This is a genomic window from Pseudomonas sp. C2.3V, from assembly GCF_058536325.1.
In genome coordinates this window covers 575,900-691,242 of record NZ_JBZUBN010000002.1, presented here as the reverse complement: position 1 = coordinate 691,242, position 115,343 = coordinate 575,900, and the positions used below count along the sequence as shown (strand labels likewise).

82 protein-coding genes, 3 tRNA genes, 3 rRNA genes and 5 pseudogenes (1 of these 93 cut by a window edge) are annotated in these 115,343 nt (G+C 53.4%); 52 read left to right on the top strand and 41 right to left on the bottom strand.

Going from position 1 to position 115,343, the window contains the following annotated elements; all coding sequences use genetic code 11:
- Both AC4LF3_RS22880 and AC4LF3_RS22875 read left to right on the top strand, forming a co-directional pair.
- On the top strand, positions 1 to 688 hold the end of the coding sequence (locus AC4LF3_RS22880; RefSeq protein ID WP_491836824.1) for an efflux RND transporter permease subunit. It extends 2,447 nt beyond the left edge of the window; the window shows 688 of its 3,135 coding nt (coding positions 2,448-3,135); its start codon lies off the left edge, out of view; it ends in the stop codon at positions 686 to 688.
- Complete coding sequence (locus tag AC4LF3_RS22875; protein ID WP_491836823.1) at positions 685 to 2,076, top strand: efflux transporter outer membrane subunit; 1,392 nt, start codon at positions 685 to 687, stop codon at positions 2,074 to 2,076. The genes AC4LF3_RS22880 and AC4LF3_RS22875 overlap by 4 nt, the downstream gene beginning before the upstream one ends.
- A gap of 38 nt (positions 2,077 to 2,114) precedes the next feature.
- On the opposite strand, the gene AC4LF3_RS22870 is transcribed toward AC4LF3_RS22875, so the two are convergent.
- Together AC4LF3_RS22870 and AC4LF3_RS22865 are read right to left on the bottom strand one after the other, a co-directional pair.
- Complete coding sequence (locus tag AC4LF3_RS22870; protein WP_491836822.1) at positions 2,115 to 2,780, bottom strand: response regulator; 666 nt, start codon at positions 2,778 to 2,780, stop codon at positions 2,115 to 2,117.
- A gap of 2 nt (positions 2,781 to 2,782) precedes the next feature.
- Entirely contained in the window at positions 2,783 to 4,246 is a 1,464-nt protein-coding gene (locus AC4LF3_RS22865) for a HAMP domain-containing sensor histidine kinase (RefSeq protein ID WP_491836821.1), read from the bottom strand.
- Between the two features lie 196 nt (positions 4,247 to 4,442).
- On the opposite strand from AC4LF3_RS22865, the gene AC4LF3_RS22860 reads away from it, so the two are divergent.
- Complete coding sequence (locus AC4LF3_RS22860; RefSeq protein WP_491836820.1) at positions 4,443 to 4,961, top strand: STN domain-containing protein; 519 nt, start codon at positions 4,443 to 4,445, stop codon at positions 4,959 to 4,961.
- Between the two features lie 102 nt (positions 4,962 to 5,063).
- On the opposite strand, the gene pgm is transcribed toward AC4LF3_RS22860, so the two are convergent.
- The 3 genes from pgm to AC4LF3_RS22845 all read right to left on the bottom strand — a co-directional run bounded on the left by pgm (position 5,064) and on the right by AC4LF3_RS22845 (position 7,403).
- Positions 5,064 to 6,728: a phosphoglucomutase (alpha-D-glucose-1,6-bisphosphate-dependent) gene (gene pgm / locus AC4LF3_RS22855; RefSeq protein ID WP_491836819.1), complete on the bottom strand. Its 1,665-nt coding sequence runs from the start codon at positions 6,726 to 6,728 to the stop codon at positions 5,064 to 5,066.
- Positions 6,729 to 6,967: 239 nt separating this feature from the next.
- Positions 6,968 to 7,114, bottom strand: coding sequence for a hypothetical protein (locus AC4LF3_RS22850; RefSeq protein WP_010798681.1), 147 nt, complete (start codon positions 7,112 to 7,114; stop codon positions 6,968 to 6,970).
- Positions 7,115 to 7,208: 94 nt separating this feature from the next.
- Positions 7,209 to 7,403, bottom strand: coding sequence for a hypothetical protein (locus AC4LF3_RS22845; protein ID WP_122044038.1), 195 nt, complete (start codon positions 7,401 to 7,403; stop codon positions 7,209 to 7,211).
- Positions 7,404 to 7,577: 174 nt separating this feature from the next.
- Between AC4LF3_RS22845 and AC4LF3_RS22840 the strand changes: the two genes are divergently transcribed.
- The 8 genes from AC4LF3_RS22840 (at position 7,578) to AC4LF3_RS22805 (ending at position 16,008) form a co-directional block, all read left to right on the top strand.
- On the top strand, positions 7,578 to 7,769 hold the full coding sequence (locus tag AC4LF3_RS22840; RefSeq protein WP_019366901.1) for a hypothetical protein: 192 nt from the start codon (positions 7,578 to 7,580) through the stop codon (positions 7,767 to 7,769).
- A gap of 202 nt (positions 7,770 to 7,971) precedes the next feature.
- Positions 7,972 to 9,222 (top strand): M20/M25/M40 family metallo-hydrolase, encoded by a 1,251-nt coding sequence (locus tag AC4LF3_RS22835; RefSeq protein WP_491836818.1) that lies wholly within the window; start codon positions 7,972 to 7,974, stop codon positions 9,220 to 9,222.
- A gap of 182 nt (positions 9,223 to 9,404) precedes the next feature.
- Complete coding sequence (locus AC4LF3_RS22830; protein ID WP_010798685.1) at positions 9,405 to 9,617, top strand: DUF2934 domain-containing protein; 213 nt, start codon at positions 9,405 to 9,407, stop codon at positions 9,615 to 9,617.
- A gap of 522 nt (positions 9,618 to 10,139) precedes the next feature.
- Positions 10,140 to 11,603 (top strand): family 43 glycosylhydrolase, encoded by a 1,464-nt coding sequence (locus AC4LF3_RS22825; RefSeq protein WP_491836817.1) that lies wholly within the window; start codon positions 10,140 to 10,142, stop codon positions 11,601 to 11,603.
- Positions 11,604 to 11,740: 137 nt separating this feature from the next.
- On the top strand, positions 11,741 to 11,935 hold the full coding sequence (locus AC4LF3_RS22820) for a hypothetical protein (protein ID WP_125889215.1): 195 nt from the start codon (positions 11,741 to 11,743) through the stop codon (positions 11,933 to 11,935).
- 692 nt (positions 11,936 to 12,627) lie between these two features.
- Positions 12,628 to 14,070 (top strand): ATPase domain-containing protein, encoded by a 1,443-nt coding sequence (locus AC4LF3_RS22815; protein WP_491836816.1) that lies wholly within the window; start codon positions 12,628 to 12,630, stop codon positions 14,068 to 14,070.
- 26 nt (positions 14,071 to 14,096) lie between these two features.
- The gene (locus tag AC4LF3_RS22810) at positions 14,097 to 14,468 is read left to right on the top strand and encodes a response regulator (protein ID WP_404629438.1); all 372 of its coding nucleotides are present in this window, start codon (positions 14,097 to 14,099) and stop codon (positions 14,466 to 14,468) included.
- Positions 14,469 to 15,150: 682 nt separating this feature from the next.
- Complete coding sequence (locus tag AC4LF3_RS22805) at positions 15,151 to 16,008, top strand: GNAT family N-acetyltransferase (RefSeq protein ID WP_491836815.1); 858 nt, start codon at positions 15,151 to 15,153, stop codon at positions 16,006 to 16,008.
- A gap of 49 nt (positions 16,009 to 16,057) precedes the next feature.
- Here AC4LF3_RS22805 and AC4LF3_RS22800 read toward each other — a convergent pair whose 3' ends face one another.
- Positions 16,058 to 17,164, bottom strand: a complete 1,107-nt coding sequence (locus AC4LF3_RS22800) for a pectinesterase family protein (RefSeq protein WP_312272514.1) — start codon at positions 17,162 to 17,164, stop codon at positions 16,058 to 16,060.
- A gap of 15 nt (positions 17,165 to 17,179) precedes the next feature.
- A complete protein-coding gene (locus AC4LF3_RS22795; protein ID WP_491836814.1) occupies positions 17,180 to 18,808 on the bottom strand; it encodes an SGNH/GDSL hydrolase family protein in 1,629 nt (542 codons plus the stop codon).
- Between the two features lie 659 nt (positions 18,809 to 19,467).
- On the opposite strand from AC4LF3_RS22795, the gene AC4LF3_RS22790 reads away from it, so the two are divergent.
- A complete protein-coding gene (locus tag AC4LF3_RS22790) occupies positions 19,468 to 21,294 on the top strand; it encodes a glycosyl hydrolase family 28 protein (protein ID WP_491836813.1) in 1,827 nt (608 codons plus the stop codon).
- Between the two features lie 287 nt (positions 21,295 to 21,581).
- On the opposite strand, the gene AC4LF3_RS22785 is transcribed toward AC4LF3_RS22790, so the two are convergent.
- The 6 genes from AC4LF3_RS22785 to AC4LF3_RS22760 form a co-directional block, all read right to left on the bottom strand.
- Entirely contained in the window at positions 21,582 to 22,130 is a 549-nt protein-coding gene (locus AC4LF3_RS22785) for an adenine phosphoribosyltransferase (protein WP_010798695.1), read from the bottom strand.
- A 167-nt stretch (positions 22,131 to 22,297) separates the two neighbouring features.
- Positions 22,298 to 22,413, bottom strand: a 5S ribosomal RNA gene (rrf, locus tag AC4LF3_RS22780).
- Between the two features lie 119 nt (positions 22,414 to 22,532).
- Positions 22,533 to 25,423, bottom strand: a 23S ribosomal RNA gene (locus AC4LF3_RS22775).
- A gap of 245 nt (positions 25,424 to 25,668) precedes the next feature.
- Positions 25,669 to 25,744 (bottom strand) — tRNA-Ala (locus AC4LF3_RS22770).
- A 6-nt stretch (positions 25,745 to 25,750) separates the two neighbouring features.
- Positions 25,751 to 25,827, bottom strand: a tRNA-Ile gene (locus AC4LF3_RS22765).
- Positions 25,828 to 25,925: 98 nt separating this feature from the next.
- A 16S ribosomal RNA gene (locus tag AC4LF3_RS22760) occupies positions 25,926 to 27,461 on the bottom strand.
- Together the 16S, 23S and 5S rRNA genes with 2 tRNA genes alongside form the textbook arrangement of a ribosomal RNA operon.
- 1,188 nt (positions 27,462 to 28,649) lie before the next feature.
- Between AC4LF3_RS22760 and AC4LF3_RS22755 the strand changes: the two genes are divergently transcribed.
- The 5 genes from AC4LF3_RS22755 (at position 28,650) to AC4LF3_RS22735 (ending at position 35,400) form a co-directional block, all read left to right on the top strand.
- Positions 28,650 to 29,366: an acyltransferase family protein gene (locus AC4LF3_RS22755; RefSeq protein WP_491836812.1), complete on the top strand. Its 717-nt coding sequence runs from the start codon at positions 28,650 to 28,652 to the stop codon at positions 29,364 to 29,366.
- A complete protein-coding gene (locus AC4LF3_RS22750) occupies positions 29,360 to 29,881 on the top strand; it encodes a hypothetical protein (protein ID WP_491836811.1) in 522 nt (173 codons plus the stop codon). Before AC4LF3_RS22755 ends, AC4LF3_RS22750 begins: the two co-directional genes overlap by 7 nt.
- A gap of 1,328 nt (positions 29,882 to 31,209) precedes the next feature.
- Positions 31,210 to 31,878, top strand: coding sequence for an ABC transporter ATP-binding protein (locus AC4LF3_RS22745; protein ID WP_010798697.1), 669 nt, complete (start codon positions 31,210 to 31,212; stop codon positions 31,876 to 31,878).
- A 2-nt stretch (positions 31,879 to 31,880) separates the two neighbouring features.
- Positions 31,881 to 34,349 (top strand): ABC transporter permease, encoded by a 2,469-nt coding sequence (locus AC4LF3_RS22740; protein ID WP_491836810.1) that lies wholly within the window; start codon positions 31,881 to 31,883, stop codon positions 34,347 to 34,349.
- Positions 34,339 to 35,400 carry a lipocalin-like domain-containing protein gene (locus AC4LF3_RS22735; RefSeq protein ID WP_491836809.1) on the top strand — a complete coding sequence of 354 codons (1,062 nt, stop codon included), beginning with the start codon at positions 34,339 to 34,341 and terminating at the stop codon, positions 35,398 to 35,400. Before AC4LF3_RS22740 ends, AC4LF3_RS22735 begins: the two co-directional genes overlap by 11 nt.
- A gap of 38 nt (positions 35,401 to 35,438) precedes the next feature.
- Here AC4LF3_RS22735 and AC4LF3_RS22730 read toward each other — a convergent pair whose 3' ends face one another.
- On the bottom strand, positions 35,439 to 38,264 hold the full coding sequence (locus tag AC4LF3_RS22730; protein WP_491836808.1) for a LysM peptidoglycan-binding domain-containing protein: 2,826 nt from the start codon (positions 38,262 to 38,264) through the stop codon (positions 35,439 to 35,441).
- A gap of 528 nt (positions 38,265 to 38,792) precedes the next feature.
- On the opposite strand from AC4LF3_RS22730, the pseudogene AC4LF3_RS22725 reads away from it, so the two are divergent.
- Positions 38,793 to 39,908: pseudogene (locus AC4LF3_RS22725) on the top strand (glycoside hydrolase family 5 protein); the annotation flags it as partial.
- A gap of 570 nt (positions 39,909 to 40,478) precedes the next feature.
- Here the strand turns inward: AC4LF3_RS22725 and AC4LF3_RS22720 are convergent.
- A complete protein-coding gene (locus AC4LF3_RS22720) occupies positions 40,479 to 41,774 on the bottom strand; it encodes a hypothetical protein (protein ID WP_491836807.1) in 1,296 nt (431 codons plus the stop codon).
- A 587-nt stretch (positions 41,775 to 42,361) separates the two neighbouring features.
- On the opposite strand from AC4LF3_RS22720, the gene AC4LF3_RS22715 reads away from it, so the two are divergent.
- The 4 genes from AC4LF3_RS22715 to AC4LF3_RS22700 all read left to right on the top strand — a co-directional run bounded on the left by AC4LF3_RS22715 (position 42,362) and on the right by AC4LF3_RS22700 (position 45,853).
- Positions 42,362 to 42,631 (top strand): hypothetical protein, encoded by a 270-nt coding sequence (locus tag AC4LF3_RS22715; RefSeq protein ID WP_125889087.1) that lies wholly within the window; start codon positions 42,362 to 42,364, stop codon positions 42,629 to 42,631.
- A 459-nt stretch (positions 42,632 to 43,090) separates the two neighbouring features.
- Entirely contained in the window at positions 43,091 to 43,504 is a 414-nt protein-coding gene (locus tag AC4LF3_RS22710) for a response regulator (protein WP_491836806.1), read from the top strand.
- 324 nt (positions 43,505 to 43,828) lie between these two features.
- The gene (locus AC4LF3_RS22705) at positions 43,829 to 45,454 is read left to right on the top strand and encodes a methyl-accepting chemotaxis protein (RefSeq protein ID WP_491836805.1); all 1,626 of its coding nucleotides are present in this window, start codon (positions 43,829 to 43,831) and stop codon (positions 45,452 to 45,454) included.
- Between the two features lie 153 nt (positions 45,455 to 45,607).
- Positions 45,608 to 45,853: a hypothetical protein gene (locus AC4LF3_RS22700; protein ID WP_197873287.1), complete on the top strand. Its 246-nt coding sequence runs from the start codon at positions 45,608 to 45,610 to the stop codon at positions 45,851 to 45,853.
- 42 nt (positions 45,854 to 45,895) lie between these two features.
- On the opposite strand, the gene AC4LF3_RS22695 is transcribed toward AC4LF3_RS22700, so the two are convergent.
- The gene (locus tag AC4LF3_RS22695; RefSeq protein WP_491836804.1) at positions 45,896 to 48,007 is read right to left on the bottom strand and encodes a hybrid sensor histidine kinase/response regulator; all 2,112 of its coding nucleotides are present in this window, start codon (positions 48,005 to 48,007) and stop codon (positions 45,896 to 45,898) included.
- A gap of 269 nt (positions 48,008 to 48,276) precedes the next feature.
- Here AC4LF3_RS22695 and AC4LF3_RS22690 point away from each other — a divergent pair, with 269 nt between their 5' ends.
- Positions 48,277 to 49,695 carry a short-chain fatty acid transporter gene (locus AC4LF3_RS22690; RefSeq protein WP_491836803.1) on the top strand — a complete coding sequence of 473 codons (1,419 nt, stop codon included), beginning with the start codon at positions 48,277 to 48,279 and terminating at the stop codon, positions 49,693 to 49,695.
- 1,014 nt (positions 49,696 to 50,709) lie between these two features.
- Positions 50,710 to 50,937, top strand: a complete 228-nt coding sequence (bcsR, locus tag AC4LF3_RS22685; protein WP_074828942.1) for a BcsR/BcsP family cellulose biosynthesis protein — start codon at positions 50,710 to 50,712, stop codon at positions 50,935 to 50,937.
- A 147-nt stretch (positions 50,938 to 51,084) separates the two neighbouring features.
- Here bcsR and AC4LF3_RS22680 read toward each other — a convergent pair whose 3' ends face one another.
- Positions 51,085 to 51,867 (bottom strand): sulfite exporter TauE/SafE family protein, encoded by a 783-nt coding sequence (locus AC4LF3_RS22680; protein WP_491836802.1) that lies wholly within the window; start codon positions 51,865 to 51,867, stop codon positions 51,085 to 51,087.
- Between the two features lie 209 nt (positions 51,868 to 52,076).
- Here AC4LF3_RS22680 and AC4LF3_RS22675 point away from each other — a divergent pair, with 209 nt between their 5' ends.
- Both AC4LF3_RS22675 and map read left to right on the top strand, forming a co-directional pair.
- The gene (locus tag AC4LF3_RS22675; protein ID WP_010798714.1) at positions 52,077 to 52,343 is read left to right on the top strand and encodes a ParD-like family protein; all 267 of its coding nucleotides are present in this window, start codon (positions 52,077 to 52,079) and stop codon (positions 52,341 to 52,343) included.
- Complete coding sequence (gene map / locus AC4LF3_RS22670; protein ID WP_074828949.1) at positions 52,340 to 53,131, top strand: type I methionyl aminopeptidase; 792 nt, start codon at positions 52,340 to 52,342, stop codon at positions 53,129 to 53,131. Before AC4LF3_RS22675 ends, map begins: the two co-directional genes overlap by 4 nt.
- Positions 53,132 to 53,182: 51 nt before the next feature.
- Here the strand turns inward: map and AC4LF3_RS22665 are convergent, their stop codons facing one another.
- The 6 genes and pseudogenes from AC4LF3_RS22665 to AC4LF3_RS22640 all read right to left on the bottom strand — a co-directional run bounded on the left by AC4LF3_RS22665 (position 53,183) and on the right by AC4LF3_RS22640 (position 58,674).
- Complete coding sequence (locus AC4LF3_RS22665; protein WP_150346324.1) at positions 53,183 to 53,482, bottom strand: hypothetical protein; 300 nt, start codon at positions 53,480 to 53,482, stop codon at positions 53,183 to 53,185.
- Between the two features lie 104 nt (positions 53,483 to 53,586).
- Complete coding sequence (locus AC4LF3_RS22660) at positions 53,587 to 54,300, bottom strand: methyl-accepting chemotaxis protein (protein WP_409438660.1); 714 nt, start codon at positions 54,298 to 54,300, stop codon at positions 53,587 to 53,589.
- A 141-nt stretch (positions 54,301 to 54,441) separates the two neighbouring features.
- Positions 54,442 to 55,260, bottom strand: a pseudogene (locus AC4LF3_RS22655) (MCP four helix bundle domain-containing protein); the annotation flags it as partial.
- Between the two features lie 194 nt (positions 55,261 to 55,454).
- Positions 55,455 to 56,615: a hypothetical protein gene (locus AC4LF3_RS22650; RefSeq protein WP_491836801.1), complete on the bottom strand. Its 1,161-nt coding sequence runs from the start codon at positions 56,613 to 56,615 to the stop codon at positions 55,455 to 55,457.
- 988 nt (positions 56,616 to 57,603) lie between these two features.
- Positions 57,604 to 57,680, bottom strand: a tRNA-Arg gene (locus tag AC4LF3_RS22645).
- Between the two features lie 208 nt (positions 57,681 to 57,888).
- Entirely contained in the window at positions 57,889 to 58,674 is a 786-nt protein-coding gene (locus AC4LF3_RS22640; RefSeq protein WP_475257942.1) for an IclR family transcriptional regulator, read from the bottom strand.
- A 229-nt stretch (positions 58,675 to 58,903) separates the two neighbouring features.
- Here AC4LF3_RS22640 and maiA point away from each other — a divergent pair, with 229 nt between their 5' ends.
- The 4 genes from maiA (at position 58,904) to fahA (ending at position 63,415) form a co-directional block, all read left to right on the top strand.
- Positions 58,904 to 59,536 carry a maleylacetoacetate isomerase gene (gene maiA, locus AC4LF3_RS22635; RefSeq protein ID WP_491836800.1) on the top strand — a complete coding sequence of 211 codons (633 nt, stop codon included), beginning with the start codon at positions 58,904 to 58,906 and terminating at the stop codon, positions 59,534 to 59,536.
- A 129-nt stretch (positions 59,537 to 59,665) separates the two neighbouring features.
- Positions 59,666 to 60,742, top strand: coding sequence for a 4-hydroxyphenylpyruvate dioxygenase (gene hppD, locus AC4LF3_RS22630; RefSeq protein ID WP_491836799.1), 1,077 nt, complete (start codon positions 59,666 to 59,668; stop codon positions 60,740 to 60,742).
- 61 nt (positions 60,743 to 60,803) lie between these two features.
- Entirely contained in the window at positions 60,804 to 62,114 is a 1,311-nt protein-coding gene (gene hmgA / locus AC4LF3_RS22625; protein WP_491836798.1) for a homogentisate 1,2-dioxygenase, read from the top strand.
- Positions 62,111 to 63,415, top strand: coding sequence for a fumarylacetoacetase (fahA, locus tag AC4LF3_RS22620; RefSeq protein ID WP_491836797.1), 1,305 nt, complete (start codon positions 62,111 to 62,113; stop codon positions 63,413 to 63,415). The genes hmgA and fahA overlap by 4 nt, the downstream gene beginning before the upstream one ends.
- A gap of 33 nt (positions 63,416 to 63,448) precedes the next feature.
- Here the strand turns inward: fahA and AC4LF3_RS22615 are convergent, their stop codons facing one another.
- Together AC4LF3_RS22615 and AC4LF3_RS22610 are read right to left on the bottom strand one after the other, a co-directional pair.
- The gene (locus AC4LF3_RS22615) at positions 63,449 to 65,569 is read right to left on the bottom strand and encodes a sensor domain-containing protein (protein WP_491836796.1); all 2,121 of its coding nucleotides are present in this window, start codon (positions 65,567 to 65,569) and stop codon (positions 63,449 to 63,451) included.
- Positions 65,487 to 66,155, bottom strand: coding sequence for a GAF domain-containing protein (locus AC4LF3_RS22610; RefSeq protein WP_491836795.1), 669 nt, complete (start codon positions 66,153 to 66,155; stop codon positions 65,487 to 65,489). The genes AC4LF3_RS22615 and AC4LF3_RS22610 overlap by 83 nt, the downstream gene beginning before the upstream one ends.
- 565 nt (positions 66,156 to 66,720) lie before the next feature.
- Here AC4LF3_RS22610 and AC4LF3_RS22605 point away from each other — a divergent pair.
- A complete protein-coding gene (locus AC4LF3_RS22605; protein WP_491836794.1) occupies positions 66,721 to 69,288 on the top strand; it encodes an HWE histidine kinase domain-containing protein in 2,568 nt (855 codons plus the stop codon).
- A 52-nt stretch (positions 69,289 to 69,340) separates the two neighbouring features.
- On the opposite strand, the gene AC4LF3_RS22600 is transcribed toward AC4LF3_RS22605, so the two are convergent.
- Positions 69,341 to 71,017: a Na+/H+ antiporter gene (locus AC4LF3_RS22600; RefSeq protein WP_491836793.1), complete on the bottom strand. Its 1,677-nt coding sequence runs from the start codon at positions 71,015 to 71,017 to the stop codon at positions 69,341 to 69,343.
- 1,066 nt (positions 71,018 to 72,083) lie between these two features.
- Here AC4LF3_RS22600 and yghX point away from each other — a divergent pair.
- The 6 genes from yghX to AC4LF3_RS22570 all read left to right on the top strand — a co-directional run bounded on the left by yghX (position 72,084) and on the right by AC4LF3_RS22570 (position 78,803).
- Positions 72,084 to 72,971: a YghX family hydrolase gene (gene yghX, locus AC4LF3_RS22595; RefSeq protein ID WP_491836792.1), complete on the top strand. Its 888-nt coding sequence runs from the start codon at positions 72,084 to 72,086 to the stop codon at positions 72,969 to 72,971.
- Between the two features lie 320 nt (positions 72,972 to 73,291).
- Positions 73,292 to 73,837 carry a peptide-methionine (S)-S-oxide reductase MsrA gene (gene msrA / locus AC4LF3_RS22590; RefSeq protein WP_491836791.1) on the top strand — a complete coding sequence of 182 codons (546 nt, stop codon included), beginning with the start codon at positions 73,292 to 73,294 and terminating at the stop codon, positions 73,835 to 73,837.
- A 243-nt stretch (positions 73,838 to 74,080) separates the two neighbouring features.
- Entirely contained in the window at positions 74,081 to 75,217 is a 1,137-nt protein-coding gene (locus AC4LF3_RS22585) for an RNA ligase RtcB family protein (protein ID WP_491836790.1), read from the top strand.
- Positions 75,214 to 75,828: a peptide chain release factor H gene (gene prfH, locus AC4LF3_RS22580; protein ID WP_491836789.1), complete on the top strand. Its 615-nt coding sequence runs from the start codon at positions 75,214 to 75,216 to the stop codon at positions 75,826 to 75,828. The genes AC4LF3_RS22585 and prfH overlap by 4 nt, the downstream gene beginning before the upstream one ends.
- Before the next feature lie 257 nt (positions 75,829 to 76,085).
- Complete coding sequence (locus AC4LF3_RS22575; protein WP_312272123.1) at positions 76,086 to 77,126, top strand: LacI family DNA-binding transcriptional regulator; 1,041 nt, start codon at positions 76,086 to 76,088, stop codon at positions 77,124 to 77,126.
- A 318-nt stretch (positions 77,127 to 77,444) separates the two neighbouring features.
- Positions 77,445 to 78,803 carry an MFS transporter gene (locus AC4LF3_RS22570; RefSeq protein WP_019366131.1) on the top strand — a complete coding sequence of 453 codons (1,359 nt, stop codon included), beginning with the start codon at positions 77,445 to 77,447 and terminating at the stop codon, positions 78,801 to 78,803.
- 82 nt (positions 78,804 to 78,885) lie between these two features.
- Here AC4LF3_RS22570 and AC4LF3_RS22565 read toward each other — a convergent pair whose 3' ends face one another.
- Complete coding sequence (locus AC4LF3_RS22565) at positions 78,886 to 79,338, bottom strand: Hsp20 family protein (protein WP_010798739.1); 453 nt, start codon at positions 79,336 to 79,338, stop codon at positions 78,886 to 78,888.
- Between the two features lie 152 nt (positions 79,339 to 79,490).
- Positions 79,491 to 80,402 (bottom strand): DMT family transporter, encoded by a 912-nt coding sequence (locus AC4LF3_RS22560; RefSeq protein WP_288658086.1) that lies wholly within the window; start codon positions 80,400 to 80,402, stop codon positions 79,491 to 79,493.
- Between the two features lie 134 nt (positions 80,403 to 80,536).
- On the opposite strand from AC4LF3_RS22560, the gene AC4LF3_RS22555 reads away from it, so the two are divergent.
- Both AC4LF3_RS22555 and AC4LF3_RS22550 read left to right on the top strand, forming a co-directional pair.
- Entirely contained in the window at positions 80,537 to 81,421 is an 885-nt protein-coding gene (locus AC4LF3_RS22555; protein WP_491836788.1) for a helix-turn-helix domain-containing protein, read from the top strand.
- 110 nt (positions 81,422 to 81,531) lie between these two features.
- The gene (locus AC4LF3_RS22550; RefSeq protein ID WP_288658090.1) at positions 81,532 to 81,921 is read left to right on the top strand and encodes a response regulator; all 390 of its coding nucleotides are present in this window, start codon (positions 81,532 to 81,534) and stop codon (positions 81,919 to 81,921) included.
- 644 nt (positions 81,922 to 82,565) lie between these two features.
- Here AC4LF3_RS22550 and acuI read toward each other — a convergent pair.
- The 4 genes from acuI to AC4LF3_RS22530 all read right to left on the bottom strand — a co-directional run bounded on the left by acuI (position 82,566) and on the right by AC4LF3_RS22530 (position 86,877).
- On the bottom strand, positions 82,566 to 83,549 hold the full coding sequence (acuI, locus tag AC4LF3_RS22545) for an acrylyl-CoA reductase (NADPH) (protein WP_491836787.1): 984 nt from the start codon (positions 83,547 to 83,549) through the stop codon (positions 82,566 to 82,568).
- Positions 83,550 to 83,594: 45 nt separating this feature from the next.
- Positions 83,595 to 84,227, bottom strand: a complete 633-nt coding sequence (acuR, locus tag AC4LF3_RS22540) for an acrylate utilization transcriptional regulator AcuR (protein ID WP_173869126.1) — start codon at positions 84,225 to 84,227, stop codon at positions 83,595 to 83,597.
- Positions 84,228 to 84,380: 153 nt separating this feature from the next.
- Entirely contained in the window at positions 84,381 to 85,589 is a 1,209-nt protein-coding gene (locus tag AC4LF3_RS22535; protein ID WP_289929599.1) for an SGNH/GDSL hydrolase family protein, read from the bottom strand.
- 535 nt (positions 85,590 to 86,124) lie between these two features.
- Positions 86,125 to 86,877: an SDR family NAD(P)-dependent oxidoreductase gene (locus AC4LF3_RS22530; protein WP_491836786.1), complete on the bottom strand. Its 753-nt coding sequence runs from the start codon at positions 86,875 to 86,877 to the stop codon at positions 86,125 to 86,127.
- 248 nt (positions 86,878 to 87,125) lie between these two features.
- On the opposite strand from AC4LF3_RS22530, the gene AC4LF3_RS22525 reads away from it, so the two are divergent.
- The 4 genes from AC4LF3_RS22525 (at position 87,126) to pbpC (ending at position 95,912) form a co-directional block, all read left to right on the top strand.
- On the top strand, positions 87,126 to 87,920 hold the full coding sequence (locus AC4LF3_RS22525) for a DeoR/GlpR family DNA-binding transcription regulator (protein WP_491836785.1): 795 nt from the start codon (positions 87,126 to 87,128) through the stop codon (positions 87,918 to 87,920).
- Complete coding sequence (locus tag AC4LF3_RS22520; protein WP_491836784.1) at positions 87,917 to 88,306, top strand: VOC family protein; 390 nt, start codon at positions 87,917 to 87,919, stop codon at positions 88,304 to 88,306. The genes AC4LF3_RS22525 and AC4LF3_RS22520 overlap by 4 nt, the downstream gene beginning before the upstream one ends.
- A 298-nt stretch (positions 88,307 to 88,604) precedes the next feature.
- Complete coding sequence (locus tag AC4LF3_RS22515) at positions 88,605 to 93,554, top strand: alpha-2-macroglobulin family protein (RefSeq protein ID WP_491836783.1); 4,950 nt, start codon at positions 88,605 to 88,607, stop codon at positions 93,552 to 93,554.
- A gap of 27 nt (positions 93,555 to 93,581) precedes the next feature.
- On the top strand, positions 93,582 to 95,912 hold the full coding sequence (pbpC, locus tag AC4LF3_RS22510) for a peptidoglycan glycosyltransferase PbpC (protein ID WP_491836782.1): 2,331 nt from the start codon (positions 93,582 to 93,584) through the stop codon (positions 95,910 to 95,912).
- A gap of 28 nt (positions 95,913 to 95,940) precedes the next feature.
- Here pbpC and AC4LF3_RS22505 read toward each other — a convergent pair whose 3' ends face one another.
- Positions 95,941 to 96,897, bottom strand: a complete 957-nt coding sequence (locus AC4LF3_RS22505) for a GlxA family transcriptional regulator (RefSeq protein ID WP_491836781.1) — start codon at positions 96,895 to 96,897, stop codon at positions 95,941 to 95,943.
- Positions 96,898 to 97,016: 119 nt separating this feature from the next.
- On the opposite strand from AC4LF3_RS22505, the gene AC4LF3_RS22500 reads away from it, so the two are divergent.
- From AC4LF3_RS22500 to AC4LF3_RS22490, 3 genes and pseudogenes are all read left to right on the top strand, one after another.
- Positions 97,017 to 97,658, top strand: coding sequence for an HD domain-containing protein (locus AC4LF3_RS22500; RefSeq protein ID WP_491836780.1), 642 nt, complete (start codon positions 97,017 to 97,019; stop codon positions 97,656 to 97,658).
- Between the two features lie 365 nt (positions 97,659 to 98,023).
- Positions 98,024 to 98,908, top strand: a pseudogene (locus AC4LF3_RS22495) (PAS domain-containing protein); the annotation flags it as partial.
- Between the two features lie 99 nt (positions 98,909 to 99,007).
- A pseudogene (locus AC4LF3_RS22490) lies at positions 99,008 to 100,482 on the top strand (ATP-binding protein).
- Positions 100,483 to 100,489: 7 nt separating this feature from the next.
- On the opposite strand, the gene AC4LF3_RS22485 reads toward AC4LF3_RS22490, so the two are convergent.
- A complete protein-coding gene (locus AC4LF3_RS22485) occupies positions 100,490 to 101,341 on the bottom strand; it encodes a DMT family transporter (RefSeq protein WP_404628049.1) in 852 nt (283 codons plus the stop codon).
- A gap of 155 nt (positions 101,342 to 101,496) precedes the next feature.
- Here AC4LF3_RS22485 and AC4LF3_RS22480 point away from each other — a divergent pair, with 155 nt between their 5' ends.
- Complete coding sequence (locus tag AC4LF3_RS22480) at positions 101,497 to 102,348, top strand: LysR substrate-binding domain-containing protein (protein ID WP_491836860.1); 852 nt, start codon at positions 101,497 to 101,499, stop codon at positions 102,346 to 102,348.
- 363 nt (positions 102,349 to 102,711) lie between these two features.
- On the top strand, positions 102,712 to 104,421 hold the full coding sequence (locus AC4LF3_RS22475) for an amidase (protein WP_491836779.1): 1,710 nt from the start codon (positions 102,712 to 102,714) through the stop codon (positions 104,419 to 104,421).
- A 114-nt stretch (positions 104,422 to 104,535) separates the two neighbouring features.
- Here AC4LF3_RS22475 and AC4LF3_RS22470 read toward each other — a convergent pair whose 3' ends face one another.
- The 3 genes from AC4LF3_RS22470 to AC4LF3_RS22460 all read right to left on the bottom strand — a co-directional run bounded on the left by AC4LF3_RS22470 (position 104,536) and on the right by AC4LF3_RS22460 (position 107,892).
- Positions 104,536 to 105,030, bottom strand: coding sequence for a DUF4126 domain-containing protein (locus AC4LF3_RS22470; protein WP_491836778.1), 495 nt, complete (start codon positions 105,028 to 105,030; stop codon positions 104,536 to 104,538).
- Positions 105,031 to 105,210: 180 nt separating this feature from the next.
- Positions 105,211 to 106,488, bottom strand: a complete 1,278-nt coding sequence (locus tag AC4LF3_RS22465; RefSeq protein ID WP_491836777.1) for a glucarate dehydratase family protein — start codon at positions 106,486 to 106,488, stop codon at positions 105,211 to 105,213.
- A 60-nt stretch (positions 106,489 to 106,548) separates the two neighbouring features.
- Positions 106,549 to 107,892: an MFS transporter gene (locus AC4LF3_RS22460; RefSeq protein ID WP_074829037.1), complete on the bottom strand. Its 1,344-nt coding sequence runs from the start codon at positions 107,890 to 107,892 to the stop codon at positions 106,549 to 106,551.
- Between the two features lie 105 nt (positions 107,893 to 107,997).
- Here AC4LF3_RS22460 and AC4LF3_RS22455 point away from each other — a divergent pair, with 105 nt between their 5' ends.
- Complete coding sequence (locus AC4LF3_RS22455) at positions 107,998 to 108,894, top strand: LysR family transcriptional regulator (RefSeq protein WP_491836776.1); 897 nt, start codon at positions 107,998 to 108,000, stop codon at positions 108,892 to 108,894.
- A gap of 405 nt (positions 108,895 to 109,299) precedes the next feature.
- On the opposite strand, the gene uraH is transcribed toward AC4LF3_RS22455, so the two are convergent.
- Together uraH and AC4LF3_RS22445 are read right to left on the bottom strand one after the other, a co-directional pair.
- Positions 109,300 to 109,701: a hydroxyisourate hydrolase gene (gene uraH / locus AC4LF3_RS22450; RefSeq protein ID WP_491836775.1), complete on the bottom strand. Its 402-nt coding sequence runs from the start codon at positions 109,699 to 109,701 to the stop codon at positions 109,300 to 109,302.
- Between the two features lie 12 nt (positions 109,702 to 109,713).
- Positions 109,714 to 110,178, bottom strand: a complete 465-nt coding sequence (locus tag AC4LF3_RS22445; RefSeq protein ID WP_491836774.1) for a heme-binding protein — start codon at positions 110,176 to 110,178, stop codon at positions 109,714 to 109,716.
- Positions 110,179 to 110,352: 174 nt separating this feature from the next.
- Between AC4LF3_RS22445 and AC4LF3_RS22440 the strand changes: the two genes are divergently transcribed.
- The 3 genes and pseudogenes from AC4LF3_RS22440 to AC4LF3_RS22430 all read left to right on the top strand — a co-directional run bounded on the left by AC4LF3_RS22440 (position 110,353) and on the right by AC4LF3_RS22430 (position 113,006).
- Complete coding sequence (locus AC4LF3_RS22440) at positions 110,353 to 111,081, top strand: SDR family NAD(P)-dependent oxidoreductase (RefSeq protein ID WP_491836773.1); 729 nt, start codon at positions 110,353 to 110,355, stop codon at positions 111,079 to 111,081.
- Between the two features lie 608 nt (positions 111,082 to 111,689).
- Positions 111,690 to 112,460 (top strand): annotated as a pseudogene (locus AC4LF3_RS22435) (PAS domain-containing protein); the annotation flags it as partial.
- A gap of 12 nt (positions 112,461 to 112,472) precedes the next feature.
- Positions 112,473 to 113,006 (top strand): methyl-accepting chemotaxis protein, encoded by a 534-nt coding sequence (locus AC4LF3_RS22430; protein WP_409440457.1) that lies wholly within the window; start codon positions 112,473 to 112,475, stop codon positions 113,004 to 113,006.
- 91 nt (positions 113,007 to 113,097) lie between these two features.
- On the opposite strand, the gene AC4LF3_RS22425 is transcribed toward AC4LF3_RS22430, so the two are convergent.
- Together AC4LF3_RS22425 and AC4LF3_RS22420 are read right to left on the bottom strand one after the other, a co-directional pair.
- Positions 113,098 to 113,775, bottom strand: coding sequence for a potassium channel family protein (locus tag AC4LF3_RS22425; RefSeq protein WP_491836772.1), 678 nt, complete (start codon positions 113,773 to 113,775; stop codon positions 113,098 to 113,100).
- On the bottom strand, positions 113,765 to 115,099 hold the full coding sequence (locus tag AC4LF3_RS22420) for a TrkH family potassium uptake protein (RefSeq protein ID WP_491836771.1): 1,335 nt from the start codon (positions 115,097 to 115,099) through the stop codon (positions 113,765 to 113,767). Before AC4LF3_RS22420 ends, AC4LF3_RS22425 begins: the two co-directional genes overlap by 11 nt.
- Positions 115,100 to 115,343: the final 244 nt, after the last annotated feature.

Genomic DNA, 115,343 nt, shown 5'->3' with positions numbered 1-115,343 from the left:
CGGCCTTGCCTCATACGCGATTCAGGGTCAGGGTGCTCCGGGTGTCAGCTCGGGTGAAGCCATGGACACAATGGAGCATTTGGCCAACCAGTTGCCCCAGGGGACGACCTTCGCCTGGAGCGACTTGTCCTATCAGGAGCGCGAATCCAGTGGGCAGGCCATTCGCCTTTATGCCCTGTCCATCCTGATTGTTTTCCTCTGCTTGGCAGCCCTCTACAACAGCTGGTCGATTCCCTTCTCAGTGCTCATGGTCATTCCGCTGGGTATCGTCGGCACTATCCTCGCAGCTACCTTGCGAGGGCTGGAAAACGATGTGTTTTTCCAGGTTGCGCTCATTACCACCATTGGCTTAGCTGCCAAGAATGCCATTCTGATTGTCGAGTTTGCCGAGGCGGCCGAGCAGCGTGGGCTTTCTATCTGGAATGCTGCGCTTGAGGGTGCTCGCTTGAGACTTCGCCCGATCGTTATGACCTCGCTGGCCTTCATGGCAGGTGTGCTGCCTCTGGCCGTTGCTACCGGTGCGGGTGCCAACAGCCGCATCTCCATTGGCACCGGCATCATTGGCGGTACGCTCACCGCAACAGTGCTTGCGATCTTCTTCGTACCGCTGTTCTTTGTGCTCGTCCGCGGCCTCGCTATCCGCTTCCAGAAGAGCAAGACCCCATCCGTTTCGCAGGAGACACCATGATGCACCTGAGATGTTTAGCGCTGCTCATGCCGATGGCTCTGTTTGGCTGCACTCTTGCTCCTACTTATGAGCGCCCTGCCGCCCCGGTTCCCTCGACGTGGCCGCAAGGAACTGGCTACACGCCCTCTGTGCAAGCCTTTGTGCCAACCACTTGGGAAGCGCTTGTGCTGGATGCCGATCTACGATCCGTCATAACGCTTGCGCTAACCAATAACCGGGATTTGCGCAAAGCGGCGGCCAATATCGAGTCGGCTCGGGCGCAGTATCGTCTGCAGCGCTCCGAACTCTGGCCCCAGTTAAACGCCAGCACCAATGCTTCACGCTCTCGTACTCAGGTAGAGACACTCGGGCAAAAGCAGACCGTCTACAGCAAAAGCGTTTCGGCAAGCGTTGGGCTTAGCGCCTATGAGCTGGATTTGTTTGGACGCGTGCGGAGCCTGTCCGAATCAGCGCAGCAGAGTTTGCTGGCTACAGAAGAGGCTTCTCGCGCCACCTATATCAGCTTGATCGCGGAAACAGCCAATGCCTACCTGACGCTCGCGTCTGACCGGGCGCAACTGAGGATCTCGGAGGAAACGCTGGAAAGCGCGGGTCGCACGGTCAGTCTGATCCAGGGGCGGCTCTCGGCAGGCATCGCCTCCCGTGTAGACTTGCGGCAGGCCCAGACGATCTATGAACAGGCACGCGCGGATATTGCCAACTACCGGACGCTTGTTGCTCAGGACCGCAATGCACTGGAATTATTGGTCGGGCAGACACTGGATGATGCGGTGCTACCCCAACCATTAGCAGCAGATAACCCATTGTTTGCAGAGGTCTCGCCTGGACTGTCTTCCGATGTCCTGCTCAGGCGCCCGGATGTGCTTCAGGCCGAACATAACCTGTTGGCAGCCAATGCCAATATCGGGGCTGCTCGGGCAGCATTCTTTCCACAGCTGAGCCTTACTTCCTCTGTAGGCTTGAGCAGTAACGAGCTGTCATCGCTGTTTTCAAGCGCCAACAAGGTCTGGTCGTTCATGCCCTCTGTTAGCATCCCGATCTTCACCGGTGGCGCCAACATAGCCAACCTGAACTACAGCAAGGCCCAGCGGGACTATTACGTCGCTGACTATGAGCAAAGCATCCAGACCGCTTTTCGTGAGGTAGCTGACGCGCTGGCCAGGCGCGGCACACTGGAGGAGCAAATTTCTGCCCAGACAGCTCTTTTGGAAGCGGCCAGCGAAAGCTACCAGCTCTCGGATGCACGTTATAGACGGGGTATTGATACCTTCCTGAATGCGCTCGATGCGCAACGTACGCTCTACAGCGCCCAGAAATCGCTGATCAATGCACGTCAAATCGCGGAGGAAAACCGCATCGAGTTGTACAGAGTGTTGGGTGGTATCTGATAAACAAAGGCCCGGCCGAATACCGGGCTGGGCCTTTACTAGACTGCGCTTTCAGGACCATGATGCGTCATCAATCCTTGCTTCCAGGCGAAGGCAACGGCTTCTGTACGATCAGCCAAGTCGAGTTTGGAGAGCAGGCTGCTAATATGGGACTTCACTGTTTTCTCACTGATATTCAGTGCAGTAGCAATGCGCACGTTACTGCCCCCAGAGGCAAGCTCGCGAAGCACATCAAGTTCACGCTCGGTCAGCTCCTTGAAGGGATCGACCTTGGGCTCGCGAATTCCCCTGACCACTTTAAGAAGCTTCGACGCGATAAAGGGATGAATAATGACCTCACCTCGCGCGATCCGGCGGATCATATCAATCAGCTCATCACCCAACATCGTCTTGACCAGAAAGGACTGAGCACCCGCCTCGATGGCAGCAAAGGCCAACTCATCCTCTTCGGTAGAACTCAGGACAGCTATCTGGCTACCCGGACTTACCTCCAGCAGTCGCTTGATTGTCTCCACACCGCTCAACCCTGGCATCATCAAATCCAGCAAGACAAGCTCAGGTTTGGACGCCTGAGCGAGCTCAATCGCTGTCTGCCCATCTCCCGCCTCGCCTATCACATCGAACTCGCCGGTAATGTCGAGCAGACTGCGGATACCCTGTCTGACAATGGCATGGTCATCAACCAGCAACACGGTGGTTTTCATCATTACCCTTTTGTGGGTTTAAAGGAGATTTCAACGGTGGTTCCCTGGCCGGGCTCGCTGCGAATATCAATACGCCCTTCCAAAAGCCAATGGGCTCTTTGTCGCATATTGCCCAGGCCCATTCCCGAGCTGGTGTGCCCTGGATGAAAGCCTTGACCATCGTCCTCGATTTTAAGAACAAACCGCTCTCCCTGACGAACGAGGGATATCCATAGTTGCGAGGCGTTGGCATGTCGAAGCGTGTTGGCTGCCCCCTCACTAGCAATCAAGAGCAGCTCAGTTGCAACGGCATCCTCCTCATTCAACCAATGCATCACCTCTTCCTGAATATCGACAGACCATTGGATGGCGCTGCCCTCAAGCAGGTTTGCCAGGTTCTGCTTCAAGGCGCTATCCAGGCCTAGTTCGGCCACTGTAGGTGCCGAGAGGCGATGGATAACATCGCTCATGTCTCGTTGAAGATGCTCAACAAGCTTGAGTGATGAGTTGGCCAGCTTGCTCTGCTCGGGATGGGTACTGCACAGGCGGCGTAAGAGGCTGAGCTGCAGCCCTAGGGCGAAGCACCGCTGCTTGGCGGTATCGTGCAGTTCGCGGGCCAGCCGACTGCGCTCATCCTGCGCAGCGATAGCCTGCTTGACCTCAATCACACCTGCTACCGCATCAGCCATATGATCGAATCGCTGGGCCAGCCGGCCGAATTCATCATGTCCCTCATCGTTGATACGCATATCGAGTTGGCCCTGAGCCCAGGTATTGGCTACCTGCTCGGCATGACGAATTCTATTCAGCAGGAAGAAAGCCAGCAGCAGTGCGGTGCAACAATTACTGATCAGCATATAGGGCCAAAGCCAACCAAACTGACGGCTCGTATCCGCCCAGAAGGCCTTCCATGGATCAAACCCCTCCATACCCAGAACAAGCCTATCCGCCTCTTGTGGTAGCTGAACAACCGCCGTGCTAAACCAGATATCACTGGTCGTACGCGGCTCATCGCTTTCAACCTTGATACTGTTACCCTGGCGGCTAACTCTCTGCATTCTGGCTTGAAGCGGCTCCGTCAGTTTGGCGGGGTAATGACATTGCAGCCCCTGCTCATTGCGATACAGCGCTGCAAGACGCCCTTCCCCGAGAGACTGGCTAAAACTATTACCAGCCTTGCCTGTTAATACACCAGAACCAAAGATACGATGGACCAACAATTCAAGCAGTGCCTGGCAGCGTTCAGGCGTAGCGACGGCTTGCAGCAGCTCAGCCACCACCCTGCCCTCTACCGCAACACGGTCGTGCAATTTATCTTCACTTAGCGCCTCTTTAAGCTCAACCTGACTTTTCCAGGTACCGAAGCCGATGATTGCAACTGTAGAAGAACCAGAGATCACGAACAGACTGACAAAAAATTTGATGAACAGTCCGCCTAGCCATCGCTTGGGCGTGAATAACGAGGCGAGCTTGGAGAGAGTAAGCAAGGAGGGCGTGAATCCTGATCATCGGGTTATATGATCATTTTGCCATGAACCCTTCGGCAACGCCTGCAGCCTATCTGCCGGATTATGAAGACTAAGATCGGAAAGCCCACCCCTCTATGGTTTGATACGTCAGGCCTTACCGTCAAATGTGGAATGAATAAGACTCTATGTTTCTCTTTTGCTGCCGCAGGTAATCATGAAGACTCTGCTGTTAGGATTGATGATTCTCGGCCGTACGTGCCAACCCACAGAGGCGGCCTGTCAGCGAAATGCCGCTGACTTTAACTATCCCTCTCAGCGGCTGGATGAAGCGATACAGCAGCTTGCCCATAGCACCGGCTGCCCTGTTACTGTAGACCTCGCCCGTTTCGCCGACCGTAAAGTGCCTGCGCTTCATGGTCGCTATACGCCTGAAGAAGCCTTATGGCAGCTGATCAAGGGAACGGGGCTCGAGGGTTACCCTACGGCTGATGGATTGGAAGCGAACACTCGGGAACAGGATGCCGTCGGGGTCAAGGCAAAGGCTGTACGTAACCTCATCAATGCTAACAACGGCTCGATTACCAAGGCCAAACAGCAGCATTACGAACAGCAAATTAAGGAAGTGGAAACCAGCGCAGCGGACCTGGCTCGCCAGCAGGGCTTTATCAGCGCCGGGGAGCGCAGCTCATTTCATCGCAGCCTGGACGGTATGCTCAACGAACTGAAGCGTTAGATCATCAAGGCCGTTTGGAAGGCAGACGACTGACTTTGCTTCAGACACCTGCCGACTCATGAGAAATACACTGCCTGGCACTTCACTCCAGGCAGCCCTTGATCAACCAGCCAGTACGCTATCAACTAACGCTTTGGCTTCTTCCTGGATACGCTTGAGATGCGTCTCCCCTTCGAAGCTCTCGGCGTAGATCTTGTAGACGTCTTCCGTACCGGAAGGACGTGCTGCAAACCAGCCGTTTTCAGTCACAACTTTGAGGCCGCCGATCGCGGCACCATTGCCAGGCGCCTCGGTCAGGATCTGTGTAATCGGCTGACCGGCCAGCTCGCTGGCAGTTACCTGTGAAGCGGAGAGCTTGCCTAGCTTGGCTTTCTGCTCGCGATCAGCTGCAGCATCGATACGCTGATACACCGGCGAACCAAACCGCTCGGTCAGGGCCTGATAACGCTCACCAGGATCCTTGCCAGTAACCGCCGTGATTTCAGCCGCCAGCAGTCCCAGGGTGATGCCGTCCTTATCGGTCGACCACGCACCGCCAGCCTTGCGCAGGAACGATGCGCCCGCGGACTCCTCACCACCAAAACCAAGGCTTCCGTCCATGAGGCCATCCACGAACCACTTGAAGCCCACTGGCACCTCGACGACCTTCCGATCGATACCCTGAGCCACACGGTCGATCATGGAAGACGACACCAGTGTTTTACCGATACCCGCGTGAGCGCTCCACTCGGGACGGTGAGTAAAGAGGTATTCGATCGCTACCGCCAAGTAATGGTTGGGATTGAGCAGCCCGGTCGAACGCGACACGATACCGTGGCGGTCATGGTCGGTATCACAGGCGAAGGACACATCGAAACGGTCCTTGTTTTCAATCAATCCAGCCATTGCATGGGGCGAGCTGCAGTCCATACGGATCTTGCCATCCCAATCCAGGCGCATGAAGCGGAAGGTAGGATCGATACGGGTCGACAGGACTTCAAGCGGCAAACCAAAACGCTCGGCAATGCGCGTCCAGTAGTGCACGCCTGCCCCGCCCAGAGGATCCACGCCAAACTTAAGGCCCGAATGCTTGATGGCTTCGATATCGATGACCTGATCAAGGCCACCCACATAGCTTTCGATAAAGTCGAATCGCTGCGTCGTTGGCGCTTTCAACGCACGCGCATAGTCCATGCGCTCCACGCCCTTCAATCCTGCCTTGAGCAGCGCATTTGCACGCTCCTGAATCCACTTGGTTACGTTGGTATCGGCCGGACCACCATTGGTGGGGTTGTATTTGAATCCACCATCGGCAGGCGGATTGTGTGAAGGCGTAATGACAATACCGTCAGCCAGGCCGCTGGTGCGGCCTTTGTTGTATTCGAGAATGGCATTGGAGATGGCGGGCGTTGGCGTATAACCGGGCTCGCCCTGGGTCTCAGCACAGCCTGCATCGATACGGGTCTCAACACCATTGGCAGCCAGCACTTCCAGTGCTGAAACAAAGGCAGGTTCGGACAACGCATGGGTATCCATGCCGACAAAGAGCGGACCATTTACGCCCTGCTCTTTGCGGTAGTCACAAATGGCCTGGGTGGTTGCCAGAATATGCCATTCATTAAAGCTGACCTTCAGCGATGAGCCACGGTGCCCGGACGTACCGAATGAAACCTGCTGCGCTGGATCATCAGGATTGGGGCGCTCGCTGTAGTAGCGCGACACCAGGCGCGGTAGGTTGACCAGGGTATGCTCATCGGGCAGGCGTCCTGCGTTAAGGTCGATGCTCATCTGACGTTCCTTTGATGGATTGAAATTACTGCCTCAAGTAAACCATGCGGCGACTCAAGAAGCATTCGAAAGCGGTATGACACTGGTGGGTGTCATTCATTCGCGCTTCGACCCAAGCACTACCACCCTGGGTTCCCTTTTTGTTTCGCTTATGTGCTGCGGTGCTCGGAAATAAGCAGTGAAAACGGCTCGCCAAAAGAAAACCCGGCATTAGCCGGGTTTTCGATAACTGTGTTGCGTTAGAGCGGATGATCTACCTCATCATCGCCAAGCGGATTATCAGGAATGATATCGGGACGCAGTGGATCGAATACGTCACTGCCAATGCCCGCATCGTCCGGCACCACAGGATCGGAGCCTTGTGCATCTAAGGGCGCATTGCTCATACAGATCTCCTCCATTTATAGCCATTAGCACCAGGCTTTGGAGGTATAAATCCACCCGTTGTTTATACCGGTCATCCGAGCCTTTTGCAGCAGATTAAAGGTGGGTATAGATGTAACGGGCCGTCATCACAAGCGCTGTCACTCCAACCATAATCCCGATAAGACCAGACAATGCCAGTGCCGAAAAATGATAGAGATGACTCGGTGCACTGGCCATGATCAGTATCGCCGAAACACTGATCAACGAAACGATAGGCCCCACAGTCAGATAGCGTTTGAACACTGCCATGAACATGCCTCCCCAAGCAGCTCTGCAGACAGGCACCGTTGATAACACGGAATTATGAAGGCTATAAGTCATCACCAGACAGTTTTCCATTTGCGCCGGTCGCCAACCGACGAAAGGTATAAAGTTTTTCTGATCCCGACCGACAACGCAGCCACATCAATCAAGTAGATCCCTATGAAAAAGGTCAGCCAAACCTTGCGGACTCAAGCGTCCATCATCGAGGCCTATTGCGTTTTGGAAGAGGAAACTCGTCAGCATCCCGAGCTACGCGTATTCCTGCCTGAACTGCTTGATCTAAACGAACAGGCCTGCACGCTCATTGAGCGCTATATGGCCAAGGCAGCCGTTAAAGCCGCCACTGAATGAATCCAGCAATCCAACGGATGCGTTTGGGCGCGAGCCTGACATACGTGCTCACTGGCATAGCACAGGACAAAGGCTCACGAATGATGCCATTGAAGGCAAAATCGTAGCGACCTTGAGCCGCCGGTTATGGCTTACACGAATCGAAATGCAGGCTGCCAGGGAGCGTCTATAGTGTCTGGGCACATAACAAAAAGGACGCCTCATGACTGTTATGCTCCGCCGCGCCACGTGCTCTCTTTCATTGGCAATCGCTTTTGCCTTTTCTACCGCTTCCGCCGTACAGGCTAAACCTAATCACCCCGTTCAATCCCATGCCGAACAGTACAAGGAAGAAGCACTCAAGCTACTCGAGCAACTGGTAAATATTGATTCGGGCTCGGGTTATGCACCTGGTCTGATACAGGTAGGTCAGATTGCAGCTGATCAGTTGAAACAGCTGGGCGCTACGATCGAGACTGTTCCAAACTCTCCACCTGATAAAAGTCATCATATCGTTGCCACGCTTAAAGGCACAGGCAAGGCCAAAATCTTGCTGATGGCGCATATGGATACCGTTTTCAAAGAGGGCTCAGCCAAGGAGCGGCCTTTCCATATAAAGGATGGGCGAGCCTACGGACCCGGCGTGATGGACGATAAGGGCGGAATCGTAGCGGGCATCTATGCGCTCAAGATATTGAAAGACCTCAACTTCAAGGATTACGCTCAAATTACCTTTTTGCTTGATGCCAGCGAGGAAACCGGTTCCGATGCTGCTACTCAGCTGATTCAACGGGTGGCCAGGGAGCATGACGTTACCCTCAATCTAGAGCCAGGCCGGCCTGCCGATGGCCTCGTGGCTTGGCGAAAAGGAAGCGCGACCGCAACCGTTGACGTTACCGGTAAGGCCGCTCATGCGGGCGTAGCGCCGGAGTTCGGCCGAAACGCTGCCATGGAAATCTCGCATCAGGTCCTCCAGCTTGGCAAACTGGGCGATGTCGAGAAGAAAACTACGGTCAATTTTACTGTAATCGACGCTGGCGATCGCACGAATGTCATACCTGACAGCGCGACTGCCAAGGCAGACGTCCGTGTAGCAGTTCCTGAGGAGTTTGATCGGGTCGAGCAAGACATGGCGCGCGTCTCTGCCAACAAGCTGATCCAAGAGACCGACGTGAAAACTCATCTGCATCGGGGCTTGCCGCCTATGCCTCAAACCGCCGAAGCGGATAGGCTCGTGTCGATGGCTCAAAAGATCTACGGTGAAATTGGCCGCAAGCTTACGATCGAGGGCAGCGGTGGCGCAGCCGACGCTAGTCTTGCTGCGGGTGTGGGCGTACCAACGCTGGATGGCTTTGGCATCGTAGGCGGCAATATCCATACGCCAGAAGAGTACGCCGAGGTGGAAAGCGTCGCGCCGAGACTTTATCTACTGGCAAGAATGATCATGGAGCTGGCGCAGCGTGATAAAGGTTAAGTCTCTCAATGAAAAGGACTTTTCATCGGACGTATACAGCACGTGAGGAACGATAAGGAAGACTGGGCATCCCTTCTTATAGTCCTGTTGCAATCATGCAGGTAGATACTCAAGGCCTAAGGCCTCTAAGTCAGAAAGCTCGGCGCCAGACTGCTGAGCCACATCCGATAGGAGGATGAGCGATGGATGATCTGGAACAACGCATACGTCAACGCGCCTACGAAATCTGGGAAGCCGCAGGTCGTCCGGATGGACAGGGATTTGAGCACTGGTTTCAAGCCCAGAGAGAAGTCGACTACGACACCGCAGGGGATCCGCTGTCGGGCGGAATAGAAACCAGCGTGGCGCAGCCCATGCCCAAGCCAAAGCGAAGCCGTACCAAGAAGACAGCCTGACCACAGGTCTTTGCCACTACGTAAAACGGCCAATTCTATTGGCCGTTTTATTTTAGTCGGCCTGAAATGCCTAGAGCGCTATCCACCCTACTCTTATTGGCGTTAGCCGAAAACATGTTCTGTAAGAGTGACTTCGATGAAGTAGCCTTCAGCCTGATCGCGTCATTACGTCATTAATAAATCGGTCCACCTCTTTGATTCCGCAAAGGCCGCCTCGCCTGATCAACCAAGCTGCCAAACCGCCTATTCATCATAACATTAGCTCGCCACCACTAGACGTATGAGCGATGTAGGCTATAAATAATCGGGCGATCCCGGTAATAGTCATACCATTATCATGGCTTGCGCTTGAGCTATCTCTGCTGTCGGGCTTGGCGACCCTGCCTTATGAGGTCACCCGTCTTGCAGGGTTCGGCTTGAGGAGCTGCAGTTATGGGCCGTTTTCTTCAGCCTCTAAATCTGTGGCTCACACTGCTCGATAACAACCTGTGTTCTTGCTAATAACAACAACGGAGAAACACCATGGTTCTAGAACTGTGTGCTCAGGTAAGGCGTCTCAAGCGCAACCTTACCAATGCCGCCTGGTTTTCCCTCGCGGTCGCTGTAACAGTATTGATCAACCCGGCCTCCTCTCTGGCGGCAACCCAGTACGACAATCCTATCATTACGCAACGAGCCGATCCGTCTGTTTATAAACATACCGACGGGTATTACTACATGACTTATAGCGTACCGGAGTACAACCGGATCGCACTCAGGCGCGCCAGGACCATTGCCGGTCTTGCAAAGGCCCAGGAACAGGTCATCTGGACCAAGCACGACAGTGGTGAGATGAGTACCCACGTCTGGGCACCCTGGATCGATTACAACAACGGTTCCTGGTACGTCTATTTCGCTGCCGCTCAGGAAGGCACCCCGTTCAATCACCGCATTTATGCACTGTCCAACAATGCAGCCAATCCGATAACAGGCTCAGGCTGGATCGAGCGTGGTCAGATCAAGACAAACTGGGAGTCATTCAGTATCGATACGACTACCTTCGTGCATGCAGGCAAACGTTACATCGTCTGGGCCCAGAAAGACCCGAACATCGAAGGTAACAGCAATCTCTACATTGCCGAGCTGGATGGCCCATTGGCCATTAAAGGCAAACAGGTAATGCTATCTCAACCTGAATACGACTGGGAGAAGGTAGGTTTCTGGGTCAACGAAGCGCCTGCCGTCATGGAGCATAATGGCAAGGTGTTCATTGCCTATTCGGGCAGTGCTACCGATGCGAACTACAACATGGGCCTGCTTTCCGCACCCGCCACGGCGGATCTACTCGATCCTAGCGTATGGACCAAATCACCTGTTCCTGTCTTCAAGAGTAGCGAGCGTAACGGGATCTACGGCACAGGCAGCAATACCTTCACAACCGACCGGGATGGCACCATCCTTCACATCTATAATGCTCGCAACTACAAGGGCATCGTAGGCGATCCGCTGTACGATCCCAACAGGGCTATTTATGTTCATCCACTCAGCTGGGACTCCAATGGCAATCCGGTTTTCGGTGTCCCGACAGGCGCAGAGAAGCCAGTAACGCTGGTCAATCAGAACAGCAGCAAATGCCTCAATGTGAAAGATGCCAGTCTCGATGCAGGCGTACGGGTCGAACAGGCCTCGTGTGATCAGACGAATGCTCAACGCTGGCACATGATCAATCTGAAAAATGGCTTCTATGAGGTATTGAGTGTCAACAGCGGCAAAGTGTTGACTGCGCAGGAGGCATTCAAGGATTCGCCAATCTCACAGGAGACATGGCAAAACCTTCACACCCAGCAATGGCAGATGCTGCCTAGCGCATCAAACTGGTTCCGCCTGGTCAACCGCTCCAGTGGCAAGGTCTTGGACATACCGGGCTGTAAGGTCAGTGACAACGTTGATGTTGGCCAGGGACGCTGGATGAAAAATGGTTGTCAGCACTGGTCGGCTATCCCTTAACGTCAACCCTCTGAAATAAGGCACGGACAAGGACGTCCCGCCCTGCACTCCTCTTAACTCTGACCGTTAGTCACCTTGCGCTCAAGCTCTTCTTCCATCAGGCCGATAGTAAGAAGAGATTGATAAAGGAGACATCCATGCCCATCCCAGTAACCGGAGCGACACCCACGGAAGTTATTGAGCGCGCCAGGCAACTAGGCCTCAGCAAATGGCCTATCCGTGCAGGTCGTACCAAAGAGGGTCATTGGGTGCATGTTTACTCTATTACATCTGAAGAGCTCGTTGGGTATATCGATAAGCTGTTAGCACGGCAATGGAAGGTTAAGGCATAAACCTTAGTGCTCCGCTATAGCGTCTCCCTTACCTATTACCCAAATTACAGCTTTATCATTCGTCCAGCCTGATCAGTACAGATCAATCAATACATCTTTTGACCCAGAGCGGCCTTAACTGCGCTTGCTCTTGAGCCCCTCTTAATCTCCATTATCTGTAGCTATCAGTGGATAAGACCTAATGTTGGCTTTGCCATAACCCGGCATCCCTAAAGCCTAATGATTTCACCCAGCAATCTAGGTTTTGTAAAAACAAAGCGGCCTCTGCCACTATAGTTTCAAGCTACGTTCAAACGTGGCGTACAAGACTTCCAGCCTACGCCTTTTCGTTAGCCGCAAAACATCAGCTCGATAGCATTGCTCTGCTTATCCCTTATCCAGTCAGACTATCCAGGCAGTTCCGGCTTCGGTTTGCGCCTCATGTTACGGGGTGTCCCCCAAGAGGGGCATGTGTAGCCGAAGCGGGCTGCATCACGTTTCCAGGCAATACCTCCTATATTCATTTATTTCTATCCTTTCCTCTATCTTCGATTAAATGTTTGAATATATTTAGAGATCTGCTCATCAGCTTCTCCATAAATGTTGTCTGAGGGGGTTGAGGTCATGAATTTCCCTCTTCTTTACTCTTTAGGTAACTACGGATAATGCATCTGTCGTTAATGCGTCTTCGTTAATAATTTGAGGTCAAGCACGTGAGCCAACTGGTGCGTCTAAAGAGTGGTATTGAAGGGCTCGATGCTCTGCTTAAGGGTGGCTTTGTTTCAGGCTCCTCCTATCTGATTCAGGGCAGGCCTGGGTCAGGCAAGACCATTTTGGCAAGCCAGATTGCCTTCAATTACATCCGCACAGGTGGTCAAGCCGTATTCGCAACGCTCCTCTCTGAATCGCATGATCGGCTGTTTAGTTTCCTCTCTACTCTGGCCTTCTTTGATGAATCTCAGGTCGGGGACAACATCAAATACCTTAGTGCCTTCGATACGCTGGAAAGCGAAGGGCTTGATGCCGTTATCAAGCTGTTACGTAAAGAGATCATTCGTAATAAGGCAACATTGCTGGTTGTAGATGGCTTGCTTAATGCCAGAAGCCAAGCCGACACGCCTTTGGACACAAAAAAATTCATTGCAGAACTGCAGGCGCATGCTGCATTTGCGGGTTGCACTCTACTCTTTCTGACTAGCGCAACCATGGACGAAGGTAGCCCTGAATTGACCATGGTTGACGGGATGATCTCGCTTGAAGAGCAAGGGGTAGGCGTGCGCTCTATACGCAGGATGACCGTACGCAAATCCAGAGGCTCGGGAGCCATTGCAGGGCAGCATGAGTACCAGATCAGCGATCAAGGTATTATTGTATACCCAAGGCTTGAGGCCTTACTTAATACCCCTACAAGTGCTTTGAAAACGAGTAAGGACAAGATCCCGTCCGGCATACATGCGCTTGATGATGCGTTATTTGGCGGACTATGCAAGTCATCGGTCTCGCTCATTCTTGGCCCATCGGGCTCTGGCAAAACGGTCACGGGCTTGAACTTTATCCTGGAGTCCACGCCTGCAGAACCTGGTCTTATTCTTGGCTTTTACGAGACACTGGAACAGCTCGATTTGAAAGCTGCGGCCTTGGATCTTGACCTTCAGTCGCTCATAGAACAGGAAGCCGTCCGTATACATTGGCAGCCGACAACAGAACTAAGGCTTGATAGTGTTGGCTATAGCCTGATCGATATGGTCCGCGAGCACCGAATCAAGCGGGTTTTTATCGATAGTGTCGCAGCAATGGCTCGATCCGCCAGCGAACAAAACCGTCTTGTTGAGTTTTTTAGTGCCCTGTTCAACGAATTAAGAGCTATGGACGTAACGGTATGGAGCACTTGGGAGATACAGGAAATTCTAGAGTCCGATATCACTGCTCCAGCCCCTCAACTATGTAGCCTCGTTGATAATGTCTTCTTGCTGCGATTTGAAGAAAAGAAAAAAGAGCTTACAAGCCTTTTTTCAATAGTGAAGGTTCGAAATAGCCCCTTTGATCGCACCCGGAAGCAGGTAGTAATTGGTAAGGGAGGTCTAACACTGATTCATCCAATGAAAAAACAGAAGAGAAAGGAGGACATCGCAGCCTCTTCAACCTCTAGTCATTAATCGCGTCTGCAGAGGACAGCCAAAGCATGACGACGATTATGGTAGTGGATGATGAGTTTCTGATAACCGATATCCTAGGCCTTGCCTTGGAGGATGTAGGCTATCGAGTGTTGAAAGCCAGCAATGGTAAGAAAGCCATCGAACTATTCACCCGTGAAATCCCAACGCTGGTAATTACCGATTTCATGATGCCTTCAATGACCGGGCCTGAGCTAGCGCAGGCTATAAAGCTCAGGGACGATACCGCTCACATCCCAATTATCTTGATGACAGGTGCCCAAGCGCACGTTGCTCAGCAGAATAATTATTTATTCGCCCAGATTCTGGGTAAACCCTTTGACATGGACACGTTATTGGATGCCATAAGAAAGCTCATAGGCACACCTGAAGATCAATAGCCGGTAGGCCCCAGGGTGTAGAGGTAAACCATCAGGCTATAAATGCTCTGCCTGGTAAAGGAATCAGGGAAGATAGACAGGATCGGCTTGATCAAGGGCAAAGCAGGATACTGTGTCAGCTCGTCAAGCTGCCGATCCTGAGCTGATGGGTACAGCTAACACTGATTTCAGTCTTCATCTAGATTACACAGCAGCTCCCCAAGACCCTGATGCGGTCCTTCCTCTGGCCTGCATGAATAATGAATTTAGCCTCACGTCCGCCGACCCGCGATATTCGAAAAGTTAAGGCAGCAGTTCATACGGTAAGAGTCAGCAACCCTGCATTTATCTTCTGTAAAACGCTAACGCTGTTTGATATGTCTGTTTTATGAGCGCGCGCCGTAATAGGCATCAGAAACTGACCTTGATTACATCGTTGCTTTCACGCGCGTCTACAGGGTACATCTCTTAGCAGGAAGGCCTTCACTGTGCGGATAACGCTCTCGCTTCGAATGGAGACGTTCTCAAGCAACAAATCGAAGTGTTCACGCTCCATTAATCATGGCCTTAGATGAGCTAACGTGCGCGTCGCATTGAATACTCTTGATGATTTGAATGGTGACTGAAGCCGTTTGATCCTTGGCTCAATAGTTCCTTTTTACTCTACCCGCAAAACCATCCACACCTGGAAGCTGCCGATTTCATGTCAATAATTGAATCCTCCGTTCGATTCCGTCCGATGATCACGACGGACCTCATACGTGCCCATGAACTCTCGCGTGCATTGCGCTGGCCCCACCGTTTGCAGGATTGGCAATGGATGCATCAAATCAGCCAGGGGGTAATAGCAGAAGACACTGCCGGTCTGCTCGGTACTGCCCTTTGTTTTCTTCAGGGTGATTACGCCAGCGTGGGCCTTGTCATCATCGCAGCAGAACGACAAGGTCAGGGATTGGGCCGGAAATTACTAGATCAGACCCTGGTTCAGGTCCAGGCGCGCACTCCTATCCTGGTCGCTACACCCAGAGGCGCTCCGCTTTATGCAAGCCAAGGCTTCACTACCTACGAACACATTCTTCAGCACCAGGCGGCCAGCGCACCCTCTTTACTCGATTATGAACCACCGACCGGACATGTGTTGCAGGCAGTTAACCCACAGGATTTTCAGCAACTGCTTGAGCTGGGCTCCGCCGCTACGGGAATGGATCGCACACGGGTACTTTCCGCTCTATTGGAAATCAGCCAGAGCGTGATGGGTATGAAGCGTGATCAGCAATGGGTTGGCTTTGCCCTGCTAAGACCGTTTGGCCACGGCCTGGCAATAGGTCCTGTCGTGGCGGAATCAATCGAGGAGGCGAAAGCCATGATCGCGACCCTGCTGTCTCAAGTAGCCGGGCAGTTTATCCGCCTGGATGTTACGCAGCGCAGCGGGCTGGGCGACTGGCTGAGCGAAATAGGCATCCCTCAAGTGGATGACGTCGCCCAAATGGCCAAAGGTGCTCCTCCATCATCCTGCGGGAATGCAGTGCAAATGGCCTTGGCTAATCAAGCGCTATGCTAGCCATTTGCACTACCGGACCACATAAGCGCAGTCCGGTAGGCGAGCCGTTTTACTCTTTGAATTTATTTGGTTTCCAGTCGGGGAAGATGAGGTCCAACGTAAATGTCCTCAACTGCTCAGTGGTAAGCTGCCGCCGCTGTGGGTCCCACAACGCTGCGCCCGGTCCATAATTGCGCCCTTCAAAGAAGCGAGAGTCCTGCGGATAAAACCAGATCGTATTGCCATCCTTGTCTTTACCCGACATTTTGTCCCAACCATAGATATGGTCATCTATATAGGACTTGATAAAGACTGCCTGGCCGATGGCATTTGGATCAGCGTAACGACCATCTGCAAATGTCGTAGTAGGATGCCAGGGACGTCCCAATGCGAAACTGCGAGCAGGCACCCCCATCTCTTTCACAATACGACTTTGCAGGAAGATCAGCCCGTAGGGAGACTTGATATCGGTACTGGGCGCGGTGAGATAGCCATAAGGCGGTGCTATATCGGTACGGCGTCGAGCAACGATGTCGCAGTGATCGAACACACTGATCCCTGATCCGAAAATGAAATCAACATGCCCTGTGATCTTGCTTTGAGTGAAATAGCTGCGGCTACCGGTTTTGCTATAAAACGTATCCTGATATCCCTCCAGTCTCACATTGTGAAAACGCGCGCGATCACTGTTACTGTCCAGCAGCAGCGCCACCGCCTGGGTATCCTTTACCTTGGTAGGATCAGTAGCCAGCTTGGCCGCATTGGCCGGAAAGTCGAAACTGTTTCGAATGGTCAGATTGCGCGCTGTAAAATCAGGCGCGTTCACACTCACGGTGCTGCTGCCTGACGTACCATATTTCTGTCCCTTCTCATCGAGCATGCCCGCGTACACACCGGCACTGATGATGGTCTTGTCCCGCTGCTCGCCTATCAAGGTGATATTAGGGCGAGTGATGCTCAAGCGCTCCTCATAGGTTCCTTTTTTCAGGAAAATGACATAGGGCGACTGGTCTGATGGGGCCGCCTTGATGGCCGCATTAATGGATGTGAATGTGTTGGGTTGCGCCGTTGGTGACACCACCGCCTGGTACTGCACTGCCAATGCCGTCTGGCTGATACATACAAGGCTGACAGTGCCCAAGAGCATGGTGCTGCGTAATAGGGAAGGCATGGACATTGTTGTTATTCCTTCTTATTTGAGTTTTGCAGCCAGCTCAACCAGTGCCGGTTGCTGCGCGATGCCTTCGGCTACTATACCGGCAACCGCCTCGGCGCCCTTCTGCTGGAAGTGGGTACGATCAGGATTATCCAACGTTCCGGAAGTCTGGGTTTTGTAATAGGGATAGCGTGGGTCGTTGGGATCAACCGCAAGCCAATAGGACTTCCAGTCGTCTCGGTGCTGATTGACGAAGTCGATAGTCTTCCGCTCGAGGTCAATGAATGGAATTCGATTGTCCGCAGCCGTTTTGCGAATGGTGGCCGCGTAATCACCTACATAGGCATAGCCGTTTTCGCTGTTCTGCTTGGTCCAGTGGGAACTGCCAACCGGTGTAGTATCACCATTTTCGAAAGCGGGTTTACGCTCTGCAGTCATCACCCGTGTGGTAGGCGTCATAATGATGGGTCTGGCTCCTTGCCGACGCGCCAATGCAATGTAGCGCTCCAAGGAGTTCTGGAATGACAGCTGCGGTTGGCCTTCAGGATATTGCTTGTTGCCATTACTGTCATTGGGATAGGTACACAGGTTTTTCACATCTGCCGCACCACGCACTGGTTTGGCACTATTACAGTTTTGGTCGTTGTGCCCATGGGCGATGAATACATAGTCACCTGCCTTCATGAAGCGCGCCATCTGTTGATACCAACCCTCGTTATAGAAATCGCGACTCGATCGCCCTGCCCGCGCTCCGTTGAGTACGGCAACACCGCTATCGTTCCGAAAGCGTTCCTGGAAGACCTGCCCCCATCCCATCCTGGGTAGTCGGCTTTCCTCATAGGTTGCTGCGGTGGAATCACTCACAATCAGGATGCGCACCTTAGCGCTCTTGATAGCCTCCAGCTCACCCTTTGCACGCAGGTAGTCGAAGCGCTCATAGCTGCTGGTGTCATGCGTCGTGCTGACATCGCTGAAGCCTAGAATAGGGCGAAAGCGAATATCAGTCAGAATGGTTCCGCTCGCCTCGCCGCTGTCATTGTGATAACCCCGGTTGTGATTAATCACCTGGAGCAACGCCGCTGCTCCTTTTCCGTCGTCACGCAGGGGGGTGGTAATAGGGTTGTACCGATCTACATGGCTAACGCCTGCTTGAGTCAGTGCTTGCGAAAGGCCTGCCCTCATCGCATTAAGCGGAGCAGTTAGAAACTCCTCGCGCATTTGCCCCGCATTACCACTTTCCACCCACTGTTGAGGACCGATGTACCCAAGCTTCTGGGCGATTTCGGAAACAATCCGATCTGTAAGTGGTGTGATATTGACCGTTGTATTTCCATTACGTGGGAGCGCTGTCACTACCGAGGCCATACAACGCGTTCGAGGTTTATCGTTGTAGCGGCAATTTTGAGTAATGTGTCCGTCGCGCGGTGTAAGATCGGTAGCGGATACCAGTAACGGCGGCGTCAGTGTTGAGGCTTCCAGGCGCCAATGCCCCTTGCGGTCCGTCAGAGCAGTCTTTTGCTTTCCCCACTTATCAATCACTATGACTTTGGCATTGGTCAAAGGCGCATCGGCCATGACCACTCCATTCAAGAACGTTGCTCCCTGAGCGAATCCTGCACCAGCTAGCAGCAAACACCCCATCAGAGCCGAGCCTTTCATACGCATGCAAATACTCCTTAGTAACTCGACAGCATCCAGAGCTGTACAAGCGAACCGTTGTAAATTCAGTACCGTTAAATGCTCCGAGAGCACGCGCCTATGAGCTGAAGGCGTTAACCTGCTTGACGGAAGAAAAAACAGCCATGTGCCGGGTGACCAAGCAGTAATGCATTGCTGAAACTAGAGAGCGGGTAAGAAGAATCATGCTAGTCCTTTGTTGTTGTTGTTAAGACTTGTTTACTAGCTGGTCTGTTTGTCCACCAGCCAAGTAGCAACACTGCCAGCTATGCAGGGGTCTAAATCATTAACTAGATTAACTATAAAAGAAGGCCTGAAGATTTACTTTCATCAAACAGCCTTCATCTGTACGTCGTCATACAACAAGATCAGTATTTTTTGGCAACTCCGTTTTGTCAAGGGAGTCCACTCACTCCTTTTGAGAATAACCATCGAAGTCGAGGGTTATAGTGGCGCTTTAGCCTCAAATAGCCTTATAGCAGCTAAAGGTTATAAAATTGGCTGTCTGTACTTAGCTGCTCAGGAAGCCGCTCGTTCACAACACCGAAGGAATAGCTTCTTAGCTGTTGTCATACCACACAAATAAATTATGATGGGCTCAAGGTGGCGCTCTAAACCCTCTCGTTCATAACAATAAGGATAAATCTATGAGCATCGAACCCCCTGCAGCCTTGTCACGCTCAATGAAAAAACAGATTCTGACCATAACAGCGTTAACCTTGGGGTTAACCGTGACCGCGTTACCCTGCTTCGCACTTGATGCGCCGGTTAACGTACAGGTTCCTACACTAGCCTACGATGAGAGCCAGATTGTTCTGGTGTGGGAAAAGCCTGCAAATCCGCAGGATATCCGTGACTATAACGTCTACCTGAACGGCAAATTTCTTGGCAGTGCCACCGCCAATAACAATCGCGTCTCACCTGCCAAGCCTTACATTAATCGTTTTTATGAAGAAGACACAGGCGGCTTCCACCACCGTATTACCATCCACAGCTTCACGGCAACGGGGCTGAAGGCAGACACTGAATACCGTTTCACGGTGCGTGCTGTAGATGCTTATGGCAATGAATCCGCTGACAGCAGAGCAGTAGTCCAGCGTACCAGCCGTCTACCCAAAGTGTTCAATGTCGTTCGATACGGCGCTAAAGGAGATGGCAAGACTGTTAACACACATGCCATCCAAGCCGCTATTGATGCTTGCACACCTGGATGCAAGGTACTCATTCCTGCCGGGACGTTCAAGACTGGTGCACTTTACCTGAAGAGCAACATGACGCTCGAAATTGGACGTGGCGCAACGCTTCTCGGCTCAGAGCGCGGGGAGGACTATCCAGCGAAGGGATATATTCAGTACCCCTACTCCACCACCATCCGTCCCGCCTCCCTTATCAACGCGCTACCCCGCGACCCCTACACAGAAGAGCATTTCGAAAACATCCGTATCGTAGGTAAAGGGATTATCAACGGCAATGGCTGGAAGCGTCTGGAAGACGACACTGATGAGCTGGGACGAGCCTTACCAGTTTACGTCGCAAGCGACAACACACGCTATATGCAAGACGGCATTCTTGCCAAGGACCAAGTCCAAAGAGCAGTGGCGTCGGGTATGAACGTCAAGGATGCGTACGGCCAAATGCGGTCATCGCTAATCACGCTGCGCAATGTTCGTAACGTATTCTATGGTGACTTTACTGTACTCAATCCAGCCTACCACGGCATCATGAACTTAGAGACGGAAAATGTGGTGATGGCCAACACGACACACAAGACATACGATGCCAATAACGGTGATGGTATTGAATTTGCCAACAGCCGAGGTGCCATGGTTTTCAATAACTTTTTCGAGACGGGTGATGACTGCGTCAACTTCGCAGCAGGGACTGGGGCTGATGCCATTAAACAGAAGCCACAGGAAAATGTCTGGGTCTTCAATAACTACTTTCGTCACGGCCACGGCATGATCGTTGCTGGCAGCCACACCGGGGCATGGATACAGAATATCCTGGCCGAGGATAATGTCTCAGACGGGACCGATGTCGGGCTGCGCATGAAAAGTACCAACTTCATGGGCGGCGGCGTCAGAAATGTCATCTTTCGCGACTCCGCCATTCGTAATAGCGCCAAGCAAGGCTTTATATTCACCTTGGACTATAACGATCCTAACGCCATCCTGGACTACAAGCGCTCGGATATCTCCGGCAAATTTCAGGATATTAAGGTCAGCAACGTTACCGTGGAGAATCCTGTCTCTGCAGCCTTGGAGATCAAGGGCGACAGCCCGCATGATGCTTTCCATGAACGCTTCGAATTTGCCAAGGTAAGTTTCAAAGGAACAGCACCTGCCACTATCAATGGTCTTCGAAACTCGAGCTTTAGAGATATTACCTTTGAAGGAACCGCAAAAAACCCTTGGTCGATTACGAACAGTGCAGACCTAAGCTTTACGCACGTGGTACCACAACCGCTTCAATAATGAACACTCCGGCGCTCTCGTGAGCGCTGGAGCCAAAATTTGCCGTTGGATAATGGTAATCATGTTTGGCAGCAGACATCATTTGGTTGATTAGATTGTTGCCAAACTGCTCAAAGAAGACGAAGTAAGAGAGGATACTACCCTAACGTATTCGATACCTTAACGCACCAGTGTCTTTCTTACTTGATTCAAGCAATAAAGACAGGACTGGGAAGCCTGCGTTTAGTGTATTGCCTGCTCCCTGCAAAATACATTTCATAAAAAAAGCCCGCTAAAGCGGGCTCTTTTTAGCGCTCAGAAAGAGCAAATTCAGTAAGGCTAAACGTCGGAATGCCTGCTTCCTGTAAACGCTTAGAGCCTTGCAATTCTGGCAAATCTACAATAGCAGCTGCTTCAAACACATTAGCCCCCATGCGACGAATCAGGTTTGCCGCAGCAACAAGAGTCCCACCTGTTGCAATAAGGTCATCTACCAGCAGTACAGTGTCTCCTTGCGACAAGCTGTCTTTATGAACCTCAATAACGGAATCACCGTATTCAGTTGTATAGGTCTCGGTAAGCAACTCGGCAGGAAGCTTTCCTTTTTTACGGAAAAGAATTAATGGCTTATTCAGTGCGTAAGCCAATATGGGACCAATCAAGAAGCCCCTGGCATCCAACGCTCCCACATGCGTAAACTCAGCCTCAACATAGCGCTGAATCAAACTGTCCACAGTCATTCTTAAGGCACGTGGCGATTGAAACAACGGGGTAATATCCCGAAAAATCACACCCGGCTTAGGAAAATCAGGTACAGCACGGATATAAGATTTCAGGTTAGAGGCATCGCAGCTCATAACAACACTCAGGTACAAAATTGGCGAAAAGACAGTATAACTGGACTAGGCTGGTTTGCCGAATATAGATGCGTCGCTAGATAAACTGTTCCAGCTCCGCAAACCTATTTTATCCGCGCAAAAGCAAAACCCCCGGGCGGTTAGGCCTGGGGGTTTTGGGTATAGGTGCTTGACGATGACCTACTCTCACATGGGGAAACCCCACACTACCATCGGCGATGCATCGTTTCACTTCTGAGTTCGGAAAGGGATCAGGTGGTTCCAACGCTCTATGGTCGTCAAGCAATTCGGGTGGGGAACCGGTGTCTAGTCGTTTCCCCGAATGGGTATGTGATCGGTATTTTGCGGTTCAACCAAGCTTTCGGCTGGTCTTTACCAAACAACAGATTGTTTGGGTGTTATATGGTCAAGCCTCACGGGCAATTAGTATCGGTTAGCTCAACGCCTCACAGCGCTTACACACCCGACCTATCAACGTTGTAGTCTTCAACGGCCCTTCAGGAAGCTCAAGGCTCCAGTGAGATCTCATCTTGAGGCAAGTTTCCCGCTTAGATGCTTTCAGCGGTTATCTTTTCCGAACATAGCTACCCGGCAATGCCACTGGCGTGACAACCGGAACACCAGAGGTTCGTCCACTCCGGTCCTCTCGTACTAGGAGCAGCCCCTCTCAAATCTCAAACGTCCACGGCAGATAGGGACCGAACTGTCTCACGACGTTCTAAACCCAGCTCGCGTACCACTTTAAATGGCGAACAGCCATACCCTTGGGACCGGCTTCAGCCCCAGGATGTGATGAGCCGACATCGAGGTGCCAAACACCGCCGTCGATATGAACTCTTGGGCGGTATCAGCCTGTTATCCCCGGAGTACCTTTTATCCGTTGAGCGATGGCCCTTCCATACAGAACCACCGGATCACTAAGACCTACTTTCGTACCTGCTCGACGTGTCTGTCTCGCAGTCAAGCGCGCTTTTGCCTTTATACTCTGCGACCGATTTCCGACCGGTCTGAGCGCACCTTCGTACTCCTCCGTTACTCTTTAGGAGGAGACCGCCCCAGTCAAACTGCCCACCATACACTGTCCTCGATCCGGATAACGGACCAGAGTTAGAACCTCAAGCATGCCAGGGTGGTATTTCAAGGATGGCTCCACGAGAACTGGCGTCCTCGCTTCAAAGCCTCCCACCTATCCTACACAAGCAGGCTCAAAGTCCAGTGCAAAGCTACAGTAAAGGTTCACGGGGTCTTTCCGTCTAGCCGCGGATACACTGCATCTTCACAGCGATTTCAATTTCACTGAGTCTCGGGTGGAGACAGCGCCGCCATCGTTACGCCATTCGTGCAGGTCGGAACTTACCCGACAAGGAATTTCGCTACCTTAGGACCGTTATAGTTACGGCCGCCGTTTACCGGGGCTTCGATCAAGAGCTTCGCTTGCGCTAACCCCATCAATTAACCTTCCGGCACCGGGCAGGCGTCACACCCTATACGTCCACTTTCGTGTTTGCAGAGTGCTGTGTTTTTAATAAACAGTCGCAGCGGCCTGGTATCTTCGACCGGCATGAGCTTACGGAGCAAGTCCTTCACCCTCACCGGCGCACCTTCTCCCGAAGTTACGGTGCCATTTTGCCTAGTTCCTTCACCCGAGTTCTCTCAAGCGCCTTGGTATTCTCTACCCGACCACCTGTGTCGGTTTGGGGTACGATTTCTAATTACCTGAAGCTTAGAGGCTTTTCCTGGAAGCATGGCATCAACCACTTCCTCTTCATAAGAAGAGTCGTCATCAGCTCTCGGCCTTAACTGTCCGGATTTACCTAAACAGTCAGCCTACCGCCTTAAACTTGGACAACCAACGCCAAGCTGGCCTAGCCTTCTCCGTCCCCCCATCGCAGTAATTAGAAGTACAGGAATATTAACCTGTTTCCCATCGACTACGCCTTTCAGCCTCGCCTTAGGGGTCGACTCACCCTGCGTCGATTAACGTTGCGCAGGAACCCTTGGTCTTTCGGCGTGCGAGTTTTTCACTCGCATTGTCGTTACTCATGTCAGCATTCGCACTTCTGATACCTCCAGCAAGCTTCTCAACTCACCTTCACAGGCTTACAGAACGCTCCTCTACCGCTCATCTTGCGATGAACCCGTAGCTTCGGTGTGTAGTTTGAGCCCCGTTACATCTTCCGCGCAGGCCGACTCGACTAGTGAGCTATTACGCTTTCTTTAAAGGGTGGCTGCTTCTAAGCCAACCTCCTAGCTGTCTAAGCCTTCCCACATCGTTTACCACTTAACTACAACTTTGGGACCTTAGCTGACGGTCTGGGTTGTTTCCCTTTTCACGACGGACGTTAGCACCCGCCGTGTGTCTCCCATGCTTGCACTTCTGGGTATTCGGAGTTTGCATCGGTTTGGTAAGTCGGGATGACCCCCTAGCCGAAACAGTGCTCTACCCCCCAGAGTGATACATGAGGCGCTACCTAAATAGCTTTCGAGGAGAACCAGCTATCTCCGAGCTTGATTAGCCTTTCACTCCGATCCACAAGTCATCCCCTGCCTTTTCAACGGAAGTGGGTTCGGTCCTCCAGTCAGTGTTACCTAACCTTCAACCTGCTCATGGATAGATCGCCCGGTTTCGGGTCTATACCCAGCGACTAAAACGCCCTATTAAGACTCGCTTTCGCTACGCCTTCCCTATACGGTTAAGCTTGCCACTGAATATAAGTCGCTGACCCATTATACAAAAGGTACGCAGTCACCCAACAAAGTGGGCTCCCACTGCTTGTACGCATACGGTTTCAGGTTCTATTTCACTCCCCTCTCCGGGGTTCTTTTCGCCTTTCCCTCACGGTACTGGTTCACTATCGGTCAGTCAGTAGTATTTAGCCTTGGAGGATGGTCCCCCCATATTCAGACAACGTTTCACGTGCGCCGTCCTACTCGATTTCACTCAAAAGATCCTTTCACCTACGGGGCTATCACCCACTATGGCCGCACTTTCCAGAGCGTTCGGTTAAAATCAATTGAGCTTAAGGGCTAGTCCCCGTTCGCTCGCCACTACTTAGGGAATCTCGGTTGATTTCTTTTCCTCAGGGTACTTAGATGTTTCAGTTCCCCTGGTTCGCCTCTCACACCTATGGATTCAGTGTGAGATACCTGACTTATGTCAGGTGGGTTCCCCCATTCAGAGATCTCCGGATCACAGTCTATTTGCCGACTCCCCGAAGCTTATCGCAGGCTATCACGTCTTTCATCGCCTCTGACTGCCAAGGCATCCACCGTATGCGCTTATTCACTTGACCATATAACCCCAAAGAATCTGAAGTTATGTTTGGTTTGGAACACGACATTCGCCGAAAACTTGCGCTTGAACTCGCAAATTTACCTTGACCACATAGTCTGCAGTGAAACAGCCTATGTGTTCGTACTTCTATCACATACCCAAATTTTTAAAGAACAGTCTGAAAACAAAGTTCAGAAGTCAATGCTCCAACCCAACCCTTAGGGGGGGTAAGCACTCAGTTCTGAGCTTTAACGCGGTGTTAGATGGTGGAGCCAAGGAGGATCGAACTCCTGACCTCCTGCGTGCAAAGCAGGCGCTCTCCCAGCTGAGCTATGGCCCCATCGATTGGTGGGTCTGGGCAGATTCGAACTGCCGACCTCACCCTTATCAGGGGTGCGCTCTAACCAACTGAGCTACAGACCCAATCGTCTAACGCTTGAGTCTTGACTCATCTCGCGTCTTTATTTCAGTGAATCAAGCAATTCGTGTGGGAGCTTATGCCAAAGCTGGGATCTATCGATTAAGGAGGTGATCCAGCCGCAGGTTCCCCTACGGCTACCTTGTTACGACTTCACCCCAGTCATGAATCACACCGTGGTAACCGTCCTCCCGAAGGTTAGACTAGCTACTTCTGGTGCAACCCACTCCCATGGTGTGACGGGCGGTGTGTACAAGGCCCGGGAACGTATTCACCGTGACGTTCTGATTCACGATTACTAGCGATTCCGACTTCACGCAGTCGAGTTGCAGACTGCGATCCGGACTACGATCGGTTTTATGGGATTAGCTCCACCTCGCGGTTTGGCAACCCTTTGTACCGACCATTGTAGCACGTGTGTAGCCCAGGCCGTAAGGGCCATGATGACTTGACGTCATCCCCACCTTCCTCCGGTTTGTCACCGGCAGTCTCCTTAGAGTGCCCACCATGATGTGCTGGTAACTAAGGACAAGGGTTGCGCTCGTTACGGGACTTAACCCAACATCTCACGACACGAGCTGACGACAGCCATGCAGCACCTGTGTCAGAGTTCCCGAAGGCACCAATCCATCTCTGGAAAGTTCTCTGCATGTCAAGGCCTGGTAAGGTTCTTCGCGTTGCTTCGAATTAAACCACATGCTCCACCGCTTGTGCGGGCCCCCGTCAATTCATTTGAGTTTTAACCTTGCGGCCGTACTCCCCAGGCGGTCAACTTATTGCGTTAGCTGCGCCACTAAAGTCTCAAGGACCCCAACGGCTAGTTGACATCGTTTACGGCGTGGACTACCAGGGTATCTAATCCTGTTTGCTCCCCACGCTTTCGCACCTCAGTGTCAGTATCAGTCCAGGTGGTCGCCTTCGCCACTGGTGTTCCTTCCTATATCTACGCATTTCACCGCTACACAGGAAATTCCACCACCCTCTACCGTACTCTAGCCAGGCAGTTTTGGATGCAGTTCCCAGGTTGAGCCCGGGGATTTCACATTCAACTTACCAAGCCACCTACGCGCGCTTTACGCCCAGTAATTCCGATTAACGCTTGCACCCTCTGTATTACCGCGGCTGCTGGCACAGAGTTAGCCGGTGCTTATTCTGCTGGTAACGTCAAAATTGCAACGTATTAGGTTACAACCCTTCCTCCCAGCTTAAAGTGCTTTACGACCCGAGGGCCTTCTTCACACACGCGGCATGGCTGGATCAGGCTTTCGCCCATTGTCCAGATATCCCACTGCTGCCTCCCGTAGGAGTCTGGACCGTGTCTCAGTTCCAGTGTGACTGATCATCCTCTCAGACCAGTTACGGATCGTCGCCTTGGTGAGCCGTTACCCCACCAACTAGCTAATCCGACCTAGGCTCATCTGATAGCGTGAGGTCCGAAGATCCCCCACTTTCTCCCGTAGGACGTATGCGGTATTAGCGTTCCTTTCGAAACGTTGTCCCCCACTACCAGGCAGATTCCTAGGCATTACTCACCCGTCCGCCGCTGAATCAGAGAGCAAGCTCTCTTCATCCGCTCGACTTGCATGTGTTAGGCCTGCCGCCAGCGTTCAATCTGAGCCATGATCAAACTCTTCAGTTCAAACATATTTGGGTTTTGAGAAAACCCTAAACTTGGCTCAGCAATCGCAAATAAACTCTCGAATTCACGAGTGTTACTTGTCTTGCTGATAATCTTGTCGATCCATCAGTCTTACAGCACAAGCACCCACACGAATTGCTTGATTCAACTTGTTAAAGAGCGGTTGGTTAAGACCTTGTCTCAACCGAGGCGCGCATTCTACGCTAACCTCTTGTCCTGTCAAGCATTTTGTTCAACCGGTCTAACCCGCTGAACCGCTTGCCGGACCTGCCGGATCAGGAAACCTGTTCTGGCAGCGGGAGGCGTATTCTACACAAGCCCAGGGGCTTGTCAACTACCGCTTCCCTCTTTCCGCTTCTGCCAGACCGGAGGCCTGACCTTAACTAAACAGCTAAGCTATTGATCTACAAGGCTTTTTGCTGTTCCGTTGCAGCGGAAGTGGGCGCATTATAGGCCCCTCCGCTCACAGGTCAAGCTTTATTTGAACATCTTGGATAAGCGTTACGCAGAGAACTCTTTAAGAAAGAAGTCTAGATAATGTGCCTCGATAGGTGCATGAGGTGCGAGGCATTTCACAAGAGTAAGACGGAATGCTCTACCACAAACGATTGAAGCTGACTCAGTTCTAATTTTGAAGCCGCCAAAAGGAACGGCTTTTAAACCTATCAGTCATTACCCTAGCTGCTATCTACCAGAAATGCTTAGCGCATAGAGAGCAGCTGGTTGATGAATTTACAAATACAGGGTTTCTAAATGGCTTTTTTCTCAAACAAAAGCAAAGTGGTAAGCATTAACGCAAGACGCTGCGCCAAAAGCCCTACCCAAATACATAGTGTTGAGGGGGATCGTAAGAACTCAGGAAACCAACCGCTATCCAGTCATAATCAGCACATAGGATTCTTTGGAATTTAGAAGCCGCTCGGGCTTGACCGCAATAGTCGCAACAGCCTATGGCTTACCACTGGGTTGCTTCTTTTCCTTTGATGACCGCCAGCCTTATGAAGGCCTCGTCATTGTCCATTCATTGGTCTTCCTAGCCGATGCCTTTCCGCATGGTCTTATGGTTTTTGTCGATTATCGTACTGCCCCGCTCTTACCAGGAGGCAGATCCAAGCGCTCTTTCGACTAAAAATCTACTAACCGTTAAAAAGGCTGGAAGAGCAACACTATTACGATATCAACTCCGCTATGACTGTAACGCTGGAATTACTGCTTATTTATGTGTTGTCCATGTTCTTTTTGGACAGATTATTCAGGCGTCTAAATATCCTGTCAGAGCAGGCGCTAACCCGATCCTCCCCTATTGACGCACTACGAGGCGTACTCTCTACCACTGTGGTCTGCTGCCACTTTATGGTGACCTACCAATGGAAGACCACTGGCGAATGGGCAGGCTCAGACAGCAGTGCGCTCCTGAACAATATGGGGGCGGTTCCCGTCACGCTCTTTTTCATGATTACAGGCTTTCTATTCTTTGGAAAAATTTATCAGCGCAAGCCTGACTGGCCACATATATTCCAGTCTCGATTCTGGAGAATCATGCCATTGTACGCATTCGTCGTGGCAGTAGTCGTATTTATCAGCTTGTATCGAACCGGATTTGATCTGGTATCGCTTACTCAACTGGCCAAGGAAAGTCTGAGATGGGTTGTTTTTCTTGGTGCCTCTTTTAATGGCTTTCAAGAGAGTCGCATCATTACGGCCGGCGTCCAGTGGACGTTGAAATATGAATGGTTCTTTTATCTAGCCCTTCCTGTTCTCGCAGCGCTGATCAACCGCGAAAACTATGGCCGCTACCTTGCCCTATCTCTCATCGTGGTAGTAGCTGCATTACCTGCAGCACAATTGGAAGTGTTAAAGCTCATTTCTTGCTATTCTTTATTGCCGGATTTATCCCCGTGCTGATCAAGCGACACCGGCCAGCATGGATTGATTATCTAAAGAAACCTGTCTATGGCGCTCTGGCAATAGCTCTCATTGCATATAGCATGACAATGCCGGATTACTTTTCTGTACCTCAGATTTTGCTTCTTAGCATAGCGTTCGCCATTATTGCACTAGGTAACGATCTATTTGGATTATTAAGTAGTTACGGCTTGAAGGCTTTAGGTGAAATTAGCTACAGCGTTTATTTGATTCACGGGCTGGTGCTATATAGCCTCTTTTTCTTGGTTACAGGTCTATCCTTTTATAGACAGCAATGTTTCCCACTACATTATGCTTCTGCCTTTGGTGCTGGTATTGGTATGCGGGCTTTCCCTGTTAACTTTCCTGGGAATAGAAAAGCCTTTCATGTTGAAGCCGAGAAAAGGCGTAAACACCATACCGCCTCTCTAAAAAGATCTGGGTGTCATAGTTTCAACTATGACACCCATGTTTTTAATAATTTAAAATCCCTAATAAACCAGAACGATTTCTAGATACTGTTTTGGCTTTAATTTTGAACATATCATTTGATCGAATGCTCTCATACACCTAGAAGAAAATGAAACCCGATAAAGTGGGCTTTAAAAATTTTCCGTTAATCAAGCAAAAAGAAATTCTCTGCATGAAGCCAAAGCGATGTTCGCACCTAAAACTTCTTTAAATCATACGGATAGAAAGGCTCTACTGGAAAATGCAAGAATGCTATGAATTTTACTTTCAATCACTATAAGTCCCAACCAGGTGGCAAAGTATATCAGTCCCAACATGTCCAAAAATTTACATAGCCTTTACCTGGAACGGGTATCGTCTTTACAACAGAAAGGCTTTAATGCGAGGGCAAGCGAACGATCCGTTGTTTGGTTTGTAACACGTCATCAGCCACCCCAGAAGCAGTGATTTCCCCCGTTGCTGCTTTTTTACTGGGGTGGTCTTTTTCAGGACGCACCAATCAAACGCGCGCTATCAAGGTAGCGGGAAGTGGCTAACGTTTGGTTAAGATCAGGCGTGCAAAGCTAGCTGCCAAACAGCGGCCTTACCGCAGTAAGGCGGAAACCGTTTGCCTTTAACGATGGGCGAGGCCGTGCGAGGAGCACCTATAACTGTCCAGATGCCACTTTCTGGACACGTCTGACCTGTTGTGCACTGGGTACCGATAGGGGTGATAGTAGGCATATCTACTACTTCTGCAGTATTACTTCTCATGACAATACAAACGTAGCTGACTATGGTCTGTTGAGGTTAACGCAGCGCTGTTGTTTTGCAACTAGCTTATATCGGCTGGCCTACCAAAGATGACTAACGGCATGACTATGTATAAATGAGGACGATCTCCATGACTCCGCTACGCTTAATAGGGTGAAAGTCAACCAGAAAACCGTTACAGGCTATTTAAAGCAAGTTAATATCACACTGATATCACAGTATTGATCATCTAGTTATATAAATAAGGCACCTCATGCCTCAAATCAGTGCTGGCTATAGGATGGGCTTAGGATTGGAGCTGCTATAGCAGAAAATAGTACTTGAGAAAGATACGATTACTTTTAGCAAAAGGCTCTGTTGAGCACGACTGCCTACCTGTGACCGAATAGTATTGCGTTATGATCTTCGATAGACCCTTATCTGAAATTCCTAAAGCCAACGACACCTCTTCGCTAGTCTAGTAAGCGGTTTTATTTTTACTGTATAAATTTCTTACATCGATCCTATCTCAAGAACTAAGTCATGAGATTTGGGTTCGATATGACCTCTTCGCAGATCATCCCAGCGATCGCTGTCTCTGGTTTGCTTGTGCGTTTACCAGACGTATCAAGGCTCACTTATGCTTCATGTGCGACAACTTCATAAAAGCTACCCCACCCCTCAGGGCATTCTGCCGGTACTTCGAGGTATAGATTTAGATCTGCAGCGTGGTGGCAGTCTGGCTCTTATGGGCGAGTCGGGAAGTGGTAAAAGCACACTCCTTCATCTTATCGCCGGACTCGACAAGGCAGATAGTGGCCGCATCGATATTGATGGAAAGGCATTACACTCACTTAACGAACAAGCGCTGGCTGACTGGCGTCGCTGTGAGATTGGCCTGATTTTTCAGCAGTTCAACCTCATCGGCAGTCTGACGGTAGAGGATAATCTAGCTTTTCAGGCGCGGCTTGCGGGACGGCACAATCCATTGTGGCAGGCCCAGCTTGCCGAGCAACTGGGTCTGAGCGAGTTATTGCAACGGTACCCAGAGCAGCTTTCGGGAGGACAACAACAGCGTGTGGCATTGGGTCGAGCCCTGGCATCACGTCCAGCGTTAGTACTGGCTGATGAACCGACCGGTAACCTGGACGAAGTAACTAGCGCCCAAGTACTCAAGCTGTTGCTGGATCTGGTAGACCGTAGTGGCTGTACGCTGCTAATGGTTACTCATAGCCCACAGGTAGCGGCACAGTTGCAGCAACGCGTCGTGTTGCGGGCAGGCCAAATTGCTACCCCTATGGGAAGCTGACCATGGGTGTTGTGTATTGGTCTGTGCGCAGCCTAATCAGTCACTGGCGAAAACACCCCGTGCAGTTTTTCAGTCTATTTACCGGGCTCTGGCTAGCCACGGCATTATTGACTGGCGTTCAGGCGCTTAATAGCCAGGCAAGGCAAAGCTATGCGCAGGCCAGTCAGCTCATTGGCGGTTTACCTCAAGCGACACTTTCTGCACGTAATGGCGGACTTATTTCTCAGGAAAGCTTTCTTGAGTTACGCCGACAGGGATGGCCTGTATCACCAATGTTACAAGGCAGCGCCATTATTCAAGGTCAAACACGCCGTCTGCAAATCATGGGTATCGAACCAGTGAGCCTGCCGGTGGGCTCGTCCATAGCGGGCGAACCAACCGAAACACAGGACTTGATGGCGTTTATTAGTCCACCTGGGCAAACCTGGGTTGCTAACCAAACACTACATGAATTGAACCTGCAGGAGGGTGAGCAGCCTTACCTGGTTAATGGGCAACGCCTCCCGCCGATAACAGGTAAGTCAGGCATGGCTCCCGGCATGTTGCTAGTCGACATCGGAGTGGCCCAGCGGCTACTTGAGGCGCCGGACCAACTCTCACGTCTTGTTCTCCCAGCAGGTTTTCAGGCACCCCTTCCTTCTCCGTGGAATGAATGGTTGCAATGGCAGCCCCATTCAAATGAAAACGACCCGGGACAGCTCACCGAAAGTTTCCACCTCAACCTAATGGCGCTTGGGCTGTTAGCCTTTGCAGTTGGATTATTTATTGTACACGCGGCTATCGGGCTGGCCTTGGAGCAACGAAGACCCTTATTGCGTACATTGCGCGCCAGCGGTGTAAGTGTTCAAAAACTCCTGATAGCGCTGACTGGAGAACTGATAGCGCTCGCGTTGCTAGGGGGGCTGGCAGGTATTGTTAGCGGCTACGTACTGGCCAGCCTACTCTTACCGGACGTGGCAGCCAGCTTACGAGGTTTATATGGTGCTGAGGTGGCCGGAGAGCTCTCTCTCAGTCCAATCTGGTGGCTAGGTAGCCTGGGACTTAGCCTTCTGGGTGCGCTGTTGGCCGGCGCAAACAGTTTATGGCGCGCCGCTCGGTTGCCATTGCTAGGACTCGCCAATAGCGAGGCTTGGCATCAGGCCCACCGTGCCTGGCTAAAACGCCAAGGATGGATCGCCGCTGTTGCAGCAGTGGTTGCCTTCATTGCCTGGCTGACAGGCAATAGCCTGGCGGCAGGTTTCGTCATGATGGGCAGCCTACTGCTCGCGGCAGCTCTAGGTCTGCCGGTAGCGCTCAGCGGTCTGCTGAGACTGGCGCCTGCCTCCATGCGATCACCATTACTGGGCTGGTTTATTGCCGACTGCCGACAACAGTTACCTGGCCTGAGTCTGGCCCTCATGGCTTTGTTGTTAGCCCTTGCCGCTAATATTGGTGCCGGCAGTATGACAGAAGGGTTTCGGCATACCTTTAGTGTCTGGCTGGATCAGCGCCTTTCTGCCGAACTTTATATCCGCCCAGCTAGCCCGGATCAGGTGGAAGAGATGGCTAACTGGCTAACAGCGCGTCCTGAAGTTGACCGTGTTTTGGCAGGTCTTGAGCTTGAAACGCAATTGGGTGGTTGGCCTTTGACCATTGCAGGCGTAGAGGATGATGAGCTTTACCGCAACCATTGGCCCTTACTAGAGGCACGAGCAGGTAACCCTTGGGACGCACTCTTCAAGGGCGATAGCGTCATGCTTAGTGAACAACTGGCTCGGCATTTAAACGTTGAAATAGGCGACACGGTAAAACTACCGGCAGCCGAAGGGGCGTGGCTTGCCAAGATCGTGGGTATCTACGCGGATTATGGAAACCCTCGTGGCCATGTTCTGGTAGATGCTAAGGCAATGAAAGCCCATTGGCCCAACCTGCCGGTAAGCCGTTATGCGCTGCGCATGGAGCCCTCCGCCGTCGGCAACCTGAAACAGGCCATCAAGGATACGTTTGCTCTCGATGACTCCCGTCTTGTGGATCAGGTACAGCTCAAACAATGGGCAACACAGGTGTTTGAGCGCACGTTCAGTGCAACCTCGGCCCTTAATACGCTGACGCTGGGCGTAGCAGGTGTTGCGCTCTTTATTGCTTTATTAACGCAAAGCCAGAGCCGCCTTGGGCAACTCGCGCCGTTATGGGCTATGGGGGTTACGCGGCGCCAGCTGATGCTGCTTAACGTAGGTCAGACGTGGCTGCTAACACTGCTAACATTGCTCCTGGCGATTCCTCTGGGCATTCTGCTGGCATGGTGCCTGGTAGCCGTGATTAATGTTCAGGCCTTTGGGTGGCGTTTGCCACTTCAGGTTTTTCCGGATCAGCTGACGCGTCTGGCAGGACTCGCTCTACTGGCTACCTGGCTGGCCTCAGCTTGGCCTCTCTGGACCCTGTGGCGGAGCCGCCCGATTGACTTGCTGAGGGTACTGTCCGATGAACGCTAGGATTGGCTGTCTGGTTGTAGGCCTTTTTGTCCTAGGCGGATGCGATGACTCTTCATCCAAAGGACAAGGCTTTGCCGGTCTGGGCCAGGAAAGCAAGGGCTTTGCTCAGGTCGTACCGGGCAAGGTGTTCTCTTTTCCAGCCGATCATGGCGCCCATCCTGATTTTCGTATCGAGTGGTGGTATGTCACTGCCAACCTAAAGGACGCTGCCGGCAATGACTATGGCGTGCAATGGACGCTTTTTCGTAGTGCCATGCGTCCCGCAGCCGACCAGCCCGGCTGGGGCAACGGGAATCTGTGGTTAGGTCACGCGGGACTGACTACCCGCACGCAGCAATTCCATGCCCAGACACAGGCGCGAGGGGGCGTTGGACAGGCCGGCGTGACAGCTGAACCTTTTGCTGCCTGGATTGATGATTGGTCAATGCAAGGCGAAGCATCGTCAGATCTTAAAGTGCAGGCCCGTGGCGATACGTTCTCTTATCAGCTCCAGTTGACGTCAGATCAGCCACTTGTGCTCCAAGGGGACCAAGGCTTGAGTCGCAAGTCAGCCAGAGGCCAAGCGTCTTATTACTACAGCCAACCTTTTTTCCGCGCACAGGGTGTATTGAAAATCGAGGGCAAACCCGTGGCCGTAAACGGCACGGCCTGGCTTGATCGCGAATGGAGTAGTCAGCCGCTCTCGGAAGATCAGCATGGATGGGACTGGTTTTCGCTACACCTGCAGGATGGTCGACAACTTATGGTGTTCCGCTTGCGACAGGCAGATGGCGATAACTACCTGAGCGGTACCTGGATAAAGGCCGACGGCCAGACCGAACCCCTGCAAAGAGACGAAATCGAGTTGAAAGCCTTGGATGAACATTTGATTGCGGGGCGGAAAATTCCAACGCGCTGGTCTTTGTCCCTAATCAAACGCGGGCTTAACATTGAGGTGTCAGCCATTAATCCCAACGCCTGGATGGATTTGGGAACACCCTATTGGGAAGGGCCCGTACGCGTACAAGGCAGCGAAACCGGAATCGGCTATCTGGAAATGACAGGTTACTGAGCCTGCGCCGCGTTGATAAAAACGCAGGCTCAGCCCGATCAGCTTACTGCCAATCGGTCCAGGTCTAGCATGTCCAAGGTCTGATCAAGTTGGTAAACGGAATTGGGATAAGCAACGCCCATCTCCACGAAGTGAGGGTTCTCTTTGAGGCGCTGAATGAAATAGGTATCGGAAGTATCGTAGATCCAGGAGTTTGATCGGGATTGAAATTTCGGAAAGTCATCATAACTTCCCTTTCGCCTGTCCAGTACGCGGTGGAGGTTGTCCCGTAACAACAATAGGCTTTCATTTGGCATGTTATTGATCCAGGTGACAACGGCCTGCTGGTCCTGGTTATCCTGCAGATCAAATCCTTTGAGTTCGGCGTAACGGGAGAGCAACGGCAGAACGTTATAACCATCTCCGCTCTGGTCTGAAAGTGCTTTTGCCGCCGCCTCATCAAGCCCAGCGTGAGTTAAAAATTGGCTGGTTTCCGGCGTTTGAAAGCGATTGGCCATTTCATGGTGTTTGATAACGTCACGAGTGCCCAATGTGATGGTCGAAAGCAGCACTACACCAAGGCCGATTGGGCCAAAAACAGTGCCTGTGCCCAAGGCTGATGTCACTCCTCCTGCTGCGGATAATGTATAGAGTGACGCTCCCACCGTATCGCCAGACTCCGCCGCCTTGCCTGCGTTGACCAGATCAAACAGCGAGCTGGCAACACCCAAGACTTTTACCGCAGGACGAGAGCTACCGCCGGCCAATGTGTTTACCCAACCATCCTTGGGTATCTTACCCATGCCGATCAAGAGTTCGGTCGTCTTTTGGGCCGTGCCGGCAGCGTCAAGACAAACCTTAAGGATGGCTTCGGGGCTCTGGTGTTTATGTAACGCAACCCCGGAGCTTGCCAGTACGGCAGCGGCACCGGCCGCCCCGATCATCCTCAAGGTTTGGCCAGCGCGCGCCTGATTATCAAAGGTCCTGACACCATTGGTTGATTTGATATCGTCCAACTTGAGATTGAAGCGAGCGAGACGGTCGGTAATCTGCTCGGTTGTTTCGCCGGGCCTCGGCAATGCCTCTTTCAAGGCATCAATAGCCTTATTGAGATCCTTGTCTGGTATACCAAACAGAGCAGCTACTGGGCCTTTTTTGAGCCCTTCCAGTTTGTTGAGGGCATTTTGCAGGCTGGCAGCATCTCCCACCTTTACATTCTGAAACTCTGGCATCACCTTGTGCCGTAGAACCTGCGTAGCCACTTCCTCAAGAAACTTTCGACCACGATCCGTTGTTTTGCCAAACTGCCCAATCAGCTTCCATTGATCCAGATCGTTTGTCAGTTCCGGATATTGGGCCACCGCAGAACTCATGGCTGTAATTGCGTCGGGATTATCCAGTGTCCTGCGGATTTGGTCCTCGATCGCCTTGCGGTCACCTTTAAAGTCTGCCGGAAGATTTTGCAGCGCCTGTAGCTGGTATAAGAGATCACGCCCGTCCTCAGCAACTTGGTCTTTTAGCGCCTGGGTCTGCTCTTCCCACTCGGACGGTCGCGAGTCAAGATAATCCTGGATGGCGTTATCCCGCTGCTCAGTAGTCATGACAGCGCCCCCATTCAGGGTGAGCCAATTGAGCTCTTCCATCTGTTTTCCATACGCCTGCAGATCATCCGTAACCTTTTTCTGGAACTGATTCAGGCCTGGCAGGATATCGCCCTCTAAAACATAGCGTGTGTCGCCTTGGCCCACAAAGCTCAGCACCTGCAGCGGGTAAGCTGGACTTGCTCCTTCGGCAATGCTCTGCACAGTTCCGGTCCGCTCGTAAAGTCCGAGCTCGACCAAACGCTTAATGGTCTCCTCAGCACCAGGCTGACCGGCAATGCGTCCGGTTACGTTGACCAGATGATACGCCCCTGACGAGCCTACCATGGGCGGGACTGGATTATCGCTGGGCTCGATCAATACCTTTTCCAGTCCGGGAATTGCCGCTTCGACGACCTTTGCCGCAAGATGCGGGTCAAGGTTCTGTGTCATGTTATCCAGTCGTTCGAATACAGTTTTCATCGGTACGAGCTGGCCAGACTGGTTATCCTGCTGATTCAAGGCGTCAAGCGCGTATTGCCCTGCACTTTGGAAGATCTCCTGGCCTGTTGATGACTGCAACAAAACCTCTTTTACATCAGGTGTAACGGTGGAATAAGCCTTTCCTAGTGTCTCCAATGCGGCAACAGGATTCGGCGATGCGTTAACCTGCTGAACAATCTCCCTGACCTGCGCTTCCACGTCCGGACCCTTGTGGCTGGAAGGCGTCAGCACCAACCCCATCTGTTCGGCACCCTGCTCTATCGCTATCTGAGCCGGCCCACTGTCCGTCCAGTCATGATCAAATAACCATTGCGCAGAGTCGTTACGCTCAGCGGCTGGCAAAGCGGACAAAAACGTTTGCACGTCTTGATTCAGTTGTTCGGTCTCTACTGCGTAATCGATCGCGCCGTCTGCAGTGTTAGCGTGTTCGATGGCATTACCTCGAGACTGCAGGTTTTCAAGGAACAGTGTTTTGCCATCAGGCTGTACGGCCAGCTGCTCTGGTGCTGGAGGAGGTAAAAAGACCACATCACCGGCGTGAATGTGATCAATATCAGAAATCTGCGGATTATGTTGGGCTGCCTCGTGCAGTGAGACGTAATGCTTCTTGGCGATACCCGTCATGGTGTCACCCGGCTCTACAACTACCTTTTGCTGCTGCAGGTGCGACTCAGGGAGTCTTGGTGCGTCCCCTTCAGGGCGCGGCGTTTCTTGGGATCGCTTGATAAACGCGCTAAATGAATGAAGTGCGGTGCGGAAGTTACTGCGAGAGGTTCCGGCATTATCGATCGGCATCGCCATGGCGTAATGTCCTCGGTAGGCTTCGGTCGTCAGCCTGACCAAGGATGCTTGGCTTAAATGAAAAGCACATGACACGTTAACGCCAAGCTGAAGTAACCATGCTTACGGCTCCATAAGGAACAATAACCTCTACACGTTAATACTCCGTCAGGATAAAAGGCTTATAGCCAGAAAAATCATCATTGACCGATTGCTTAATACAGTAAAACAACAAGAATCCGTCAGGTCATGAAATTACTTTGCCATTACTTTATTTTCATGATACTCGGGCCGACGAATGGTAATGCGCGTTTTAACCAATAAAAACCTTATAAAAATCAGTCGTTTAAATTATCAAATAAAGCCTTATCTGACTTTGTTTCAATTCATGTCAATGTTTTGGCATATCGCTTGTATAGCTCAGTACGCAGAGCACAGAGCGCGCTCCGCTTGGCAGTAGCCTAGCCAATTCTTTTTAATTCTGAGCCTCCGCCTGATCTTGCAGTACAGGAAATGGTCGCGGTTGGTCACAGCAGTCTGGTGATACCAATGTTTTTTTCGAAACTGTTAAAGAAAAGCCTTCCCCTAGCAGCCGCCTTGGCGCTTGGAACCACTTACGTACAAGCCGAACCGGTCGATCTGGTTAGTCTGAACCTGTCCGGTGCGGGATTTGCCCCCCATGTTCTACCTGGAATCAATGGCACCAACTATATTTTTCCAGTGGAATCCTATTTCCAGCAGTGGAGCGCCAGGGGCATCAAGACCTTCCGCTTCCCCATTATCTGGGAGCGCCTGCAACCCAAGCTGGGTGGCCCGCTGGATCCAGCCTATGTTGCGTTGATCGACCGCACCTTTGGTTATGCGCAAAAGCACAACATCAAGATCATTCTGGACCTGCATAACTATGCACGCTATCGCGGCCAGGTGATTGGTACCAGTGGCGTTCCGTATGCGCGCTACCAGGAGATCATGACCAAGATTGCCCAGCAGTGGAGTAATCAACCCGCCCTGTACGCCTACGACATCATGAATGAGCCCAACGGGGCCCTGGCCTACTGGGCGACCGCTGCGCAATACGGTATCAACGGTGTGCGCGCCGTGGACAAGACCCGCCCGATCATTGTGGAAGGTAACGGCTGGTCGAGCGCTACCCGCTGGGCGGAGTGGAATGATCCCTTGCTGAACCTGAAGGATCCGTCCAACAACATCATTTTCTCGGCGCACTCGTATTTCGATGAGAACGCCGGTGGCAGCTATGGTGACGTAGACGTCAACAAGCTGGACGTGATGTACGGCGTGAATCGGGTCAAGCCGTTCGTAGAGTGGCTGAAAAAGCATGGTCAGCGTGGCTATATTGGTGAGTTCGGCGTACCGGATAACAACCCGCGCTGGAACATCCTGATGGACAACATGCTGGCCTACCTGAAAGAGAATTGCGTACCGGCGTCCTACTGGGCGGCAGGTCCGGGTTGGGGCAACTATTTCATGTCGGTTGAGCCGGTAAATGGGCAGGATCGCCCGCAGTGGCCGACCCTTAAGAAGTATATGGACAGCAGCAGCTGTACGGAAATAGGCCCGAAGAAGGCAGCAACAACTTCTCCTGCACCTACACCGACCGTTGTTGCGCCGGCACCATCCACTACGACGGGTTCCGTGACCAGCACCATCAACAATTTTACCAACACCGATTGGCTCAATGGTGTGTACCGTAAGAAGGCTGGCTTCTCGGTACCGGGCACGACCGCCAACAAAGCCGCCTTTCAGGTGGGCAAGTCGGTTAAGCTAGCGGATGGTCAGGTCCGCAAGATTACCTATGTGCAGGCTGGCACTAATCTAGGTGTCTATGTGGATGGCGCGGCAGTCAATGGGTCGGTCGTAGGTTATCCCAAGACGCTGACTGTTTTGTCTAAATAACAACAGTCTCTTACCTACGGGCTGTGATGGATTGTATCTGGAGCTAGGGACAGCTCCTTATCTTTACTTTTTCTCCCTCCATAATAGGCCAGGTGCGTTCGTATCAGACGCGTATTTTGCCAGCCCATACCAGATTCCCTACGTAAGACAACAAAACGGCATTCTCTAGCAGCTACATAAGCTGATCGTTATTGCCTCGCTATGCATCATCTCTCCTGTAATCCCTTCTGAGTCAATCTATCTGCTTGATCTGGCTTTACTGGCATCCCTTAAAGGAAAAGGCCGGGTATAAGCCCAGCCTTTTCCTTTATTAAAAATGAATCAGGTCATGCCTCTCATTCCTCTGGCACCAGACAACGACTCAAGCCATGTTGGGTATGGATACGGTACCGCTGCGACTTCGTCAGTAGCTCTGGCTGTATGTTGATAGTGTGTTTTGAGTGCCTGTAGGGCGAGAAGAAAAGCCGTAGGTGCTTGATACTCGAACACACCTACCAACGGCCACATGGCAAGGTTGGCCAGAAAGAACGCCAGCGTAAAGTCCAAGTTGGGATTTAGCTTCGTTGCAACCCTGTAGTGGATGAACAAGCCAATCGGAATAATGGCAAATGTCAGGAATCCGAAGCGGAATAAGGTACCAATTACCCCTACGTCAGACAGAAAGAAGTAGTTGCTGAAGAACCGTTTGAATCCATCATTCCACATCAGGCTCAAGCTGCCGCTAGGAACCCAATTGTATTCATGCAAATGGTTCATGATGGCGGCAATGGTGTTTTCCCGCACATTGTCCGTAGGCCCGCTCTCCACCGATTGCATATAGAAGTCAAGGTTGAGCCCCAAGCTATCGAGGATATGCGGGTTCACCAATATCGGAAAGAGCGCAATGCTACCCAGGATCATGGGCATCACCATGCGGCTTTTCAGACACATCGCGGTAAAGAGAAAGCAGATCACGATGACCTGTCTTGTCTGCATGACAAAGACAATCGTGGCCAGAAAGACAAACGCCAGGATGCCATAGAGCACTTTTGACTTTGGAGCGCCGTTCAGGGGAGATCGTCCATGCCCCATGAAATAGACGCTAAGGCAGTAGGAGAAGATGATGGCCGCTGCGCCGGGCGAGGCACGCCCGGGACGACTAAGGTCAAGCACCTGCTCACGAAGATCGGGCAGCACGCCTGCATAGGAAAGCCAGGAAAGCCCAACGGAGATGAGACCGACCAGCAGTATCAGCTGCTCGAATTGGGTAGCGGTTACACGCTTTGCAAAATAGACAATAACGAAAAAGCTGAAACAGAACAGGACACGACGCTCTTCAATCAATCCATAGAACAGCGGCTGCCCATAAAAAAGATTTGAAAATAACGCAGGTAGAAAACAGAACACAAAGGCAGAAAAAAGGCAAAAACTCAAGCCGAGGTTGTAGTCCTGCTTGTTGGCCGGAGGTGTACCTGTAAGAAGAAGCGCTGTAAAACCCAAGCATATCGCCAAGTACAATTCACTGACGTACTTTACGCCAATAGGGTTTGTGTGCCCTTGCTCGAACACACCAAATTGAAAAATAAGAAGAATAAACAAACATACGTAATAGACGTTACGCTTGCTAACCGTGATCATTAATTTTATGTCCTTTACATGCGGTTTGTTTTCGAAACCACCAAGCGTGCCAACCTACACCAATCTGTTGAGGGATCATAAAGCTAGTGGCGACGCAGACGCTGTCAAGGCAGGCAATGGACTACTTAGATCAATGCTTGAAACAGACAAGCTTAGTATTGCGGGCAATTATTACCGTCATATTGGCTCAAATAACCAGACTACTGTGACGGTACGAGTGATTTCGAAAGAATACTGGCTATTTGCCTTCTATTGATAAATAACTTATAAATCATCAAAACAAACTCATAGTACGTTCAATACAAAAGCAATTGACAAAAAACCTTGGTTTTGTGAGTTTGCCTGCATAAATACTTTGAATTAGTTCTCTTCTTTAGTAATAGATCACCCCTCCCGCAGCTTATTAGGGCCTTTTTAACCAAGGCTCACTAAAGGACCCGCATAGCGATCAGATGCAGGGTGGAGGCGGAGCATAAGAAAGGCTTTGACTGGGCAGGAAAACCTTTAGACGAGCGGGAAGAGTCTTCAAGAATCTCTTGAAGTAGCCTGACTCTAACTAGATAACACCCAACGATGTAGCCGATTCTATGAATGCCTTGATCATGCTTGTTGACTCGGCCCGTGACCGTTATCAAGTCGATACCTTACTAAAACCTGACGGGACACTGGTTATTACCGCACTACCTGTTGAAGGAGGTCATCCACTTGAGTGGATCTTAACGTCTGACCAGGCGCGTAACCGTCTGCTTTTGGAAACGGTCCTGATGGATATCCAGCGTCGGCTTAACCAGCCGGCATCCAATAGCCATGAATTTACTCATGAGGATGATCCATTACATCATGGCTCGCTCGGGTAGTCATTATTTACCCCTCTTTATCACAGTGCTTTTACAGTGCTTCTCATGTTCCTTGCCTCACTTGCAGCACAAAGCACTTCTAGTCTGACGTCCGTACCGGATGGGCTAAACGCGTGTTGCACCCTCTCCATCTTGGTGGGTTGCCACGTGGAAGGTTCTCTGATTTTGCCTTTTGTCACCATTACAGGACGTCCAACTCGCATGATGCGCAAATCTCCTTTTCCGCCTATGTCTTGCGCCTTTCTTTCTGCCGGCGGGAGGTGGGATGCATGCCCGCTCATATGATTGAACCGGCACAACCCTAGGGTTCCGAAAACCTGTCCATCTGCATTGCACATATTGACCACCGTCACTACTAAACCTCTGGGCATGGGGTTGGGCTCTCCATAATTTACGGCTTCGTGCGCTAACCGGTGGGCAGATGCATATCGCTCCGGAAACGGGGCAAGGAATACGGATATGTCTATAACTCGCGCAGAAGAAAAGGCTGTACATACCGCAAGTGAGCCCACTCAAGAACAGTTGCTCCGTACCGTTACTGGCGGGGCAGTACGGGTTGTGGATTACGAGCCGACTATCCGTATGCTGGTCGTGGAGATTCTTGAGGAACTCGGCTACCACGCCCTGATAGCTGAAGATGGCGCTTCTGGCTTGGCAATCCTGCAATCCGATACCGCTATCGGCCTGTTAGTTTCCGATGTTGGGCTAACGGAAGACAAATGGCTGACGCCGCGTATTAGCCGCCCTGACCTCAAGGTGCTATTTATCACAGGTTATGCTGAGAGCGCTGTGGTAGGCGATGGAAACCTGGAAATCGACACGCCTATTATGACCAGCCCCTTCACGGTCGATATATTGACCGAGCGAATCTAACAGTTGATTGAAGGTAGTTAACTGGCGGTTTTTCAGCTCCTTCTTGGACGGGTCATCTCTATAGTTGGACAGGTTGTGCTCTACCAGCTTGAGCACACTGCAGACTCTGCATTCATAGCTGCGCCTGGTAGTTAGCTTTTTAGGAATGTCGCAGTAGAAAACAGGTAGCTGGTAGAGGTTCGCTTTCGAGAACGCCTGAGCCATGGATGCAGTGAGCTTTATCCGTCACTGAATAAATTCAAGCCTCAAGACTGACCGCCGATACATGTCATCAGACAACAAAAATTCGGCGTGCTTTCGCCTCTACTTTTGCGGATGACAAATATGCTACTACGCAGTTGGAACATAGCCCCCCGGGCTGCGCTTGGGTTTGGCCTGATCGCGCTGATGGTTGCTTTTCTAGGTATTTTCTCGCTAGGCAAGATGTCCAACATCCGTGACCGTAGTGTGGCTATAGAAGCAGAATGGGTACCCAGCATCCGCATCGTAGATAGCATCCGGGAAAACATGCTGCGTATTCGCACCATTTCCTTGCGCATGGCGCTTGATCCCGACCCTAAAAGCATCGACACCTATGCCAGCCAGTATGAGGCCCGTAATAAGGTTTTGATGGATAACATCAAAGCGTTTGAGGCCTTTGTCGATACGCCCGAAGAGCAACGCCTGTACGGACAATTCAAACAGGATTTTGCAGTCTACCAGCAGGGTATGACCAACTCGTTTGTCCTGGCCCGCCAAGGCGATACTATCGCCTTGAATAAACTCACTCTGGTTGACATGAAGCCTGTCATCGATGGCACTGGCAAGACATTGGGCGAGCTGGGAGACTACTATGCACAAGGGATCGAGCGCGAAGGAAAGAGTTCGGCGGATCAATACGCCAGCTCTCGTGCCATTGTTATCCTCGTGATTGCCTTGGCGGCCCTGGCTACCGTGCTTATGGCCTGGCTTCTGACGCAAAGTATCGTCAGGCCCCTGCAGAGTGCTGTGCGCGCCGCACAACAGGTTGCCAAAGGAGACCTGACCACTCACATTGAAGTCAGCGGTAGCGATGAGGTCAATCAGCTTCAGGTAGCACTGCGCCAGATGCAGGACAATCTGCGTAACACCCTGGCTCAGATTTCAGGGTCATCAACCCAACTGGCGGCAGCAGCTGATGAACTCAACGCCGTAACCGAAGAAGCCAGCCGCGGCCTGCAACAGCAAAACGATGAGATTGAGCAGGCCGCTACCGCTGTAAACGAGATGAGCGCAGCGGTTGATGAGGTAGCACGTAACGCAGTATCGACATCTGAGGCCTCCAAGAGCTCGACCCAGTCAGCACAGGCCGGTCATGTTCGAGTCAATGAAACCATTACAGCCATCACAGACCTGTCGGAAGAGGTTCAGTCTACCTCCGTACTGGTAAGACAACTTGCCGATCGATCGCAGGAAATTGGCAAGGTGCTGGATGTTATTCGTGCCATTGCAGAACAAACCAATCTACTGGCGCTGAATGCTGCGATCGAAGCTGCCCGTGCAGGCGAATCCGGTCGTGGTTTCGCTGTAGTCGCTGACGAAGTAAGAGCCCTTGCCCATCGTACGCAACAGTCGACGCTTGAGATCGAGCAAATGGTCTCTGGCATGCGCAATGGCGCAAGTCAGGCCTTGAACTCCATGCAGATCAGCAGCACTCGCGCTCATTCCACACGGGAGCTGGCAGAAAGTGCAGGCCAGGCGCTAAGCGAGATTACGTCGTCGATCAGCGAAATGTATGAGCGTAACCTGGTAATTGCCAGCGCAGCCGAAGAGCAGGCTCAGGTAGCCAGGGAAGTTGACCGTAACCTTGTCAATATCCGTGATCTATCCGTGCAGTCTGCCACAGGCGCGCATCAAACCAGCGCGTCCAGCCATGAGCTGTCACGTCTATCGGCTGAGCTTAACTCTCTGGTCAATCGCTTCAAGGTCTGATCGTTTATTCAATGATCGCTTTACGACAGAAAAGATGTGAAAGCCCTCTTTAGCAGAGGGCTTTTTTGTTGAAAGCTGGCCAGATCTTCAGATGGATTGCTCTTTACGAGTGAAACAGTGGCCTATTCTTAAGTTAAGCATGAGGCGCACCCGATGAATCTGATAGCCGATAAACTTGCCCGTCTCGATCCGCCGCTTAAGTTTCTTTTTGAACCTCGCGGCCCAGACATGCTTTTGACCTTGATCGACCCAGCCGTTCCTGCACGCGTGCAGCGCCGCCTCGACCCCAAGCTCATGATGAATAAGGATGCGCTAAACCTGACATTGGTCTATGCCGTCAATGAATTACGGGCTAAAGGCTCCCATGTGCCTTTGGAAAAGGATTACATTTTTATCTGATACCTCTTCGACCCACCGAATGGAACCTGGTGCTTCTATCGCCTATCCTCTCAGAGCAGTACGCACCATGGCAGAGAGATCCTCGGGACGATAGGGTTTGGTAAGCAAATGGATATTAGGAGCCAACGTGTTGTTCTGCGAAAGGATGTCCCGGGTATGGCCTGAGGTAAACAATACCGGTATTGCAGGTTCCTGCATCCGAGCCCATGCCGCCAGATCCGTACTTTTGAGCCGACCGGGCATCACGACATCCGTGAAAATCAAATCAACCCTCGTTCCGGCTTCCAGCAGCTGCATGGCCACGTCCGCATCAGGCGCTTGCGCCACGTCATAACCGGCCTGCTGCAGTAACTCTACAACAGAGAATCGAACACCTTCATTATCCTCTACTACCAGGATGGTTTCCCGCCCCTCAAGTGTATAGTCATGTTTGCCCTGGTCATCTTCTTCGGCCTGTTTGTGACTGCGTGCGAAATACATCCGTACCGTCGTACCGCATCCAGGGGCGCTCTGAATATCAATATGGCCCCCACTCTGCTTGACGAAGCCAAACACCATGCTAAGACCAAGTCCCGTACCCTGCCCTTCAGCCTTGGTCGTGAAGAATGGCTCGAAGACGTGCTCCAGCACTTCTGGCTTCATACCTTCGCCCGAATCGGCAACGGACAGGCAGAGGTAGTCCCCAGGACTGATGTCCTTGCCTGCACAGTAATCTTCATCCAGCACGACATTGTCGCCATGAACGCTGATCAGCCCTTCCCCATCCATCGCATCACGGGCATTGATGGCCAGATTGAGAATAGCGTTTTCCAACTGGTTACGATCAACGTGTATGCACCAGGCATTGTTAGGCAGGGACATATCGATTTCGATGGTCTCGCCCAGTGCACGCTGAAGGAGCTCCTCCAGCCCTTCGAAAATATGGGCTGGGTTGTAAACGCCGGGTGATAAGGCTTGGCGACGGGCAAAGGCCAATAGTTGGGAAGACAGCTTGGCTCCTCGCTCCACCGCATTGATGGCAGCCTCTACGCGGCTCTGTACACGAGGGTTGTCCTTTTCCTGACGAGCCAGCAGATGCAGGTTGCTCGAAATGACCTGCAGGACATTATTGAAGTCATGTGCAACGCCTCCGGTCAGTCCGCCAATTGCCTCCAGCTTTTGTGATTGCCGGAGCTGCTCTTCTGCCAACGAGCGGGCCTGCACTTCAGCAGCGACCCGCTGCTCCAGATTGCGCGTCAGTTGGTAAAGAGCCTCTTCCGCCATCTTGCGTTCATGAATATCAATCAGAACACCGGGAAAGCGAAACGGCTCTCCATGCTCGTCAAACTCGCATAGACCACTCGCCAACACCCAGCGGAAAAGACCGTTCGAACGGCGGATACGGCATTCGGCATTAAACGCGCCGCCCTGATCAAAGGTCTGCCTGATATGCATCCGGATCTTTTCCAGGTCATCCGGATGAATGAAGCCGCTGGCGGTCTGAATGGGGATACCTGCCGCCGCTTCGTCCACGGGGTACGAAAAGGTTCGTGCGAAGCGCTCATCTCCAGTCAGGGATTGTGCTTTGATATCCCAGACGAACAGTCCCAGGAGCGCGCCGGAGTTCAATGCCAGTTGCAGTCGTTCATTCGTTGCCCGGAAGGAACGCTCGGCCTCCTGACGTCGCCGCTCCGACAGTACGTGTTGAGTGGTTTCGATAACGATGGCCATGACGCCAGCCGGCATGCCGTCATCCTCAGGCACCGGACTATAGTAGAGGTCCATCGAGACGTCTTCCGGACGCCCATTACGAAACAATACAAGCTCTTTGTTCCGGTAAGAGAGCGTACCGCCAGCCAGACAGGTATCAACCACGTTCCGATTGAATTCGGCAACTTCCGGCCAACCGATCTCGACTGGCGAGCCGAGAAGAAAAGGATGACGTCCCGCCGCAAACACGGCATAGGCATCGTTATAAATCATATAGCCAGGCCGTCCCCACAACATGACGAGGGGAACAGGAGAAGCCAGTAGAAACTGGACGGCAGCACTCAGACTTTTGGACCACTGTTCAATGGGACCGAGATCCGTACGAGACCAGTCGAAAGACCGGATACGCTCGGCCATCTCACCGCTCCAGCCCAGGCAACCATGATCGTCCCTTAAAAATTGCATGGATTGTCTCTTAGGAAAAAGGCCTGTTCAGTATGTTGGTGTCCAGATACGACCACAGCAACAAACAACAATTCTAAACAAACGAAGCGGCGGCAAGGTCAGTCTATTCGGCAACGATAGCAGCCTTTTGAAATGGCCGTCCGTCCACGGTGAAAAACCGCCAAGTAAAACACGCCGGTAAGCGCTACCCTCTATACGTCCTGAGCGCGGCCAGACACATGGCCATGCGCTACACGGGTAATCAATAACAAAAGCTATAAGGAGATTACATGTCCGTTCATATTGAAGAGCGATTTTCTGCTCGTCTGGCGTTACGTTGTGCGCATTGGGCTGAGCGCTGGTTCCCTGACTCCTGGGTCTTTGCCGCTGTCGCCGTGGTTGTGGTGGCGCTTGCCGCCACCCTGCTCGGTACACCGGCCTCAGGAACAGCCAAGGCATTTGGCGACGGATTCTGGAGCCTGATTCCCTTCACCATGCAAATGGCGTTTGTAGTGATCGGCGGCTACGTTGTGGCCAGCTCAGCGCCTGCGGCCCGTCTGATCGACTGGCTGGCTCGCATCCCACGCAATGGTCGGTCGGCTGTCTGCTGGGTAGCGCTCATTTCAATGCTGGCTTCTCTGCTCAACTGGGGGCTCAGCCTGGTCTTTGGAGGGCTCCTGGTAAGAGCCCTTGCCCGACGTGCCGATTTGAGAATGGATTACCGGGCCGCAGGTGCAGCGGCCTATCTCGGGCTGGGCGCCGTATGGGCCTTGGGTCTGTCGTCCTCAGCGGCCCAGTTGCAGGCAAATCCGGGAAGCCTGCCCCCGTCTGTTCTGGCGATTACCGGTGTCATCCCCTTTACGGAAACCATTTTCCTCTGGCAGTCAGGCGTCATGCTGCTTGCGCTGATCGTGCTGTCGCTGATCATTGCATATGCTACTGCGCCTGGAGAATTGACTGCTCGTACTGCGCGTGAGTGTGGAGTCGACCCCGTACTGGAAACACCGGCTCGGCTAGTGCGAACACGCCCAGGCGAATGGCTGGAGCATAGCCCGCTTCTGACCATTATCATTGTGCTGCTAGCGCTGGGGTGGCTTTGGCAGGAGTTTGCTTCCAAGCCTGCCATTGAGGCCATTTCAGGGCTCAACACCTACAATCTGTTATTTCTGACGCTTGGTGCGCTTCTGCATTGGCGTCCTCGTCATTTTCTCGATGCAGTGGCGCGTGCTGTGCCGACCACTACTGGTGTCCTGATCCAGTTTCCCCTCTATGGCTCCATTGCTGCGATCATGACAAAGGCGACAGGAAGTGATGGTCAGACGCTTGCCCACCATATTTCCGCCTTCTTCGTTCAACTGGCCTCACACGATACATTTGCGGTCCTGATGGGCGTCTATTCAGCTATCCTGGGTTTCTTTATTCCTTCAGGCGGGGGTAAATGGATCATCGAGGCGCCTTACGTCATGCAGGTTGCCAATGACTTGCACTACCACCTGGGCTGGGCAGTCCAGATCTACAACGCAGCTGAAGCGCTACCCAATTTGATAAACCCCTTTTATATGCTGCCTTTACTAGGCGTTCTGGGGCTCAAGGCGCGCGACCTTATCGGTTTTACCTTCATGCAGATGCTGGCGCATATTCCGTTGGTGCTGATTCTTTTATGGGCATTGGGGGCCACCCTGACGTATCTGCCACCAGTCATGCCTTGATGAATCCACCACAGATGATGAACGGTCGTTTGAACAGACGAGACAGCTGTACAGATTAAGTCCACCAATGTCATATTGATATCAAGTTTGCTAGCCACTTCTCATTTTGTGGCTAGCCCCCCTTACGCTCAAGAGCGCTATCTTCAAGTAGGCCCAGCTCTGGCTCCAGCATGTCTTTTAGAGGTAAATAAGGTTGTTGTACTGCCTCGGCCTATTCTTCACGGCAGTGGGTGTAACGTGTCTGCTTTACAAGCCCAATGACACGATGCTCCAGTTCGAAGGATACGGTCTCATCATCGTTTCTGTGTTTATTCTTCGAGAAGCCTTCCTGAGCAAAAAGCCTCCCAGGAATTGAGCTTGTCATAACGCCTCTGCCCGTCTGGCGCTTGCATGACACATTCGTAAACGCTTGCCCCAAAGTCCATACGACTTTTGAGCCTTTGAGCTTTGCTGCCGCCATTGATATCATCACGACATCAATCGTAGGGGGGCTCAGGCGCGGTCGTTGCGCAGCATGAACCTACCCATAACCGATACGGAATGAGTCTGGTCACGCGTGAGGTTACTGTTACTCACCATGCCGGAATAGGAATGGCTTTCTCTTCGCCTTTCAGAAAGCAAAAAGCAGGATGCTGGATATGGACTTCTTTACTAACCTCACCACCCTTTGTACAACCCAGGTGTTAACGCCGGGCCGCCCTATTGCCTGCCTGGCCATAATAGGCCTTGTGGCTACAGGGGTTGCGATTCACACCGAGCTTAGACGGCATAAGGATGAATAATCTGATCGCTTCCGTCCTGAACGCTTCATCCAGCTACTTACGTCCCAACGACGACCACTAGCATGAGTGAATGGGATCCTGTGGACCTGCTGCTGATGGCCATTAGCGGACTATGCCTTCTGTCAGCGTTTGGCTTGATGGTGCTCTGGCACTGATGGTCTGGCACGCCGGTTGCTGCAGGCAACAGTGTAATGACCGTTGCGTCAAATAATCTGTCAGCCTGGAAACCACGATGAACGCTCTTCAAGTACTCGACGCTTCCATCCATACATTGGATACCCGTGAGGACGTCACTAATCTGGCCAAATGCTTTGATTTGCAAGGGTTGCAGTATCTTGAAATCCAGGCTGTCCAAAACTTTCAGTCAGCGATGGCACATTGGCCATTGTTGATGGAAACCCTTCAGCCGTCGCTGGTCGGTTACGAGACGATCATCAATCCGCTTCCAGCCTATCTCTGATAAGGTTGAAGCGGATCCGCATGGCATAGAAAAGAGCAGTACAGCGGATACATCGGCAGAAATAGCTCTCTTCTGGCTATTTATTTTTATTCGGAAGGCGTTAGCAAGTGAGTGGCCTGAAGCCCTCAGACCACTCACAAGGAGAGGTCAGAGCAGTTTGTACCCGATCACCATCAGCATAACGGCAAGGCACGGACGCAATATTCCATCAGGAATTCGACCGGAAAGGTGACTGCCCATAAAGATGCCTGGCAGTGAGCCCATCAGCAGATAGCCTAGAATAGGCCAATCCATGTTGCCCATGCTGGCATGGCCCAGTCCTGCAATCAGCGTCAAAGGTACGGCATGTGCGATTTCTGTACCTACCAGGCGTCGAGTAGCCAGGAAGGGATACAGCATGAACAGCGCCACGGTACCTAAAGCGCCTGCGCCAATGGACGTCAGCGTCACCATGGCGCCAAGCACAACACCAGTGATAAATGTCAGCGTATTGAGCTTTTTCTGGCTCAAGTGAAAGCTGTCATTGGCATGCCGGCCTACAAAGGCAAACAGCTGTTTCTTGAAAAGAATGGCAAAGGCTGTCATGAACAGAACAATACCCAAACCATGCTTGATGATCGCATTTAGTGCCTGCGGATCGGAGTGCAAGCGACTCAACAACCACAGTGTTAATGCAGCGGCCGGCAGACTTCCCAGCGCCAGCCAGCCTGTCACAGACCAGTCGATATTCTTGTTGCGCTGATGCACCCAGACACCGCCTGCCTTTGTCACCGCGGCATACAGCAAATCAGTTCCTACGGCAGCGGCCGGATTGATGCCAAACCACAATAGGATAGGAGTCATCAGGGAACCACCGCCTACGCCTGTCATCCCAACAATAAAGCCGACCACCAAGCCTGCGACAACAAAACCTCCAGCGCCGAAATCCATCATCACTTCCTAAAGACACATGTTCTGCAAAAACCGGCACGCAGCATAACGACTTATAAAGAGCTCGCTTATATAAATATGATCTTGCTTATAACCATTTAATTTAAACAGGCACAGCCATCCTTCATTAATCCCATGGAACGTCCATTTTCCTACGCAGTCATACACGTTAGTATATGGATCATATACATTTCATATAGGATGAATGGATGGGTATTGTCAAAGTCTCGGAAGGTATGCATGAAAACCTGCGTATCGCCAGTAATGCACTTTGCCGCTCCATCAATGCTCAGGCGGAGCACTGGCTACGAGTAGGCATGCTGGCGGAGCTCTATCCTGAGCTGAATCATCGGGATATTTGCAAGCTGCTGATCAGTCTGGAGCAACAAGGCGGTTTTGACCTGAACTGCCTGAGCGCGATGGAAGATGCCCCACACGTCCAAGCAACGATCAAACAGGCGGGAGCCGGACGATGAGAAAAGCGGTTTCGATAAAGACACCTGAAGAAATTGCCATGGCGCGCAAGGCAGGCAAGCTGGCAGCCGATGTGCTAGCGATGATTGCCGAGCACGTGAAACCTGGCGTAACGACCGAAGAACTAGACCGCTTGTGTCATGACTACATCGTCAATGTACAAAAAGCCGTTCCGGCCAATATTGGTTATCACGGATTTCCGAAAACGGTCTGCACCTCAGTCAATCATGTGATCTGCCACGGTATTCCTTCTTCTGAGACGCTGAAGGATGGCGATATCGTCAATATCGATGTAGCGGTCATCAAGGATGGCTGGTACGGCGATACCAGTCGCATGTACTTTGTAGGGGAGCCCTCTGCTCAGGCACGCCGCCTAGTGGAAACGACTTACGAAGCCATGTGTGCAGGTATTCGTGAGGTCAAGCCCGGCGCAACGCTGGGAGACATCGGTCATGCGATCCAGACCGTCGCGCACCGTGACGGCTTTAGTGTCGTTCGTGAATACTGCGGGCACGGGATCGGTAAGGTTTATCACGACGAGCCTCAGGTGCTGCACTTTGGCAACCGTGGCGAAGGGATGAAGCTGCGCACAGGAATGATGTTTACCATCGAGCCTATGCTCAATGCCGGCAAGCACCAGACCAAGACTCTAGGTGATGGCTGGACGGTCATTACCAAGGATCGTTCGCTCTCGGCGCAATGGGAGCATATGGTCGTCGTGACAGAGAGCGGGTTTGAAGTGCTAACGCCATGGCCAGATAGCCCCAGCGGTTATACCCCCATCGTCTAATCGACGATGACACGGTCGGCAGGGCTGCGATGGGCGCCCTGCCAGGATGATTTATTGTGCCTGGGTACGGGTCGCTTCGTCTGGATGTGTCGAGCCTACCGCTGACTCATTAGACAACGCCGCATCTGCCTTCTGCTGATCTTCAACCGCTTCCTGCTTTTGCTCCTGCGCAGCGTTGGTATGTGTCTGTCGCTCGGTAGGATTCTCAGCTGCTGCCGCTTTTTCCTGATGTTCCTGGGCATTCTGCGTATGCTGGGCAGCGTCCTGCGCCTTCTGCTCGGAAGGTTTGTCACAGCCCGCCAAGGGAAGTAGAAGGGCAGTCATTACGGCAACGGATAGATACTTCAACATGGATAACTCAACTTATCAGCTAAAACGTCATCCGCTTGGAATACCGATTACTCGTTGAGTTTCTTCCTAACCGTAACAATTTATTGATTAGCTAACTAATTTCCTTACAGGCGAAACCGCTGGACCGTCCGGTTAAGCTCCGAGGCCAATGCAAGCAACTCTATACTGGAGCGACTGGTTTGCATTGCACCTGTCGCCGTCTGGGTAGACAACGTTCGAATACTGGCCAGGGCGCTATCGACAATATGCGCAATCTGAACCTGCTCATTAGCGCCTGCTGCAATGGTTCTATTCTGCTCACGAATAGCCTCGCTGGCAGTAGTAATCTCGAGCAGTGCCCGGTCAGTCGCTTCCGCCTGCTGCAAGGTATGACAGGCGTGCTCTGCAGAGGATTGAAGACTGGCAACGTTCTGTTGAGTACCTTGATTCACGTCATGGACCAACGCTTCGATTTCGTTGGTGGAGGCTCGCGTACGCAGTGCCAGGGCACGCACTTCATCGGCTACCACAGCAAAGCCTCTGCCCTGCTCACCGGCGCGTGCAGCCTCAATGGCCGCGTTCAAGGCAAGCAGGTTGGTCTGTTCCGAAACAGATCGAATGACATCCAGTATTCGGGTAACGCTCTGCGTCTTTTCAGCCAGCCCGGCCGCCTGCTCGGAAGCCCCTAATACACTGCCTGCCAATTGCTTGATGGAGGCAATGGTGTCGGTAAGCTCGCGCTTGCCCAATATGGCGGCCTCGCTGGAGGCAAGCGAATTCTGTGAGGTATTGGCAGCGCTAAGCGCAACCTCTTCTACAGCCTGGCTCATTTGCGCCATAGCCTCAACGGCCTGGCTTACCTCATGGTTTTGCTGTTGCAGATGGGAAGCGCTGCTTTCCATGACAGCGCTCATCTCATGCGCGGCAGTAGTAAGCTGTGAAGACGCCGATTCGATATGTGATAGCGTCTCGTGCAGACTACCCTGCATGCGCGCCAGTGCCTGCAACAGCCGAGCCGCCTCGTCTTTACCTTGCGACTGAATAGACTGACTCAGATCTCCCTCAGCGATGACTTCGGTGATCGCCACAGCCTGTCGCAAGGGCACCAGTATGCTGACACTCAGCCGCCAGGCCAAGATCATCATGAGTGCCAGCACTGTCCCAATGGTAGCAAAGGCAATCAAGCGCGTCTGTTGATAATGCGCCTGTGCCGAGGTGATGGATTGGGCAGCACTCTGCTTATTCAACTCTCTCAACAACTGCACCTGCATATCCATCAGATCGCCCTGCATGCTCAAGGTCGTATCAGAAAGCATATGCGCATCCTGGGCCCTGCCCTGTTCAATCAGCTCCATCTCATCTCGCAGACCCGAAAGAAAAACCTGGTAGGCGTCCTGAAGCGCCCTGATCGAGTCGCGCTGGGTAGCATCCGAAGCCTGCTGCGAATAGAGTTGGAAGTTCTGCTCAAGTTGTCCCGTTAGCTGCTCGACAGCAATCTTCCCATTGATCAATACCGATGGATCTTCCGTAGTGGTCAGAAATCGCTGGGACTCTGTGCGTAGTTTGCCCAGATCAATTGCAATGGCATCCGCCAGTGCAATGTTGGCAAGCGCTCCGCTTTCGATCATCTCGCCCTGCTGGCGAATCTCGTGCATCTGTATAAGACAGAAGCTGCCCAACCCTACGAACAGCGCGGCCGTAACCCCAAAGCAGACAATCAGGCGATTCCTAATGCCTATACGGCGCAAAAGTGGAAGGGATGCAGAAGACTTGAAAAAGCGCAGGACACTTAATGGCATGTTCACGGAACGACGACAACCATGGCAATAAAGACTGCCCCGCTTATATCAGCCGATCATGATAGCTTAATGACAGCCCATCCCCCTGCCTGGCTGTCGTCGGCCTGCCTATAATAAAGAAAGCCTACAAACCAGCACTGCCAGGCCTTTCAACCCAGCAATGCTGGCAGAGAGCAAATTTGAACCCTTCCTGATCAGTGTTGGGTCAACGTAGCTGTATTGCTCAGCCCGGTCTGCATCAAGGTTGCCTGATTACCCTGCCCGGTGCGCTCCAACGTAACAGCCAGGCCTGAACCTTGCTGGGTTAGCTGGAAGTTGTCATTAATGGTCTGGCGTTGTGTGAGGCTCATGTAGTTGTTATCGCCTATCTGCGATACATCCAGGGAGCTATTCTCAACGCCGGCCTGCACCAGATCCATGGTGTTCCCATTGCCATCTTGTGTAGCAATGATGCTGTTTGAACCGCTGGTGGCAGATTGGCTGACTGTCATGATGTTGTCATCACCCAACTGATTGGTAGTCAGGCTTGCACCGGCGGAGCCAAAATAAATACTAGCAAGCCCTCCCTGATCAACCGTGACGCTATTATTGTTACCGTTCTGGGTAAGCCGTGCTGTAGCGTTCAGAGACTGCTCGACTGTCGCCGTGTTGCCGTCGCCATACTGAGTTACCCGCGCAAAAACACTGCCCACATCAACATCTTTGGGACTGACGCCATACTGCTGGAGCTGGGCACTGTTTGCGTTGCCTTGCTGTTCGACAGCACTGGATACATTCATATCTCGCTGTATAGCGGTGATATGGTTAGTATCACCCGTCTGGGTAGCAGTAAATCCACTCAGGAAGCCATCCGTCCCCTGCTCTAGGTTAATGATATTGTTGTTACCAATGGACGTTGTGTTAATTGTTGCAGCACCAGAGGTGGTACGTGTCAAGGTATGAATGTTCCCTGTACCATTTTGCTCTCCTGTCACAGAGCCGCTGCCATAATACGTTGTATCATTTAACGTGTACTGGTTAGCACTGCCCGCTTGCGTCAGGGTTACTTCGTTCTCACCGCTTTGGTAGATGTTGGCAACCTGGTTATCTCCTCCTTGCGTTACTGTTACTCTAGCATCCTCAGTCGCTTCGTCCTGATAGACCGTGGCGGAATGGCCGGTCCCATCCTGTTCGATACGCTGATAGCTGTTGTTACCCAACTGAGTTTGCTGCGCCTGATGGGACGTACCGGTTTGAACCAGCTCTGCCGTATTGCCATCACCAGCTTGGTTAATTTCCGATACATGCATTTGAGCAACAGCAGAGGCAGAGATAAAGGCCATGGAAATGGCCGCAAGCATGTTGAAACGACGCATATCGAATTCCTTATAAGCATGCCCAGTTAGATCGACCTCTCTTTATAGAGAGGTCGGCGACCAAACGAAACAACAGGCTTTCCGTTTGCTCTTTAGCTTTCCAGTGAATACTGGTAGTACAAGCGTAGCTGTCGGTAAGTCTATTACCATACAGCCCGACGAAAGGATTTACTTAGCACTTTAGCAATCTTTTTATTTGCCTTACTGTTGCACAGAGGCGGCTTGAATATAGCCAGTTGCCATAATATTAATTCTTTATCTATATTCCTTCAAAAAGGAATTAATACCGTCTACATATTTTATCCAGACGTACGTTATTCAACTCATCGCCAGCTGTTGGAATAATGAGCTCAGGTCTGCCCGCTGACAGGCTCCTTGCTGCAGCGTAGAAACCTGATTAAACCTGGCTTTAAGCAGAGGAGTTGGCCATATGGCTCCTGCTGCACCAAGGGATGCAAGAGCATCACTCAAATGAACCCATATTATCCAACATACTTATTTCTAATGTCAGCGCTAAACTGGCCAATCGGCTAAAAATAACAATAACTCAGAGCAGCAGTGGCGTTAACTTTACTAACTAACAACAATAGCTAGCAGTTATGCGTAGGAGTTAACATGTCATTTCATCAACAGACTGAAACAATCAAACACGGTAATCCCGGGTGATAATCCAGTCATCTTTAGCCGCTCTGAACTCAGTATTTAACAGGTGCTTAATACCCGTCAATTAACAATTGACTTATAAGCAATAATGAGTTCAATGCACAAGGCATGTATAAATCGCATTGCCCTTTATTAAATGTTTGTATTAAGCCAGGCTTTTCCAAGATTGATGAAGTAGAGAACAATTATATGAGCAGCCCATGAATTTTACCTTGAGCGCAAGCCGATTCACGAGCAAGCAGGCAGGAGGGAATTCAACTCAAGCGAAAGCCTTTCTTGCAGGCATGAAAAAAGGGCTTGTATTTCTACAAGCCCTTTTAGGAGATGGCGCGCTCGAGAGGATTCGAACCTCTGACCGCTCGGTTCGTAGCCGAGTACTCTATCCAGCTGAGCTACGAGCGCGCTGTGGGTGCCAGTATAGGGATATTTCTGAAGTTGTAAAGCTATTTTTTCAATAAAATCAGCTAGATAGAAAATAGCACCTCCAAAAGAGGCATATGCATAAGCCCATTGCCCCTTTCCTCTCCAGCAAACCAAACCTGATAAGCGGCTGTGACGCGCCTAGCCCCACGCTGCTGGCCAGCGTTCTTCTAACGCTTATCTGGTGTATTTAGGCGAAGGATCCGCCCATTCGTTGGCTGATCGCCTCGGCGGTTTCAAGCAACCGTTGTGCAGCCAAACTACCGGGCTCGGCAGAAAAGCTTTGTGCCGCCCCTACGATGGTCAATACACCTACAAGCCGATTCCCCGCGGCAAACACCGGTGCCGAAAGCGCATTGACTCCCTCCATGAGCAGGCCATGAATTGAGTGCAGTCGATAAGCACGGATAGACGCCATGGTGTCGGCCAGCACTTTTTGAGTGGGTGCGCCTGCCTGACGTAGCGCCTGCTTTCTTAACGGAGCCGTTTCGCTATCCGGCAGGAACGCATTAAAGACCAGCCCCGTAGAAGAACTCAGCAATGGAAGTACGGAGCCCACCTGCGTTACCAACGTTACTGCACGGACGGCCTGCTCCACATGCACCACTGCCGGACCGTGGTTGCCCCACACCGCTAGAAAGCATGTTTCGTTGACAGCATCACGCAGTGTGGCCAGCCTTGGAACACTTACTTTCACGACATCCAGACGCCCCAGGGCTGCCATGCCAACGTACAACGCCGCCGGGCCGAGACCATAATGATTGGTAGCCTCGTCCTGCTCGGCAAACCCACTGGCAATCAGTGCCTGCAAGTAGCGGTGCACCTTGCTGGCGGGCATCTCAAGATGCTCTGCGAGTTTGGATAACGATGTCGCTGGCGCCAGATCAGCCAGACCCTTGAGAATATCGGTGCCGACTTCAGCCGACTGAACCTTTTGGCGTCGGGACGACTCAGGAGCCTTCGATTCGCTTGCCATGTCTACAACCGCTACTGTGGGGAGGCGGTGTTATAGCGTGACCGCCTTCAGGATTCAATTTACAAGCAAGCAACGCTTACAGAATCCTTGATGTACAAGGCAACCCTTTAATCATGAATGTCTGCCTGGCTTGACAAGCCACAAGGTCTTGGCGCACATTCCACTAAACGTAACTGATTTACGCATTATAAAAGACTCATAGGAGTCGCTAATAAAAGCGGTGTAAGTCATGGATCTCTTTACCTATTACCGTTCCACTTCGTCCTATCGCGTGCGCATTGCCCTGGCGCTCAAGGGGCTGCCTTACGAGGCGATACCGGTAAACCTCATCAAGGATGGCGGTGAACATCGGCGATCGGACTACCTTGCGCTCAATCCACAAGGTCGTGTCCCGCTGCTGCGCACGGATGAAGACATACTGATTCCTCAATCGCCCGCTATCCTGGAATACCTGGAAGAGCGCTACCCCGAAACGCCTCTGCTGCCAGAAGACATACTCACACGCGCCCGACATCGGAGCGTAGCGGCCATTATTGGCTGCGATATTCATCCCCTGCATAACGTGTCGGTACTGAACCGCCTGCGCCAGTTGAACATTGCCGAGGCAGACGTATCCGCCTGGATTATGCACTGGATCAGTGAGGGACTTAGCGCTGTAGAGGCGTTGATAGGCGATGAAGGCTTCTGCTTTGGTGAAGTAGGCCTTGCCGATGTATATCTGCTGCCACAGCTTTATGCTGCGCACCGTTTTAACGTGTCGCTGGAATCGTTGCCTCGAATTGCCCGGACTGAACGCCTGGCGTTAGAACATCCGGCGTTCCAGCAGGCTCACCCCGACGCTCAGGCGGATCGACCGCTATGAAATCCTTTGGCTTCAAGCTTCTAATGGGCGACCACTTGGCTCGCAGCACCCGTGGCCTCTCCTGCGCGCCGCCATGGTCTGGGTACTGATTTTCCTTACCTAATCCATTTGTTTATGCAGGAGCCTGTCATGGCCGATCTATTTGAAAACCCCATGGGCCTCATGGGTTTCGAGTTCATTGAATTCGCCTCCCCGACCCCTAACGTCATCGAGCCTGTACTGGAAAGTATTGGTTTTACCCACGTAGCCAACCACCGTTCCAAGGACGTTGCGCTGTATCGTCAGGGTGATATCAATGCCATTGTCAACCGTGAACCCAAGAGCCATGCGGCCTATTTTGCTGCTGAACATGGCCCTTCCGTGTGCGGTATGGCCTTTCGTGTGCGTGATGCTCACCAGGCTTACTACAAGGCACTGGAAATCGGCGCTCAAGCCGTAGACATTCCTACCGGTCCGATGGAGCTTCGCTTGCCAGCCATCAAGGGCATCGGTGGCGCACCGCTGTACCTGATCGATCGTTTCGAGGAGGGCAGTTCAATCTATGACATCGACTTCGTTTTCCTCGACGGTGTTGATCGCAAGCCGGTCGGGGCTGGTTTAAAGATCATCGACCACCTGACCCATAACGTGTATCGGGGCCGTATGGCCTATTGGGCAGACTTCTACGAGAAGCTGTTCAACTTCCGCGAGATTCGTTACTTCGACATCAAGGGTGAATACACCGGTCTGACCTCCAAGGCCATGACTGCGCCAGACGGCATGGTACGGATTCCGCTGAACGAAGAGTCTTCCAAGGGGGCGGGTCAGATCGAGGAGTTTCTCATGCAGTTCAACGGCGAAGGTATCCAGCATATTGCCTTTCTGACCGATGATCTCATCAAGACCTGGGATGCGCTCAAGGCCTGCGGCACCCGCTTCATGACAGCACCACCAGAGACCTACTACGAGATGCTTGAAGGCCGCGTGCCCAACCATGGCGAACCAACTGGAGAGCTTCGCTCGCGGGGCATCCTGCTGGATGGTACCTCCGAAGGGGGTGAGCGTCGCCTGCTGCTGCAGATCTTCTCCGAAACGCTGTTGGGCCCGGTGTTCTTCGAATTTATCCAGCGCAAGGGTGATAGCGGCTTTGGCGAAGGCAATTTCAAGGCATTGTTCGAGTCGATCGAGCGCGACCAGATCCGCCGTGGCGTGCTAACTACCGAGTAAGGTCATGGGCGGCCGGTACGCCGGCTGCCCTGTCAGACATGCCCAGAATGAGAATCAAGCCATGAATGTACATGCACAGGGCCTGGATACCCTTCCCTATCAGTCCGGCTTTGGAAACGAATTTGCCAGCGAAGCGCTTCCAGGCGCACTGCCGGTTGGGCAGAACTCACCTCAAAAGGTCCCGTACGGTCTTTATACCGAACTGTTGTCAGGAACTGCCTTCACCGTTCCGCGCACGGAAGCCCGGCGTACCTGGCTCTACCGGATTCGCCCGTCGGCTAACCATTCAAAATACAAGCGCCTTGACCGGCAGCTGGCGCATGGCGGCCTCGGTGAAATAACACCCAATCGCCTGCGCTGGAATCCAATCGCGCAGCCGCAGATCCAGACCGATTTCATCGACGGGCTGGAATGCCTGACGGCTACTCACGATGCGGTGCAGACTACGGGCGTAAGCGTCTACCGCTATGCAGCCAACAGCTCAATGTCTCGGGTCTTCTTCAATGCCGATGGCGAGTGGTTGGTGGTTCCCCAGGCCGGGCGACTGCGTCTGGCAACCGAGCTGGGCATTCTACAGATCGGACCGCTGGAGATTGCGGTTATACCTCGGGGCATGCGCTTTCGCGTCGAACTGCTCGATGGCGCGGCCAGCGGGTATGTCTGTGAAAACCACGGACAGGCGCTTCGTCTGCCGGACCTGGGACCCATTGGCAGTAATGGTCTGGCCAACCCACGCGATTTTATGGCTCCAGTGGCCTCTTACGAAGAGCGTGATGAGGCAACCGAACTGGTACAGAAATACCTGGGCGAACTGTGGTCGACTACGCTGGATCACTCACCTCTGGACGTTGTGGCCTGGCACGGCAACAACGTACCCTACAAGTATGATCTACGCCGCTTCAATACCATCGGTACCGTCAGTTTTGATCACCCCGATCCGTCCATTTTTACAGTCCTGACCTCACCGAGCAGCACTCACGGAATGGCAAATATCGATTTCGTGATTTTCCCGCCACGCTGGATGGTGGCCGAAAACACCTTCCGGCCACCCTGGTTCCATCGCAACCTGATGAATGAATTCATGGGACTTATCCAGGGTGCCTATGATGCAAAGGCCGACGGCTTCTCACCGGGCGGAGCCTCCTTGCACAGCTGCATGAGTGCTCACGGACCAGATCATGTATCGACGACCCAGGCGATTAACGCCGAGCTGAAGCCACACAAAATCGATAACACCATGGCCTTCATGTTTGAGACCGGGCCGGTATTAAGACCCACCCGCCATGCTCTGGAAACCGCAACCTTACAGGCTGACTATGACGCGTGCTGGTCAGGGTTGGGCAAGACGTTTCACCGGGAGGACCCTCTATGAAAACCGAGAATCCACGTCTGAGTTGGGTAGCCTCTGCCAACAGCCATATCGATTTTCCCTTGCAGAATCTGCCCCACGGCGTGTTCAGCCCTCCTGGCGAGACGCCCAGGGGCGGTGTCGCGATTGGGGACTATATTCTGGACATGCGTGTTGCCTGCGAGGCGGGTCTGTTCAGCAGCGCGGCGCAGTGTGCCGCCGAATACGCAGCAGGCACCACGCTAAACGCCTTTTTTGCGTTGGATGCAACCGAGCGCCGAGCTCTACGGGAAGAGCTACTGGCATTACTGGACGAATCGAGCCTGCACCGCACGCGCATGCACGCGCTGGGCGATACGTTATTGCGCCCGATGAAGAGCTGCCAGTTGCATATGCCAGCCAAGGTCGGTGATTACACTGATTTTTATGTAGGAATCCATCACGCCACGAACGTGGGCAAACTGTTTCGCCCGGACAATCCACTGCTCCCCAATTACAAATATGTTCCCATCGGCTATCACGGGCGGGCATCCACCATTGACGTATCCGGAGCGCCGGTCATAAGGCCGAAAGGACAAACACTTCCACCAGGGCAGAGCGAGCCGGTGTTCGGTCCCTGCAAGCGCCTGGACTACGAGTTGGAACTCGGCGTCTGGATAGGCCGAGGCAATGCTCGGGGCGAGGCCATCTCAATTGGCAATGCTAAGAACCATATTGCCGGGCTATGCCTGCTCAATGACTGGTCGGCTCGTGATATCCAAGCGTGGGAATACCAACCGCTGGGCCCGTTCCTGTCCAAAAGTTTTGCTACGACGGTTTCCCCTTGGGTGGTTACCGCCGAAGCCCTGGATCCGTTCCGCTGCGCGCAACTACCCCGGCCGGCTGGTGATCCTCAGCCGCTCTCCTATCTGCTTGATCCAACCGACCAGGAAACGGGCGCGCTAAACATTGAGCTGGAAGTATTACTGCGTACAGCAGCCATGCGTGAGCAGAATCTGCCGGCTCAACGCGTGGCCTTGAGCAATAGCCTGAACATGTACTGGACCCTGTCGCAGCTTGTTACTCACCATACCGTGAATGGATGTAGCTTGCAGCCGGGGGATCTTTTCGGTTCCGGTACGCTTTCAGGGGAACAACCGGACAGCTATGGAAGCCTGCTGGAAACAACCGTAGGAGGCAAGCAGCCGCTAAGGCTACCCAACGGTGAAACCCGCACGTTCCTGGAGGATGGTGACGAGGTTATCCTGCGGGCCCGTTGCCACCGTGAAGGTTATGCCTCGATCGGATTTGGCGAGTGCTCCGGTATCATTCAACCGGCATGCTGAGACCAAAGGGCACTATACGGTGCCCTTCTTTTCCTAAAGCAGAGAATCTATCAGGGCCTTCAGCGCCTCGATTCGCATCGGACGAGCAAGGTAGTAACCCTGCGCCTGGTTACACTTCAACCGGGCCAATACGTCCATCTGCCGTTGGGTTTCCACCCCCTCAGCCGTGACAGTCAATGACAATGCACGACCCAATCCGATAATGGCCTCGATGACCGCCTCCCCATTGGAGGAGGTGTCCAACCCGGCGATAAAGCTTCGGTCGATCTTGATTCCATCGAAGGGATAGGTATGCAGATAGCTCAGCGATGAATAGCCTGTTCCAAAGTCGTCCATGGCCAAACGAACGCCCAGGGCCTTAAGCCGGTGCATGACTTCGCGCGCCGAATTGGCGTTATCCAAGACGACGCCTTCGGTGATTTCCAGCTCAAGCTGATGAGGCGGCAGCCCTGTTTCCTTCAGAACAGCCATGACCCGGGCAACTACATCACTGCGCTTGAACTCCAGGGGTGAAAGATTCACCGAGACAAATGTATCCGGCGCCCACTGTAACGCCTCAAGGCAGGCTTTGCGCATCACCCAGTCACTCAAGGAGACAATCAGGCCAGTCTCCTCCGCAACGGTAATGAAATGGTAAGGCCCCAGGTAGCCCCGAATGGGATGTTCCCAGCGCACCAGAGCCTCAGCTCCAACCATGCGCTTTTGCGCCGTGTCGAAGCGGGGCTGGAACTCCAGGCGCAACTCGTCCCGTTGCAAGGCCAGCTTCAGATCACTTTCTATTTGGCGCCGGGCCAGAATACGGGTATTCATCTCCTCGGAATAGAATTGCCAAGTGTTCCGGCCGGCAGCCTTGGCTTCATACAAGGCGATATCGCCAAGCCTGAGCAGTTCATCGGTCCGCTGACCATCCTGTGGCGCACACACGATACCGATACTGCTGCCAATGATGACTTCCTGATCACCAATCTGCACGGGCTCGATAATAGCGGCCAGAATTCTTTCACAGAGCTGCTCGATAGCGGAGCGTCCGGTCACTCCTCGCAGGAGGATAACAAACTCGTCTCCTCCCATGCGTGCAACGAATGTTTCACGTCCCAGACTGCTCTTTAATCGATGCGCGATTTCCATAAGAACCCGATCACCGGCCGCGTGACCTAGCGTGTCGTTTACCGGCTTGAAATTATCAAGGTCCATGCAGAGCAGTAGGAGGGGATTGGCCAGCGTAGGCTTGGCGCCAAGCTGACTTTTTAATCGTTTGTACAAGGCACGCCGGTTTGGTAGCCCCGTCAGGCTGTCCTCCAGCGCTTCGCGTTCCCGGCGTTCCTGCTCGGCTCGCCGCTCGGAGATGTCATGCAGAAAAGCGCTATAGAGCTTATGGTCTAGAGCATCAACAGCTGTCACCTTGAGTTCTACAGGGATACGTGCGCCGTTACGGTGGTGCACCATGATTTCCAGCGCAGCCCCTTCGCCCAGGTCCATTTCCCCAGAAAGATAACGGCTAAGACCGGCCTGGTAGTGATCACCGATGGATGAGGTCATGATGAGCCGGTCTACCGGCTGCCCGACGGCATCCTCACGGCTCCAGCCGAACAGTGCCTCCGCCTTGCGGTTCCAGTCTACGATACGGCCGGCTTCGTTCATGCTGACATAGGCATCACTGCTATTCTCAAGCACTGCACTCAGCTCGGCTTCACGCTTGCGAAGGGCCTGCTCGGACTGCTCCTTCTGTTCGAGTGTTTCGGTCAGTCGCTCATTGGCCTGCTGCAGATCCTGGGTTCGGACATTGATACGCTGCTCCAGATCATGGTGCAGTGCCGCCAGTGACAACTCAGCCTCTTTGCGGGCTTGAATATCCTGTCCAACACGGACGTAATAATCCAGCTCACCCTGCTCATTGACATGCCGGGTACACGTCAACCGTACCCAACGGTGCTCTCCGCTTTTGTGCCGGTAACGCTTCTCGATTTCGTACCGGTCGATCTCTCCGTTACGCAACTGATTCAGCAGTTCAAGGTCTTGAGCCATGTCATCAGCATGGCTGAGCTCGGCAAAATTCATGCTCAGCACTTCATCACGTTGAAATCCCAGCATGGCGCAAAACGTCTCGTTGATATCGAGCCACTGCCCTGTCGGCGTCAATAGCGAGATCCCCACGCCTGCCCGCTCGAAGATCGTGCGAAACCTGGCCTCGCTGGCCTTGAAGTTGGGCAGTGGACTGCTGTAGTTGCTGCCAGGTCTGAACAGCCGTTTCACGCCGCTGAATTTCTCGACTGATGACTCCGGCCAGGGCTTCAAGGGTCTCCAGCTGCTGGTCCGTCAAGACTCGCGGATAGGTATCAATCGCGCAGAGCGTACCCAGTGGATGACCGTCGATACTGTTGACCGGAACGCCTGCATAGAACCGAATATAAGGCTCTCCGATGACCAGGGGATTGTGGGAAAAGCGAGGATCTTCCAGCGCATTGTTTACAACGAGCGGGCCGCGTCGCTGGATGGCATAGGAGCAAAAGGCCCTCTCGCGAGGCATTTCATTAATGGAAACGCCTAGTTTGGATTTGAACCATAGCCGCTCCGCATCTACCAGCGAAACAAGCGTAATGGGCAGATCAAGCGCATCAGAGAGCAGCTGCGTCACCTGATCGAATACAGCTTCGGCCTCGGTATCGAGTATTCCAAGCGCTTTGAGAACGGCGATTCGCTCAGCCTCGGCCATCAAGTCGCTGGTGTATAAATCACTCATGAGCCAATTACTCTCATCAGACGGCAAGCTCGTAGTCAGCAGCAACAGCGGCGCATTGAGCCGGAGGTATTGCTAGCGAAGTCACCACTTGGCGGTACAAATAGAAGATAGGATTGCGTCAGGTTATCGACCGCCCCCGTGATAGCTTTATGCCATTCGTCCGCAAACGTCCGGCTTCTATCCATACAGGGGGTTATGACCGTGAACTCATGCCTTAAGTCCAACACAGGCGACAGATTGCAACCACTCTATTTTAATTATCGCAATAATAGTAAAGTGCGATAATGTTCACGTATTGATAGGTGCAATAAGCGCTGGACAGACGTAGGCTAGAATAAGAATGCACCGAATGGCTCCATACGGTGCTCTATGAAGATACGGCTCGACCAGCGGTCTGATCGTACTGCGTTCAGACTGGCTCACTGTTATGCTCATCAAAGCGGCTCTAAGGAACTTGCTCACTCACGCAGCGCCTTATCCCGTTCTCCTAACCACTGATCTTTCTCTACGTGTTTTTCACGTGCAACGTGTCAAATTAAACGTTTGTTCTAGGAGGCTCTCGTCTGTGAGTGAGTCGTACCAGCCCGTATCCGAGGGCGTGGATTTAAGCGTCTGTGAGCGTGAACCTATCCATGTTCCTGGTTCTATTCAGCCACATGGATTTCTTTTGGGATGCAGCCTGCCTGATTGGAAAATCATTCAGGCTTCAGCCAACACGGCTGACTACCTCAAAGGATACTCACCCGATTATCTGCTTGGGCTTGATCTTGAGCAGGTACTGCCTTTGGAAGCCGTTCACTCGCTACGTAACCTCCTGCAGACGACGATGCTGTCCGGCACGGCAGAGCGCCTTAACCGCATGTCGCTGGACAACAGCGACGTATTTTACGATATGGCCGTTCATGTCTCGGGCGGGATAGCCATCATCGAGGGCACGCCAAGTCTGGATAACACCGCGGCGGCTGACCCTGTCACGCTCGTCAAAGGCCTGATCGGGCGGCTCAAGCGCGCTCCGACTCTTGACCGCTTCCTGAAACAGGCGGCTCAGCAGATCAGGGCATTCACCGGCTACGACCGGGTCATGATCTACAAATTTTTACACGATAACTCCGGCCAGGTCATTGCCGAGGCGGTAAGGCCCGGCATGGATGCTTTTCTCGGGCTGCATTATCCCGCCTCGGATATTCCGGCTCAGGCCCGAGCGCTCTACAAGCGTCAATGGCTACGTGTAATTACCGATACAGCTTATTTACCTGTTCCATTGGTACCAGGCTTCGGGCCGGATGGCCTGCCCCTGGACCTCAGCCTTGCTACCTTGCGTAGCGTCTCGCCCGTACACATCGAGTATCTGCACAACATGAACGTGCGAGCCACGATGACCGTTTCCATTATGCGGGGGGAAGAACTATGGGGCCTGATTGCCTGCCACCATAGCGAGCCCTATCGCTTGAGCGGTCCCATGAGTGCTGCCGCGGAACTGTTTGGGCAAGTGCTGTCGCTTCAGCTGGAAGCGAGGGAGCATCAGGATGAGCTGCGCTTGGTTAGCAGCGCGCATGAGGCGCATGACCGGCTGATCGCCAGCATGTCACCCCGTGAGACCTTATTTGATAATCTGGCCGCCTATGCCGGAAACTTGAATGACATCATCCCCTGTGACGGCATCGGGGTATGGTCGGACAGCCGTTTCACTGGCTTTGGTATCACGCCTCCACCTGAGATGGTAGAGCCGCTGATTCAGTTTCTGAGTATGGGCAGTTCCAATGCGGTACTCGCCACCCACGAACTAAGCAAACTTTTTCCTCCCGCACGGGCTTATGCGCAGGCCGTCAGCGGGGTACTGGCGATACCCTTCTCTCGCTCCCCCCGAGACTATTTGCTGTTTTTCCGTCGTGAATTCGTGCAGACCATCACCTGGGGTGGCAATCCAGACAAACCGGTTACGCCGGGCGAGCGCATCAGCCCACGTAAAAGCTTTGAGGCATGGAAACAAACAGTTGAGGGGCAGTCGCTACCTTGGCGCTCCGATGAAAAACAAATTGCCGAGACCTTGCGCATCTCGCTTCTGGAAGTGATCCTCCGGCGTGCCGAATTGATTGCGCAGGAGCGACAAGTTGCTCAGGAAAGCCAATCGCTGCTTATTGCCGAGCTCAACCATCGGGTCAAGAATATTCTTAGCCTGATTCGGGCAGTGGTCCGTCAGAGTGGACAGCAGACCACATCCGTCAAAGACTTTACTGCAGATCTTGAGCATCGCATCAACGCCCTCGCTCAGGCGCATGACCAGATGAATCAGGTCGGTTGGGCCTCGGCGCCATTGCTTCACTTGCTGGAAGCCGAAGCCCAAGCCTGGGCTTACGGTGCGCAGGATCGTGTGATGTTTTCCGGTCCCTCGGTCATCCTGGATGCACGAGCCTATCAGACGCTGGCACTGGTTTTCCATGAGATGATGACCAATGCGGTCAAGTATGGCGCCTTGAGCCGCCCGACTGGGCATCTGCTGGTGTCCTGGTTCCTGGTAAGTGATCAGGACCTTCGGATCGAGTGGTGTGAAAGCGGAGGGCCGATAGTAAGCGCGCCTTCCCGCCGAGGATTTGGATCGGTCGTTATCGAGCGGACCATTCCCTTCGAGCTGCAAGGTGAGGCCCGGATCGAATACCGAATCGAAGGTGTCCAGGGCAGTTTTTTGATCCCGGCACGCCATGTGAGTGTGGGGAATGTTACTGAGCTGAAAACGGCGCCTACGCTGGTCACGGCGCAATCGTTGGCAGAGAAAAAACTGTTGCTGGTAGAGGACAGCATGATGATCGCGCTGGATGCACAGGCAATGCTCCAGGAAGCTGGCGCTGATGTGGAGATTGCCGGAACGGTCAACGAAGCACGCCGCGCCTTGGGCTTTACTCATTTCGACGTAGTCGTACTGGATGTGAATCTGTCGGGGGAGACCAGTCTGGCTATTGCAGAGGAGCTGGCTGATGCCAAACATCCTTTCATTTTCGCAACAGGCTATGGCGAAAACACGGTAATTCCTGATCGCTTCAAGGATATCCCGCTCATTTCCAAGCCTTACAGCGCCGGGTCGCTTACCCATGCGATCAATCGGTTTGATATCACCCCAGAGCTTGATCGCTTGTAATGACCAGCGCTGCGTAAGCAGGCCCCAACGTTACGGAGCCTGCTTACATCATTTAGTGATGCGGCCTGGTTGCGCTTGCAGTCAAAGCGGTTTCGATCAGATCCACCTCCCTTACCAGCTTTTGTAGCGTACTGTCATTGATATGGTGACGGCTACGCAGCTTGTAGTATTCAGTGCGCTCCGCCTTGAGCGCCTGCAGACGCGTTTCCCGCTCAAGATCGCGTCGCGCTTCGAGAAGCGGGGTCGGCAGCTCGTGGTTATTGATCTCCATGCGTTTGTGGTAGTAGTCCATCAGATGGAGGGTGATCTCGTTGAACGCGACGATAATCTCTTCATCCCCTTGGTGGTCCGCCAGTACCTTCGCTTTTTCTTGGTGATAGTTTTCAATGTGCCGGATTGCCGCCTCGGCCCCACGAATACGCGCATGGCGCTCCTCTTCATATTCGCGGCTGTCTTCAGGCAGATCCAGCCCGCGCAACACCAGAGGAAGACCTACGCTTCCGGTAATCAAGGTGAACAGAATGACGCCGGTCGCCAGGAAGATCAGCAGCTCACGGGCCGGATACGGCGTACCGTCATTCAGCATCTCTGGCAGCGACAAGGCAGCCGCCAAGGTGATGGTGCCTCGAATACCTGCCAATGTCCCGGCCAACATGACGCGAGCGGAGACAGACCGCGCTGGCTTGCGACGCAACAGCCGAGGCACATGTACGGCACCAAATATCCAGAGAAACCGCATCCCTAGAAGTGCAATCGAAATCAGCGCGACGAAACCCAGCAATTCAATAAACGGCAGCGTAGTGCCTGCACTGGTCGTTGCGTTAAGCGCGCCGCCAATAATTTCGGGCAATTGGAAACCGAGTAGCAGAAATACCAATGCGTTAAGCACAAATTCCAGCATTTCCCAGACACTGCGCGTCTGGATACGGGACGTGGTCTGATCCTGGCGCTTGAGGTCAAGCCGGTTGATGACCATACCCGCTGCCACAGCGGAGAGAATACCGGACAGATGAAAATGCTCCGCCAGCAGAAACGCCGCAAAGGGTAGCAGCAGGAGCAGCAGCACGATCTGAATAGTCGAAGCTTCGCCAAGGTGCCGCTCGATCAGACGGGTCCGCACCACATTAAAGGCCAGCGCCAGCAAGGCGCCCACCAGTAGCCCACCCAGGGAAATCAGCAGAAACCCTACAGTTGCCTGTGCCAGAGAGAACGCACCGGTCAGGGCTGCGGCTACCGCGAACTTGAATGCCACAAGACCGGATGCATCATTCATGAGCGACTCGCCCTCAAGAATGTGCATTAGCCGCGGTGGTACAGGAAGACGACCGGAAATAGCCGATACCGCGACGGCATCTGTAGGTGAAAGAATCGCTGTCAGTGCAAAGCAGACAGGCAAAGGCAAACCGGGGAATAACCAATGAACCACATATCCCACACCAATCACGGTTACCAGTACAAGGCCCAGCGCTAATGCCAGAATAGGCCCACGAAGTAGCATGAATTCGCGCTGCGGGAACCGTCGCGCATCGGCAAATAGAAGCGGGGCAATGAATAGGAGCATGAACAGCTCAGGCTGAAGCTCCACATGCAGCCCGCTGGCAGGCCAGGCCAGTAGCGCGCCAAAAGCAATCTGTACAAGCGGTGTGGGCAGTGATGGTAGAAAGCGAGCCGCCACCCCAGTAGCCGAGGCGACAAGTAAAAGCATTAAAACAAGATAAACCGTATCCATGAATCTTTAGAAAAATCCCTGTCAATGAAGAACCATAAAGCGCTTCAGCGCTATGGAATAAGCGTTGCCGACCCCCTCAGGCGTGTCTTCCGATATCCCGGATGATGATGTTGATTTAGCTTCTGAGGCCTTTTCAGCGTAGGTGAGGTGAGCGTTGGCACCGATAACATAATCGCGACCAGGCGCTATACAGCGGCGCACCCCGTCATCACCTTCTTTCCCTGAGTGGACCTGAAAGCATGAGGAATTCGGATACAGCCTTGAATCGCCAATATGTGTAAAAATGTTTCTGAAAGAACTGGGAAATCGACAGAAGCAATCAGCCCTCCATGCCGTTTGGTAGAAAAGCTTTCCGTGGCAGTCTCTTTATTAAAGCCGATTGGTTTTCTTACGACTGGATCAACTTGATAACGTTAGCCACGACCAAGCAGAGTGACTTTAAACAGCCACTTATATTGGCAAACTATTCTTGTTGCCAGCGATAGCGATGTCTAGTCGTAAAAGGCCAGTGCTACGAACATTTTCCTGGCGACCCTGACTGTTATGAGTCCCTGTTGTGTCTTGAAACGTGGTGCGTCCCTCTTTTCCAGTCATCCATTGGCAGTTGACCGAACTATCACGCTCGTTCGCCGTCCATTCTGCGTCGAGGCAAAGCGCCACGCTCTAAACGAGCGAGCCGGTCATGCATCGGATCAAGCGCTGCAGTCTGCCTTTCTATGAGCTGACCGTTGATGAGCATCTGTGTAGCTTTCTGCGCATGTCCAGTTCAACTTGTCGTGGCTGCCATACTGAGCGCCGTAAATGACTTTCTGAGAGAAGTCATCCAGTAATCAATTGCCGATTACCTCAGCTCAGGTCGCTCTTGCAGCAAGACGACAATCATTTCCCCAGCCGAGCAAACGGCGTGACAACAGGTGCCTTTTTTCACATCCATCTGGGCTAAGCACATGGTTGAGTTACTGCCCGAGCGATTTTCCGATAAGTACTCTAAAGTAGTCCTGTAACTATAGTCCGCTGTCCATTAGCCCTGATCTATCCCCGCCTGCAGCCAACAAGGAGAACATGCATGGCCCGTCTTACCGCAAAAGATTTCGCGCCCGAACTGCTTGAGCTGTATGACTATTACGTGCATGGGCGAATCAATCGTCGAGAATTTCTCGACCGTGCAGGTAAATTCGCCGTAGGCGGATTAGCCGCCACGACACTCCTTGCCGCCTTGAGTCCAGATTATGCACTGGCACAGCAAGTCGAATTTACCGATCCTGAGATCATTCCTGAATACATTTCCTATCCATCACCTAAAGGGCATGGGCACGTGCGTGGCTATCTCGTGCGACCTGCGCAGGCCAAGGGAAAGGTCCCGGGTATTGTCGTCGCTCATGAAAACCGTGGGCTCAACCCCTACATCGAGGACGTTGCGCGACGCTTGGCAAAGGCGGGATTCGTGGCGCTGGCCCCTGATGGCTTGAGTTCCGTAGGCGGCTACCCGGGAAATGACGACAAGGGGCGCGAGCTTCAGCAAACCGTTAATCCCGAAAAGCTGATGAACGACTTTTTTGCTGCCGTCGAATGGCTCATGGGGCATGAGCTCACAACTGGCAAGGTAGGAATCACCGGTTTCTGCTATGGCGGAGGCGTAGCCGATGCGGCAGCTGTCGCCTATCCTGAACTCGGCGCAGCCGTACCGTTTTATGGCAAGCAACCCAGAGTTGAAGATGTCCCTCGCATCAAGGCACCGTTACTCATTCATTATGCCGAGCGAGATGAGCGTATCAATGAAGGTTGGCCTGCCTATGAGAGCGCCTTGAAAGCCGCTGGCAAAACCTATGAAGCCTATATCTATCCCGGCACCAACCACGGATTCCATAATGACTCGACGCCACGTTATGACGAAGCCGCCGCAACGCTGGCCTGGGAGCGAACACTGAGCTGGTTCCGCCGTTATCTGGCCTGAGTGCAGAGCTATTGAAATAGCCTCTGCAAGGCACCATCTCAATCCTAGGTGAATGTGCTGCAAGCCATCTTAACCAGGATCAGATCGCGGATGGCTTTTTTGTGTCCGGTACGGCGGAGTGCATTCCTGAAGGCCCAACCACCGAACCTCACGAGAGCAAGGCGTATACTCGCCAAACGTTTGACCCATAACCATATTTGCAACCTCTGGCCGCAGAAGCGCTGATCGAAATAGCGTAGAGTAAGCACAAACCGATTGTTACGTGTTCCGCACAGGTTTGATCAGCCAGTCATCCCAACACCATGCTTTAGGAGAATTTTATGGCGACCGAATACATGACCGTTGCAGGAGGCTGCTTCTGGTGCGTAGAGGCAGTATTCAAAGATGTCATCGGAGTCGTTTCCGTCGAGAGTGGCTATACCGGCGGCAAAACGGTCAACCCTACGTATGAGCAGGTCTGTGAGGGTAATACCGACCATGCCGAAGCCATCCGTATTGGTTACGACCCTGACGTGATCAGCTATGGCGAGTTGCTCGATATTCACTTTGCAACCCATGACCCGACCCAGCTCAACCGACAGGGTAACGACATAGGTACGCAGTACCGTACTGCCCTGTTCCCGGCAAACCCCGAACAGGAAACCGAGGCCAGAGCGGCGATTGCACGTGCACAGGAAGGTCTCTCAGCGCCCATCGTGACCACGATCGAGCCATTGGGGCCTTGGTATCCGGCAGAAGGATATCATCAGAACTATTGGGAAGAGCGCGGGCGCGCCAATCAGTACTGCATGGCGGTAATCCCACCCAAGCTTCAAAAGCTGCGCAAGAGCTTTGCCCAACGGTCCAAAACCTCGACCGAGGGCTGATTTGCCCAGGGTAGCCCTTCTTGTGGCTACCCTCTCCTTTTCTGCACTGGATTTTCTGCACCTAAGCCACTACTATCCGTTTTTCTTTTCTTTCTGTCTTGCAAGGAGCCTGATCATGCGACGCGCTTTCACTCTTTGCAGGTCCTGCCAGGCGTAAACGCTTTCTTGCGCACTTAAGCGCACGCTTTGCCCGGCTCCGGCCTGCCTTTCCCTGAATTATTGTTTACCCATCAGGAACTGGTTATGGGCAATTGCATTCGTACTCTATCGGAACGCGTCAACCTTATCGCATCCGATAATCTCTGGATCGAAGGTACTGCGATACAGCAGTTGGAAACTACTGCCAGATTGACTGGCATGGTCCGGGTCTCCGGCATGCCGGACCTTCACCCAGGCCGTGGCTACCCAGTAGGCGCCGCGTTCTTCTCTGAAAATGTTATCTACCCAGCCCTGGTTGGAAATGATATCGGCTGCGGCATGGCGCTCTGGCAGACTGATATCCGAGCTGGCAAGCTGAACCTCGACAAACTCGAACGGCGCCTGGGCAGTATCGACGGGCCACTGGACAACAGTTGGGCCGAAGACGTAAAGGCCTTTTCGCTTTCCAGGACAGGCCATGAAGCCTCTCTGGGCACGATTGGCGGGGGCAATCACTTTGCCGAGCTTCAAGCCATCGATACCGTTCATGACGAAACGCTGGTCGCTTCACTGGGGCTGGATCGAAAAACCCTGCTTCTGCTTGTGCACAGCGGATCGCGAGGCTATGGCGAGTCGGTTTTGCGCAGGCATGTCGAGGTGTTTGGGCACGCCGGTCTCGATCCCAAGTCGCCCGAAGGGCTCGAGTATCTGGCACTGCACGATCAAGGTCTGCGCTATGCCGAGGCCAATCGCCAGCTCATCGCCAGACGACTCCTGGCGAATCTGCATGCGGAGAGCCGTCAGGTACTGGATATCAACCATAACCTTGTGTCCTCAGCCACTTTCAAGGACATGCAGGGCTGGCTGCATCGCAAGGGCGCCACTCCGGCCGACGCGGGACCTGTCATCATTCCGGGCTCTCGTGGGTCCTATAGTTGGCTGGTCAAACCGATCCCCTCGGCAACCAGTCTCTTTTCCCTAGCCCACGGTGCCGGCAGAAAATGGCTCAGGACAGAGTGCCGCGATCGGTTATCCAACCGCTTCTCGTTCGATCAATTGAAGCGCACGTCCCTGGGCAGCCGGGTCGTCTGCGAGGACAAGGCGTTGATGTATGAGGAAGCACCAGAAGCGTACAAGGACATCGACAGCATCATCGAAACCCTGCAAGGTGCTTCACTGGTCACGGTCATAGCCCGGCTTAAACCGGTACTGACCTACAAGCGACGGGGGTGCTGCCCGTGAGACTCCTGCAACTCTCATCGGCCCAAGGCCCGGCCGAGTGCGAGCTGGCCGTAACCAAGGCGCTTCGTCTTCTGGAAAAAGAAGCCGAACGCGAGGATGTGCTGCTGTCAGTGATTGAACAGACGGATGGCGAGCACCGCGGCACCGTTAGCTCTGTACTTCTGGTATTGGAAGGCGAGCGCAGCGAGCCACTGGCCAGCCGATGGAACGGCAGTCTACTCTGGATATGCCAAAGTCCTTACCGGCCCCAGCATGGCAGAAAGAACTGGTATTTTGGCGCCAGGGTATTTATGCCGCCTGCGTCAGCCTCCCCGGGATCGATACGCTTCGAGTACGTGCGGGCCTCAGGGCCCGGCGGTCAGCACGTGAACAAGACGGACTCTGCCGTTCGGGCTACTCATGTGCAGAGCGGGCTTTCGGTTAAGATGCAAAGCGAGCGCAGCCAGCATGCCAACAAGCGCCTGGCAATGGCATTGATTGAGCAAAAACTTGCGCAGTACGCCAAGGACGCCCAGGCAGCTCAGCGACTGGATAGACGCTTGTTTCACCATGATATTGAGCGCGGTAACCCGGTTCGTACATTTCGCGGAATGCGTTTTACTGAAAAATGAGGTCTTCAGCGGCAAGCGTATAGCTTGCCGCTCTTGTATGAACCCTCAAATCAAACGCTAGCCCGCAACAGAATATCGGACTTTGGCTGAATTTCGCCTCATCCGAACAATGGCCCATCATTATCAGTTAGAGCGCAGAGGGATGCGCTGCTGAAGGGTAACGGCTCAGCAATAGCTCTGATTACACGCGAGAACGCATACAAGAAAAGCGCAAGCCGTTAAGATGGCGCTCTGCTTCATTGTTGGCCTCGAAGGTAATGGCAAGAAAATCATCGAAAACCGCCTCCGGGCCCTCTTCTGGTACTCCCGCCCTGACCTTGATCGATGTCGCCAAGGTGGCGGGTGTCTCACCCATTACGGTTTCCCGAGCACTCCATCGCCCAGAGATCGTAAGCGAGGCCGCCCGGGAAAAGGTCTTGGCCGCCGTCAAAGCTACCGGATATGTCCCCAACATGTTGGCGGGGGGCCTGGCTTCGAATAAAAGTCGGCTGGTTGCCATCTTCCTGCCTACGATTGCACACTCTATTTTTGCCGACACGGTACAGGCCTTGATCGATCAGCTAACCGCATCTGGTTACCAGACGATGATAGGTCTGACCGGCTACTCCCCTGAACAGGAAGAGCAGCTTTTGGCAGCTGTGCTCGGTCGGCGGCCTGACGGGATCGTACTGACTGGCACACTTCATACCGAAGAGAGTCGTGAACGACTGTCCCGCTCCTCCATTCCGGTAGTTGAAGCATGGGAGCTGGGCACCGAGCCCATCGACATGCAAATTGGCTTTTCCCATGAAGCCGTTGGGCGCGCCATGGCCGATTATCTCTATGGCAAAGGGTATCGTCAGTTTGGACTGGTTTCGGTCGACGACATACGAGCTCTAAAGCGTGGACGTGCCCTGCTGGACCAACTGGCGTCGTTAGGCATTACGGATGTACCTGTCGAGATCATGCAAACGCCTGCCACGCTGTTAAGTGGTCGTGAAGGTTTGCGCCAGCTCAAGGGGCGTGGCTCGCTTCCTGAAGTGGTGGTATGCAGTTCCGATACAGTCGCCCAGGGCATTCTGGCAGAAGCGGCCAGTCAGGGGATCAAGGTGCCTGAAGAACTGGCCGTTCTAGGATTTGGCGACCTATCCAGCGCGGCTCATGTATACCCTGCACTCTCGACTGTAAACATTGATGGTGCCCGAATGGGCAAGCTCATTGCGAAGGCCCTGCTGGCGCGCTTTCAAAATCCTGACCAACATACCGAGCCGGTACAGTTGGACACTGGGTTCACAATTGTGGAACGGTCCACAACCTGATTCAACGGCAGGCAGCTATTCGTCAGCCTCTTACACTTTAATGATTGCGCAATCACATCAAGATCGGTTATCAATAGACACAACCGATTGGTGTGATAGTGCCTTCAATGATTGCGCAATCAGACAAGGCACCATCTGATCACTATAAAAAGGACAACAACCGTGAAACATATCGAACCGCGTACTCAGTTACCCCTTCCCTCTCGCTTATTGCCTGTTACCCACTCAGGCGCATAGCTCCAGCTCGCTTCCTTTCTGCCACACCGCTCTACGGGGTGAGGCTAATCATCGACAACAATAAATATCGAGGTGAACGTTATGGGCGATACACGGCAAACCCGGGTCCGCTATCTGATTCTCCTGATGCTGTTCCTGGTAACAACGATCAACTATGCGGATAGAGCCACCATTTCGATTGGCGGCTCCAGTATGCAAAAGGATTTGGGAATCGATGCCGTCACGCTCGGCTATATTTTCTCTGCCTTCGGTTGGGCTTATGTGCTGGGTCAGATCCCCGGGGGCTGGCTACTTGACCGCTTCGGTTCAAAACGCGTTTACGCCACGGGTATTTTCATCTGGTCACTGTTTACTCTGCTTCAGGGCTTTGTTGGCATGATGCCTGTGGCCTGGGCCGTGGTTACGCTGTTCGTTCTACGTTTTCTGGTGGGATTTGCCGAAGCGCCTTCATTTCCGGGTAACGCCCGCATCGTTGCAGCCTGGTTCCCCACTGCAGAGCGCGGTACCGCTTCGGCCGTGTTCAACTCTGCACAATACTTCGCAACGGCATTGTTTGCACCGCTGATGGGCTGGATCGTTTACAGCTTCGGCTGGGAACATGTATTTGTTGTCATGGGTGTATTGGGCATCATTTTCTCCGGCATCTGGATGAAAACGATCTATAACCCCAAGGATCATCCACGGGCGAATGCGGCGGAAATTGCACACATCGAAAAGAACGGTGGTCTGGTCGACATGGACCAGGCACGTGGTACCAACAACGGCCCCAAATGGCACTACATCAGCCAACTGCTGACCAATCGCATGATGCTGGGTGTTTATCTCGGCCAGTATTGTATCAATGCTATCACCTACTTCTTCCTGACCTGGTTCCCGGTCTATCTTGTCCAGGAGCGTGGGATGACCATCCTAAAGGCTGGTTTCATTGCCTCTTTGCCGGCAATCTGCGGTTTTATCGGGGGTGTATTGGGTGGCATCATTTCCGACTGGCTGCTGCGTCGCGGCAATACACTGACCTTCTCCCGTAAACTGCCGATCGTGTGCGGGCTACTGCTATCCACCTCAATGGTGTTCTGTAACTATGTGGATGCCGAATGGATGGTAGTTGGCTTTATGACGCTGGCTTTCTTCGGAAAGGGATTAGGTGCACTGGGTTGGGCGGTTGTATCGGACACGTCACCCAAGCAGATTGCAGGCCTTTCAGGTGGTCTCTTCAACACGTTCGGTAACATCGCCTCTATTACCACGCCCATTATCATTGGCTACATCATTGCGGTAACGGGCTCGTTCCGCTGGGCGTTGGTGTATGTAGGTGCCAACGCGCTAGTCGCAGTCTTCAGTTACCTGTTCATCGTTGGCAAGATACAGCGTGTCGAGCTGCGCGATGAGAATGGCAAGCAATTGGCGGATACGTCGGTTCCTGCACCCGCCTCGGCCTGATCCAGCAAGGACCGGCTGAATAAGCCGGTCCTCCAATCAGATCGCTATACAGGCAAAGGGCGCCCTTTGCTGTCTTTGTTACTTATGCCGCTTCGTCATTCAGTGCAGGACGCGCTTCACTGGCAATGGTAATGCGCTTTGGCTTTGCTTCTTCCGGCACCCGGCGAACCAGATCAATATTGAGCAAGCCATTGCGTAGGCTGGCGCCTTTGACCTCAATGTGCTCATCGAGCCGGAAGGACAGCCTGAAGGCACGCTGGGCAATACCTTGGTGCAGATAGGTCACACCTTCAGCGGTGTGCTCACGCCGATCGGCACTTATTGTCAGCACACCACGCTCGACCTGAATATCCAGATCGTCTTCATGCAGGCCCGCTGCCGCAATCACGATGCGATAGTCGTTTTCGCCGTGCTTCTCGACATTGTAAGGCGGATAGCCTGGTACCGAATCACGTAGCGCCGACTCAAATAGATCATTGAAACGATCAAAGCCAACAGTGCTACGGAACAAAGGTGCAAGGGATAAACCAGTCATGATGAATCTCCTGAAGATCAGCAAGTTTCGATAACCCGGGACCCGATTTCGGCATCCCGCATGACCTTACATAAGGATAGTGAAAATACTTTCAAGCGGCCTTCCGACGAACGGGAAACCCAGTAAACCGTTGTTTTTAAACTGTTTATTTTTTATCGCCCCATTGATGTCGTAGGTTTCAGCAAGGTCGAGCTACCCTTGGGTTTTCGAAATACCAAGATGTTGCCCAGCAGTACCAGCGCTAGCCCAAACAGTGCAGGCCATGTCCATTGGTATCCTTCCATCCATGCCGAGATGTTAAGGGCAACCACCGGAAACAGGACGGTGCAATAGGCCGCCCGCTCAGCACCCAGACGGCCAACCAGGGTCAGGTAGGCGGTAAATCCGATCACTGAGCCAGGAACGGCCAAATAAACCAGCGAACTGATGTAGCGCGTACTAAGGTCGACTGTAAAAGGCACCCCCTGTACAAGGCAGATCACCAATAGAATCAAGGCGCCGTACAACATGCCCCAGGCATTGCTCGTCAACGGGCGGATACCCACGCGCTGTTGCAGACTCGAAATCATGTTGCCCGCTGAAAAGCACAGTGTTCCTAACAAGGAGAGCCCAAGCCCTAGCCAAGTCTCATGGCTTGCCGTGTGGCTGCCCAGTTCCGGCCAGAACAACAGGGCGAGCCCCAGCAAACCCAATGCGCCCCCGGCCAAAACGTTGGCCGCGATGGTTTGCTTGAACCACAGGCGTGCGTTGAGGGCATTCCAGAGTGTGGCGGTTGAAAACACTACGGCAATCAGCCCACTGGCTATGTACTGGCTGGCCGAGTAAAAGCAGATGAAGTTCAGGCAGAACAGGCAAACACCTTGAGCCATGCAGAACAGCTGGCCGCGTTGATCCAATGGCTGTAGGCGACGGGTCGGTATCAGAATTAGAAACAGGACCAGCGCTGCAAGGGCGAAGCGATAGGCAATCGAAAGCGGAATGGCTACGGATTCGATCTGAAACTTGATGGCAATCCAGGTGGTGCCCCAGATCAGAACAGTCAACAGATAAAGCGTAAGGTTCATGGTGGTCTCCAGCGGTCAGGAAACCAGTGTGGTGAGTAAGTCCGTTGAAGAGTTGCACATTCTTGCGCTTTTTATTCGGGCATGCGGTTCGCGCCTCTCATAAGCCTTATGATGTAAAACCAGGAGACGTGATCATGCAGCAAGCCGATAACTTTCAAGTGTTTCGTACCTTAGACCAGGCCTCCAATGCACACCGTCTACGTCATACTGCGCTGGGCAATGGCATGGCGTTGGCGCAGTGGTATCGCAGCGATGCCGACGTGCTGGGCTACAGCAGCCCGGATCATCACACTTTGTCGCTCTATCTGGAAGGTGGTTGGCAGACGTTTCGCCTTGACCAGCCGGGCCACTATGGGGCGCCTGACCGATTCTGTGTTCTGCCAGCCGGACACGACTCTGACTGGTCAGTTACGCAAGGGCTGGGTTTCATGCATCTGTACGTCACCCCTGAGCAGTTGATGCTGGAAACCATCCGGGTTCTGGACAAGGAACCCCGGGCGATCCATCTGCAGGAACGCACATACATGGAGGATCCTGCACTCGTTGCCATCTGCCGTGCGCTGGAACGCAGTGACTGGCAGGAACCTGGAGAGCGCCTGCTGTGCTCGAGCCTGGCGCACGAAGCGGTCAGCCATCTGCTGCTCAATGGGTGCGGGCCGCGCCAGGAGATCCACTGGCGCGGCGGCCTTTCACCCTCAGTCAGACGACGCATCCGCGACTATATTGACACCCACCTGGATAAACCGCTTGAGCTGTCGACACTGGCTGAAGAAGCCGCCTTGTCGACTTTTCACTTCAGCCGCATGTTCACGCTTTCATTCGGTATACCACCTCACCGCTATGTACTGGCACGACGGCTCGCCAGGGCTCGAGAGCTACTGATCAATACCACGTTGCCGCTTGCCCAGATTACGCTGGACTGCGGCTTTTCCAGCGCCAGTCACCTGAGCCGCCGGTTTGCTCAGGTACATGGCGCAACACCGGGACAATATCGTACCGCCCTCTCACGTGCAGGTTGAAGTGCTAGAGGTCAGCCGTTTTGCTCAAAGACTGATCTCAAAGCCGCTCTGGCAGGTGACCTCTCATAAAGAAGCTATGCTTTAAGTAAACCTCAACTGGGTCACATCAAATGGATGCACATAATGCTGAAACACCGCAGCGTTACGCCCCCATTGCGCTTGTAGCGGAAGATGAGGTCATGCTTCGGGAGCTAATGAGTGATGTGCTACAGAACGAAGGTTTTGAGGTGGCAGCGTTTGGTACAGCTGATGAGGCCCTGAGCTTTCTAGAGGACAAAGCGCTTTTGGTAAGTGTGGTCGTATCGAATGTGAGAATGCCTGGGCATATCAATGGCATCGACTTGGCGCATATCGTTTCAAAACGCTGGCCATTTATTCCGATTGTCTTGACGTCTGGCTATACCGGTCTGGAAATACAACTGCCTAAGGATGTGCCTTTTCTACGCAAGCCATGGACAATCGACCAGCTGGCCACTGCTGTCAAAGAGATGAGGCGCTAAGCTAAGCAGCGCTTTCTGATTACAGCCTTTCCTGAATGATGTCAGGCTTCTTCCAGTGCTGAGTACTGTTGGTATCTGACCTCCATCCTGACTAATAGATGATTGATCCTATGCCCCTCGGTTGACGCAACTTCTGCTTGGATCGTCTGAAGCGCTTTACCTACCTAGCTAGCTTTTTAGATAGGTTTCGTTAGTCTGGTCAGCACTGAGTTTTATATGCGCTTCAACAGCCTCAAAAACGGTAAAGCAAGCCGGCAAGCGGCTAACTCTTCGGGTGTAGATTGCTACCTTGGATGCTATGGGCAGCCTGGTAACGCAAGGCATAGGAATAGCCATAGCGCCTGAAGCAACATATCTCTATAGTCAGCTGAAAAGAAGCCCTCAATGGTTAGGCCTGGGCGACCCGGTTATTGTATTTATGTACCTACTGCTTTGATATCCTCTCTCCATACGCAGCCGAGCTGGCGAAGCACATTCTACTGAGCGGTAAGTCTTACCATTGGCCAGTTTGTTACTGGCTAATGGATCTGAGGATAACGCTCAACAATCAAGTTGGGTTATGAACGAAGCCAGTAGGGGCTCAACAATAGCAGCTGCTTTACCTGGCACTTGGGCACCAGACAGGTAACATCCACCAAGCCCTCTTAGCGATTCACGTTGACGACAAGCCGCCCGCGTATCTTGCCCTGAAGCAAATCAGTGGACGCAGTAATAGCCTCCCCTAGCGTAATTTCGCGTGTTATTTCAGACAGCATAGATAAATCGAGATCTGTCTGCAGGCGGTTCCAAGCCTCCACACGCCGCTCGTAGACCTGGGTGACGCTATTGATACCTAGTAGACTTACTCCGCGAAGAATGAAAGGCGCTACGGTTGCGGGCAGGTCCATACCCTGTGCTAGACCACAGGCGGCTACCGCTCCTTCTGCCCGAGTGGCAGCACAAACATTTGCAAGCGTATGGCTACCCACCGAATCAATAGCTCCAGCCCAGCGCTCTTTGGAAAGCGGACGGCCCGGCTCAGACAGTTCGTTGCGGTTGATAACCGATTGGGCGCCAAGCTTTTTAAGGTACTCCGACTCTTCGGGTCTCCCTGTGGCAGCAATGACCGAATAACCGTTACGAGCTAGCAGAGAAACGGCGAAACTACCAACGCCACCATTAGCACCTGTTACCAGGATGTCTCCTTTATCAGGTGTGATTCCATGTCGCTCCAGCGCCATTAGGCAAAGCATGGCAGTGTATCCGGCAGTACCGATTGTCATAGCCTGGTGTTCGTCGAGCCCGGACGGTAGCGGGATCAGCCAATCACCCTGTACGCTGGCCTTTTGAGCCAGTCCACCCCAATGGCTTTCACCAACGCCCCATCCATTGAGCAGCACTCGGTCTCCGGCCTTGTACCGTGGATGGGTACTTTCCTCAACGATCCCGGCAAAGTCTATTCCAGGCACCATGGGAAATTTGCGCACTACAGGGCTATTCCCTGTTATAGCCAGTCCGTCCTTGAAGTTCAGCGTGCTATAGGAAACACGCACCGTCACATCCCCTTCAGGAAGCTGGTCTTCGCTCATGTCAGCCAGCCGAGCGTTATAGGTTGATGCATTTTTGTCGATGAGAACTGCTTTAAACATCATATCTCCTATTTAGACCAGTCGTCTTTAATTAGGCAGCAGCAGTTATGCTTTGATGCCATTCAGAAAACCCTCAATAAAACAGTCGAGAGGCCGCACCGTCTGAGACAGTCGTGCACGTAGCACAGCGCCTTCCCAGCCAATCCAGAAGTAAGCAGCCCAATCATCACAATGACATCCAGACCGCAGCTGTCCCCTCTTTGCTGCCTCACGAAGGCAGTCAGCTAAACGCCGTTGCCAGTCAAGCAAGGTCGCTTCTAGCTGGGAGCGAAAACTATCCGGCAGAACGAGTACTTCCTGTCCAAGATTGCCAACCAAACAGCCGCGTCGAAACTCGTACTTGGCCATACCGACTTTGGCATCCTCTACAAAGTTCTTTAGCCGCTGTATGGGATCAACGCTTTCATCCAATAACCAGCGGTCAAGCTTACGTGCGAAATAAGCTGCGTAGCTCCTGAGCACTGCCTGCCCAAAGGCTTCCTTGCTATCGAAATAATGATAAAACGAGCCTTTAGGCACCTGTATTCGTTTAAGGACTAAGTCAATGCCTGTGGCGGCAAAGCCTTGCTCGGTAAAGATTTCCATACCCGCATGGATCAAAGCGTCACGCGTATCGGCGTGCTCTCGGGGAATCTTAGGTGGCCGACCTCGGCGGGCCGGTAAGGTACTGGTAGTCATGCCCCTATATTAGACCGATCGTCTTTAAAGTCAATTTTGAATATTGAAAGACCATTTCTAGATGAGTAGCATCTGACTTTATGGAAAATGGTAGATAGCGGGAACTGATTTAAACAAGGAGCCTTCGAGAAAGGCCCCTTGCTATACACCCTGTTACTTAAGCCAATCCAGGTTGACGGCATTAGCCATTGCAAGGAAGCCAGTCTCGTTGGGATGAATATGGTCGCCCGAGTCGAACAAGGGGTTCAATCGGGTCGGCCTCTTTGGGTCACGCATGGTTTTGTCAAAATCAATAACCGCATCATAGGCCCCGCTTTCACGAATCCACTTGTTTACTTCCTGACGCTTGGCCTCGCCCTGCCGGGTGTAATAACTGCCCCCTTCATACGGTAGAAGCGTGGCACCAATTACCTTTAGACCATGGGTTTTCGCACGGGCAATCAGCTGCTTGTAACCTGCAATGATCTGCTTGGCGCTTACCTTTTCCCGAGAACCGGGCAAATCCGAATAGCCAATGTCGTTGATGCCTTCGAGTAATATCAGATGCGTAACGCCAGGCTGCGCGATGACATCTCGATCGAAGCGTGACAGTGCGCTTGGTCCCACCTGCTCGTGCAGGATGCGGTTGCCGCTAATGCCGAGATTAAGAACACCCTTGGTATTGATATCGGATCGGTTCAACAGGCGGCGAGCCAGATAGTCAGTCCAACGGTTGTTTGTATCTACCGCGGCATTGAGACCATCTGTAATCGAGTCGCCAAATGCGACAACAGCTGTGGTGTCCTTATGGGTCAGAATATCCACACCCGTTAGGAAGTACCATGAAGTGCTGGTCGACTTTGTTTGTAACGCGCGCGCTTTCGTATGGTTGCCGGAGGTAGAAATATAGTTGGTCTGCTTGCCCAACGTATGTACGGTTTTAGCTTCGGTCTGCTCTGGTAGATAAAGGCTGATAGCCAGATCGGCTTGTGAAGAGAACCGCATGTCTACAGGATCGCTGTACATCACCGCTCCTGGTGGGATTGTCGTCGAGGATATTCCTCCAAACGTCAAGGGCCGGTCTGTGTCGGGGTTGATGGTGTTCTTACCAGCACTCAATGCAACCCGGGCCTCGCCAATCACCAGCGGAGTTTTGCCCAAGGCATTGGATAAGCGAACTCGAAACTTATAGCCTCCAATAGAGGTATGAACGATCTGGCGTATCGTCTGATTGTTCACCCTGACAACAGTCTCTTTCGAGCCGGCAGAAGCACCGTTGGCTTGCGGAGCCGCGGCCCAGCTTCCAACCCAATGAGGACTTTGCGGCTGAGCCGCCAGCGAATAATTACTCGCCATCAGAAGCGCTGCCGCCAGGGTGGACATTGACCACCGTTTTAGGGATTTCCTGTGAGCGGCTGCAAAAATATTAGCGTTATTTTTAGTATGGAATTCAACCACGTTTCGTTTCCTGCTTTTCTATAAACCCGACCAACGCTAGACGCTAAACCCGCTCCTGTCCAAAAACGCGGCTGCGCTTGTTCAATAAAGTAGTGCTATTTCAATAAATTAGCGTCGGTTTACCTAAATCAGGCAGCTCATGCTGGATAAATTGATTAATCGGCTGGCTGTACAGAGTTAATGCTGGTCGTGGCAGAAAACGATAGTTAGCATGAGTCAGCCTACAAAACACTGATTGGTTACCTTTTTTCGCAACATCATGATGACAGATACGAATGCGTGTTTTTGTGTCTTTCTTAACCTAGCGCCACGACAAAGAATTATGCGGTAGGTTGAATAAAATACTGCTCTCAGGAATATCCTAATGAAGCGACACCTAATCTGATGCACTGATCAAACAGGTACAACGTCGCTCCAGATAGGCTGCTTAAGGCTTTATAGGGCCTGACTACTTCTGTTCCTAATACTGAACACCCTGGGTCAAACCTCCATCCACGAGTAGGTTGGTACCCGTTGTAAAGCTTGCAGCGCGGCTGGCTAGGAAGACCGTGGCCTTGGCTACTTCTTCTGGCGTAGCCATACGCCCCATCGGATTGGCAGCCAGACACTTCGCAAATGTTTCAGGAGCATCACGCTCAATGCTGCCCCAAACGCCCTCTTCAAAGTAGACGTTGCCTGGCGAAACGGTATTTACACGGATTCTATCGGAAGCATGTCGTGCTGAAAGGGTTTTTCCATAGTGAATCAAGGCTGCCTTCAATACACCGTAGGGCTCGGCAAACATGTCCACTTCTCGGCCCGAGACACTAGAAATCAATACCACGGCGGCAGCGTCGGAGATCTTTAGATAGGGCAAGGCTGCGTTGAAGAAACTTACAGACCCCAGCAAATCCGTTTCGAATGCCTGCCTCCAGACACTAAACTCTCCGCCGCCAGCAAGAGCACTCACATTCGGCACGATGATGTCCAGGCCGCCCATTCGCTCTGCTGACTCAGTGACCCAGCGCGCTACTTGATCTGAGTCGGTAACATCCACCACGCGCCCAAATACCTGATCACCCAGTGCTGCCTCTGTCTGTGCGACACCGGCTTCGCTTCTGGCACAAAAGCCAACCCGGGCACCCTCTGCAACGAAGCACTCGACAATGGCCCGACCGATGCCACGAGATCCGCCACTGACTAATACTTTTGCGCCTTCGAGCTCAAGGTTCATAAGCTGTCCTTTTAGATAGTTGGGTTTAGGTTCGATTAAAAGCTGATGCCAGTATAAAGCGCCAGCTCAAGGTGAAGGGGAATACGGCTGCGCAGGACTATGCTTTGAATGATACGTGGCTATCAACGCTTTCGTACGTAAGCGATTCTCGTGACCGCTAAAGCATGCATAAAACACGAGTATACAAATATTATTTGCATGTTTATCCTTGTTTACACACGATTTAAGCTTCGAACGATTACACGATCATGCCTATTCTTAAAGATATTCTTCCTCATGAACGTCAGTCCGTGATTCTCCAGCGCCTGGATTCTCAAGGGCGGGTCATCGCAGCGGATCTGGCAAAAGAAATGAACGTCTCTGAAGACTCGATTCGCAGAGATCTACGCGAGCTGGCTCAAAGGGGACTGTGCCGTCGAGTATATGGGGGCGCTTTGTCTGTTGCCCCTGACCCCGGCCCGTTAAATAAACGTATTCAAAACAGCACACCTATCCTCTCGGTGCTGGCCGAAGCAGCGGCAGCATTGGTCGGTCCAGGCCAGACGATTTTTCTGGATGCAGGCTCAACCAACCGGGCAATTGCGTTGGCCCTTCCTTCACAGGCCAACCTCGCAGTCATCACCAACGCGCCCGCTATTGGCGAAGCACTACTGAGCAGGCCTGGGATAGAGACGATCCTGATCGGGGGCCGCCTCGATTCAAAAGCTGGTGGCAGCCTGGGGGCAAAAGCACTGAGGGAAATTCAGGCTATTCACGCAGACATTTACTTCATGGGAGCCTGCGCGCTCAGTTTTGAAACGGGCGTGACGGCATTCAACTACGAGGAAGCGGAGCTCAAGCGCGCCCTGGTGAACGCGGCCAACGCCACGGTTATTACCCTATCTGCCGACAAATTCGACACCCTGGCGCCCTATCAGGTGATCCCCAGCGAGGCGATCGATCATTTGGTGATTGAAACAAACAACCAGGTCGAGCCGCGCCTGAAGGCATTTCGAAAATCAGGCTGCTCGGTACAGACCGTACACATTCAGGAGGCGCTATGAAGATTGCACACGTTGCCCTATGGACACTTGATCTTGAGCGGGCCGCCGATTTCTGGCATCAGACGTTTAGCGCCCGCATCGGTCAGCCTTACCACAGCCAGACCAACAAAGGCTTCATTTCTCGCTTCGTCACTCTAGACGACGGACCGACTATCGAACTGATGACGCATCCGAGACTGAACCAAGCCACCATCTCTTCAGACACACCTGTAACAGGCTGGGCCCATATCGCCATCTCGCTGGGATCGGAAGACGCCGTCAGAAAACTTGCTGAGCATATGGACGGCGAACAGGCGCTAGTATCCGCGCCACGCTGGACGGGCGATGGCTTCTTCGAAGCGGTGATTAGGGATCCCGATGGCAATCTAATCGAAATAACGGCCTGATCGTTTGATTTTCTTGGCCACGCTGCTGAATATCAACAATACCGCTAGCTTGTGGCTTACACATTCGGCCTCGCTTATTCAAACAGCGAGGCCGATTTTCAGAGGCCTTCTCAAGAACCTAAGCACCTCAGATATCTCACACCGGGTAGCCTCGATGCTTTGCACAGTGGCACGTATCAACTAACAACCATCCTTTGAAAAGCAAAAATAAAAATAGTTAAGCCTTGGCGCGCAAACCATATTCCTGCCAGGGTCAGTCGGAGTATGATCCGCGCCCCGACCTGTTAATGGAACTAACATGCGCCTCAAAGGGATATTACTCAGCGCGATTCTGTGCCTGCTTGCCGCCTGCGACGCCTCTCAGGATGCGCCAACGGGATCTACATCCAAGACCGCGCCTGAATCATCCGGATCGCCTGCATCTGCGACTATTGATGCTAAAACAGCCGAATCGGCACCGGTATCAAAAACTCAGGACATTGCCCAGACAGCCGAGCGATACGCTGGCCGAGCATTGACTGTGGTTGACGCCTCTGAGATTCAGCTGGACGGTGCCAGCACATTGTCGGTTACGTTTTCAGTCCCCTTGCAACGCGAACAGGCATTTCATCAGTACCTTCATCTGACAGACAAGACCGCCGGCCCGGTTGATGGCGCCTGGGAACTGTCGGATAACCAGATGGAGCTTCGGCTGCGCCATTTGCAGCCCAAGCGTGAGCTTACTCTGACCATTGATGCGGGCCTAAAAGCCATCAATGACAACGCGCTGAATGCCCCTTACACCACCTCACTCAACACGCGAAACATTACCCCAAGCGTTGGCTTCGCCAGTCGTGGCTCACTCCTGCCAACACGACTGGCCGAGGGGCTTCCGGTCATTGCCCTGAACGTCGATAAAATCAATGTCGACTTTTTTCGCATCAAGCCCGATGCGCTGCCAGCCTTCCTTGCCAAGTGGGGTAATCGAGCCACAATGGGGTATTGGGAGTCGAGCGAAATACTGCCAATGGCAGAGCTGGTCTATACCGGCCGATTCAACCTGTCACCCAAGTTGAATACCCGGGAAACCGTACTGCTGCCCCTGACTGGAATAGAGCCCCTCAAGGAAAGCGGCGTTTATTTGGCCGTGATGCAACAGGCCGGCAAATACGACTATCAACAGTCGACTACGCTGCTGACGTTGAGCGATATCGGCCTGTCGGCCCATCGCTATCGGGATCGGATCGATATCTTCACTCAGGCTCTAAGCGGCGGAGAGCCACTGGGCAAGATTGCCATTCGGGTACTGGATAAAGACAGTGCAGTTCTGGCTGAAACCCAGACCGATGCCCAAGGACATGCGCAGCTTACCGTCAACGGTAACGCACGCGTGCTGCTGGCTCAGCATGATGGGCAAACCAGCCTACTGCGACTGGATAACCCCGCATTGGATCTGGCTGAATACAAGATCGATGGCCCAAGACAACAACCGCAGCAGTTTTTTGTATTTGGCCCTCGTGACCTGTATCGACCCGGTGAGACCGTGTTGCTGAATGCCCTATTGCGCGACGGAGACGGACATGCGCTGCCACCACACCCGGTCCCGGTCGAGGTTCGTCGGCCGGATAACCAGACGAGCCGTCGCTTCGTCTGGAAGCCTGATGCAAATGGTCTTTACCAATATGAACTGCAACTGGGCGAAGAAGCGCCCACCGGCCGCTGGCAACTGGTCATGCAGGTAGACGGGGCTACGCCTCAACTGTATGAGTTTTCCGTCGAAGATTTCCTTCCAGAGCGCATGGCGCTTGAGCTCAAGGGTGAAGACGCGCCGCTGGCTCCCGATGAACCATTTGAAGTCAACGTGACCGGCCGCTACCTGTACGGAGCACCCGCGAATGGCAATACCCTCTCCAGCCAGCTGTATGTCAGACCACTTCGCGAAGCCGCGGCAACCCTGCCGGGTTATCAATTCGGCTCCATTACCGAGGCCGACCTCAGCCAGGACCTTGACCTGGATGACCTGACGCTGGATACCAAAGGACGCGGACTTCTTTCCCAGGATACCCGTTGGAGCGAAGCGCGCTCGCCCCTGCAGTTGATTTTGCAGTCCAGCCTGCAGGAGTCAGGCGGCAGACCGGTGACACGTCGTCTTGTCCAACCGGTCTGGCCCGCTCAACACCTTCCCGGAATTCGCCCTCTATTCAATGACGGCGAGGTCGATGCAGATAGCCAGGCGGGCTTTGAGATCGTTATGGCCAACGCGCAGGGTAAGAAACTACAGGCCAGCCAGCTACGGGTCCGTTTGGTCCGTGAACGAAGGGACTATTACTGGGGTTTTTCTGATGATGAAGGCTGGAGTAGTCGTTACAACGAAAAAGCCATCACCATGTCTGAAGAGACGATCGATATTGCGGCAAACGGTTCAGCGAAGGTCAGTTTTCCTGTGGAATGGGGTCCTTACCGGGTCGAAGTGGAAGACTCGGAGACCGACCTGGTAAGCAGTATTCGGTTCTGGGCAGGCTATCGGTGGCAGGACAACACCGACAACGGAAGCGTACGGCCTGACCAGGTTAAGCTTTCGCTCGACCGTCCAGCCTACCCCGCGGGCGATCAGGCTCGCATCACTGTCACGCCTCCCACAGCAGGTAATGGTTATCTGCTCGTGGAGTCCGCTGAGGGTCCGCTCTGGTGGCAGCCTATCGAAGTGCCGGAAGGCGGCAAGACGTTTGATGTGCCCATTGCCAAAGACTGGTCTCGTCATGATCTGTATGTCACGGCGCTGGTTATACGCCCGGGTGAAGCCAAGACAGGTGTTACCCCCAAGCGTGCGGTAGGCCTGCTCCATCTCCCGCTGGACCGTGAGGCTCGTCGCCTGAACCTGACGGTGAATACACCTGAACGCATGGAGCCAGGCCAGCCGCTAAAGGTCCGCCTGCAGGCACGCAACGCCGATGGATCGATTCCTCAACAGGCGCACGTTCTGGTGTCGGCTGTCGATACCGGTGTTTTGAGCATCACTCGATATACCACACCGGACCCCTTCTCGGCCTTCTTTGGCCGTAAGGCCTACACGGCCGATCAGTTCGATGTGTATGGCCAGCTGATCGAGGCAGGCCGTGGCCGCCTGGCAGCCCTGGCTTTTGGTGGTGACGCTGACCTGTCGGCCGGGGGCAAGCGGCCCCCTACCAAGGTAAAAATTCTTTCTGAGCAAAGTCAGGCAGTAACCTTCGATGCAGAGGGTAATGCCGAGGTAAGCCTGCCGGTTGAAGATTTCAACGGTGAGCTGCGCGTCATGGCTCAGGTCTGGACAGAAGACCGGTTCGGGGCGGGTGAAAGCAAGGTTACTGTTGCGGCACCTCTGGTAGCTGAGTTGGCTGCGCCTCGCTTCCTTGCAAGCGGCGACGAAACGACATTGGCTCTGGACGTGACAAACCTTTCCGGACGCGCTCAGCAGCTAATAGTCAAAACCGAGGTTTCAGGACGTCTGGCGCTGCAGGAAACCGTTGATAAGCCCCTTGCCCTGAAAGAAGGACAACGCGTAACACTCAAGGTACCGGTAAAAGCGCTTGGGGGTTACGGGACAGGCAAGGTTACCGTTCGGATCACGGGATTGGTGATGCCAGAGGGTAGCTCATCGCTGTCCCGCGACTGGACGCTAGGTGTTCGCCCGGCCTATCCGGCACGCCGTGACCAATTCTCTGTCGCGCTGGACGCCAGCACACCCTCCTGGAGCTTACCGGCATCGGTGCTTGAAGCCTATGCTCCAGAAACGCGGGAAGCCATGCTGGCAGTATCCAGCCAGCCACCGCTTAATCTGGCCGAGCATATCAAGGCACTTGAGGCCTACCCATACGGCTGTCTCGAACAGACCACCAGTGGGCTTTACCCCTCTCTTTATGCAGACGCCGAATCACTCAAGCGTCTCGGCATTCAGGGTGAGCAGGAGAGCGATCGCCGCCGCAAGATCGAGGTGGGAATCGATCGACTGCTAGGAATGCAACGATACTCGGGCGGCTTCGGTCTCTGGAGCGCAGAAAGTTCAGAAGAGTACTGGCTGACAGCGTATGTCACTGACTTCCTGCTACGGGCCCGGGAGCGAGGCTTTGCTGTACCCGCCGAACCTCTGAACAAGGCAACACAACGGCTGCTGCGCTATCTGCAAGACCCTAATCAGATCGATGTAGGGTATAGCGAAAACGCCACACATGACCGCTTTGCCGTTCAGGCTTATGCGGCTTATGTACTGGCACGCAGCAAACAGGCACCGCTTGGTGCACTGCGTAGCCTGTTTGATCGCCGTGAAGCTGCAGCGTCCGGCCTGCCCTTGGTCCATCTTGCCATTGCCTTGCAGCGCATGGGTGATAATGACCGGGCAATGCAAGCGTTGACGGCCGGACTTGCACAGGTTCGCGCCTCAAAGGCCTGGTTCCATGACTACGGTAGTGTCTTGCGTGACGAGGCGCAGATTCTGGCACTGCTCGAAGAAAATGACCTGGCGGCAAACCAACGTACCCAGCGCCTATTCGCGCTGGCAGAGGAATTGTCCACTCATCGGTGGTTGTCGACGCAAGAGCGAAACTGGCTGTATCTCGCGGGTCGCTCGGTCATGAGTAAACCGGCCCAGCCCTGGAAAGTCGAATTGATCCTGGCGGGAGCCCCGCGCGAACTGGCCGATAACCGTGACGTAACGCAGCACATCGATGGTGCCGAACTCAATACACCGCTTTCGGTACGTAACACGGGTGATGCGGTGGTGTACCAGCAAATGACTGTGACCGGTTATGGGATGCAGGCGCCGGCGCCTACCAGCGAAAACCTGAGCATCGAGCGCAGCTACCTGGGGATGGATGGCCGTCCGGTCAATCTGTCCCAACTTCATAGCGGCGAACTTGTGCTTGTGCATCTTGCCGTACGGGCTCATCAGCGTGTACCCGATGCGCTGGTGGTCGATCTGCTACCGGCAGGACTTGAGCTGGAAAACCAGAACTTGGCACAAAGCGCAGCCAGCCTGGAGGATGCCGGCAGCAACGTTCGTGAATGGGTAAAGGCGATGCAGAACGGTACGCTCAAGCATCAGGAGTACCGGGATGATCGTTATGTTGCCGCCGTAGATGTCAACGGCTATGGCACTACGCATCTGGTATACCTGGCGCGGGCGGTTACACCAGGACGCTACCTCGTGCCGCCACCCCAGGTGGAGTCCATGTATCGCCCTGCCTGGCAAGCGCTGGGTGCTACCCCTGATCAACTGGTTGTTCTGCCGCGTTAAGCGGCAGACCTCCCGAGTTGTGTAGCCATGAAAAAAGGCCTGCACGCCGCAAAGTACTGGTCTCGTCTCGCGCTGAGCCTTTTTTCAGTGCTTGCTGCAATGTTATGGCTGGCTGACCAGCTTTGGCCGCTACCTGTACCTGACGATGGGCTTGCCCATGTCATTCTGGCCGAAGACGGCGAGCCGCTCTACCGGTTCGCTGATGGGCAAGGTATCTGGCGTTATCCCGCTACGCCAGATACCGTTTCGCCCTACTACCTCGACGCGTTACTGGCGTATGAAGACCGTTGGTTCTATCAGCACCCCGGCATCAATCCGGCTGCGCTCGCACGTGCCGCCTGGCTGAACCTCTCAAGTGGGCGGGTCGTCTCGGGAGGTAGCACGCTATCCATGCAGGTTGCCCGTTTGCTCGATCCACACTCGCGGACTCTGGCGGGAAAACTTCGCCAGCTGTTTCGGACCGCTCAGCTTGAGTGGCACCTGTCCAAACGGGAAATCCTCACGCTGTACCTCAACCGTGCGCCCTTCGGCGGCACATTGGAAGGGGTCGCCGCCGCCAGCTGGACCTATCTTGGCAAGTCACCTGTCAACCTTACACGTGCCGAAGCAGCACTACTTGCGGTATTGCCACAAGCGCCAAGTCGTTTGAGGCCGGATCGCTTTCCCGAACGAGCACAGGCGGCGCGAGACAAAGTGCTCGCTCGACTGGACAGCGAAGGGGTATGGCCTGCCAAAGCGGTAAAAGAGGCGATGGAAGAACCTGTGTGGCTGGCGCCCCGGCAATCGCCTGACCAGGCACCGCTGCTGGCTCGTCGGCTGAATACGCCAGGAGAGTCGCCAGCGATCCACACGACCATCGACATTGCCTTGCAACGGCGCCTCGAATCGCTGCTCCTTGATTGGCGGGCCCGTCTACCGGAGCGTACTTCAGCTGCAATTATTGTGGTTGATAACGGGAGCATGGCGGTAAAGGCATACCTGGGCTCTGTCGATATCACGGATGATCGTCGGTTTGGCCATGTCGACATGGTGTCAGCCATACGATCACCCGGCTCCACGCTCAAGCCCTTCCTGTATGCCCAGGCACTGGACGCAGGTCTGATTCACTCGGAATCCTTGCTGCAAGATGTCCCTCGACGCTTTGGCGATTACCGGCCCGGGAACTTCTCTTCAGGCTTCAGTGGCCCTGTCGCTGCAAGCGAGGCGTTACATCGGTCGCTCAATCTCCCTGCGGTGCAATTGCTCGAGGCCTATGGCTCCAAGCGGTTTTCCGGTGAACTGCGTAGTGCAGGCGTCCCGCTCTTTTATCCTCGAGGCGCTGAGCCCAATCTGTCATTGATACTGGGCGGTGTCGGCGCACGACTGGAAGATCTGGCCAGTGGTTATAGCGCCTTCGCGCGCGAGGGAAAGGTAGCCCGCCTGCGGTTTCGTCCAGAAGAGCCTGTGATGGAAAGACGGTTGATGTCGCCCGGTGCTGCCTGGATCGTTCTGCGTATGCTGGCCGACCGCTCAGATCCCCTCCTGGATGAAGCCCAACTGCCTCCAGCGCTGGCTTACAAGACGGGAACCAGCTATGGTTTTCGGGATGCGTGGTCGATCGGCATTACGCCAGGTTATGTGATTGGCGTCTGGATCGGTCGCCCTGACGGCACACCGGTAGCAGGTCAGTTTGGCCTTGCTTCAGCCGCCCCGCTGCTCTTTCAGGTCAACGATATATTGCTCAATCGGGATACTCAGCGAGGACGTCTCTCCCCCATACAGACCAGACCAGCAAGCGTTGGGGTGGAATCCATCTGTTGGCCTGGGGGACAACCGCTTCCGACCAGTGATGAAAACTGTCGAGTCCGACGTTGGGCTTTCACGCTGGACAAACAGACGCCTCCCACAATGCAAGCTCCTGACCAGCCCTTGGGTCAAGGCCTGGATGAGACCTATTGGGTCAACGAGGCAGGCAAGCAGGTGGCGCCATCATGTTCTGGCGCACGTCCGGTACGTTTCCTGGCTTGGCCTGCGTCCCTCGAACCTTGGCTGGCCGCGCGCGAGCGACGCACGTCCCGTCTGCCATCAATCGATTCAAGCTGTGCGCCTACCCTTGGCACTGCAGCCAGTCCATTACAAATTACTGGGCTACGTGATGGTGCACGATTACAAGCGCCTGCCGGACAATCCGACCTCGTATCCGTCACTGTAACCGCGCAGGGTGGTGAAGGTTCACGCTGGTGGTTCGTCAACGGCGAACCGGTGGCAGAGCAATCGGAACAATTGAGTTACACGTTTCCCAGGCCGGGAGCTTACGAGATCAGCGTACTGGATGATTCCGGGCAGACCGAGCATGTGAATGTAACTGTAGTGCGGTAGCGGCTTTATGTCTTATGCATTAAGCCCCTCATGCATGAAAGCGTTTACGGTATTCGGCTGGAGTAATGCCCACGTGTTTCATGAAGGCTCGGCGCAACGTATCGGTGCTGGCAAAGCCGACCTTGGTAGCGACTTGTTTGGGCACATCGCCCTGCTCTTCCAAAAGCAAACGAGCAGCGCTTATGCGCGCACGCTCTACCCATACCGCAGGCGTTTCACCGATTTCAGCTGAAAACAATCGCGCAAAATGTCGGGAACTCATACCTGCATGAGCCGCTAACGCGTCGACTGACAACGGTGATGACAGGTTTGCCATGGCCCACCGTTGTGTTTCCTGCAGAACAGACCGACCGCCAACACTGGACTGTCCATGCCGGCTGAACTGGAGCTGCCCTCCGGGTCGCTTGAAATACATAACCAGCTGAGAAGCCACCTGTCTTGCAATGTCCCGGCCCAAGTCTTCTTCTACCAGTGCCAGGGCAAGATCGAGACCTGCCGTCACCCCTGCTGATGTTCTCAATTTACCGTCTCGAATATACATAGCATCCTCTTCGACCTGGACGCTGGGATATGCCTGTGCCAGCGCGGGTGCGCAAGCCCAATGAGTAGTGACACGACGCCCATCGAGCAAGCCACTGTGAGCCAAAACAAATGCACCTGTACAGACAGAACCAAAGCGCCGCGCACGCTTTGCTGCACCGCGTATCCACGCCTGAGTGATCGGGTCTGGTTTGAGGTTGGAGATGTGCGGCGCCCCTGCGACAAGAACAGTGTCATAGCGCTCCGGCTGTTCATTGACAACGCCGTCTGCATACAGACGTGCACCTGACGAACTTTGGACGGGACCTGACTCAAGCCCAATCACTCTGCACAGGTAAGAGGGGGTACCTGAATCAAGGTTAGCCTGTGCGAAAACATCCAAAGGACCCGCCACATCGAGCAGCTGCACACCGGGAAGCGCCAGGATGGCGACAAGTCTGGTCATTGAAATCCTCTACACGTCTGTTTCAGACGGATAATGGCAGGATTTAACGCAATACTGCAATTGAGGACATGATGTCAACGGGTGAAACTTTGTTTTCCCCCCTTTGCCGGAGAGTTTGCATGAGTATTAATATTGATGGCATTAGCATCCCCGATACTGCATTGACTCGGGAAATTACTGAGATTGTTCGAGATACCGCATCTCCCCTCCTCTTTCACCACTCCAGCCGGGTCTATTACTTCGCGGCGCTGGCCGGGCAAAAGCGCGGTTTGACATACGATGCGGAGCTTTTGTATTGCGGCTGCATGTTCCATGACATGGGCCTGACGCATCAGCACAGCAGCGCCTGCGAGCGCTTTGAGGTAGACGGTGCCAACGCGGCCAAGACATTTCTGGCAAGCCACAGGATAAACCAACAGGATATCGATACCGTATGGGCCTCGATTGCACTGCATACCACGCCGGGCATTCCCCAGCACATGCATCCGCTGATTGCCCTGGTCACGGCAGGCGTAGAGATGGACGTGCTCGGGCTAACCTACCCGGAATACAGCGATGAGCAACGACAAGCAATCGTCAATGCCCATCCTCGAGGCAATCGTTTCAAGGAAGAGATTATTCAGGCCTTTTACGAGGGAATAAAACACAAACCTCAGACTACGTTCGGCAATGTCAAGGCAGATGTTATCGCTGACAAAGACCCTCAATTCGCTCCCCTGAATTTCTGCAGCGTCATTCGAAACTCTCAATGGGCCAGTTAGTGTGACGCCTGGAGATGAAACCAGTCAGGCTGGTTTCATCTCGGTCTGATCGACTGAATCCTCAACAGCCTTTTCTGAAATCCGTACCTATAACCCTCATGTTCACGCGGCCACCAACTAGGCGCATGAGCACGTCGGCAGGAATGCCGCACGGCTTCTTCCGCTCAGCTTTTGAAGGATCTTATCCGTACCACATCGCTTTTGGGGACGATGAAATCCCTTCTACTGCAAAGTCTTTACGTTACGCCGCTTGATTTTGAGATGTATAAAAGACAGGCTAAATAGCAGGTCTAAACAGCCATTTCGATCACTCGGCGGGCATTTGCCCCTGCAATTCCTTCTCCTCTAGGGCTAAACGCTAACGTATGATGGGTAAGCAGTCTTGTCTCGTGGGAGGCGGTCAGGCAGGTGAACGATTACGGGCCGTTGATTGGCAGAACACTCCATTAGGCCCTGTCGAAGGTTGGCCCCTGTCGCTTCAGGCAGCCATCAGAATAGTACTCAGCTCCGACTTTCCCATGATGGTGCACTGGGGTCCGGATCTGATTACCTTTTACAACGATGCCTACGCTCCAAGTCTGGGTAACAAGCACCCTGGAAATCTTGGAAGACCCGCCAAGGAATGGTGGCTTGAGATGTGGGATCAGTTGACTCCGATTTTTGATCATGTCCTTTCGGGGAAGGCTTATTTTGTAGAGGATACCCGATACACGCCCAATCGCAACGGGGTACAGCAGGAAGCATTCTTCACGCACTGCCATAGCCCGTTATGGGATGACGATGGCCATGTCGCAGGTATTTTTCTGGTTGTGACGGAAACGACGGGCCGTATCGTGGCCGAGCGCAAGCTGCTTCAGGCCAATGCCGATCTGGAGCGGCAAGTGCTGGCTGCAAAATCCAGCGAGGCGCGCCTGAGTGCCTTTGTCAGTGCATCGTCCGAGGGGCTGTACTCCATGAGTGGGGATTGGCAGGAGATGCACGAGCTGAAGGGGCGTGGCTTTTTGAAGGATACATCCTCGCCCAATCCGAACTGGTTGACCGATTATATTCCCGTTGACGAGCAGCCCCACGTGAAGGCAACCCTCAACGAAGCGATAACCTCCAGGAAGTTGTTTAGTCTGGAGCATCAGGTCAAGCGCGTTGATGGCAGTATAGGTTGGGTGCAATCACGAGCCATACCGTTTCTTGATGCGGCGGGTAATATTACCGAGTGGTTTGGCGCAGTAAGCGACATTACCGTTCGCCGCCATGCAGACGAGGTCCTGCAAGGACAGAAAAAGAATCTTGAGCATCAGGTAACCGAGCGAACCATAGAGCTGAATCACCTCTGGGAGATTTCGCCCGACCTTTTGCTGGTGATCGATTACGAGGGCATTTTCCGTAAGGTCAACCCCGCCTGGACACGTATCCTGGGTTATGAACCGGAAGAACTGCTCGGACAGAACGTCAGTGAACTCGTGATACCCGATACCGCTCTTTCGCCGCTGGAAGCCTATGAACGAGCTGCACGCGGCGAGCTGTCTGAAATGGAGAATCGCTATCGCCATAAGGATGGCTCCACCCGTTGGTTTTCCTGGGTTGCGGCGCCCTCTGCCGGGCAGATCTATGCAACCGGACGGGATATCACGGCAGCAAAGGCAGCAGAAGCCGAGCTGGCTTCGATGCAGGAAGCCTTGCGTCATGCACAAAAGATGGAAGCCGTCGGCCAGCTGACAGGCGGTGTCGCCCATGACTTCAATAACCTGCTGGCTGGCATTTCCGGGTCAGTGGATATGATGCAGATCCGTATACAGCAAGGAAGACTGAATGATCTAGAGCGCTATCTGGGCATGGCCCAAAACGGTCTCAAGCGTGCGGCGTCGCTTACCCACCGTCTCCTGGCTTTTTCACGGCGCCAGACGCTGGATCCCAAGCCGACCCCCGTATCGGACAGCTGGTTTTGGGTATGCAGGAGCTGATTCAAAGTACGGTAGGCCCTGCGACGCCCGTAAGAATGAATACCCCAGAGAAGTTGTGGTCTGCGCTGGTCGATGCGCCTCAACTTGAAAACTCCCTACTTAACCTGTGCATCAATGCTCGCGACGCGATGCCTCAAGGCGGGCGTATCCTCGTTGAAATGACCAACCGTTCTCTTGATGAGTACGCGGCGCGACAGCACGATCTACCGCCGGGAGACTATCTCACGCTCAGTGTTACCGACAGCGGAACCGGGATGCCTCCCGCGGTCATTGAGCGGGCGTTCGAGCCATTCTTTACAACAAAGCCAATCGGAAAAGGCACCGGCCTGGGATTGTCCATGGTCTATGGCTTTGTCCAGCAATCGGGCGGACAGGTCCGAATCAATTCACGACTGGGCGAAGGCACTACGGTCTGTGTCTACCTGCCTCGTTACTATGGCAATGCTATCACCCCCTTGACCGGCTTTGCCGAAGCTACAGAGTTTCCCCGCTCAGAGCCGGGCGAGACCGTTCTAGTGGTGGATGATGAGCCTACGGTTCGTACGTTGATCATGGAAATTCTTGAAGACCTTGGGTACATCGCCCTCGAAGCTGGCGACGGTGCGGCTAGCCTTGAGATATTGCACTCGGATAGGCGCATCGATTTGTTAATTACCGATGTAGGCTTGCCAGGTGGCCTGAACGGCCGACAGGTCGCTGATGCAGCACGGGTTTGGCGCCCTGGCCTCAAGGTTCTGTTCATTACCGGCTACGCCGAAAAAAGCCTGCTGAGCGAAGGGCAAATGGAGCCGGGCATGGCGGTGCTGACCAAGCCTTTCGCCATGGACATAATGGCTACACGCATTCGTACCATGATCGAGTCATGAGGCCGCCTTACGATTTGTCCGCTCGGACGACCAACAGGATTCCTCCTGCGGAAACAGCGGCACCTATCAACATAAGCCACGAGAGCGGTTCGCCGAACATCATCCATGCCCATACCAGCGTAACCGCTGGGCTCAGGTAGAGCACACTGGCTACCCGTGTGGGTGATGAGCGCCGCAGGCACACCCAATACAGACCATAGCCGCCAAGGGTGGAAATTGCCGCGGTCCAAAAGACACTCAATGCAAAACCTGCCGTTGGAATGGGCCAGAGGCTACCCTGCCAGCCTGCAAGCACAGCGAATACCACTGCAGATACCGCACACTGCAGCCACATCGTTGTCAGCAATCCAAGTGGATGAGAAAGCTTGCAATGCTTCTGCCATAACGTAGCCACCGCGAGGGACAGCATGCCTAATATGGGCAGCCCATACGCCCATAAAGGCGCATCCCCCCACGCCAGGGCGTCATAGGTAACCAGTAGCACTCCGCCAAGACCAATGGCCAGCCCCAGCCATACCTTGCCCGAAAGCCGTTGACCCAGAACGGTAACGCTAAGCAGTGCCGTACCGATAGGCAGTAGATCGGCAAACAATGCAGCCAGACCTGTCGGAACACCCAGCGCAATGCCCTGGACAACACCGATTAGATAACCTGCCATAGCCAGCAGGCCGATACCCGCATGCTGCAGGAGCACGGCGGGGTGAACACATCGAAGCGTTTTGATCACGAACGGCAACAGGAAAAGCGTGACCACTACACACCGCCAGAACACGACCAGCAGCGCAGGTGCGTAATCGATTGAAAAACGGGCACCCACAAAGCCCGAACTCCACGTAATGACCATCATTGCTTCAAGCAGGAGTAAAGGCGCTCTGCTGAGAGCTAGAACGCCTGAGAGAGCGCTGATAAGGGGTCGGGTCGTTCGAGTGGTCTGATTCATCACCCGACCTTACGAAAACCAGCTAATCTAATAAATCAAAACTTTATCACTTAATGGTTTACAAATATTAAATGATGAACGCAACCCTTGATATCGAGCTGCTTCGAACCTTTGATACCGTAGCTCGGATGGGAAAATTCAGGCTGGCGGCCGAGCATCTTCATAAAAGCCCTGCGGCTATCAGCGTGCATATTCAGCGGCTGGAGACCATTGCTGGGGGGCGCCTGCTTGAGCGTGATAACCAGTCGGTATCCCTGACAGCGCTTGGGCAGCGACTGCTTATGTCTGCCGCTGAGCTGCTCCGAACCCATGACAGGGTTATGGGCGAGTTACATGGTCCGCACGTGATTGGATGTGTTCAGCTGGGTATGCCTGATGAATATGCCGCCCATGTCATTGGTGACATCCTGCCCATTTTCACAGCCTCCTGGCCAAATGTAGTGCTGGAGGTAACCACCGCACCGAGTTTTACGCTACGCGATCATCTCCAGCAGGGAAAGCTTGATCTGGCATTGCTGACCCAACCTCGCGCGGCTGGCTCCGACGCACTGGTACTCACCTCCACGACTCCGGTCTGGGTAGGAAGCGCAGTGCTACCCGCCACGTTGAACGATCCTGTACCACTGGCGCTTTACGCAGCGGATTGCCCTTACCGCGAAGCCATGATAAGCACCCTCACAACGGCAGGAAGGCCATGGCGGGTAGTGTTAGACAGTGCCTCCAGCCAGGCGATAAGGGCCTGTATCGAGGCCGGGCTTGCCGTTACGCTCATGGATCGTGCACGGGTAACCGAAAGAATGGTTATACGCGAGGACTTACCCATCATGCCTGACCACGAGGTGGTACTGGTCCGCCCACCGGCCAGGGAAAGCAATGAAGCCGTAGAGCTGCTGATAGATGCTATCCAGCGATACTTCCGCCTATAGCTGGCAGAGCTACAGGGTCGCTGCAAACTGTCCTGCGTGAGATTAGGCTTTTACCTTTGAAACGGGCGACGCGGTGTGCTTGTTTCAGATCATTGCACTGGCGCCTATCGACCAGGAGGCTCCTCGTCGGTTGACTTGATACACTTGTCACCTATCAGCCACTCGGTGTGCGCAGAGCGACCAAACACGTGTGCGAGCAGAAGCTTCTGGTTCCAGCTTCTGTCGTATCTGTTATTTGACCAGGATCCTTATGAGAATTGACTCCAACCTACATGATGTTCTTGAGCCTCATACCCAGAGGAAAAACACCAAGCCTCTGGATTACCACTCTCACATCACCTTTACGCATCCAGTGGTGGCAGCATGATTGAAGTAACCGAGGTTTCCATTGCCGCGCTACGTGAGGCGCTTGAGTCAGGCCGTACCACAGCGGTTGAGCTGGTTCATGCCTACCTTGCCCGGATCGAAGCCTATGATGGTCTTGATACGCCCACGGCCCTGAATGCTGTCGTGGTCAGTAACCCTGATGCCCTCAAGGAAGCGGAAGCATCCGATGCCCGTCGCGCCCGAGGCGAAACACTTGGTCCGTTGGATGGGATCCCCTATACGGCAAAAGACAGTTATCTGGTGAAAGGGCTGACTGCCGCCTCGGGCAGCCCTGCCTTTAAGGATCTGGTGGCGTACCGCGATGCGTTCACGATCGAGCGTCTGCGGGCGGCGGGTGCGATCTGCCTGGGCAAAACCAATATGCCCCCTATGGCGAATGGTGGTATGCAGCGCGGCGTTTATGGTCGCGCGGAAAGTCCATACAACGGTGATTACCTGACCGCGCCTTTCGCCTCTGGCTCCTCCAACGGTGCAGGTACAGCTACCGCAGCGAGCTTTGCCGCGTTCGGCCTTGCAGAAGAAACATGGTCGAGCGGACGAGGCCCTGCTTCGAATAATGGTTTGTGCGCCTATACCCCTTCACGGGGGGTAATCTCGGTACGTGGTAACTGGCCACTGACCCCGACGATGGATGTGGTTGTGCCTTTTGCCAGAACCATGGAAGACCTACTGGAAGTGCTGGATGTGATCGTGGCGGATGACCCGGAAACACGCGGCGATCTGTGGCGGATGCAGCCCTGGGTACCAATCCCGAGCGCCTCTTCGGTGCGGCCCGCCACGTATAGGGAGCTTGCCGCAAAACCTGATGCCCTTGCTGGCAAGCGGTTTGGTGTTCCACGCATGTACATAAATGCAGACCCCGAGGCAGGGACCAGTGAAAACCCGGGTATCGGCGGTCCGACTGGGCAACGAATCCATACCCGACCTTCAGTCGTCGCACTATGGGAGCATGCTCGACAAGCCCTTGAGGCCGCGGGTGCCGAAGTGGTCGAGGTTGACTTCCCGATGGTTTCCAATTGCGAAGGCGACCGTCCCGGCGCGCCAACGGTATACAACCGTGGACTCGTCTCGAAAGAGTTTCTTCATGACGAACTGTGGGAGCTGACGGCCTGGGCGTTCGACGATTTTCTTCAGGCCAACGGGGATCCCAAACTGAACCGTCTGGTGGACGTCGATGGCCCACAAATCTTTCCCCATGACCCGGGCACCCTACCCAACCGGGAAGGTGACCTTGCGGCCGGTATGGACGAGTATGTGAACATGGCCGAGCGCGGCATCACGCCATGGGATAAGATCGCCACGTTACCTGAAGGACTGAAAGGGCTAGAAAAGACGCGCCGGATCGATCTGGAAGACTGGATGACCCAGTTGGGATTGGATGCCGTCATCTTCCCGACCGTTGCAGACGTAGGGCCAGCCGATGCTGACGTGAATCCCGAGTCGGCCGATATCGCCTGGAGCAATGGCGTCTGGGTCGCCAATGGCAACCTTGCGATTCGTCACTTAGGCATACCTACCGTAACGGTGCCCATGGGCATTATGGCCGATATCGGTATGCCGGTAGGCCTGACCTTTGCCGGACGTGCCTACGATGATTCCTCCCTGCTGCGTTTTGCAGCGGCTTTCGAATCAACCGGATCGCGCCGCATGATTCCCCCGCGTACTCCACCGTTGCAAACGAGCTGACCAGGAGCTGGGCGAGACTGAGGAGCTGTAACCAGTCCCGCTCAGTTGCCGATACCTTCAGGGACTCGCCTGCGCCTTCTGCAGGTTTGTCCCTGTGTTGCTAAAAAGCAAACCTCAGCCCTTACCTAAGTCGCGCTTCAACCCGGCGTTACCAATAGCAAGTGCCAAGCTGTCTTCGGCGAGCCCCAAGGCTGCGTTGATGACTGCACCGGAGCTGCCGTAACGCTTGCGCAGGCGAATGGCGATTTTTGCCGAGATGCAGGCAGCGGTTGCGCCGATCAAAGCGGGGACCAAAGCAGGCTGCCGCTGCGCCCCCGCCAAGGCTGCAGCGGTCACACCTCCTGACAGCGCCCGTACCATCATTGACGGTGCGATTGTCCGATCGGGGGCAAATGGAAGTTTGTCGCCCAACAATTCACTTGCGGCAAGCGGTATCAGGAGATGGCGCGCTCTGGACTTAACCAGCGTACGGGTCAAGGAGTCTGCGTTGGTAGCAGCCGAACGCCTGGCAAGCGCCTCACTGACCATTGCAGGAGCCAGCATGCTACGCATACCTGTTACGACGCCTAGCGCTAAAGCGCCCCATAAAAGACGGTTCGATCTTGTCATGCTCATACCTCCAGTCGTTAAGCATGTCGACCGGCCGTAACTGGAGGCAGTTCAGGCTGCTAGCAAGATTAAAGCTGTATCGCTTCCTGATAGAGCGGCTTGTCATGAGCTACCATTTTGCTACCAATAAAGGCAACATATGACAAGCCGTTTTCTGGATGCCTATGACTACTTTTTGCTTTAGAACCGAGGCTTTAATGCTTTCCAGTCGGGGTCATATTTCTGCATTTGCCGGACGTCATCACGTTGGCGAATACCGCAGGTAAGGTATTGGTCGTTGAGTTTGGCCAGCTGGTCATAATCCAGCTCAACGCCCAGTCCGGGTGCGTCTGTAATCGCAACGCACCCATTGCGAATCGGTAGCTTGCCACCTTTGATAACCTCTTCATCGGCCTCCTGCCAGGGGTAATGTGTGTCGCAGGCATAGGAGAGATTGGGTACAGCAGCCGCTACATGCGTCATTGCCATGAGACTGATGCCCAAGTGCGAGTTGGAATGCATCGAAACGCCCAACCCAAAGGTTTCACACATACGGGAAAGGATCTGGGTATCACGCAGGCCACCCCAATAGTGATGGTCCGCCAGCACAATCTGTACGCTGTTCAGCGCGATGCTGCGGCGGAACTCATCAAAATCCGTCACGACCATGTTGGTCGCCAGTGGAAGGCCTGTGCGCCGATGCAGCTCAGCCATCCCTTCAAGGCCTGGACACGGATCTTCATAGCATTGGAGATCATCGCCTAACAGCTCCGCCATGCGAATCGAAGTCTCGAGTGACCAGTTGCCGTTTGGATCGATGCGCAGAGGTATGCCAGGAAAAGCCTGCTTGAGCGCTTTCATACAGGCAACCTCATGCTCGGGGCCCAGCAGGGTTCCCGCCTTAAGCTTGATGCTTTGGAATCCGTTCTCCTCGATCATGGTACGCGCCTGGGCGACTACCTGCTCCGGACTGATCGCCTCGCCCCACCGGTCTGGCTTATAGGGTGACTGAATATGCTCGGCATATTTTAGAAACAGGTAGGCGCTGAAGGGGACCTCCCGACGTACGGCGCCGCCCAGAAGATCTACCAGCGGCACCCCTATTGAACGGGCTTGTAGGTCCAGAAAGGCAACCTCGAACGCCGAATACGCATTTGCCACCTGTTTACTGGGGTGTGAGCCCGGCGCCAACTCTGCTCCGGGATTGGCACCCGGTTGAAGACGGGCCACTGTCTGGATGACCTGGGCGCGCAACCCGTTGAGATCGAAAGGGTCAAGGCCGAGCAGGCTTTCCTGCATGGCCTGCAGCACGCTAAGCACCGGTGCATCACCGTAGCTTTCACCCAAGCCTATAAAACCGTTATCACTCTCGACCTCAATGATCGAGCGCAGCGCATAAGGCTCATGGATACCACTGGCGTTAAGCAGCGGCGCATCCTTGAAGGCAATCGGGGTTACACGGATGTGTTTTATCTTCATGATAGAACTCCTGAACACTAGAGAGGGCCTACGGGACTGCCCGGCAGGCCCGTCCTTTACTCAAGCAGGCGCAGCGGCCATCTTGGCTTTGATCCCGTCGCTAGGCCCTCTTCTCGTCTTGGTCATGAAGACCAGAATGCCAGCAATCAAGGAGACCGTGGCAAGGCCAATGAGGCCACCCTCGATCGAGCCGGTCCGTTCCTCCAGAAAGCCAAACGTGGCAGGCGCAACGAAACCGCCCAGGCTACCTACCGAATTGATCAGTGCGATGACTGCCGCCGAGATACGTGCATCCAGATAAGACTGGGGGATCGGCCAGAACAGTGATGACGCTGCCTTGAATCCGATAGCGGCGAAGCAGATAGCCAGAAACGCAAACACCGTCCCCCCCATCGTCGAGGCGAACAGCCCAATGGCTGCAATGATGAAGGCCGATGAGGCCCAGGCCTGCTGCCATTTGAAGCGGGACGCCAGACTGGCGAACAGGTACATGGCCACGACGGAAATGATCCAAGGAATGGAATTGAAAAGACCAATCTCGAAGTCGCCCAGCCCGCCCATGGAGCGAATGATGCTTGGCAGCCAGAAAGTGCAGCCGTAGATCGTCAGCGAGATCGAAAAATACAGAAAGCAGAACAGCGCGATTTGCGGATCACGCAACAACTTGAACGCTGAAGGATGAGCCTTGCTCTCGCCTACTGCCAATTCGCGCTGGCGTTGCTCCTCATCGATACAGTCAGTCAGTGCATTGCGCTCTTCCGTGCTCAGCCATTTGGCATCCTTGGGCAGGGAATCCAGCCAGAACCAGACAAAACCGCACAGTACGACCGAGAACAAGCCTTCAATCAGGAACATCCATTGCCAGCCGGACATCCCCAGCCCGGTTATTCCCAGCAGGGCGCCAGACAACGGACCAGAGAGGATAGAGGCAATGGCTGAACCACTCAGAAAGATTGCCATGGCCTTGCCACGTTCATCAGCAGGCAGCCATTTGGTGAAGTAGTAAACCACCCCAGGGAAGAACCCCGCCTCGGCAACGCCAAGCAGGAATCGCAGGATATAGAACCAGGTTTCATTGGGTACGAACGCCATGGCCGTTGCGACAATACCCCAGGTGAACATGATGCGCGTCAGCCAGGCCTTGGCACCGAACCGCTGCAAGAGCATGTTGGACGGGACCTCGAATAGCGCATAGCCAATGAAGAATAGGCCGGCACCCAAACCATAGGCAGCGGCACCAATCCCGAGATCGGTCTCGAGATGGCTACGTACAAAGCCGATATTGACCCGGTCGATATAGTTGACGATGAACATGACGACAAATAGCGGCAAGACATGCCGCTTCACCTTGGAGACCGCACGGGTTAGCACCGTGGAGTCCACGGAAGACTGGACATTACTCATGGGCGACTCCCGCTCATTGTTTTTGTAGGAGAGCGTCGATAATGGAGGCCGATATTGTTACTGTCTAATCTATATTAGGTCTTGATTGATACCGGTATTAGATCAATGTTTGAACTCGCTCAGCTCCGCTGCTTCACCACGGTGGCCACAGAACTCAACTTTCGCCGTGCGGCAGAGCGGCTGAACATGACGCAGCCGCCGTTAAGTCGGCAGATTCAGTTACTTGAGCATAGCCTGGGCGTAGAACTCTTTTCTCGAAATACGCGCAGCGTAGCCCTGACTGCGGCAGGAAGAGCCTTTTTCATCGAAGCCCAGGCACTTCTGGAGCGAGCACAACAGGCTGCAATTGCCGCGCGACGTTTTGCCGAAGGCGACATCGGCTCGGTTACCATCAGCTTCGTTGGCAGCGCCGTTTATGAATTTCTCCCCAAGGTCATTGCCGAGGCCCGTCTTAGTCAGCCCAACGTCAAGGTTGCCCTGACGGAGATGAATACGTTTCAGCAACACGAAGCGCTACGGGCACGCCGTATCGACCTGGGTATCGTCCGTGCACCACTCCTGCAGCCGGGCTATGAAACCGAATGCCTGGTTCGTGAGCCGTTCGTGCTAGCTGTACCCGCCAGCCATCCCTTGGCTCATGCACCTGTGATAACCGTGCAGGATCTTCATGGGATGCCCTTTCTCATGTATTCGCACTCAGCTTATCCCCCCTTCAACGAGCTGCTGACCGGTATGTTCCGCTCCGCCAGCGTAGAGCCGGAATACATTCAATGGCTAAGCTCATCGCTCACCATTCTGGCGTTGGTCAACGCGGGGATGGGATTGGCGTTTGTACCTCGCTGCGCCACTAATGTCGTCTTCAAGGAGGTAGTCTTTAGGGAAATCGATCTGGGCGACGGCATACAAAGCGAATTGCATCTGGTATGGCGTACAGATAATGACAATCCCGCCAGCAAGATGCTGCTGGAAGCCATCCGCTCTGCCATCAAGGCGGAGCGTTAGCAGAATCCGCTAGGTCTCTATCAGGAACCCTTATTGGCTCACTCTGCCAGATTGATGAGGATGCTGTAGTCCAACGCTTTGCCGAGGCAGGAAGAGAGCTATCCAGCGGACCGAGTGGTCACAGGCCAGGAAAAAGCCCCGGTAATCGCTTTCGATTTGGACGTACACCTTGGTGCACCCTGATCAAATCTCTCAGCCTTCCCTCTCTGCTTCGTTACGACGACGGCCACGCTGGACCCCAGCGTAAATCCAAACGCGATCAACCCGGTTGCCTGGAGAAGTAGGCGTACCGTTGTTTAGCAAAACGGTATCGTCTTCTCCGCCAGCACTAGCGTGAAGGGTCGGTATCATTCAGTGGATACCGACACAATGGCAACATCTTCTCAGGACTCGTTGACTGACGTCCTATGAACCCCGATAGGTGCTGAAACCATACGGGCTGAGCAGCAGTGGGATGTGATAGTGCTGGTCCGTTTGTTTGACTTCAAAGATTACAGGTATTTCAGGAAAAAAGGTTTCGTGGCCGGTTTTCTTGTAATACTCGCCGGTCTTGAAAACCACTCGATACTCACCTTTGTGTAAGGGCTTATCACTGGGATACAGCTCAGCGATGCGACCTTGCTCGTTGGTGGTGCCTTGGGCCAGCGGCTGCCAAGCTTCTCCCATGTGACGCTCAAGCGTTACATTCACACCGGATGAGGGTACGCCAGTCTCAAGGTTAAGCACATGTACGCTAAGTGGATTATTGGCAGCGACAGCCATGCCGGACATTGCTGTCATACCCAGTGCCAGTATCAAAGTCTTCATGGTGGTTCTCCTTTAAGGGTTAGTTTTCAAACCTATTGCCAAGGCAGCCTCGATCGCACATTGCTCATCCTGGGCAGCGCCGCCAGCACCTGCTACGCCAAAAGCGCCTACCAGCGCGTCGCCTTCATAGAGGGGCACACCGCCTCCAAGCAGCAATAGCTCAGGCAAGGTATTGAGGTTGGCAGCCTCCGGATTCTGACGGGCCTTTTCAGCCAGCAGGCGTGTCGCTGTCTTGGTAGACAATGCGGTATAGGCCTTGCGGCGGGCAGCATCTGCGTTATGAGGGCCCACCCGGGTATCGCGCTGAATAAGAATGGGGTTCCCACCGCGATCAAGCGCTGCCATTGCAGCATGACAGGACGCAGCGTCCAACAGGCGACGAGCTGTGGCCAAATCCAGCTCCGCCTGTTTCGGTAAGGCGGCTTCTGCTTGCATTACTGCCAGCATGAGCAGTGTGAATGTAACGATTCTGTCCATGACAGGGCTCCTTGGTTGGATCGATATACCCTAACCAGGCCGCACGGTCAGAAACGGGTCATTGCAATGACATTTTTGTCAGAAACCGCGTGATGCATGTATGACATACCCATTTAACTAGACACCGGGTGTAGTGCTAGGCTTTCCCAACGTACTGCTCAAGGACCATCTTCAATGGAAGTGAAACCACCTGCGTATCGCCCTGGCGCCATCGTTATCGGTGCCTCCTCCGGAATGGGTGAGGCACTGGCGCGCCGTTTGGTAACAGAAGGCTGGCGGGTCGGTTTGGCTGCGCGAAAAGCTGAACGCCTTCAAGCACTCGCCCAGGAACTAGGTGATCACGCCATCATTTGCCCACTGGACCTGATGGAAATAGACGGAGCCCGGATAGCTCTGAAAGGCTTTATCCAGCAGGTAGGTCACGTTGAGCTGGTAGTCATCAGTGCGGGGACAGGCCATGTCAATCCGGACCTGACTTGGCAGCTCGATGAAGAAACTATCGCTGTCAATGCACTGGGCTTTGCGGCCATGGCCCAAATAGCCATGAAGCATTTCATAGCGCAGGGACAGGGTCACCTGGTAGGAATTTCATCCATTGCCAAGCTCCGTGCCAATGGGGGCGCTACCGCCTATTGCGCCTCGAAGGCCTTCGTCTCGACATACCTGGATGGCCTGCGCGATCTGGCACGTCGCCATAAACTGCCTGTGACGGTAACCGAGGCATGTCCCGGCTTTGTCGACACCGACATGTTGAAAGCTGATAAACCCTTCTGGGTGGTTACGCCTGAAAAAGCCGCCGATTGTATATATGGCGCCATCAGGACGCGTACCAAGCACGTCTATGTCACCAGGCGCTGGGGCTTGATTGGTCGTCTGCTGCGCCTGCTGCCTTCGCCCGGTTGATGGTAGCTTCAGGCACTCGGGACGGGCACTTCTCAAGCGAGCTGTCCGTGATAACGGGTATACGGCAAGTTCATCGTATGCGTCTTCAAATACAGTGGATTGCCAAGGCGCGGCCCAATCGATGATTGCTTTATAACTGCACGGATGGCCCTTAACGTCTGATAGGGTCAAGCCGGTTTCTTGACAGGATATCCGCTACGTATAACGGTCTATACCTCGCTGTGTCTTCAATAACAGGCCATGACTCTAATTTTGCTAGAAGACGTTTATTAAAGATAAACGAAGATTAATCTTTAATAGCATTTAAAGACGTCCTCATATCTATCTTTCCTGTTTTATATTGGCGCTTCAAAGGCGTGCCTATATGTATACCAGCGTAAAAAATAGTGGCCACGCTAATGAATAAGCAGACTTGATATTTATAGGCTATCAATGCCTCCTGTCCGAAACCTTCAATTAACAAGTGTTGTTTTTACCTGCAAAAGCGTTTCAGCACATTGGGGTGCGTTAAACATGCAACCGCCTGTCGCCACTATTAACTGGTTCACCTTAAGAAAAAAATAATAGATCCGAAAAGCTATTTATCCTTACTTACCTCTGGTCCAGTCATGTTCAATTCGCATCTCAAACAAGAACTCGCTTCTCTCAAGGAAGAAAATGCCTCGCTACGGCAGATCCTAGAAGCACTTGAAGCAGAAATGATGACATTGAGGCTGGACAACAACGGCATCATCCAGACCGCCAATGAACAATTTCTTCAAGCGATGGGCTATTCAAAATCAGAAATGGTAGGTCAGCCCCTCGATAAATATATTCCTCCTTACGTTAAACAGCTGGAATGCTATAAGGGCTTACAAGCCGCCATCAAACAGGGCAAACACATTAGCGGTCTTTATCGACTTTCCAAAGCGGATGGCAACCTGGTGTGGCTGCGTGCTGTATGGCAGACGCTAAAAGACCAGGATGGTAGAGCTGCGGGAGTCATCTGCCTGGCGAGTGATGTCACTGAGTCTGTGGATGTGGCCACTGAGAATGCAGGCGTTATCAATGCGTTGCGTCGTTCCACCGCCGTGATTGAGTTCAACCCAGCCGGTGAGGTGCTCAACGCAAACGATAATTTTCTCCAAGGGATCGGCTATCGGCTCGAGCAAATAAAGGGCAAGCATCACCGCATGTTTTGCGAACCGGAAGAATACAACTCCGAAGCGTACCGCGAATTCTGGCGGCGGCTTAACCGGGGCGAATATGCTTCTGGCCGCTTCAAGCGTATAGACAGCATGGGCCGCGTGTTATGGCTCGAGGCGAGCTACAATCCGGTCTTTAACACCCGTAATGAGCTCTACAAGATCGTGAAATTTGCCACAGTCATCACCGAACAGGTCAATCAGCAAATGGCCGTTGCCGAGGCCGCCGATATCGCCTATCGCACCTCGCTACACACTGACGATACAGCCAACAAGGGTGCCTCGGTTGTGCAGGATACGGTGAGCGTGATGCGTCAGATTGCCGATGAGATCCAGGTGGCTTCCGATGGCATCGAGGCGCTGAGCAAGCAGTCATTGCTGATCAATACAATCGTACAGACTATCAGCGGCATTGCTCAGCAGACCAACCTGCTAGCTCTTAACGCAGCCATTGAGGCAGCACGTGCCGGTGAGGCGGGCCGGGGTTTTGCAGTGGTTGCAGATGAGGTTCGTCAGTTGGCGGGGCGGACTAGCCTCGCAACGAAGGAAATTGTCGATGTGGTGCAGCAGAACCAGTCACTGGCCGAAGCCGCGGTTGCCAGTATGGCGACCAGTAAAAGCCAGACCGAACATGGCCTTGGTTTGGCAAGCGAGGCTGGCTCGGTAATCCTGGAAATTCAGGATGGTGCCAAAAAGGTGGTAAGTGCGGTAGAGCAATTTGCCAATCAGCTGGAAAGCTGATTCATAAAACGCTGAAAATGACATCCGCCCCGTAAAGCTGAGCGGATGTCAACCAATAAGGACTATCAAGAGGCTTGTATTGATACGGCCGCTAAACCTGAGCTGAAAACTTTTCCACCAGTTTGGTCGTGCCCGCTACGATCAAGAAATCACCTTCATGTATCTGTGTGTCTGCTTTGGCATACACGAAGTCTGTCTTGGGCCGCTTGAGGCCGATCACGGTCACGCCGTAGCGTGTACGAATAGCCGATTCGGCTAGCGTTTTTCCATGGGCTTCCTGTGGCGCTCCGGTTTTGGCAATGGCGAAACCATCCTCAAACTCGATGAATTCGAACATCTTGCCTGTCACCAGATGAGCCACGCGCTCTCCCATGGCGGCCTCTGGATAGACAACATGATGAGCACCGATTCGCTCAAGAATCTGTCCATGCTTTGCGCTCATGGCTTTGGCCCAGATGTCTTTCACACCCAGCTCCTGAAGCGCCAGGACGGTTAGAACGCTGGCCTCAAGGTCGCTACCAATGCCAACAACAGCATGTATGAATTTATCAACGCCCAACTGGCGCAAGGCTTCGATATTGGTGCTGTCGGTTTGAGCGACATGGGTCAGCCGGTCGGACCAGTTCTGGACGAGGCTTGCATCCTCGTCCAGCCCTAGTACTTCATGCCCCATGTCGATTAGCGATTCGGCAACAGAGGCACCAAAGCGGCCCAGACCGATAACGACCACGCTGTCACTGCGGGTCGACGAAAAGAGTTTATCCAACAATGGGGCGTTCCTCAGGATAGCGATAAGGTTTGTTTCGGCTACGCAAGGCCAGGGCAGTTGCCACGGTAATCGTCCCGACGCGGCCTACGAACATCAGGACGATGATAACGACCTGCCCTGTTGGAGGAAGATCAGCTGTGATTCCCGTGGAAAGACCTACAGTGGCAAAGGCAGAAATTGTTTCGAACGCGATTTTTTCAAGAGGAAACGAGGTCACACTGATCAGAATGAGTGTTGCACTCGCGACCATGGCAGTTCCCAAAAGAACAACAACCAGTGCTTGGCGTTGCGTTTCCGAAGCGATCCGTCGGTTAAAGACTGCGGTATCCGTGTTACCCCGGATCTCTGCCCAAACCACAAAGAACAGTAAAAAGAAGGTAGTAACCTTTATACCTCCAGCGGTACCCGCGCTACCGCCCCCGATAAACATCAGGATGTAATGGATAGCCAAGGTCTCTGTGGTGAATTGCCCGACGTCTAAACTATTAAAACCAGCTGTACGCGCGGCAGCAGAATGGAAAAAGGCGGCCAACAGCTTGGCCCCTGTGTCGAGAGGACCAAGTGTGCCGGCGTTATTCCATTCATATCCCAGCATGGCTACTGTACCGATGATCAACAGGAGCGCCGAGCCCAGCAAGGTAATGCGCGTATGAACAGACCATGGCCGGTTTTTCCGGCGCATGTGCCTGAGCTCATACAGTACGGGAGAGCCGATGCCGCCTATGATCAGTGCAGCAGTGATGGGAAGAATCACGATAGGGTCTGCGACGAACCCCATCAGATTATCTGAGTAAGTAGAAAACCCGGCGTTATTGAACGCCGAAATCGCGTGGAAAATACCATTCCATGCGGCACCCTCCCAAGGCTCCTGATAAGCAAAATGCAGATGGAAAGCGAGCAGTGCAGCTATCGTCAACTCGACTGTGAGCGTAACGGCCAACACCAATCGCAGCACCTCAACGACATCACCCAACCCAAGCAGGCGGGTTTCACTCTGGGCCAATAATCGGCTGCTCAGTTGCAAGCGTCGATTAACCAGAAGACCCAACAAGGTTGCACCACTCATGATGCCGATTCCGCCGATCTGGAACAGAACAAGAATGATGACCTGACCGAAGCCGCTCCAATACGTAGCAGTGTCTACGGTGACAAGACCGGTCACACAGGTTGCCGAAACCGCAGTAAACAAGGCCGTCAGAAAGGGAGCGCTCGCTTCACCGGCTCGCGCCACTGGCAACATGAGTAATGACGTGCCTATCAGTATGGTAATCAGGAAGGCCAACGGCACCAGCCGGGCGGGATGTTTTATGGTATTTCGCAGCAAGGGCCTGTTCTCGAGTCATTGTTTTGTAGGGCATTTACATTATGGCAAGACGCAACGATATGCGCGTCTATGAGACCACAGTGAGAAAACGGCGTCCTGAAAAACTCTTATGATTGGCAACCTAATAAATAGCCTGACTATTGTTGGCATCCTTCCAAAGCCGTTCCTATACTCAAGCTGCTTTACGCACCGGTTGGGTGCCATGTTGACTCATTTGAGTGTTGGTTAGGGAAGACCAGAATTC

Coding starts and splice junctions, on each gene's coding strand:
- AC4LF3_RS22690 (WP_491836803.1), top strand. CDS start 48,277: ATGTCCGTTCATATTGAAGAGCGATTTTCTGCTCGTCTGGCGTTACGT.
- AC4LF3_RS22835 (WP_491836818.1), top strand. CDS start 7,972: ATGACTGTTATGCTCCGCCGCGCCACGTGCTCTCTTTCATTGGCAATC.
- AC4LF3_RS22755 (WP_491836812.1), top strand. CDS start 28,650: ATGACTGTAACGCTGGAATTACTGCTTATTTATGTGTTGTCCATGTTC.
- AC4LF3_RS22735 (WP_491836809.1), top strand. CDS start 34,339: ATGAACGCTAGGATTGGCTGTCTGGTTGTAGGCCTTTTTGTCCTAGGC.
- AC4LF3_RS22525 (WP_491836785.1), top strand. CDS start 87,126: ATGCCTATTCTTAAAGATATTCTTCCTCATGAACGTCAGTCCGTGATT.
- AC4LF3_RS22695 (WP_491836804.1), bottom strand. CDS start 48,007: ATGCAATTTTTAAGGGACGATCATGGTTGCCTGGGCTGGAGCGGTGAG.
- AC4LF3_RS22860 (WP_491836820.1), top strand. CDS start 4,443: ATGAAGACTCTGCTGTTAGGATTGATGATTCTCGGCCGTACGTGCCAA.
- AC4LF3_RS22445 (WP_491836774.1), bottom strand. CDS start 110,178: ATGGACAGAATCGTTACATTCACACTGCTCATGCTGGCAGTAATGCAA.
- pgm (WP_491836819.1), bottom strand. CDS start 6,728: ATGAGCATCGACCTTAACGCAGGACGCCTGCCCGATGAGCATACCCTG.
- AC4LF3_RS22875 (WP_491836823.1), top strand. CDS start 685: ATGATGCACCTGAGATGTTTAGCGCTGCTCATGCCGATGGCTCTGTTT.
- AC4LF3_RS22820 (WP_125889215.1), top strand. CDS start 11,741: ATGCCCATCCCAGTAACCGGAGCGACACCCACGGAAGTTATTGAGCGC.
- hmgA (WP_491836798.1), top strand. CDS start 60,804: ATGAATGTACATGCACAGGGCCTGGATACCCTTCCCTATCAGTCCGGC.
- AC4LF3_RS22460 (WP_074829037.1), bottom strand. CDS start 107,892: ATGAGTAATGTCCAGTCTTCCGTGGACTCCACGGTGCTAACCCGTGCG.
- AC4LF3_RS22715 (WP_125889087.1), top strand. CDS start 42,362: ATGAATGCCTTGATCATGCTTGTTGACTCGGCCCGTGACCGTTATCAA.
- AC4LF3_RS22550 (WP_288658090.1), top strand. CDS start 81,532: ATGGATGCACATAATGCTGAAACACCGCAGCGTTACGCCCCCATTGCG.
- AC4LF3_RS22430 (WP_409440457.1), top strand. CDS start 112,473: ATGGCCGTTGCCGAGGCCGCCGATATCGCCTATCGCACCTCGCTACAC.
- msrA (WP_491836791.1), top strand. CDS start 73,292: ATGGCGACCGAATACATGACCGTTGCAGGAGGCTGCTTCTGGTGCGTA.
- AC4LF3_RS22640 (WP_475257942.1), bottom strand. CDS start 58,674: ATGGCAAGCGAATCGAAGGCTCCTGAGTCGTCCCGACGCCAAAAGGTT.
- pbpC (WP_491836782.1), top strand. CDS start 93,582: ATGAAAAAAGGCCTGCACGCCGCAAAGTACTGGTCTCGTCTCGCGCTG.
- map (WP_074828949.1), top strand. CDS start 52,340: ATGAGAAAAGCGGTTTCGATAAAGACACCTGAAGAAATTGCCATGGCG.
- yghX (WP_491836792.1), top strand. CDS start 72,084: ATGGCCCGTCTTACCGCAAAAGATTTCGCGCCCGAACTGCTTGAGCTG.
- AC4LF3_RS22705 (WP_491836805.1), top strand. CDS start 43,829: ATGCTACTACGCAGTTGGAACATAGCCCCCCGGGCTGCGCTTGGGTTT.
- bcsR (WP_074828942.1), top strand. CDS start 50,710: ATGAACGCTCTTCAAGTACTCGACGCTTCCATCCATACATTGGATACC.
- AC4LF3_RS22680 (WP_491836802.1), bottom strand. CDS start 51,867: ATGGATTTCGGCGCTGGAGGTTTTGTTGTCGCAGGCTTGGTGGTCGGC.
- AC4LF3_RS22610 (WP_491836795.1), bottom strand. CDS start 66,155: ATGAGTGATTTATACACCAGCGACTTGATGGCCGAGGCTGAGCGAATC.
- AC4LF3_RS22740 (WP_491836810.1), top strand. CDS start 31,881: ATGGGTGTTGTGTATTGGTCTGTGCGCAGCCTAATCAGTCACTGGCGA.
- uraH (WP_491836775.1), bottom strand. CDS start 109,701: ATGAAGACTTTGATACTGGCACTGGGTATGACAGCAATGTCCGGCATG.
- AC4LF3_RS22825 (WP_491836817.1), top strand. CDS start 10,140: ATGGTTCTAGAACTGTGTGCTCAGGTAAGGCGTCTCAAGCGCAACCTT.
- AC4LF3_RS22500 (WP_491836780.1), top strand. CDS start 97,017: ATGAGTATTAATATTGATGGCATTAGCATCCCCGATACTGCATTGACT.
- AC4LF3_RS22440 (WP_491836773.1), top strand. CDS start 110,353: ATGGAAGTGAAACCACCTGCGTATCGCCCTGGCGCCATCGTTATCGGT.
- AC4LF3_RS22710 (WP_491836806.1), top strand. CDS start 43,091: ATGTCTATAACTCGCGCAGAAGAAAAGGCTGTACATACCGCAAGTGAG.
- AC4LF3_RS22505 (WP_491836781.1), bottom strand. CDS start 96,897: ATGACCAGACTTGTCGCCATCCTGGCGCTTCCCGGTGTGCAGCTGCTC.
- fahA (WP_491836797.1), top strand. CDS start 62,111: ATGAAAACCGAGAATCCACGTCTGAGTTGGGTAGCCTCTGCCAACAGC.
- acuR (WP_173869126.1), bottom strand. CDS start 84,227: ATGACTACCAGTACCTTACCGGCCCGCCGAGGTCGGCCACCTAAGATT.
- AC4LF3_RS22675 (WP_010798714.1), top strand. CDS start 52,077: ATGGGTATTGTCAAAGTCTCGGAAGGTATGCATGAAAACCTGCGTATC.
- AC4LF3_RS22555 (WP_491836788.1), top strand. CDS start 80,537: ATGCAGCAAGCCGATAACTTTCAAGTGTTTCGTACCTTAGACCAGGCC.
- AC4LF3_RS22660 (WP_409438660.1), bottom strand. CDS start 54,300: ATGGCGCAAATGAGCCAGGCTGTAGAAGAGGTTGCGCTTAGCGCTGCC.
- AC4LF3_RS22785 (WP_010798695.1), bottom strand. CDS start 22,130: ATGAGCTGCGATGCCTCTAACCTGAAATCTTATATCCGTGCTGTACCT.
- AC4LF3_RS22455 (WP_491836776.1), top strand. CDS start 107,998: ATGTTTGAACTCGCTCAGCTCCGCTGCTTCACCACGGTGGCCACAGAA.
- AC4LF3_RS22845 (WP_122044038.1), bottom strand. CDS start 7,403: ATGGCAGTGTTCAAACGCTATCTGACTGTGGGGCCTATCGTTTCGTTG.
- AC4LF3_RS22465 (WP_491836777.1), bottom strand. CDS start 106,488: ATGAAGATAAAACACATCCGTGTAACCCCGATTGCCTTCAAGGATGCG.
- AC4LF3_RS22530 (WP_491836786.1), bottom strand. CDS start 86,877: ATGAACCTTGAGCTCGAAGGCGCAAAAGTATTAGTCAGTGGCGGATCT.
- maiA (WP_491836800.1), top strand. CDS start 58,904: ATGGATCTCTTTACCTATTACCGTTCCACTTCGTCCTATCGCGTGCGC.
- AC4LF3_RS22650 (WP_491836801.1), bottom strand. CDS start 56,615: ATGCGTCGTTTCAACATGCTTGCGGCCATTTCCATGGCCTTTATCTCT.
- AC4LF3_RS22575 (WP_312272123.1), top strand. CDS start 76,086: ATGGCAAGAAAATCATCGAAAACCGCCTCCGGGCCCTCTTCTGGTACT.
- AC4LF3_RS22515 (WP_491836783.1), top strand. CDS start 88,605: ATGCGCCTCAAAGGGATATTACTCAGCGCGATTCTGTGCCTGCTTGCC.
- AC4LF3_RS22800 (WP_312272514.1), bottom strand. CDS start 17,164: ATGTCCATGCCTTCCCTATTACGCAGCACCATGCTCTTGGGCACTGTC.
- AC4LF3_RS22570 (WP_019366131.1), top strand. CDS start 77,445: ATGGGCGATACACGGCAAACCCGGGTCCGCTATCTGATTCTCCTGATG.
- AC4LF3_RS22870 (WP_491836822.1), bottom strand. CDS start 2,780: ATGAAAACCACCGTGTTGCTGGTTGATGACCATGCCATTGTCAGACAG.
- AC4LF3_RS22520 (WP_491836784.1), top strand. CDS start 87,917: ATGAAGATTGCACACGTTGCCCTATGGACACTTGATCTTGAGCGGGCC.
- AC4LF3_RS22470 (WP_491836778.1), bottom strand. CDS start 105,030: ATGACAAGATCGAACCGTCTTTTATGGGGCGCTTTAGCGCTAGGCGTC.
- AC4LF3_RS22700 (WP_197873287.1), top strand. CDS start 45,608: ATGAATCTGATAGCCGATAAACTTGCCCGTCTCGATCCGCCGCTTAAG.
- AC4LF3_RS22535 (WP_289929599.1), bottom strand. CDS start 85,589: ATGTCCACCCTGGCGGCAGCGCTTCTGATGGCGAGTAATTATTCGCTG.
- AC4LF3_RS22585 (WP_491836790.1), top strand. CDS start 74,081: ATGGGCAATTGCATTCGTACTCTATCGGAACGCGTCAACCTTATCGCA.
- AC4LF3_RS22720 (WP_491836807.1), bottom strand. CDS start 41,774: ATGATCACGGTTAGCAAGCGTAACGTCTATTACGTATGTTTGTTTATT.
- AC4LF3_RS22805 (WP_491836815.1), top strand. CDS start 15,151: ATGTCAATAATTGAATCCTCCGTTCGATTCCGTCCGATGATCACGACG.
- AC4LF3_RS22560 (WP_288658086.1), bottom strand. CDS start 80,402: ATGAACCTTACGCTTTATCTGTTGACTGTTCTGATCTGGGGCACCACC.
- AC4LF3_RS22795 (WP_491836814.1), bottom strand. CDS start 18,808: ATGCGTATGAAAGGCTCGGCTCTGATGGGGTGTTTGCTGCTAGCTGGT.
- AC4LF3_RS22830 (WP_010798685.1), top strand. CDS start 9,405: ATGGATGATCTGGAACAACGCATACGTCAACGCGCCTACGAAATCTGG.
- acuI (WP_491836787.1), bottom strand. CDS start 83,549: ATGTTTAAAGCAGTTCTCATCGACAAAAATGCATCAACCTATAACGCT.
- AC4LF3_RS22745 (WP_010798697.1), top strand. CDS start 31,210: ATGCTTCATGTGCGACAACTTCATAAAAGCTACCCCACCCCTCAGGGC.
- AC4LF3_RS22475 (WP_491836779.1), top strand. CDS start 102,712: ATGATTGAAGTAACCGAGGTTTCCATTGCCGCGCTACGTGAGGCGCTT.
- AC4LF3_RS22810 (WP_404629438.1), top strand. CDS start 14,097: ATGACGACGATTATGGTAGTGGATGATGAGTTTCTGATAACCGATATC.
- AC4LF3_RS22600 (WP_491836793.1), bottom strand. CDS start 71,017: ATGGATACGGTTTATCTTGTTTTAATGCTTTTACTTGTCGCCTCGGCT.
- hppD (WP_491836799.1), top strand. CDS start 59,666: ATGGCCGATCTATTTGAAAACCCCATGGGCCTCATGGGTTTCGAGTTC.
- AC4LF3_RS22565 (WP_010798739.1), bottom strand. CDS start 79,338: ATGACTGGTTTATCCCTTGCACCTTTGTTCCGTAGCACTGTTGGCTTT.
- AC4LF3_RS22665 (WP_150346324.1), bottom strand. CDS start 53,482: ATGTTGAAGTATCTATCCGTTGCCGTAATGACTGCCCTTCTACTTCCC.
- AC4LF3_RS22790 (WP_491836813.1), top strand. CDS start 19,468: ATGAGCATCGAACCCCCTGCAGCCTTGTCACGCTCAATGAAAAAACAG.
- AC4LF3_RS22850 (WP_010798681.1), bottom strand. CDS start 7,114: ATGAGCAATGCGCCCTTAGATGCACAAGGCTCCGATCCTGTGGTGCCG.
- AC4LF3_RS22730 (WP_491836808.1), bottom strand. CDS start 38,264: ATGGCGATGCCGATCGATAATGCCGGAACCTCTCGCAGTAACTTCCGC.
- AC4LF3_RS22480 (WP_491836860.1), top strand. CDS start 101,497: ATGAACGCAACCCTTGATATCGAGCTGCTTCGAACCTTTGATACCGTA.
- AC4LF3_RS22840 (WP_019366901.1), top strand. CDS start 7,578: ATGAAAAAGGTCAGCCAAACCTTGCGGACTCAAGCGTCCATCATCGAG.